The following is a 111619-nucleotide window of genomic DNA, read 5'->3' as shown; positions in this document are numbered from 1 at the left end:
GGGATCGAGACCGTCCTCGCGGCGTCGAGACCGTCCTCGTGGGGTCCGGGGCTGTCTCGCGGGGTGTGGGGGCGTCTCAGGGCTTCTGGATCTCCCCGTGGGTGCTGCCGGCCCGGCCTTCCCGGGTCCCTTCCTGCCGTGTCCCTCCGCGTCCGCTTGGGTCTTCCCGGGTCCCTCCGTGTCCGTCAGGGCGTTTCCCGGGTCCCTTTCCCGGGTCCCTCCGCGGGCCGCTTCCCGGGTCCCCTTTCCAGGGTTCCTCCGCGTCCGTCAGAGCCTTCCCGGGTCCCTCCTCGTCCGTTACGGCTTACTGAGGGTGCCCGGGGCGGGACGGCGGGGACCGGAGTCCTGCTGGGCGCGCGCCCGTGACGGACGGCGCCCGGCGCGGACGGGGGCGCCAGACCGGCTTGCCGTACCGGACGGCTCGGGTGCGGGCCGGCGCGGACGCCGGCGGGCGGCTCCGGTACGGCCTGCCCCGAGCGTGCGGCCCGGCCCCTGGCGGGCGGATCCGGTGCGGCCCTCAGCGGGTGGTGCCGGTGCGGGCGGTCAGTGGCCGGATTCGGCGGTGTGCGAGGCGGTCGGCGTCGGGGTGGGCGGGGCGGGGGTGGCGCCCGGCGCGCTCGGGTACTGCGCGAACTCGCGGCTGCGCGTGATCACGGGCACGTTCACCGACACCGAGCCCGCGTTGGCGAACTGCAGCGCCAGCCGCACGCTCTCGCCGCCGCTGAGCGGCTTGCTGAGGCCCTCGATCATCAGCTGGGGAGAGGGCTTGCCGGTGTTGACGCCCTCGTTGCTGGGCAGCGTGATCGGCGCGGCCAGCTTCACCGTGCCGACCTCGGCGGCGACGCTCACCAGCGAGTCGGCCTGGCCGTTGGTGTTGACGACGTGCAGGTAGATCGGCGCGGAGCCGCCCTGGGCCAGCTTGGCGCCCGAGTCGGGGCCGAGGACGAAGGCCTGGGGGATCTTGATGCCGCGGGCGCCGTAGGAGCCGTCCTGGATGAGGGCCGCGGCCTCGTTGGGCGCGTACGGCTGGTTGGTGTTGGCGTCGAATCCGGCGGCACAGCCGGCCAGTACCGGTGCGGCAAGGAACGCAGCGGCGGCGATAATCCAGCGACGGCTGGTCACGAGCGGGTTCTCCTTATGGCGCGCGTGTGCGAGTTGGGGCAGGCCCACCATATCGATCCGGGTTCATGGTCATATCCGCACCCCCGCAGGTCATTCGCTATGTCAGTTCTGCGATTCACAGAGTTGAACGGTTGTCAAGTCCTAATATGCGGCTTTGACCTGCAGTTATGGGGATTTCACTGTTCCGGGAGGCTGTGGACGCGTGGTACCCTGGAGTACAGCGGAAGGGGTACTTGTCACATGACTTTCCAGGTCGGCGACACTGTCGTCTACCCCCACCATGGGGCTGCTCGGATCGAAGAAATCACGACCCGGACCATCAAGGGTGTGGAAAAGACCTACCTGGTGCTCAAGGTCGACAAGGGCGACCTTACCGTCCAGGTGCCTGCGGAGAACGCGGAACTCGTCGGTGTGCGCGATGTCGTCGGCCAGGAGGGCCTTGAGCGCGTTTTCGACGTTCTGCGCATGCCTCACACCGAGGAGCCGACCAACTGGTCGCGGCGTTACAAGGCAAATCTTGAGAAGCTCGCGTCGGGTGACGTCAACAAGGTCGCCGAAGTCGTTCGGGACCTGTGGCGGCGTGACCGCGAGCGCGGCCTGTCGGCAGGCGAGAAGCGGATGCTGGCCAAGGCTCGCCAGATCCTGGTGAGCGAGCTGGCGCTCGCGGAGAAGACCAACGAGGACAAGGCTGAGGCCCTGCTCGACGAGGTTCTCAACTCCTGAACACGAACCTCCCACGGGTGGGCGTCGGAGTCGACGTCCACCCGTTCGCATCTGGGCGTGAGCTCAACCTGGCCGGCCTGCACTGGCCCGGCGAGACGGGGCTCGAAGGCCATTCCGACGGCGACGCCGCCGCCCACGCGGCCTGCGACGCCCTGCTGTCCGCGGCGGGTCTCGGCGACCTGGGCGGGCTCTTCGGCACCGCCGACCCGCGCTGGTCGGGCGCGGCCGGCGTCGCGCTGCTCGAGGAGGCCGCGAGAGTCGTGCGCGAAGCGGGCTTCACCATCGGCAACGTCGCCATCCAGGTGATCGGCAACCGGCCCAAGCTGGCGCCCCGCCGTACCGAGGCCGAGAAGGTGCTGGGCGCCGCCGTGGGTGCGCCCGTGAGCGTCAGCGCCACCACCACCGACGGGCTGGGGCTGACCGGCCGCGGCGAGGGGATCGCCGCCATCGCCACCGCGCTCGTCGTCGCGGACGTCAACCCTCAGGGCGCCTAGAGCGTCTATCTGAGCGAGGGGTGATCCCGGCGGGTGGTGTCGAACCCGCCGAGCCACCGGGGATGGCGGTCCGTCACTGGCGCGGTACGGACCGCCATCCCTGCATGCGTAACCTGGGAAGATGCCGGGTACGTCCCCGTCCGGAGATGCATCACAACGGGGGGACTTGACATGATCGGCTCGATCATTTCCGCGATCGTCTTCGGTATCGTCGTCGGCGCGATCGCCAGGCTCATCGTTCCCGGCAAGCAGCACATGTCGCTGACCATGACGTGGATCGTCGGCGTCGTGGCCGCGCTGCTCGGCACTCTCGTCGCCTACTTCCTCGGGCTCAGCAGGACCCCTGGCATCAACTGGTGGCAGCACATCATCCAGATCCTGTTCGCCGTCGTCGGCGTCCTCGTCGTGGCGCGGGCCCAGGCGACGCGAGGCACGCATTGACCTGCGACTTCGGCATCGTCGCGATTATCGTCGTGTAGGCGGGTAATCGTCTTCCCGTGGGCGGTGAAAATCTCACCCCACGGGGAGGTTCTCATGACAATCGCATCCATCCTCGGTGCCATCGTCATCGGTGCCGTCGTCGGCGCGATCGGGCGCCTTCTGCTTCCCGGAAGGCAGCCCATCGGCTGGATCCTGACCATCGTGGTCGGAATCGTGGCGGCTCTCATCGGCACGGCCCTGGCGCAGGTTCTCGGCGTCGCGACGACCCCCGGCATCGACTGGATAGAACTCGTCATGCAGGTGGTCCTCGCGATCGTCGGCGTAGGAATCGTCGCGGGACTGCGGCGCGGCACGAGCGTCTAGACGGCCGGGAACACCGAACCCCGCGCCTCGCCGAACCCCACACCGTGGGACGTGCGAGCGGTCAGCAGGACGGTGTCCCCGTCCGCAAGGAACGGCCCGTTCCCGGTCATCTCCAGCAACGTCCCATTGCCCCCGACGGGCCCGGTGGCGAGCAGATCGCCGGTGCGCAGCGGCGCGCCGGCGATCGTGCTGTGCGCGAGCAGCTGCGGCCCCGTCCAGTACTGCCGGGTGTAGTCCGGCTCCGAGACCAGGTTGCCGTTGATGCGCACGCCCAGCGTGATGCGCAGGCCCGCCGGCTCGTACGACCTCAGGTACGGCGACAGCTCGCACTCCGGCTTCGGCTGCTCCACCCGCGCGGCGTTCAGCGCCGCCAGCGGCACCACCCACGGCGAGACCGTCACCGCGAACGACTGGCCCAGGAAGGGGCCCAGCGCGCGCGACTCCATGGTGACCAGGTCGAGCGCCCGCCAGACGTTCATCAGCACCATGCCGAACACGTGATGCGGGAAGTCCCTCGTCGTCAGCGGGTACGGCGGAGCCGACGGCACCCCCATCACGTAGCCGAGCTCGGCCGACAGGTCGAGGCGTTCGGCGGGCTTCAGGTAGCCGTCCTTGCGCTGCCCGGACGGGCGCACCACCCGCGTGCCCGAGACGGACACGGACGACGCCCTGCCGTACTGGCCGAACGGCATCCTGCGCCACGCCGGCGGCAGCGGATCACGGCCCGGCGGCTGGAACATCCTGCCGAGGTTCGTCGCGTTCTCGATCGAGGTCTGGAACAGCACCAGATCGGACACGTTGAACGGCAGGTGCATCGTCACCTCCGACTGGCGCCGCAGGCAGGGCAGCACCACATCGGTGTACGACGCGTCGCTGAGCAGCTCGGTCACCCGTTCGCGCACGTGGAACCAGGCGCGCGGGCCGGCACCCATGAAGGTGTTCAGCTTGCTCGCGGCGAACCAGTAGGCATCGGGCATGGCACCCGTGACCGTGAGCTGGTGCAGATCGAGAACCTGATCACCGATGGCCACGCCGACGCGCGGCAACTCGCCCTCGCGCGAGAAGACGCCATAGGGCAGGTTGTGGAGGGGAAAGTCACTGCCCTCAGGGACTGGTACCCACGACATGATCGCCACGGGAGCCTTCGTGCCCGCTTTCGGGTCAGGTCGCCACCCTTGTCCGGTCAAGCTTTCGTCTGGATGCGCACCCGGTTCCCGGTGCGCCCGTCCTGGGGCGTTGCTCCTCGGGCGCCCTTTCGGGGCGTCGTTCCCGGGCGCTGAGTCCTGGGGCGTGGCTGGACCTCGGGGCCTCCTACCCCACAGGGTCTCCTACCCCTCGGGGCCTTCTATCCCTCGGGGTCTCCTACCCCACGGGGCCTTCTACCCCACGGGGTTTCCTACTCCTCGGGCGGGAGCGGGGTGCTGCGCAGGCGTCCCGAGGGCGCGTCGGTGTGAGGGGCCTGCGGTGGCTCGGCGGGGCCTAATACGGGCTCGCTCTCGTCGGCCGCCTCGGGGCCGTGGCCTGGGTCCGGGCCCGCGGCCGAGCCGGAGCCCGAGCCCGAGCCCGAGCTCGCGTCGCGGGCGGCGCGCGGGCGTGCGGGGTGCTCGGCGACGATCCTGACGGGCTGGGTGTCGGCGTCACGCGTGCTGTCGGGGCGGGGGTGGACCAGCACGTCGGTCGGCTCGGCCCGGCCCAGGTCACCCCACCGGAGGGGACGCGCCGGCTTCTCGGCCGGCCGCTCCCCGGCGTCCACGGGCCCGCCCACGGAGGACGCGGTCACATCGCCGTCGTGCCCGTCGTGCCCGTCGTGCCCGCCGTGCCCGTCATGCCCGTCGTGGTCGGCTGCCGCGGTGCGCACGGGCTCCACGGCGGCCTCCGCCGCGTGCTCGTGCCGCTCATGGCTGGCCGGCCGTCCTGCGCCGCGCTCCTCGCGCTCCGTGCCCGTCCCAGCCGGTGCCGCAGGGCGCTGACGGCCCAGAGGTCTTTCCACCGGTTCCGCGGCGTGAGGGGACGGCATGGGCGTCTCCGCGGGCCCTGCGGTGTCCTGAGACGCTGGAGAGGTCTCCGCTGACTCTGAGGTGTTCTGGGCGGCTGTGAGGGCCTCCGCGTGTCCTGTGTTGTCCTGAGGCGCTGTGGGAGCCTCTACCGGTCCTGCGGTGCCCTCCTCAGACGCTGCGGGAGCCTCGATCGGTCCTGCGGTGTCCTGGGCGGCGGTGGATGCCGGTCCTGCGGTGTCCTGGGGTGCCGTGCGGGGCTCTGTCGGTCCTGTGGCGTGCTGGGGCCGTGTGAGGGGCTCCCGCGGAGTCGGGGTGCGCTCCTCGGGGTCAGCGGGCCGCTCCGCCCGTTCCGTGGCAGGTTCGGTCGGTGCGGGCAGGGGCATCGTCTTCGCGGGCGCGGGGTGGGGCCGGGCGGGAGGCGTGGTCGGCGGCAGCTCGTCGGCGGGCGCGCCGGGAAGCGCGGCCTCGGCCGTGGGGTCGGGTTCCGTCCTCGGCTTCGGTACGGCACGCGGCTCCGCCGTACGGCTTGGCTCCGCCGCCGTACGGGTCGGCTCCGCCGGCCATCGGGTGACGCGCTCCGACACCGGGATCGGCGGCATGGGCGGCGTCTCCGGCGCGGGCGTGGGCCCGACGACGGGCGTCGACTCCGGTTCCGGCTCGGCCGTACCGACCAGCGGAGGCGCCTCACGGGGCGCGCGGAACGGCACGATGTCGCGCTCCGCCGTACCGTCGGGCACGCCGGCGGGCTCGCGACGGGCCTGCACGTGCTTGATCAACACCAGCCAGAGCCAGAGCGCGACCGCCAGCATCACCCACGGCGCGACCGCCACCCCCACCGCGACCGACTCGACCGGCAGCCGGGCCAGGCCGTTGGTGGTGACCAACACGTTCACCGTCGCGGCGGCGGCGATCATGAGCACGAGCACGAGGGCGGCCTGCGCGCGCACCAGCAGCCGTCCCGAACGCAGCAGCAGCACGCTGATCAGCGCCACCGCCAGCAGGGCGTCGAAGGCGGCGGGGTAGAGGTAGGCGAGATCCGCGCGGGCCCTGCCGAACGCCGCGAGGGCACGCAGTTCGTCGAAGGACAGCACGCAGGCGGTGGCGGTGAGGCCCGCGACGGCGAGCCCCGCGAGTGCGATGCCGATGCGGCGCAGCGCGGAGGGGGGAGTCACGTCCATGGCGATCTCGAGCCTACAGAACAATGGTGTTCATGAACGAAGAGGCGAGGAAGCTGTTCGACGGCGCCAACCACGCGACTCTGACGAGCATCAATCCGGACGGCGGGCCGCAGTCGACGGTGGTGTGGGTGCGGACCGACGGGGACGACATCCTCGTCTCCACGGTGAAGGGCCGGCGCAAGCCGCGCAACTTCGAGCGCGACCCGCGCGCCAGCATCCTGGTGATCGACCCGGAGAACCCCTACCGGTACGCCGAGGTGCGCGGCACGGTCACCATGGAGGACGACCCCGAGGGCCGGCTGATCGAGGAGCTGTCGCTGAAGTACACGGGCACGTCGTGGGAGGAGCCGCCCGGCAACGAGCGGCTGATCGTCCGCATCCACCCCCGCAAGGTCATCCTGAGGGGTTGAGGCACCCACATATTGACACGGATTGGGCGCCATGCATGGGATCGCTTAGCCAAAGGCCCTCGCAGTCCGTACCCTTTCCTTCGTGAGCCTGCACCTATACGACACCAGCACGCGCGCCATCCGTGAATTCGTTCCGGTCGAAGCCGGCCGGGCGTCGATTTACCTGTGTGGGGCCACCGTGCAGGCGCCGCCGCACATCGGGCACATCCGCTCCGGCGTCAACTTCGACGTGCTCAGGCGCTGGATGACCCGCTCCGGCTACGACGTGACCTTCTGCCGCAACGTCACCGACATCGATGACAAGATCATCCGGGTGGCGGGGGAGGAGGGCGTGCCCTGGTTCGTGATCGCCGAGCGCAACCAGCGGGCCTTCACCTGGGCCTACGACACGCTCGGCTGCCTCCCGCCGACCGTCGAGCCGCGCGCCACGGGTCACGTGCCCGAGATGATCACGCTCATGCAGCGGCTGATCGAGCGCGGTCACGCCTACGCCTCGGGTGGCGACGTCTACTTCAACGTCCAGTCCTACGCCTCCGAGTACGGCAAGCTGTCCAACCAGAAGCTCGAGAACATGCGCGCCGCGGGCGACACCGACGACGAGACGTGCAAGCGCGACCCGCGCGACTTCGCGCTGTGGAAGGGCGAGAAGCCCGGCGAGCCGACCTGGCCGACGCCGTGGGGCCCCGGCCGTCCCGGCTGGCACCTGGAGTGCTCGGCCATGGCCACCAAGTACCTCGGCTCGACGTTCGACATCCACGGCGGCGGGCTCGACCTGATCTTCCCGCACCACGAGAACGAGATCGCCCAGTCCCAGGCGGCGGGCGACGGCTTCGCCCGCTACTGGATGCACAACGGCATGCTCAAGATCGGCGCGGAGAAGATGAGCAAGTCGCTCGGCAACTCCCTGCTGATCCCCGACCTGCTGACCCGGATACGTGCCGTCGAGCTGCGCTACTACCTGGCGGCGCCGCACTACCGCTCCTCCATCGAGTACTCCGAGGAGGCGCTGCTCGAAGCGGCCGCCGCCTACCAGCGCATCGAGGGGTTCGTCACGCGCGCGGCCGAGGTCATCCACGACGTCGACGCCGACGCGCCGCTGCCCGAGGCGTTCGCCGACGCGCTCGACGACGACCTGGGCACGCCGCAGGCGCTCGCCGTGGTGCACGAGGTGGTCCGCGAGGGCAACGTCGCGCTCGCGCGCGGCGACAAGGAAGCCGTCGCCCGGCTGCTGGCCGAGACCCAGAACATGCTCGACGTACTGGGCCTCGACCCGCGCTCACCCCAGTGGCGTACGGCGGGCTCCGACCTCACCGGCGTCGTCGACTCGCTGGTCAAGGTCGCGCTCGAACAGCGGCAGGCGGCCCGCGCCCGCAAGGACTACGCGGCCGCCGACGCCATCAGGGACGGCCTGGCCGCGGCGGGCATCACCGTCGAGGACACTCCGCATGGGGCCCGATGGGAGTTGTCCCGCTAGTACCCTTGTGGCATGGCAGCAGGTGGAAGAGCGTCAGGCAGGCCCTCCAAGAAGAAGGGCCCGGCCAAGGGCACGGGTGGCAAGGTACGCCGTGCGCTCGAAGGCAAGGGCGCGACCCCGCCTGCGCAGATGAGGCACTGGTACAAGGACAAGGCGCGCGCCGAGCGCATCTCCCGCGAGGAGCGCGGCGGCGGCGCCTCCCGTCCCGCCGGACGCCCGAAGAAGCCGGAGGACGCGCCCGAGTACATCGGCGGGCGCAACCCCGTCCTCGAGGCGCTGCAGGCGGGAGTGCCCGCCAACGCGCTCTACGTCGCCCAGCGCATCGACAACGACGACCGTGTCCGCGAAGCCATCAAGATCGCCGCGGACAAGGGCATCGCGCTCCTCGAGGTCACCCGCGACAAGCTCGACCGCCTCACCGAGGGCGCCGTCCACCAGGGCATCGCCCTGCAGATCCCCGCCTACGACTACGCGCACCCCGACGAGCTGGTCGAGCTGGCGCACGACGCCGCCGAGATCCCGCTCATCGTCGCCCTCGACGGCGTGACCGACCCCCGGAACCTGGGCGCCATCGCCCGTTCGGCGACCGCGTTCGGCGCCCACGGGCTGCTGATCCCCTCCCGCCGGGCCGCCGGGGTCACCGGAGGCGCCTGGAAGACCTCCGCCGGCACCCTGGCCACCCTCCGCGTCGCCCGCGCCGCCAACCTGACGGCGGCGCTGCGCGAGTACCGTGAGGCCGGACTGTTCGTGGTCGGCCTGGACGGGGCGGGCAAGGTCGACATCGACGAGGTGTCCCTGTTCGAGGAGCCGCTGGTGGTGGTCGTCGGCTCCGAAGGCAAGGGACTGTCCCGGCTGGTGCGCGAGCAGTGCGACGTGGTCGCCAGGATCCCGATGCACGCGGGGGCGGAGTCGCTGAACGCGGGTGTGGCTGCGGGGGTGACGTTGTATGAGGTCGCTCGTCATCGGAGGCGGTAGCGTCTAGACTGTGAGGCCGCGCCGACGTAGCTCAATCGGCAGAGCATCTGTCTTGTAAACAGAAGGTCAGGGGTTCGATTCCCCTCGTCGGCTCTGCGCTGGAAGGCCCCTGAACAGGGAAGATCTGTTCAGGGGCTTTCTGTTTGTCAGGACAATTTTGAGATCTTGCTAACAGCTTTGCTAGCAGGAGTCGTCCGGGTTTCAGGTGATCATGGAATGCGAGCGATCAGGACGTGGAGTGCCACCGGTTCGACGAATTGTCCGCTTGGTTCAGCTGTCAGCAACGCGTCGGTGATCTCTCGCTCGAAGGCGGGCTGCCGAGCGCCGAGTAGCCTCCGCAGAGGCAATGACGTCGAGTACAGGTAGCCGATGATTCGGTCCACCGTCCATGTCCGGCTGAATTCGTGAACCACGGGCATGACGTCTTGGAACGGCGAGCGGGTCAGGACCACCTCATGTGGGTCAGCTGGCATCGCGGCACCAGCATGGGGGATCGGGCCTATGAACTGGTGCTGCACCTCTTCGATGATGTGCTGCCATGGCGTGGTGGAGCGCGCCAGGCATCCGTCATCGGCAATCACCAGACCGCCCCGGTCCTCCACCATGTCGGCCAGCGTCCTCAGCACCTGTTCGCGCTCCATCCAGTGGAACGAGCGCCCCATGGTCACCAGCCGGAACCGTCCGAGCTGGCCTGACAGGTCTGCTGAGCCCCCGCGAACCCACGTGACGTTGCCGACCTTGTCGGCGGCGGCATGTTGGGCGGCCTCGGTGAGCATGTCGGGCTCGGGATCCATGCCGACCGCTTCGGTGACATGCCCCGCCAGCGGGATGGTGAGCTGGCCAGTGCCGCAGCCCAGGTCCAGGAGGCGTCCAGAACCGTCGAGGCCAAAACGCCGGATCACGTCGTCGAAGAACACCTTCGGATAGCCAGGACGGAACCGTGCATAGAACGCACCTGTCCCCGCAAACAGTCCACCATTGGTCACGCGATCACCCCATAGACGTGCTGGACCGCCAGCGGTGTGGTTGGCCGCAGGAGATCCAGACTGGGCTACCGATCGCCCGTGATCAAGTCTCCGAGCACTTCGTTCAGTGCTGGGCAATAGAAAAGGGCCTTCCGGAAGGTGTCCTTTTCGCGCGTTTCCTCAGGCCGTATTCTGGAGCGCTTATATCTGGGCAAGATCAACACGTATGCCTGAAAGCAACTTCATCTACACGTCATCAAGACGGCCCGCCTGCGGTGGTCCGCGCGTCGGGCGGTCGCTGGCCGCGCTGCGGCTCTTCGGCCGGTCGCGACCAGCACCGCCCACGCGCTTTGACCCCCAGGCCGTGATCGCCAACACCGTGACGATGTCACTCCACGAGATGTGACGGAAAACGCCTTGGACATGTCGGGTGGCGTCGTAGTCTGACGCCATGAAGCCGAGCGACTTTCTGCTCTCTGCGCAGCAAGGCTTTCTGGGGACGCCGTCGGTGCGGCAGGTGTTGGACGTCGAACGGGTGACCGCGCTGCGGAATGGCCCGCTGGAGGACATGCCGGACCTGGAGGCTACTCAGGCGATCATCTGCCTCGCACCCAGCGAACTGGCGGCACTGCGAACATATCCGAAATTACCGCGTCAAAGGCTGGCGTCAACGCCGCACCGACGGCCGAGAATGTAGGAGTTCAGTATGACTGGCAACCGCATCAACCGGGCCTACCGCCTACGACGCCGACCCGTCGGGCAACTCGCCGACGGTGACCTCGAACTGGTTGAAGAGCAGGTACCGGAGCTGGCCGACGGTCAGGCCTTGGTCCGCACCAAGCTTCTCTCGCTCGACCCGACCTCTCGCGTCTGGATGAGCGATATGCGTAGCTACGAACCTCCGGTCCCGATCGGCGCAGTGATGCGTGGCTTCGGCGTCGGCGAAGTAGTCGCATCCAGGCGCGAAGACATGCCGGTCGGGGCCACTGTCAGCGGCTTCACCGGTTGGCAGGAACTGGTCCTTGCCGACGACTCACAGCTGGAGGCGCCGCTTACTGTCCTGCCGACCCCACTGCCGGCACCCGAGTCGGCCTTTCTCGGCGTCCTCGGCCACACCGGCATCTCGGCCTATCTCGGGATCGACTTGGCCGATTTGAAAGAGGGAGAGACAATCGTCATCTCCGCCGCCTGCGGTGCGGTCGGCTCGATTGCCGGTCAGATCGCAAGGCAGAAAGGGGCGGGACGGGTGATTGGCATTGCTGGCAGTCCCAGCAAGTGCCAGCACGCCGTCAAGGTTCTCGGCTATGACGCCTGCATCGACCACCACGCCGCTGACTGGCGTGCGCAGCTCGACGCCGCCACACCGGATGGGATCGATGTCGATTTCGAGAACGTTGGCGGGCCGGTCATGGATCACATTTTGATGCGGCTCAACATCGGTGCCCGGGTTTCCCTGTGCGGAATGATTTCCGAGTACAACAGCTATAACCAGGGCGGCGAACACACGGGAAGTCTCACCAACATAGTCCAGCTGATCATGCAGCGGGCGACGATCAAGGGCTTCCTTGTACTTGACTGGGCCCACCGCTTCGAAGAGGCGATCACATACCTCGCTGGGCTGCTCGGCGAAGGTAAGCTCCACTACGACGAGACAATCGTCGACGGCGGCATTGAAGCTGCCCCGCACGCTCTCCACCAGCTGTTCAGCGGCGAAAACTTGGGCAAGCTACTTGTGCGGGTAGCAGATTGAGACCTCGCTTGGGAGGCCTCTTCAAAGGGCTATGAAGTGCTCCGCTTCGGTGGGTAGGAGATAGTCGAGGCGTGGTCCGCTATCGAGAACATCAACCTCGGTAGCGGGTCGTACAGCTGTCCGCACCTTGGTGGGTCAAGGGCGCCTACGACGTCGCTACGCGATCCAATGCCGCGTAGTGAGGCGGAGGCCGGTCAGTAGCGTGGTGTCTGTATGAGACACACTCATAAGGACTGACCCGGTGGCCAACTGCGGGACAGATACGGGATGATCTTGCAAGCGATGCTGCCTGTGCTAAGCATTCGTGCAGGTCAACCGGAATAAGCCGACCGCACAGTTACCGCTCTCTTAAGCGGGTGCTTCAGGCTGCCGCGTGGCTTCCGGTCCTCGGGCCTGGCGGCCCTGCGGTCCGGGTCCACTTGGCATCGGCATACCGTGGCCAATCGCCGTTGGGACGCAGGATGACCACTGATCTTTGCTAACGCCGGGTGCTGACAACGGTCCTGGACGACCGTGGACGGCGAACGGAATCCCGGAGGCGTAATACCCCCGTGAACAGGCACCTGCGTCATCCGTGGACGCTCGCGGACGACTCGATTACTCCCTGTAAACAGAAGGTCAGGGGTTCGATTCCCCTCGTCGGCTCTGCACCTCAAAGGCCCTCCCGAGTGAGCCGGGAGGGCCTTTTTGATCTCCGTACAGCAGCAACCTCTCCGACTTCTGTCGGCCCTGCCTGCGATGATCTTTTCATCGCCCTGGGTTGATGGAGGTCAGGCGTGGTTGATGATCAGGTGGCGCGTGAGGCGTACCTGCACTACCGGCGGTTGCTCGATGACAGCTGGATGGGAGAGGCCATCTGCTGGACGGTGCTCGTGCCCCACGACGGGTCTCCGTCAAGCCTCGCGGAGCTCGGTGAACGGGTGAGTGAGACGGGACACTACGAGGTCTACGAGACGGACACCTTCGAGCATGAGGAGGTGTTCATCCATCTGTCGGATGACGCGCCCTGGGCGATGCTTGTCGATCGTTCGGATCGGCATGTCGCGCTCTTCGAGTACAACGGGTTTCAGGGCGTTTATGCACCAGTACTTTCCCGCTTGAGTGTGGGTGGGCGAGCGTACAGCGCCTACTGGAACGTTAACCGGACCAACTCCATCGGCTTTGCCGTCGATGGCGAGATGGTGCTCTCCTTCAACGCCATGTACGCCGAAGAGGCGAGGGGGCTGCCTGGTTGGGGGCGGTGGCCGCAAGTGCAGGCGGTCCTTCCCTTTTTCGAGTGGAAGAGGGGAGAAAGCTGTTGGGCTGCCGCTCTGACGGCTATCGAGCTCGCCACAGGAGTGAGGCTGAGTGAGGAGTGGGTTGGCGAAGCGCCGTTCTTCCTGACGGGCTGACGGAACGAGCCTGCGGATGATGGGGGAGCCAGGCGGGTCGGCGGTGTGCTCGCGGGAGAGGCCCGTGTGGATAGCCGCCGGGAGACCAGCGGCATGGCCGCCGGCCGAGGACTACTCCCTGGGTACCGATGATGTCATGGTCGTCTTCACCGCCGAGTTCGCGGCCAAAGTGGGCCTCCCCTCTGTGCACTGACCCGCGACGGCTGGGAGGCCGCTGTCTCCTCTCGTCGATGGGCCTGCTTCACCACCCTCTGAAAGCAGGCCCCGACCATGGTCATCAGTTGGGTCCAGTATCCGAACCGATCAGATGTCTCCCCCCTCGAACACTGACCCGGTGATCTTTTCGGTCGCAACGCTCGCATGGATCTTCAGGCGGCGTTTTTGACGGCGTCGGCGAACACGTCGGCGGCTGTCGCCGCTTGCTCGTTGACGGACGCGTCGCCGCACGCTTGTCTGCCTCCACAAGGTGACGTAGACGTCCTGCCGAGGACCTCGGAGACGTCGTGGAGCGGGTGACCTGTGCAAGCATCAGCGACTCGCAGGCGAGGTCGCGGCTGGTCCGGGTGCCCTTCCAGATCATGTGTGGGCGCGGAGACCCTGGATGGCCGCAGCGATCCCTTTCTTGTCGTAGCCGCTGGTGGGCATGGTGGAGCCGTGAGCATGGCGGATGATGCCGCGGGAATCGATGAGGATGCTGCCTGACTGCTGCATCGAGCCGAAGACCTTTCTGCTCAAGCCGACCATCTCGTGCGGGGTGCCCTGGCGGCCCACGAGGACGGGGAACGGGACCTGGCGCTTGGCCTTCCAATCGGCCGCCTCTTGACGGTCCTCAGGAACCGCGACAAGCACGTGAACGTCGTCAGCTGCAAACTCGTTACGACGCCGGATGAGGTCTTGGACGTGCCTGTTGCAGACCGGGCACGACGTCGACCGCATGAAATAGATCAGCACGGCATGATTGCCCTGGTAGTCGGACAGGCGGATGGCCCTGCCATCGGTGTCCTCCAGCACTACGTCAGGCGCGGGCGATCCGGTTTCGAGCATGGCGAAACTTCCCTTCAAAGGTTGTGGAAAATACGGTCGACACAGGTCAGTCAGGCGCTGGTTGTTCCGGAGCCATGCGAGCTTTCCGCGGGCCCGTCATGTCGCCCAAGTCGAGCCGGAGCCTGATGCGGGCCAGGTGTGGCTGGGACTTGATCGCGACGTTGCAAGCCGAGCACCTCTGTGACTCTCCGCCCCGCGTGGCCCAGGACATGTCACATGATCGATGACATCTGGCGACTCCTGGACTGCCCGCACGAGCAGTTCGGCTTCCAGGTGCCGGATGGCCGCGCCCTCGGTAGAGGTCACCAGACCGGCTTCCACCTCGTCATGGCGCTCGAACCTGAGCTGCACGCTCGCCGAGGAGCGGTCAGCCGCGTCTGCCTTCTGCCCCCGCTGGAACGAGATGCTGAAGAGCGCCTGCCGCGCCGCCGGCATCACGACGTCACCCATGCCATCTCCCTCCTAAGTGTGGCCATCACCTCATAGGAGGCCCCCGCACCGCGAAAGGATTCACCGGAATCAGAGCTAGCCCCGCCGGGCGCACACCGAGCGGCATGCCGACGAACCGCAGCCCGTCCTTGGAGAGGAACTGCAATCCATTGCAGGTGACGTGGACGCTGTGCGGCAGCTCGTACAGCAACGACATCAGCTCCCAGCGGTCAGCGATCAGGTAGGTCTCAAGCAAGGCGGCAGGGAGTCTGCTGTAGCAACGATGGAGCATGTCTGCTCCTCCGTATCCCATCTTGTGATTCGTGGACGGGTACAGCCCAGAAGACGCCCTCTACGACGCTCTGCCCGAGATGCAGCGCGTTCCTCGCCTGATCGAAGAGACGAACTGAGGCTGCTGCCGACGCTCGCGAAGCACAGCCTCGATGCGCAGGCCGAATCCGATCAGAGCGACAACCAGGAAGATCAGTACCCCGGCGAGGGACGTCCTGATACTGGCTGCAACCCCGGCAAGCGCGATGCCAGCGCCTACTCCCGCATTGCCGAGAGTACGCAGGCGAGCAGCAGGGGTTTCGCGTTGCTGTTGGCTGTCCGGGTGAACCGTCGGCGATCTTCCCGCGCTGGCACCAAGATCCGGAATGGGTGATCTCACTTCCAAAGTCCGATCGCTGGCCACTGGGCCCGCACGATAGGCGCCATCGGAGACCGCTCAGCCCCTGGCCGGGGCTGGGCTGCGGTCCGATGGCTGCACCTGCAAAGGGAGGTCGCCTGCGATCGGAGTCGGTCATCTCCGCATGAAAGGAACGTCGAAGGCAGGTGGCTGACCGTTCATCAGGTCGGTGAGGTCGTCATCGGTGAGGCTGACGTTGACGGCGTTGCCCGCCTGGCATGGGTTCCAGCCGCGCGCACGGGCCCTGCGTATGGTCGCTGTCACGAGCGCCGGCCGTATGGACATCGTCCGCTCGCCGTACCATGCGTCCGGCCGAGAGCAGGGAAGTGATACCAAGAGAACGCGGCCCGGTCCATCGGCCAGCTCCACCGCAAAGGTCAGCGGTCCCCAGCTGTTTCCCTCGCAGTACGTGGGCTTGTGGCGGACCCGCCAGCGGTAGGCGACGCCGTCGACGGTGATGAGCCGTGAGCCCTTCTTGGGGATCGCCATGAAAAGGTCTCCTGCACTGTTGCTCCCTGCGCCGAGGGAGTGCCGAAATCAGCGACAAGCGAGACGAAGCGTCCGTCAGCGTACTCTCGATCAGCCGCACGATCGAGCGGGTTTTCCCAGGTGGGCCTCGGCCAGCCAGGCTGTCGGCTCCTTCTCACCTGCTGGTCCGAAGGTCAGATGGATCTTGCAAGTCGAGCCGCAACCCTTGGGGGTGTGCGGCTTGATCTCTACCGCCTGGCCTCGATCCACTGGCGTCAGGGTTTGACGCGTTCGCGGTGGACGACGGCGTCGTCGCCCTGTCCCGGGTAGGACATGATCAGCAGTCGTTGCCCGGCGTACTTTTGTCCTTCGAAGGTGAGCCAGGCGTAGTGGACGCGGATGCGGTAGTGGCCCTTGCCGCGAACGGCGAGGTCGGGGAGCGGGTCGCCGCCCATCGGGTCGGCCAGCTCGATCTCGCCGTTCAGGCTGTCGTAGCCGACCTCGACGACCTGGTGCCAGCCCTTGGTCTCCACGGGCGGGCGGCGGGTGTAGGTCTCGGTCGTGACGCAGAGCGGGACGTCGGAGTGGACGGTGACGGCGAGGTGGCCAGGGGCGACCCTTACCAGCTCGTCCTCATGGGTCGCAGTGGCCTCGTAGGGGTCCTCGGTGATCTCCGGATCGAAGGCTTCCAGGTTGCCGTAGTCGGTCCACACGGGCTCTGGCTGGACGATGGCCGCCACCGGCTTGGTCAGCGGCCGGTGGCGGGGCGAGTCGTCGCAGATGCGCTGCTGCGTCGCCTCCCACTCCCGCATCTCGCGGTCCTCCCGCTCTCCCTCCGCCTTGACGACCGCGGCGGCGCTCGGGCAGATCCCGGCCAGAGAGTAGGTCAGCGAGCGGACCTCGACACCGTCCGTACGCCGAACCTGCGCGAGCTCCTGCGGGTCGTTGCGGGTGTAGATGCCGCACAGCCGGTGACCGTAGGCGACCACGAAAGGGTCGGGAGCGTTCTTCGCGACCTTCAGCACGGCCGACTCGCGCACTGCGCAGACGAAGCTCCGTTCGCCGGACAGCCCGCGGCCGTCGCGCGACCGCTGGCACTCCCGCTCCGTGGTGATCTGGCCGGGCGCCTGGTCCGCCGCCGGGACGAAGCAAAGCGCCGCGACCGACGCGACCGCCGTCACGACGATCTGGAACGGGGAGCGGTCCGCCGGGCTGCCGCCGTAGAGGAACATCAGGAGGAGGGCGGCCGCGACGAAGGCGATGCTGTACCACAACGGCGAGATGCCGGAGAAGGTCGCGCCGTCCCAGGTGAAGAGGCGGAGGAAGTCGGGCTGCGTGTCGGGGTTGATGGACCAGGATTCGGCGCTGTCCTCCGCGGGCCGCGAGGGGGTGAACCTGCTGACGACCCCGACCACAGCGGCCAGGAACAGGGCGGAGACCGTGGCTCGCACCAGGCGGCGGGTCCTCCTCACCACCGCGACGAGCACCAGGGCGGCGAGGCCGCCCACCCCGATGAGGACGTCGAAGGCCGTCCACAGCACGGACGGTCCGTAGAAGCCCGCGTTCGTCTCGAAGTATGACGCGATCACGCCTCTTGGGCCGATCCAGCGCGGTACACCCCGAGCCAGGTTCACGACCGCTGGAACCGCCGGGAGCGCGACGGCCACCACCGCCAGCGGCCACCAGCGGGACGGCGCCCGGACCGGACCATCCTTTTCGAGTACGGCCCGCGCGGGCGGACTGGCGAGATCGTGGGCGGAACGAGCCTGCCAGACCGGCCCGAGCAAGCCCGCGGTGGAGTAGAGACCAGAGATCAGCCCGAAGCCGTTCCCGCCGTCGGCCAGGTACATGAACGGGTTGCCAAGCATGGGTACCAGGAGGTGCGGCAGCGTCACGGAGGCGGCTCCCACCCATACGGTGGTCCTTCCCCACCTGCCGTCCTTCGCCTGGGCCGCCAGAATCAGCACCATCCACAGGATCCACGGCAGACCGCCCAGCAGGCCGAAGGAGAGGATCCCCTCGGCGAGACGGAGGTCGAACGCGTCGGCCACGGTCCCACCGATCGCGCGCACACCGATGAACGCCCCCACCACCAGCGCGGTGACGCGCAGCGCGCGGGAGGTACGGATCAGCACGCGAGGGAACAGCAGCACGAGCGCCAGCCACGCGATGCCGTCGAGGAGATCCACCCACCACGGCGAAGGCACCACCCGGAAGACCAGGGAGGAGGCGGCGTTGAGATAGAGCGCCAGCCGCAGACGGCAGACGGCCCCTTCGTTTCGGGACCTCTCTCCCGACACCCGTCCGCGGAGAATCTGCCACAGCATCCAGCCCTGTACCCCGCCAAGGAAGATCAGGTACAGCGCCTCCCACCATTGGAGGGTGACCGGCCCCCTCACCCACCGCAGCGCCGCGGCCCACACAAGGACCCCGCTGTCGCCTCCGGCCATCGCGATGACCCCGAGCACGACGACCGTGGCCACGTAGCCGCCGGCGACCAGCCCGGCGAGCCGGCCGAAACGATAGCGGCGCACGCGTGACTCCAGGGAGATCTAGCCGACAAATCCCTCGACCTTAGCCGGACCCGAATCGATGATCAACGGGCCGAACCCTGGTCCCACCTCGACGGAAGGAGAACGGCCAGACATGAGCGATGGCCGGCCTGTGGGCGCTGAGGCGCCGGCGACGACCGAGCCTCGAGTGGCGGGCTGAGGAGAAGCAGCGGCTGCGCTTCTGTCGGCCCTGCTTGGGATGATCTTTCCTCGCCCTGGGTCGATGGAGGTCAAGCGTGGTCGATGAGCGGATGGCGCGTGAGGCGTACCTGCACTACCGGCGGTTGCTCGATGACAGCTGGATGGGAGAGGCCATCTGCTGGACGGTGGTCGTGCCCCACGACGGGTCTCCGTCAGGTCTCGCGGAACTCGGTGAACGGGTGAGTGGGGCGGGACACTACGAGGTCCACGAGACGGACACCTTCGAGCATGAGGAGGTGTTCATGGATCTGTCGGATGACGCGCCCTGGGCCATGCTCGTCGATCGTTCGGATCGGCATGTCGCGCTCTTCGAGTACAACGGTTTTCAGGGCGTCTATCCGCCGGTGCTTCCCCGCCTGAGCGTGGGTGGACGAGCTTACAGCGCCTACTGGAACGTCAACGGCACCAATTCCGTGGGCTTCGCCGCCGACGGGGAGATGGTGCTCTCCTTCAACGCCATGTACGCCGAAGAGGCGATGGGGCTGCCGGGTTGGGAGCGGTGGCCGCAGGTGCAGGCGGTCCTTCCTCTTTTCGAGTGGAAGAAGGGGGAAAGCTGGCGGGCTGCCGCTCTGACGGCTGTCGAGCTCGCCACAGGAGTGAGGCTGAGTGAGGAGTGGGTTGGCGAAGCGCCGTTCTTCCTGACGGGCTGACGGAACGAGGCGGGACCCTCGTGCATGGAAAAGAGGGGCCCGCTCCTGGGTGTCATGAGTCGGGCAGGAAAGGCCGCCCCGCTAGGGCTGCCCGGCCGGGCAGATGTCGCGGTAGGGCACGTCCTTGAGGAAGGCGGCCCAGTCGGCCGGGGAGAGCGGGTGCCCGGCGCGGCGGCACACGTCCTGGACGATCCGCTCGGCACCGATCGGGATCTTGTAGACGGAACCCCAGTCGGCGGCGTAGACGGTGGAGTCGTCCGGGCTGAAGGCGAGCGAGGTGATCTGGGAGCCGTGCAGGTTGAACGCGCCGCCGAGCCGCCGCATGGTGTTGACGTCCCAGATCTGGAGGATGCCCTCCCTGGTCACGCTGGCGAGCAGATCGCCCTTCGGGGAGAAGGCCAGTTCCTCGATCTCACCCGTCGTCCCGCGCAGGACCGGCGTGAGCAGGTCCGGGCCCTTGACCGTCCACATCGCGATGCGGCCGGCCGGACCGGCGCTGAACGCCAGCCGCCCCTGGCCGCTGACGGCCACCACCGAGGCGCCGCGTACGACATCGAAGGCCGCGTCGACCGGCTTGCCGGCGGTGGGGTCGACGAACCTGCCGAAAGTCGAGGCGAGGCGCCCGTCCGGCGTGTACGGCCCGCCGTCGATCCGCGAGCTGAACGTGCGCAGGAGGCGCCCGCCGGCGGTGTCCAGCACGAGGAGCCGGAAGTCGCCCTCCTGGGTGGACGGCTGGAGCGTGAGTGTGACCGTCTTGCCGTCCTGGCTGAAGTCGGCACGCTCGGGGTTGTTCGTGTCCGTGTGGGGCGTGGAGATCTGCCAGAGCTTCTTGCGTGTCGCGAGGTCGATCAGCCGCACGCTCGTGATGTCGGCGACGAGCATGCGTGTGCCGGTCCGGTCGAATCCCCATGCCCCGAATTCGCCGAGCGGGAAGGTCGCCACCTCCTTGCGGGCGCGCAGGTCCCAGAGCCCGAGGCGGTTCTGGTCGGGATCCTCCATCGCCGCCCACCGTCCTTCGGGACTGAGTTTCGCCACTCCCTTCCGGACATGGGTGGCGCCGGCTCTCGGCGCCAGGTCGAGGCTGATGACCATGTTGTCGTACAGGTAGCGCAGGGTCCTGCCGTCGGCGTCGAAGCGAACGTCGGTCAGCTCGTCCTCGGCCCGGTAGGTGAGGATCTGCTGCCGGTCGGCGACCTTCCACACGCGCAGCTCGCGTTCGGCGAAGGCGGCCAGGTAGTCGCCGTCCTGGCTGAAGCGCAGCCGGGCCGTGGACTTCGAGCAGATGTCGCAGGCCCAGTCGTCATCGCCCCGTTTGTGCTCGCGGCCGGTCGCCGCGTCGACGAGCGCGATCGTGGCGGCCGCGCAGGCGACGGTCTTGCCGTCCGGGGTGAAGGCCGCCACGTCCCGGTGCATGCGGCAGGGCGCCAGGCGCCGCTCAGGGGTCCAGCCCGGCAGCGCCAGCTCGTCGAAGCGGCCACCCGCCAGCAGCAGGTGTTCGCCTGTCGGATCGACGAGCGGAGCCTGCCACGGCATCGTGCCGCCTTCCGCGTAGAGAGCCTTGCCGAACTGCTTGCCGGTCGCCACGTCCAACAGGTAGACGATGTCGCCTTGGTACATCACGGTGAGGATCGACTCGTGCTCACCCCACGTCACGCCGAACTGGCCGCGTTCCGACAGGGAGCGCCGCACCAGTTGCCTGCCCGAGGCGAGGTCCCAGACGCCGAGCTCCGAACCGATGATCAGGGCGAGCAGGCGACCGCTCTTGTTGAGCGCCGGCTCCTGGGGAGTCCCGTCCTTCATCCTCAGCCCGGCCCAGCCACCGGTGCGCTTGCCGGTGCGGACGTCGTAGACGTTCACGCCGGCCTCGCTGACGCTGACGAGTGTGCGGCCGTCCGAACTGAGGGCACGGTGGGCAATGCCCTTGACCAGGGGATCGCGGAAGACCGCCGTCTCCTGCTGCTGCAGGGAGGCGATGAGACTGGATCGGGCCTCCGACTGCGGTGAGACCCGCCAGGCGGCCACGCTCAGCAGCATCGCCTTGACCGGGTCTGTCGTGCGCATCCGGTCGGCCTCCGCCGCCACCTGCTTGGCGGTGAGGATGTCGCGCTGTTCGGCGGCCTGCTGCCGCTGATAGACGGCCAGCCCTCCGGCGACCATGGCCACGACCAGCAGCCCGGCCAGCGCGATGGTGGTCAGCGTCCTGCGGCGGGTCCGCTTCCTGGTCAGCTCGGTGCCTGCCCGCAGGAAGTCCCGCTCGGCGGGGGTGAGCGTCACGTGACGGCGACCGGTCGCCGCCCAGCCGAGCGCCTGCTCCAGGCGGCTGCCCTGGAGCAGGTCGCCGTCCCGCCTGCCGTTGTCGGACCAGCGCCGTGCCGCCGCGGAGATCTGGCCCAGTACGGCCAGGCCGTCGCGGTCGGCGTCCACCCACATGCGCAGCCGCGGCCAGGCCCTCAGCAGCGCGGGCCTGGACAGGGCGACCGAGGTGTCCTTCGTGGTCACCACGTACGAGAACGCCCGCAGGATCCGCTCGACCGCCGCCGCCTCACGCTCTGGGCGCCCGCCGTACAGTTCCTCGCGCGAGGCCCACCGCCCGTTCTCGTACCCGTCCTCGTCCACGGTCACCATCCGCAGGAACACCTCGGCGGCCAGGTCGCGCTCCTCCGGCGCGAGTGCCGCGTAGGCGTCCTCCGCGATCGTGCCGAGCGCCGGATCACCCTGGTCGGGCCCGTGCACGCCCTGCGCCGAGCGGCTGCCCGCGTCCAGCAGGGCCCTGGTGTCGGCGGCGTTGCCGCTGACCAGCGCGAGCAGCAGGTCGCGTGCCGTGGGCCTGGCGGCGGGATCCTTCGCCATCGCGGCCGCCACCAGCTGGGCCAGCCGCGGCGGTAACGCCCGCAGATCCGGTGCCGAGGACAGCACCTGGTGCATCACGCCGCCCAGGTTGTCCGCCTTGAACGGATCCTGCCCCGTGGCGGCGAACACGATGACGGCACCCCACGCGAACACGTCGGCGGGCGCCCCCGCGCGCTGCCCGATGAACACCTCGGGCGCCATGTAGCTGGGCGTGCCCGAGACCTCGCCCGTCCTCGTCAGCGACATGTCCAGGGTGCGGGCGATGCCGAAGTCGATCACGCGCGGGCCGTCCGGGCCGAGCAGCACGTTGTCCGGCTTCAGGTCGCGGTGGATGACGCCCGCGTCGTGGATCGCGGTCAACGCGGTGGCGATCGCCGCTGCCAGCCGGTGGAGGTCGTCCTCGGTGAACCTGCGGCCCTCGCTCACGGCCTTGCGCAGGCTCGGCCCCGCCACGTACTCCGAGACGATGTACGGCTTGCTTCCCTCCAGGTCGGTGGCGAGCACCCGGGCCGTGCAGAACGAGGCCACCCGACCGGCCGCGGTGGCCTCCTTGGCGAAGCGCTCACGGCTGCCGCCGTCGTCCGACGCGTGCAGCACCTTGATGGCGACCCTGTGTCCCTCGGGGTCGTAGGCCTCGTACACGATTCCCTGGCCGCCCGAACCAAGGCGTCCAGCCAGCCAGTAATCCCCGATGCGCTGCGGATCCCCCGCGCTCAGTGCGTCCACGGCGCGTTAGATGAAGATTCTTCGCCCAAAGTTGTCGCATCCGACCGCCTTGCCCCGTCTTGACGCGGGAACCGTGGAGATGCCCCAACGTCGAGGAGTTCGCCCCCGAGCCCTGCGCCTCGGTTCTGGCCGTGGTCATGCGGTGGCCGGGACGCGCCCGTCCAGGCTCGGTCCAAGTCATCCACAAGTCGCGATGGGCATGATCCATGCGGATGTTTCCGGGCGGAAGGAGTCAACGTTGAGCGCTCGGGGGACACCTGTGATGTTTCGCGAGAGCGCCTTGCGGCGGCTGTCGCAGGGGAGCGTCAGGCGCGAGCGGCTCTGGATGGCGTCGCGCCGGGAGCTCGCCGCCTTCTGGGCGACCGCGGCCGTACTCGCCGTGGTGCTGGCAGAGCTGGCCGTACTGCCCGTTCCCGGGCACCTGCGCGTCCCCGCCACGCTCCGCGACGGCCGAGCCGTGGCGGAGCTGCCGGAGGGCCGGCCCCGGGTCACGTCTGGGGCGCGTGCCGTACTCAGGGTGGCCGACACCGATCTCACCTGCGCGGTCCTTCCGGGCCGGAGCCGGAAGATCGTCGTGAGCTGCCCGTCGGCCGTCACGTCCCCGGCGGTGGGAGACCTCGTCCTGGAGACAGGCTCCAGCACTGTTCTGGAACAACTTCTTGTCGATCACTGATGCGAAGACTCCGATGAGAAGACGCGTTCCCCTGCGGCTGCAGAGCGGGCTGGCCGAATGCGGCGCCGCCTGCCTGGCCATGATCTTGAGCTGGTACGGCAGGCCGACCACGGTCCGGGAGATCGGCGATCTCGCGGGAGTCGGCAGGGACGGCCTGTCCGCGCTCGCCATCGTCACGACCGCGCGGCAGTACGGCCTGGAGGCCAAGGCGTTCTCCCTCGAGCCGGAGGATCTCGCGAAGATCCCGCTGCCCGCGATCGTCCACTGGGAGTTCCGGCACTTCGTGGTGCTTGAAGCGTGGACGGCGACGTCGGTGAGCATTGCCGACCCGGCGGCCGGCCGGCGCAGGCTGACCCACGAGGAGTTCGACGCCGGCTTCACCGGCGTGGCCCTCACCTTCGCGCCAACGGAGCGGTTCCGGCCGGGAAACCCCGGCGCGGCGCCCTGGCTGACGTCCTTCCTCACGACCATGCTGCTCAGGCAGCGGGGACTCCTCGTGCAGATCCTGGCCATCTCCGCGCTCCTGCAGCTTGCCGGACTGGCGGTGCAGGGGTTCACCAAGGTGCTGATCGACGCCGTGCTCCCTGTGCACGCCGACCGGCTGCTGGTCGTGCTCGGGGTGGGACTGGCGATACTCGGCCTGATCCATCTGACACTCGGCTACTTACGCTCCACCGTCCTGCTCAACCTGCGCATACGCGTGGACGGGCTGCTCACCACCCAGGTGATACAGCAGTTGTTCAGCCTGCCGTACCGCTATTTCGTGCACCGCGGCACCAGCGACCTGATCCAGCGCACCGCGAGCGTGAGCGTGCTCCGTACGATGATCACCGGACAGGTCACAGCGGCGCTGCTGGACGGGCCGCTGGCACTCGGATACCTGGTCCTGGTGACCGTCCAGGCCCCGGCGCTGGGCGGCTGCCTGGTGGCGTTCGCCCTGATCCAGGCGCTGGTCGTGCTGCTTACCAAGCGCCGCATCGGCGATCTCACCCAACGCGAGCTGGCCGCGCAGGCCGATGCCCAGGGGCGGTTGATGGAGGCCATCGGCGGCATGGAGACGCTGAAGGCGTCCGGCGCCGAGCGCCAGGCCGCGCACGCCTGGGCCCGGTTGTTCGTCTCCTACCTCAACGCCGACTCCCGCGTGCGCGTCACCGAGAACGGGGTGAACTCGGTCCTCGAGAGCATCCGCTTCCTGGCGCCCGCCGGTCTGCTGTGGGCGGGAAGCTGGCAGGTCCTCGGCGGCGACGGCGAACTGGGGGCGACGCTGGCGCTGGTCGGGCTGGCAGGCGCCGCGCTCGCACCCATCTCCTCGCTGCTGTCGGCGGGCCAGACGCTCCAGACCGTCAGAACCCACGTCGAGCGGCTGAGGGACATCATGGAATCCACGCCGGAACCGCGCGGCCAGATCACGGTCACCGAACTGGACGGCCAGATCGAGCTGGACCGGGTCTCCTTCCGCTACGACGCGCAGTCGCCGTGGACGCTGCACGAGATCTCGCTGCGCGTACGAGCCGGAGAGAAGGTCGCGCTCGTGGGCAGGTCGGGCTCGGGCAAGAGCACCCTGGCACGCGTCCTGCTGGGGCTCTACGAGCCGTCCACAGGGACGATCCGCTACGACGGTCGGCCACTGGCCTGCCTGGATCGCGCGTCGCTGCGGCACCACTTCGGCGTCGTCACCCAGGAGCCCGCGCTGTTCTCGGGCAGCATCCGCGAGAACATCTGCCTGAACCGGCCCGACGCCACCCTGGAGGAGGCCGTCTTCGCCGCGCGCATGGCCTGCATCCACGACGACATCTCGGCCATGCCCATGGGGTACGAGACCATGCTGTCGGAGGGCGGCGGCCTCTCGGGCGGCCAGCGCCAGCGGATCGCCCTGGCCCGCGCGCTGCTGAACCGGCCCCGCGTACTGCTCCTGGACGAGGCCACCAGCCACCTGGACACGGTGACGGAGGCCGCGATCGACGCCAACCTCTCCCGGCTGACCCAGACCCGCATCGTCATCGCTCACCGACTGAGCACGGTCCGCGGCGCGGACCACATCGTGGTGGTCAACAACGGCAGGATCGCCGAGTACGGCCGGCACGGGGAGCTGCTGGCGCTGGACGGTCACTACGCGGCGCTGGTGAGCAGCCAGGATCCGCTGCAGTGATCTCCAAGTCCCGCACCGGCTCCGGCTGGAATCCGCCTCATCGACACCCGAAGAATCCGGCGCGACGGCACGAACGCCCAGGTCCTGAGGTCACGCGACTCAGAGGAACTCGGGACATCTCCTGCCCACAGCCACCTCCAAGCCGTTTCCAAGGGCCGGGCTGTGTGCTTCATCCGTGAGCTGGAGACGTCTTCGCACGTCTCCACGCGAAGCTCACAACTCACGTTCGAAGGAGAAAAGAACATGGATAAGAAGATCGTGAACCTGGACGATCTGAGCGCCGAGCTGACGCCGATCGCCGAGGTCGACCTCGGCCTCGTTTCCGGCGGCCGGCGGATGGAGCGCTGCTACCACACGGCCGGCGAGAACGGCCAGCCGTCCGACGGGTGGGTCTCGGACTACTAGTCCTGACCGGCGCGTAACTCATAGCACCGCGTGGGAGGGCAGCGCGTCCCTCCCACGCGGTTGAGGGGGAAGGTTGCTGCTGATTCTGAGTGAACCCGGCGACGCCACGGTTCACATGGTCCTGCCCAAGCTGAAAGCCCGGGGCGTGGACGTTCTGTGGTGGGATCCCGGCGAGTATCCGGCGGCCCGGCTGACCGCCCGGTTCGACGCGGACGGAACCCGGCTCGTCCTGGCCAGAGGCGGGGATGTCGTCGACCTCGCCGCGACGACGGCCGTGTGGTACCGGCGCCCCGGCTCCCCGCGTGCCGCGGAGCAGGTCACGGCGGCCGACCTGCGGGATCGCGTCGGGGAACTATCGGAGTGGTTCCTCGACGGCTTCTGGGACCTGCTGGACGCGCGATGGCTGCCGGGCCGGGAGCCGGTGCTGCGCAGGGCGCACAACAAGCTGGTCCACCTGGCCGTGGCCCAGGAACTGGGCTTCGCCGTGCCGCCGACCGTGATCACCAACGATCCGTCCGAGCTGGTGCCTGCCTATGACCGGGCGGACGGTCGGCTGATCACGAAACCGGTCGAGCACACCTCGTTCCAGATCGACGGCGAGGCGCACACCGTGTACACCACCGTGGTGAACCGGAGGGATCTCGTGGGCCGGAGCCGGATCGCCCATGAGCCGACCATCTTGCAGCCGTACGTTCGCAAGGCGGTGGAGTTGCGCGTCACGGTGGTCGGGCGGCAGGTCTTCGCCGCCGAGATCGCCTCGCAGGACTCGCCGCGTACGCGGGACGACTGGCGTCATTACGACTTCGACCGCGCGCGGCACAGCGTGCATCACCTGCCCGATGACGTGGCTCGCCGGTGCGTGGACCTGGTCGCCGCGCTCGGTGTGTCGTTCGGGGCGATCGACCTCATCCTGACCCCCGAAGGGGAGTACGTGTTTCTCGAAATCAACCCCAACGGCCAGTGGGGCTGGATCGAAGATCTCACCGGCCTGCCCATCAGCACCGCCATCGCTGATTGGCTCGCAGCCGGAGAAACGGACGCGCGGTGACTCAATCCTCCCTCGGCCCGGCGCTGGAAAGCGCCGTGAACCTGCTCCGCGGGCTGACCCGTCGGCGTTCCGCAGTCGCGGAGGCACACCGCACCGCTGACGCCTGGGCCGCGGCGCATCCTTCACTCGGAGCTCAGCTCGTGGCCAGCCCGCGTCCCGGGTCACCGCTCGTCGACTACGACCTGCTGATCGACGACCTGTCGGGCGGCACCATCATGATCGGCGTCCAAGCGGACGACGGCGCGTCCTGGCTCGTCGATCATTCGACGCACTGGGCCGCCAGCCGGCTGCTGACCGTGAACGGGACGCACGTCTCCGTTTCCGAGGCGATGCTCATGCTCCGTTCGCTCACCCGCCCCGGGCTGTCGCCGCAGGACGAGCTGGTCCGGCTCTGCTTCCTGCGCGACGCCGCCGCCAAGGAGCAGGTCACTCTGGACGACATCCAGGCGGCCGCGGACAGCTTCCGCAGGCGGCGCGACCTGACCAGCCGGGACGCCATGAAGGAGTGGCTGGACCGGATGGGTCTGAGCGCCGAGGCGTTCCACGACCACATGGCGGCGATCGCCAGGGACCACACGTTCCGCACCCGGATGCGTGATGAACTGGGCCCCGAATATCTGGCGCGGCATCGTGACCGGTTCGCGCGGGTAAGGGCGGCCTGGGTGGTGTCAGACGATGAGGTCGACGTCGCCGAACTCCACGGCTCCCTCGCCGACCGATGGGAGCTCCAGCTGACCAAGGCCCGGACCTGGTCCGGCGATCTCCCCTCACCTCTGCGAGAGGCACCGGCCGGAGGTGGCGTCGGACCGGTTCCCTTCGAAGGACGCTTCCTCACCGGCTTGATCCTCGAACGGCAGGAGGCCGTGGAGGACGCCGACACGCTGAAGGCCGCGGGAGAGGCCGCCTTCGATCAGTGGCTGGCCGACGCCGCCCAGGGGGCGCAGATCACGTGGCATTGGCTGTGAACATGTCGTTCAACCTCTGATCTGCGCATCTGCGGCGTCCCGTGGCCGGGCTCAGGCTCCCGGCAAGGTGATGGCGCTGTGAAGAGCGGCAACGATGCCCATGGGTGGATCGGTTACCGCCGCGCCAACCAGTCAGCGATGACGGTGAAGTCGCTTTCCCTGAGGCCGTGGCGAGGGTCAACGCGATGGAGGAGGGCCCGTCCGTGATGGTGTGCGGACACCCAGGCGCGATCGGTATCGGTGATTTCATCATCAACCCAGACAAATGAGCGTCCAGCTGCCCAGTCGATCAAGCCGCGGGTCTTCCAGTGCAGCGGGCCCTCCTCATCCGAGTCCGGCCAGTCCACCACCGGCAACTCGGGCAGGCCCAGCAACGGACCGATCACTTCGTTCGCATCGGCCATCCATGTGGTCGCCCACACCAGATCACAGGGCAGTGCCGACAACCGCAAACCGTGCTGGGGATCGATCCTCGAGAGCAGTGGATTCGAGCCCGCCAGCCGTAGCTGTGGCGATGTCCGGTTGCCTGAGTGCCCACCGACCTGCGGTTGTGGCGCCCCGAATGGAATGAGGGGCCCATCAACATCAAGGAACAGCAACGGGCGGACCGCGGAACCAGACATCGCCGCAGGATAGCCGCCCGGCGCGCCCGCGGGCTCAGGTGGCCGGTTTGTAGGCGCGGCCGGCGGCTTCGATGTGCGCCTTGGCGGCGTGGCGGGCGGTCTGCGGGTCTCCGGCGCGGATGCCCGCCACGATGGCGCGGTGCTGGTCCGTTATCGCGCCCGCCCAGTGGGGGTCGTCGAGGTTGGCCACGGTCGTGACCGCGATCCGGTCCCATACCCGGTGCAGGGTGTCCTCGAGGAACGGGTTGCCCGCCGCCGCTCCGATCCCGCGGTGCAGGGCCAGGTTCGCCTGCGCGGACGCGCGGGCGTCGCGCGCCTTCACCGCGACCTCCACCTGCTCCACCGCCCGGTCGAGCGCGTCGATGTCGGCCGGGGCCAGCTCGCCTCGTGCCTGCCTGGTGGCGGCCAGCTCGGCTGCCAGGGCCTCGAGGTCGGCGCGCAGCACGAAGAGGTGCGCGGCCTCGCTCGAGCTCAACGCTGCGACGGCGACGCCGCGGGCGGCGGGGATGACCAGCCCTTCGGCCAGGAGGCGGCCGATCGCCTCGCGCACCGGTGTCCTGCTGACGCCGAGATCTGTCGCCAGCGCGGTTTCCGTCAGTCGTTGGCCTGGCGCGTACTGGCCGTCTGAGAACCGCCGGCGCAGCGCCACGTACACCGCGTGGGCGCTGCCGGGCTGTGAGTCGTAGGAGACCGCCATGTAGATCAGTATACGTTGCATGCAAAACTGATGGCACGAGTGTTGACATGCATTGTATGCAATGCATACGTTGATGCCGTGTTGGACACCGTGCAAGTGACAGTGCTCGCCGCCGCAGGGTTCCTGGCCGGGGCCGTGAACGGCGTGGCGGGCGGAGGATCGCTGATCTCGTTCCCCGCCCTGCTGGCCATGGGCTACTCGCCCGTGGCGGCCAACGTCACGAGCGCACTGGCCGCCCTGCCCGGCTACCTGGGCGGTCTCGCCGGATACCGTGACGAGCTGGCAGCGGTGGGCCGGGAAGCTCACCGGCTCGCCCCAGCGAGCGTCGCCGGCGCGGCGTGCGGATCGGTGATCCTGCTCAGCGCGCCCGCGGAGCGGTTCTCCTCCGCCGTCCCGTTCCTCGTCCTGGCCTCGGTCGTCGCCCTGGCCGCGCAGGGCGCGATCGCGCGGCGTCTCGACCAGTCGAAGACGGCCGCCGGCGGGCGGGGACTCCTGGCCGGCCAGTTCGTGGTCTCCCTGTACGGCGGCTACTTCGCGGCGGGGCTCGGCGTGATGATGCTCGCCGTCCTGGGCACCTTCCTGAGCGAGGACCTGCACAGGCTCAACGCGCTCAAGAGTGCTCTGTCGCTGGTCGTCGGCCTGGTCTCCGCGCTCTGCTTCACCGCGTTCGGCCCGGTGGAATGGGTCCCCGTGGCCGTCATGTCGCTCGCCGGGCTCGCCGGCGGCCGAAGCGGGGTGGTGCTCGCCCGGCGCGTGCCGTCCCGCCACCTTCGCCGGCTCATCGTCGGCTTCGGTCTCGTGCTTTCCATCGCGCTCTTCCTGAGGTGATCATGCGCCAACGACACGACCTTCTCATCGCGGGCACTCACGTGATCTCGATGGATCCCGCCATCGGCGACCTGCCGCACGCCGACATCCTCGTCCGTGACGGCGAGATCATCGATGTCGGCCCGCACACCAACGGCCGCCAGCCCGGCGGCGTGCAGGTCATCGCGGCCGAGGGCACCATCACGATCCCCGGCTTCGTGGACACGCACTGGCACCTGTGGAACTCGCTCCTGCGCGGCACCGTCGGCGACAGCGAGGGAACCGACTACTTCACCGTCAAGCGCGCGCTCGCCCGGCACTTCGAGCTGGACGACTTCTACTGGGCGGCCCGCCTCGCGCTGGCCGAGGCCGTCAACGGCGGCATCACCACGGTCCACAACTTCGACCACAACGTCCGCGGACCCAGGGACGCCGACGCCAACATCCAGGCGCACCTGGACTCCGGCCTGCGCGGCCGCTTCTCCTACGGCCCTCCCGACTCCGCTCCGTCCGACCGCACCAACGACCTCGACGACCTGGCCAAGCTCAGGGAACGCTGGACCAGCGACCACCTCGACGGCCGGCTGGACTTCGGCGTCGCCCTGCGCGGGCCGTACCGGACCCCTCCCGAGGTGTACGAGCGCGAATGGAAGACCGCGCGCGCCCTCGGCCTGCCGATCACCATGCACTGCGACCGGTGCCTGCGGGAGGAAGGCTGCAGGAGCTGCGGACTCGTCCGGCTCGAACAGCTCGGCCTGCTGGGCGAGGACGTGCAGGTCATCCACGCGGTGCACGCCGACGAGGCCGACATCGCCGCTCTGGCCCGCACCCGGACCCGCGTGTCCTTGAGCCCGCTCACCGAGATGCGGACGATGGGCTTCCCGCTCGTCTCGGAACTGCTCGAAGCCGGGGTGCAGGTGTCGCTCTCCCTGGACACGCTGGCCATGCCCACCAGCGCGGACATCCTCGGCCACCTCCGCGCGATCATCTCGGTGGAGGCGGCCCGCACCGGCTCGCCCGCGGTCACGCCGCGCAGGCTGCTCCAGCTCGCGACCATCGACGGCGCCAGGGACCTCGGACTCCACGACACCATCGGCTCGATCACCCCTGGCAAGCGCGCGGATCTGGTGATTCTCCGCTCGTCGGACGTCAACCTGGTGCCGTCGGGCGACCCGGTCCAGGCGCTGGTCTACACGGGCCAGATCGACAACATCGACACCGTCGTCGCCGACGGCCGGGTCCTCAAGCGATACGGACGGCTCGTCCAGGCCGACGACGAGGCCGACCCCGTCGCCATGGCCGCGTCACGCCGGGACGCGCTGCTGCGCAGGGCCGCGGCGGCCGGCGACTGGCACCCGCCCGCGGGCGCTGCCACCACCCCATCACCGAGCGCAGAAGAAAGGAGTCTGTCGTGAACGCCGCCTCCGTCCCCCTCTCGTCACCGCCGAGGCAAACCCTGGCGCCCACGATCGCGGTCGCGATGTTCGGCCTGCTGCTGCTGGCCTACACCGTCAACGCCATGGACCGCATGGTCTTCCCCATCCTCCTGGTCGAGGTACGGGCCGAGTACGGCTTCAGCCTCGAAGCGGCAGGTCTGCAGGCCACCGTGTTCGCCCTGGGAATGGGCCTGGCCGGTCTGCCCGCCGGGTACCTGCAGCGAAGGCTTGGGCGCAAGCCGACGATCGTCGTCGGCACCCTGGTGTTCTCGCTGGCGACGGCCCTGACCGCGGTCTCGGCCGGCTTCGCCGACATGCTGCTGTGGCGCGTGCTGTCCGGAGTCGGCGAGGCGCTTCAGCTCGCGATGATCATCGCCGTCGCCTCGAGCGCGTTCCCGGCCCGCCGTGGAGTGGCCATCGGCAGCGTCAACATGGCGTTCGCCGCCGGCTCGCTCATCGGCCCGGCGCTCGGCAGCGGCCTGCTGCAGCAGTTCGGCTCCTGGAGGGCGCCGATGCTCGCGTACGGCGCCATCGGCATCGCCCTGGCGCTGGCCATCGTGGTGCTGGTGTCACCCCAGCTCGCGGAGACCGACCAGGCCGCGAGCTCGTCGCCGCATACCGGCGGCGCACGCAGGCTCCTCGCCCGCAACCCGCTCGTGCTGTCGGTCATCATCGCGCTGTTCGGCCTGGCCGACTTCGCCTTCATCGGCCTGTACGCCAGCTACCTGCGCGGCCAGCTCGGCTACACCCCGGCAGGGGCGGGCTTCGTCATCGGGCTGTCCGGGCTGGCGGCGTTCGCCTCCCCGCTCGGCGGGCACCTGGCCGACCGGCTGAGCCCGCGGGTCGTGCTGCCGGCGCTCAACGTCGGGGTGGCCGTGTGCGGGTGCGTGCTCTTCCTCGGACCGTCCTCGACGGCCTGGCAGGCGACCTTCTCCTTCCTGTTCGGGCTCTTCGCCAGCAGCGGCGTGTATGTGGCCGCGGCCGGCTACCTGGTCAAGTCCGTGGACGGCGAGCTGGTGGGCAGGGCGGCCGGCTTGTTCGTGACCTGCGTCTACGTCGCGGCGGGCATGGCCGGTCTCCTCTTCAGCACGCTCGTCGCGGCCACCGGCTGGATCGCCGCGGGCATGGTGCAGATCGTCGGTCTGTCCCTGCTCGGCGCCGCCCTGGCGCTCGCCCTGCGCCCGCACCTGTTCAGCACCACCCTCTCTCCTCGGGATCACCGATCATGACCACGCTCTGGCAGCTGCCCACCACGACCGTCCCCGTCAGCGGAGGACCGGAGTCCTTCCCCGTCCGCCGCGTCTACTGCGTCGGGCGCAACTATCTCGACCACATCCGTGAGATGCAGGAGGGCAGCGAGCGCGACGACCCCTTCTTCTTCCAGAAGCCCACGGACGCCGTCGTCGCCGACGGCTCCGCCATCCCTTATCCGCCGCGGACCGGCGACCTCCACTTCGAGGGCGAACTGGTCGTCGCCGTCGGCCGGGCGGGATCCGACATCAGCGTGGCCGAGGCGCCCGCGCACATCTTCGGGTTCGCCGCCGGCATCGACCTGACCCGCAGGGACCGGCAGCGGGACTGCCGCGACCTGGCGCAGCCGTGGGAGGCCGGCAAGTCCTTCGACCACTCGGCGCCCTGCGGCGCGATCCTTCCCGCCGGCCAGGCCGGCGACATCCTGTCGGGCGAGCTACGGCTGAGCGTCAACGACCGGCAACGCCAGCACACCAGCCTCAAGCTGATGATCTGGAACGTCCCGGAGATCATCAGCCACCTGTCCCGTTCCTACCGGCTGATGCCGGGCGACCTGATCTACACGGGAACCCCGGCGGGCGTCGCCGCCGTGGAGCCAGGGGACCGCATCGACGTCGAGATCACCGGCCTGCCCGCCCTGACTGTGACCATCAGCGAAGGAGAGACCCATGCGTCCCAGTGAACGGCTCGACTACGACCCCATTGACGGCCGCCCCGCACTCCGCCTGCCCGGTGGCAAGCGCATGGTCGTCTGGGTCATCGTCAACGTGGAGACCTGGTCCGACACCGAGCCCATGCCCAGAACCGTGCTGACCCCTCCGGCGGGCGGCATCCCGGCCCCCGACGTCCCCAACTGGGCCTGGCACGAGTACGGCAACCGCGTCGGCTTCTGGCGCATCCTGGCCGCGCTGGACCGCCAGCGTGTGCCTGCCTCGCTGGCGATCAACGGCCAGGCCGTCGAACACTACCCGCAGATCGCCAGAGCGGCGCTGGATCGCGGATGGGAGTTCATCGGCCATGGCTTCACCCAGAAGAACATGCAGAAGGTCGAGGACGAGCGTGCCGACATCCGGGCCACCACGCGGGCGATCGAGTCGGTGACCGGTGCGCGCCCCCGCGGCTGGCTGGGGCCCGGGCTGACCGAGACCTGGGACACGCCGGACATCCTGGTCGAGGAGGGCTACGAGTACGTCTGCGACTGGGTGCTGGACGACCAGCCGGTGGAGCTGGCCACCAGGACCTCGCCCATCGTGAACATCCCCTACACCCAGGAGTGCAACGACGTGGCCATGATGCTGATCCAGCATCATCCGGCGCGGGAGTACTTCCAGCGGGCGGCCGACCAGTTCGACCAGCTCTACAGGGACTCCGCGGAGTCCGCCAGGGTCATGGCGCTGGTCGTGCACCCGTACATCATGGGTGCGCCGCATCGCCTGAAGTACTTCGAGCAGGCTCTCCAGCACATCGGCGCCCACGAGGACGTCGAGTTCCAGACCGGCGAGCGGATTCTCGACTGGTACCTTCAGGCGCGCTCCGCGCCATGGCGGCGCGAGTCCCTGGTCGCGGGCTAGCGAGGACGCCGGCTGAGGCGTCGGGCCGACGGCAGCGCCCGGTCAGTCGCGAGCGGTGCCCTCGTGAGGGGTGGACAGCCGTTCTGCGAGGATCCGGGCGCGGGCGAGCTGGACCTTGCGCGCCTGCCCGGCGGCGAACCCGGCCACGAGCCGCGGGGCCGTCAGGTCGAGGCGGTCGCTCACCCGGGTGCCGGTGCCGTCCGGCTCGAGGTCGAAGCGGTAGGCCAGGTGAACGCGTCCCGGGCTGCGCACCTCACCGTGGACGGACAGGCCGTCGGTGTGGAGGGCCACGGTGATCGGGTTGTCGTGCGTGAAGATCCCGAGGAACCGGAAGCGCTCGACGGCCGTGTACCGGATCACGCCGGGCTCCGACCGGTCCACATCCCTGACGGCGACCACGAGGGGCGACAGGCCGATGTAGCTCTCCGGGGTCGTGAGGTGCTCGAACACCTTCTCCGGGGCGACGTCCACGTGGAATGCGTGGGTCAGCACGCTGTTCGACACCCCGGCCTCCCGTACCTGCGCGTTCTGTCGCGGAATTGTCGCAAGATTCCTCCATGTGGGGAAGCGGGGAAGCCGGGAAGCATGGAGCAGGGCGGCGGACGGTTGAGGCCGGGTCTCGTCGGCTGGAATGATCACAACCGTCCCTGTCACCCCTCTGTATCGCAGGAGCACTCTTGTTGAAGCGTCGTGGTTTGACCTTGTCCGCAGCCCTCACCGCGTTGTTGGTGTGCGTCGCCGTTCCGGGCGCGGCGGCGGACGAGGCGACGGATGATCCGACATCGCCGGGGCCGGTCTACCGGACGGTCACCGACAAGAGCGGGCTGCTGTCCTTGCAGACCAACGGGCGGCCGGACGGGCGGGACATGGTCTTCCGGATCTCGGGGGCCGTGTACGCCAACATCGAGGGCAACGCCTACGACCCGCAGCTGCGCCACGGCCAGAAACTGTTCAACATCGAGGGCTACAACATCCGGCGGCTGTACCGGGTGCCCGGCACCACGCAGCTCTACCAGCTCTCCCGCGAGATCGTCTTCTACACCGACCCCGCCGACCCCACGAAGATCGTGCGGGAGTGGAAGAACCCGGTCGACCTCCGGACCTACCCCGTCGTCCCCATCAACAACGACGCGGTGAACTTCGGCCCGTTCAACGTCACCTCCTCGTACGTCGGCCCGCCCCTGCGGCAGGTGCACGACGAGACCGTGTGGACCAGCGACATCCCGGTGCGCGCGGACTTCGGGCGCACGTTGGGCGAGCCGTTCGGCCTGGTGAACGGCGTCTACGCGGCTCAGGAGATGTTCGACTTCTACGTCGACGACCGCGAGGTCGCGGCTCGCACGATTGCGGGCACCGTCCCCAAGGGTGCGATGAAGACCAAGATCAGCTGGTCCAGGACGAGCCCGTGGGCGCCGTTCATGTGCATGCCGGAGACCGACGTCCGCGGGCAGCTCACCTACCATGCCCGCAGCTGGTCGCTGCCGTCCTACCTCGACATCGAGCCGTGGCTGCGTGCGGAGGTCGACGCCGGCCACCCGCTCTTCAAGGCCGCTCCCACCGCGCCCGGCCCGAGCGAGAACTCGTGGACCTCCTTCTACAACAAGCAGCTGGGCAAGGGCGCCACCACGTGGGCGGGCTGGTGCGCCGCCAACGGGAAGGCCTGACGACCACGATCAGGTCCTGACACGCGAGACACCACCGGGGTCTCCGTCATGGGAGGACGACGATGCGTCCGCGAAGGCGGTGCGGCTCGGCGCCCTCCTGGAGGCGGTGGGAGCGGGCGGCCTCGGTGAGCGGCAGCCGCATTCCGATCCTGGACACCAGGGTGCCCCGGGCCAGGAGATGGTTGATCGCCGTGGCCGCCGCGGCGAGTTCGGCCACGCCGGCGTTGCTGATGACGAAGCCGCGCAGGCTGGCGTTGCGCGTGTAGAGCTGCCCCACGGGGAGCACGGGGGCGGCGCGAAGACCGGCCAGGATGACCATCCGGCCGCCGAGGGCGAGCAGGGGGACGGTCTGCTCCAGGTGGTGCCGGCCGGCGTTGTCCCAGAACACGTCCACGCCGTCGGGGGCGAGTTTGGCGATCTCCGGGTACATGTCCGGGTCGTGGTAGTCGACGACCTCGTCGGCGCCGCACCGCCGGCACCAGTCGAAGTCCTCCTCGCGCGCGGTCGCGATGACCCGCGCCCCCGCCGCCGCGGCGAGCTGGACGGTGGCCGTGCCGACCCCGCCGCCCGCGCCGGTCACCACGATCGTCTCTCCGACCCGCAGCCCGGCCTCCTCGAACAGGCCGAGATACGCGGTGGCCGCGGTGTGCAGGGAGGCGACCGCGTTCTCCGGATCCACGCCGCCGGGCAGGTGGTAGAGCCGGTCGGCGGGCACGACGGCGTACTCGGAGAAGGATCCCTGGCGACCGTCGAGCCCGAGGCTGTTGCACCACACCAGGTCGCCGGGGGCGAACCCCGGCGCCGCCGCGACCGCGGTTCCCACCAGGTCACGGCCGATGATGAACGGGTACGGCAGGCGCGTCCGGTAGGCGCCGGAGCGGACGAAGGTGTCGACGTGGTTGACGGCGAGCGCCAGCACCTTCACCAGGACCTCCGACGAGCCCGGCTCGGGCACCGGCAGCCGGCCGACCCGTATCTCGTCCGCCGGGCCCGGCCGCGTGACGTACGCCGCGGTCATGGTCTCCTGCTCGCTCATCGTTCCGCTTCCAGGTCGGCGAGATACGTCCGCGCCCACGCCTGCCGGAGATCGCTCTCGTCGGCGCCGCCGAAGGTGTAGGCGGGGGACAGGATCGGCAGCGCCCTCTCCACGTGCACCAGGATCACGCGATGGGCGGGGTAGCCGGGGCCGTTCAGGTCGAGCAGCCAGGTGTGCAGCCACTCGTACACGGGGTCGCCCGGCTCGCGGAACTCCGCGGTGCCCTTGAACCGGTAGCCCCGCCTGCGGAAGACGTCGATCGAGTTGATCTCGATACGGGGGTCGCGTTCGAGGTTGGCGACCGTGTTCGGGGACGCGATGTCCATGAAGGCGATGTGCTCGTCGTCGTACACCCGCATCGACCCCTTGGGCGAGAGATTGGGCGAGCCGTCGGGGCACACGGTGGCCACGAAGGACAACCGCGCGCTGTCCACGATCAGTCGCATGTCGTCGTCGATGGTCTTCATCGCCTCTCCTTCGGAACGGCCGAGCTCCGGCCTTGGAGGGAGGAGAAGGTCTCTACCCTCTCCGCGCGCATCCAGCCGATCTCGCCGTCACCGATGGCGGGGAGCGGACGGGCCGGTGACCTCGGGCGGGCTCCTGGTCACCACCGGCCCGGTACCCCTGCGAGGGTCACCCGGACCAGGGATCAGGCCCCTGCTTCAGGACGTGGATGCCGCGTTCTTCCGCGGTTGCCCACATCTCGACGCGGTACTCGAGGTGGTCGCCCTGCTCGGCGTCGTCGGTGTCCGGGTGGACGATCCCGGTCGGCAGGTACGAGATGCGCGCCCGGTACCTGCTCGGCGAGAGGGCGATCACGTCTGCGGTCCCCGCTTCCTGGTCGCACCCGAAGATGCTGAGCCGCCCGGTCGGCAGGTCGAGGTCGGCCTCCACCACGTGATCGGCTTCGTCGAACGACCCGGCCGGCGGCGGCGACCCATGCATGCGGAGCGTCATCAGGACCCAGTCCTCGCGGGCCGTGCCCACGGCGATCGAAGCGGTCTCCACCCCGATTCTCAGCGACTGCGAGGCTTCCTCGGTCCAGGGATCTCCGTCGTCGTCACCGTCCTCGATGGCGTCGCCGTACGTTTCGGCGTCCTGAAGGTAGAACTGGAAGTGGCCGGCGTGGAGGAACAGACGCCGGATCTCGGCCGTGGACGAGCGCATGGCCCGCGACGCTACCGGGCCGGCCCAAGGGATCCAGGCGTGACCTACTCGCCGGTCAGGCCGTCCACTGACTCGCGGAGGAGGTCGGCGTGGCCGTTGTGCCGGGCGTACTCCTCGATCAGGTGGACCAGGATCCAGCGGAGGCTGGGTGCCCGGCCGTCCGGCCAGGTACGGCGGGCCGGCTGCTCCAGCCCGCCGTCGGCCAGCGCCTGCGCGACCAGGGCACGGGAGCGGGCCACCGCGTCCTGCCAGAGCGCGTGAAGCTGCTCGGGGGTGTCGTCGGCGGCCGAGTGCCAGTCCCAGTCGGGGGCGGCCGTCCAGTCCACCGTGTCCCAGGGGGGTTGCCGGTCGCGTCCGTGCAGCCATCGGGAGCACCAGACGTCCTCGACGTAGGCCAGGTGCTTGAGCAGCCCGCCAAGAGTCATCGAGGAGGCGCCGACCGTCGCGCTCAGGCCGGCGGAGTCGAGGCCTGAGCACTTCCAGGCCAGCGTGGCGCGCTGGTAGTCGAGGAAGCCCAGGAGTGTGGCGGTCTCGTCGCCGGTGAGGAGCGGCTCCGGGCGGCCGTGTTCGTCCACAGTGGTCATGGTCAGCGAGCCTACGGCGCCGGTTGCCGCCAGATCCGGGGAAACGCGAGGTTCCGCCCGATGGGCGGGCACGAGGCGAGCGGGCGGCCCGAAGTCCCTGCGCTTCGGGGCGCCGGAGGGTCGTGGTGCGCGATCCGTGAAGGCCGGTTGCCATGTGCCGGCGAGCGGGAGACCGCAGGTCGGCGTGGTGCCCCTGGGAATGTCACGCCCCGCTGAAGAAATTTTCCGGCGTCCTGTCACACTCGCGTGCCGGGCCGGGTCGACACAGTGAAGACGCAAGACCCCGGCCGGAGCGAGCCTTCGGCGGCCCCCGATGAGGAGCATGTCAGATGTTCACCACCTACGTCGTCGTCACCGTCCTGGCCGCCGCCATGGTCGGCTTCTCGGCCGGGTCGATCTTCTTTCGGGCCACGTGGGTGGTGCAGCCCCTGGCCGACTACGGCGTTCCGCGCGCGTGGTGGCCCTGGCTCGGCGCGGCCAAGGCCGCGGGGGCGGTGGGCCTGCTGGTCGGGCTGTTCGTGCCGGTCATCGGGGTCATGGCGGGGATCGGCCTGGTGCTGTACTTCACGGGAGCGGTCGTGACCGTGGTGCGGGCGCGGTCGTTCTCGCACGTGGCGTTCCCGCTGATGTACGTGGCGCCGGTGGTGGCCTCCCTGGCGCTGGCGTACGCCGGCTGAGCACCCCCGACCTGATCGCCTCGATGGCCGGCCGTTCCGCTCACCGGCGCCACCGCGGAGCCGCCGCACGGTCGACCGCGGTCACGGGGCACGCCGGTCCGGAACGGCACTGCGGCCCGGACCGGCACTGCGGCCCGGACCGGCGCGGCGGTCCGGAACGGCCCGCCGGTCCCGAACGGCGCTGCGGTTCGGAAAGGCGCATCGGTCCGGAACGGCGCGGCGGCCCCGGGCGGCCCGGCCGCCCGGGGCCGGTCAGCGCGTGGCGGGTTCGGTGTGCTTGACGATCGCCGTGATGACCGTGTCCCACACCTGGGCGGGCGGCATCTGGTGGCCCATGCCGGGCAGCGGGATCAGCGAGGCGCCGGGGATCTCGCGGGCCAGCGCCTCGGCATGGCCGTACGGGAAGAGCGGGTCGTCGGTGCCGTGCAGGACCAGGGTGGGCGCGGTGATCTCGCCGAGGCGGGGGCGGATCGGCTCGCCGCCCTCGATCGTCCAGTGGTTCGACGCCGCGGCCGGGACCGGGCTGCGGTCGAACGCGCGCCCGGCGACGCGCCGTATCCGGTCCTCGTCGACCGGGATGGTGCCGGAGAAGGCGTGTTCGGCGGCGAGGAAGTAGGCGATGACGGCTTCGCGGTCGGACCAGTCGGGGCCGGGGGCCGGCTCCTCGAACATGGCGGCCAGCGCCGCGCTCATCGGCGGCAGGTCGGGACGGTCGGGACCGCCGGGCCCGCCGGGGCTGGTGGACATCAAGGTGAGGGACAGCACCCGTCCGGGGTGCTCGACGCCGAGCCGCTGCGCGATGCCGCCGCCCATCGAGATCCCCACGATGTGCGCCGCGGCCAGGCCGTACGCGTCGAGCACGCCGAGCGCGTCGGTGATGAGGTCGGCCTGCGTGTACGGCGGCGCCCCGACGGGGAACGTCGTGGAGCGGCCGGTGTCGCGGGTGTCGTAGCGGATCACGTATCGGCCGGCTGCGGCGAGGTGGGCGGTGAAGTCGTCGTCCCACCAGTCCATGGACGCCTCCGCGCCCGAGATGAGCAGGATCGGGGGACCGGCCGGGTCGCCGAAGGCCTGGACGGCCAGGTCGACGCCGTTGACGTGCACCGTTTTCTCCGGTGTGGCCTGAGACGGCCGGCTGTCGGGCATGGTGGGCCTCCTGCGTCGGGCGAATCCATCACCATCACGCTACTTCGAAAACCGTAGTTGCTGCTACTCTTTTCGTAGTCAATTTGTGGTGAGGTGGCGATGACGGGGAAGCGGACCTACGGGCAGGCGTGCCCGATCGCCCACGCGCTCGACATGATCGGGGAGCGCTGGGCGCTGCTGGTGGTGCGCGAGCTGCGCCTCGGACCGCGTCGCTACGCCGACCTGCAGGCCGCCCTGTCGGGGATCGGCCCCAGCGTGCTCGCCCAGCGGCTGCGCGATCTGGAGGCGGTCGGCGTCCTGCGCCGGCGTACGCTGCCACCTCCCGCGGCCAGCAGGACGTACGAACTCACCGAATGGGGCGCCGAGCTGGAGCCGGTCTTCGCGGCGCTGCGCACCTGGGGCATGCGCTCCCCGGTCGTGCCGCTGAGCGGGGAGATCAGCGCGGACACCGTCCTGCTCGGCCTGCGCGCCTTCTTCGTGCCGCAGCCGGACGCGCCGTGGACCGCGACGTACCGGATCGCGCTGGAACGCGACGTCTACCGTGTCGAGGTCCGCGACGGTGAGCTGGTCGCCGTCGCGCGCGGCGAGGTCTCCGGCCCGGCGGACGTCCGCCTGGACAGCGACCACGTCACGCTGCAGTCGGTTCTGAGCCACGAACGCCCGCTGGCCGCGGCGCTCGAGGACGGCGGGCTCACGGTGACCGGCGACCTCGAGGCGGTCAGACGACTGATCGGCGCGGTCCCGCCACGCTGAAACAACCCGCGCCGGCCACTCAGGCCGGCCGTCCTCATGGCCTCGGCGGGAGGGGGAAGCGGAGGGCGGCGGCCGCGGTGTGGTTCTTGAGCCGGGTGTCGGCGGTGACGTGCTCGACGGAGCCGCCTTCGTCGATGACCGTTTCCGCCAGATCTTCGAGGACGTCGGGAGACCGCCGCGTGGGACCGCCGCAGAGCGGGCAGGTCTCGCCGGAGCGGGCCAGCCAGCCGGATTTCTCGCAGACCACCCCGGGCACCTCGGCGCCGTCCTGAACGAGCAGGTAGTCGACCGCGGCGACGGTGCCGCCCCACAGGCAGTCGTCGATCGTGATCGCGGCGTTGCCGCCCGTGGCGGCCCTCTCGAACACCTCCTGCACCCGGCGGATCTCGTCCTCACGCTCGTAGTCGGCGAGGATGCGCTCGGCGTTCTCACGGATGTCCTCGACCGTCGCCTTGCTCACGTCGACGGTGAAGACCGCCGCGACCTTCGAGCGCAGGTGATGCGGCAGGAAGTCCAGGAAGACGGTGACGTCGTCGCTCTGGCCGCCGACGATCAGCAGGTCGTAGCTCTCGGTGCGGAACAGCTCGTCCAGCAGGTTCACGGTCTGGCGGTAGTGGCGTTTGGCGAGGTCGTCGGCCTTGTTGCGGACCCGGTACTCGGCGTAGCCTGCCCAGCCGGCGTAGTCCGGCTTGCGCAGCACGCGCCCGCGCACCTTGCCGATCTCGTGGATCTCCTCCTGGTACAGCTCCCACGCGCGGGCGGCCTCCCTGTCGATGATCAGGACGCAGCAGCGGTGGTACTCGTCGAGGACCGCGAGCATGGGACGGACGTACGGGGTCTGGTCCACCACGACCCGGTCACGCACCTTGCGCGGCAGGGGCACGGTCTCGAGCAGTCCCGCGTCGCTGCAGGCGAACACCGCGACGGAGCCGGTCGTGCCCTGCCCGAGCGCTGAGATGTCCATGATGCGCTCCATGTCCTGCCGGAGCGAGAGGCGAGCCCGCCGATCGAGCGTCTGGTCGTCGGCGAGCGGGCGGACCTGGGCGATGAGGCTGTTCAACCGGGTACGGACGATGTCGGAGCCGTCAAGGCCCACGGTCACGTACAGCGAGAGAACCGGCAGGCCGCCGCTGTCGAAGCGGATGAGACGGTCGACGGTGTCCTTGGTGATCATGCGATGTCCTCGTCATGGCGTTCGGATGCTGGAATCTCATTGCGCGGTCGCGGACGGCCCGCCGCGGATCAGGTCGTCCTCCGCCGACTCGATCACCTGCTGCAGGCGCAGGCCGTGCCGGACGTCCGTGGGAGGCGGCGTGCCGCGCTCGACGCACGCGGCGAAGCTTCCGTACATGGCCTCGTACGCCTCGCTGTCCGTCGCGGCCACGCCGTCGACGGAGGCGGTGCCGCCGGGCCCGTAGATCTCGATGTCGGCGCGCGGCCGGTCGACCGCTGCCTTGCCGTACAGGGATGCCTGGCTGAACCGCCCGCCCTGGTGCTCCATCAGCACGCCGAGCCAGCCGGACGGGTCGCCCTGCGCGCGCACGCCGACCACCTTCCCCAGCGCGGCGTCGAGCAGATCGACGAGGTCAGGGCCGAGTTCGCGCAGGACGCTGCGTCCGAGCCGCCACGGGCTCGCCGGTGACCCGCCGGCCTGCGTCCTCGAGACGGCACGGCCGCTGCCGCCCACCGGCCGGGTCCGCCCGGCCGCCGCCAGGAAGCGCTGGATCGCGGGCGCGTGGCGCCAGGGCAGCGCGAGCTGCGAGACGACCCCGGCCCGATCGACCGCCATGACCAGGTCCTCCGCGCCGGCGATGTCCGCGGCGACCGGCTTCTCCAGGAGCAGCGCCTTGCCCGCCTCCGCGGCGTGGGCGGCGAACTCGACCTGGACGGCGGGCGGCACCGCGAGGGCGACGGCGTCGCAGCTGTCCAGCAGGTCGTGGAAGCTGTCGAACGCCCGCACCCGGTGCCGGTCGGCCAGTTCGATCCGGGGGAGCGGGGACGGCGACCAGACCCCGGCGAACTCCACCCCTGCGCACGCGGCGAGCGCGGGCGCGTGCACTTCCGCAGCGCGTTGGCCTGCCCCGACCAGGCCTATCCGTATGCGCATGGAAGCCAATCTAGGTTCCGTCGAGTAACAGGCATGGCGAAGCCGGACAACGTACCCCACAAGATGTGGCCGAGGCGCGAAGCTGATCCAGAGCCGGACTGATTCCGCTGATGACTCAACCGTGAACCGTCCCCGATGGGTTGTAGCTGATGTGAGAGGCTTTCAGGAGTTCGTGGCCGCCCGCGGCCCGTCGTTGTCGCGGACCGCCTTTCTGCTCACCGGCGACCATCACGCCGCGGCCGACCTGCTCCAGGACACCCTGGTGAAGGCGGTGGCCCGCTGGCGCAGGATCGCCGAGAGCGGCAATCCCGAGGCCTACATCCGCACGATCATGCTGAACCAGCTCAGGAGCTGGCGGCGACCGCGCAGGCTCGCCTTCTTCTCCACCTCCGAGGTGCCGGAGACCGTCCAGCCCGACCCGTCGGGCGGCACCGACAGCAAGGTCATGCTGGCGCGCGCGCTGGCCAGGCTGGGAGCGAAGCAACGTGCGGTTCTCTACCTGCGCTTCTACGAGGACCTGTCGGAGGCGGAGATCGCCAGGCAGCTCGGCTGCTCCGTGGGAACGGTCAAGCGCCACACCCACGACGCGCTCAAGCGGCTGCGGCAACTCGCGCCCGAACTGCTGGAGGTCGGACATGAGTGACGAGGCCTTGCGGGCCGCCTACCGCACGCTGGAGCAGGAGGCGGGTGACTACGCCGACTCGGCCAGGGCCCTGGCCGTCATGAGGCGGCGGCGGGCGGCCGTCGCGGTGGCGGCGGTGGCGGCCGTCCTCGCCGTTGTGGGCGGCCTGTGGTTCGTCCGGCCGGCCTCCCCGGAGGTGTCCGTGGCCGCGCAGCCGTCCGGCGTGGGGCGGAGCATCCACACCGCGTGCATGTACGGGTGCCCGACGTACCTGACGCTCACCGACGGACGGCAGGTCCTGCTGGGCGAGCAGACCGCGCCACCTCCGGGCAACCTCACCCTGTCGCCCGACGGCCGCTGGCTGGGCATGCCCACCCCGAGCGGCTTCCAGCTCAAGGACCTGAGCGGAAGCACGGTCTACCACGGCCCTCAGGCGGGTCAGGGGGAGGCCGTCACCCCGTGGGCGTGGTCGGCCGACTCCCGCACGCTCCTGCTGGCCGGCCACGCCAGCGGCAAGGTCGGCGCCTACTTCCTGTTCGACCTGACCACCGGCCGGGTCACCCGGCCCGAGGTGCCCAGCGGCTTCGAGCCCGTCGGGCTGGCTCGGGGCGAGCTGGTGCTCTTCGCCGAGAGCCAGTACGGCAAGCGCGCCACGCGCGTGGAGCTCACGGTGGGCGGCCGGCCGGTCACGCTGGACGCCGGCGACGCCGAGCTGGTCACCGAGGACGGCGGGCCCACGATCGAGGTGTACGGGGACCGGATCTACGCCCTCGCGTTCCCGTCCAACACGATGATCGAGTTCGGGCTGGACGGCAAGGAGCTGACGCGATACCGGCTCGTCGGCCAACCGCTCGGCCCGAGCGAGGACGGCTACGTCGTCTCCACCGCCGGCAAGGTGTCGGCTGGCGGAAAGGAGCTCTTCGAGCTGCCGCCGGACTCGCTGATCGTGGTCCCCGGCATGGCCCGGCCCTGACACCGGCAAACCGCCCCCGCCCGCCCGATCTGCCCCGCCCGCCCGATCTGCTCGGCCCGCTCGGCTCCGGCCCGCTCGGCTCCGGCCCGCTCGGCCTGCCCTGTGCGCGCCCGCCCGGCCCACTCGGCCCGCCCGGCTCGCTCGCTCCGCTCGGTCCGCCTGGACTCCCCGCAGGTCCGGGGCGCCGTAGCCGTTCCGGTCGAGATCGCCCGCCATGCGGTGATCTTTCTGACCCGGATGTACGTGACTATGGTGATCTGGATTTGTTGGAGGGGAAAGGCGAGCACATGGCGACGGGCGGGTCCGAGGAGTCTCTGGGGAGCCAGTACGTCCTGCTGGACGAGATCGGCGCCGGCGGGATGGGGACGGTCTGGCGGGCGCGCAGCCGCGACACCGGGCAGATCGTGGCGGTCAAGCTGCTGCGCGACGGTCACGCCGCCGACCAGGACCTGGTCCTGCGCTTCGTCCAGGAGCGCAACGTGATGCGGGCGCTGCGCCACCCCCACATCGTCCCGGTGCGCGACTTCGTCATCGAGGGTGAACGGCTGGCGCTCGTCATGGACCTCGTCGAGGGCGGGGACCTGCGCTCCATGCTCCAGCGGTCGGGCACGCTGCCCCAGTCGGCGGCGGCCGAGCTGATGGCGCAGGTCGCCGACGCGCTGGCGGCCGCCCACGCCCTCGACGTCGTGCACCGTGACGTCAAGCCGGGGAACGTGCTGATCGACGGCGCCAGCGGGCAGGCGCGGCTGACGGACTTCGGCGTGGCGCGCATCGTCCACGGCCCCGGGCTGACCCAGACGACGTCGGTCATCGGCACGCCCACCTACCTCGCGCCGGAGGTGGCCGACGGCGGCACCCCCACGCCCGCGGTGGACGTCTACGCCGTCGGGCTGATCCTCTACGAGCTGGTCGCCGGACGCCCGCCGTTCGTCGGCGAGCATCCGATGGCGCTGCTCAAGCAGCACGCGAGCGCGACCCCGCGGCGGTTGCCGGGGATGTCGGACGCCGTGTGGGCCATCGTCTCGGCCTGCGTGGCGAAGGACCCCGCCGTACGGCCGCCGGCGGCGGAGGTGGCCAGGGCGCTGCGGTCGGCGGTGCCCGCCCTGGCGGGACTGCCCGCCCTGCCCGCCGTCGCCAGGCAGGAGCCGCCGTCCGTCACCTCCGAACCCCTCCCCGCCCCGAACCTCCACCCCGGACTGCCGGTGACACCGGAAGTGCCGGGCTCTCCAGGAGCGCTCGGTTCTCCGGGGATGCCGGGCTTCCCAGCATCCCCGGGCACTCCGGGGGCGCCGGGCTTTCCCGCATCCCCGGGTTCCCCGGGTGTGCCGGGTGTCCCCGCATCCCCGGGCTCTCCGGGGGCGCCGGGCTCGCCAGGAGCCTCGGGTTCGCCGGGAGCGTCGGGCGCTCCGGGGGCGTCGGGCGTCCCGGTTCCGGGTGGCTTGCCGGGAGGGCCGGGTTCGGGGGGTGCGGGGTCGCGGCCCGGCGCCGTCGAGGACGGGACTCTGGCCTCGGCCCGGCGCAGGCCGCCCCGGCGGCGGCTGGCGGTGGTCGCGGCCGTCGCCGCTGCCCTGGTGGTGAGCGGGACGGCGCTCACCTTCGTGGCGCCGTGGCGATCGCCGGGCGCGACGGCGGCGGCCCAGGCCGGGGACACCGCGAAGAAGCCGGTCGTCACCCCCGAGGTGGCGGCCCCGGTCAGCACCCCGCCCTCGCCGGGAGTGACCCCGCCGGAGGCGAAGCCGGGGAAGTCGCAAGAGGAGCAGGAACAGGACGAACAGCACGACCGGCAGCCGCGTGAGCGTACCGAGCAGACGGCGGAACGCGAGCAGCGGGTGACCGCGGAGAAGAAGCAGCCCGCCAAGGAGCCGGAGCCGGATCCCGAGCCTGAGCCGGATCCCAAGCCGGATCCCAAGGACACGACGCTCGTGAGCGGCGACCCGGGGGACGGCCCGTCGGCTCCGTCGAAGCAGTACGACTGGCAGTGCCGCCCCTGGATCTCGGCCGGGCCGGGCACGAACGTGGAGATGTCACCGTGCATCGCCGTGGCGGGCGACAGCATTCGGCTCAAGGGCCGGATCCGGGGTTCCTCCTCGGTCGTCTCCGACATCCACGTCCAGCTGTACGACAGCGTCGCCGAGCGCGTCGTCTCGCGGCATTTCGTCTGCCCGAGCCGTTCCGTGCCCGCGGGCGGCGGCGTCGTGGCATGTGTCACGACCATGAGCGGAGTGCCGCGGACCGGGGCCACGATCAACGTCCGGGAGCGGTGGCGGCCCGCGGGAACAGGTGTCTGGAGCGGCGGCCGCGAGAGTCCCGAGATCACCTGGTAGCCGCCTGGGCGGGCTGCCGTGCCTCGCGCAGCTCGGCCTGATGCTCGGCGGCGCGGCTGGTCGGGTAGAGGGCCGGCAGCGAGGCCGGGTTCGGGCGGCCGTCACCGGCTGAAGCCAGGCGAAATCACCCATCAGTTCTTCGGTGAAACAATGGAAGGGCAGGTCAGCGGCACCACGGGAGGACCACGTGCGCGAGATCGAGATGGCGGTGACGGCCGACGACGGGGTGGCCATCTCAGGCACGCTGGCCGTTCCGGATGGCGACGGGCCGCATCCCGCCATGGTGCTCACCTGGCCCATGGGGCTGGACAGGGAGGCCGACAGGGGCGGCAACCGGCTCGGCCTCGGCCGGCCCATGGCCGAGGCGCTGGCCGCGAAAGGGGTCATCTCCTACCGGTTCGACCCGCGCGGCACCGGCCGGACCCCGGGCGGGGGGCGTACGGTCCCGCTCGCCCGCTACCGCCAGGACGCCGCCACGGTCCTGCGGGCGGTGGCGGACCTGCCGGGGGTGAGCACGGTGGGCGCGATCGGCTACAGCGAGGGCGCGCAGCAGGCCGCCTGGCTGGCGGCCCACGCGGGGGCCGCTTCCGCCGTCCTGCTCGGCTGCACCGCCCAGACAGGGGAGGAGGTCTACCTGTGGGGCGCGGCGCGCTGGGGCAAGGACGATCTGCCGCGGTCGATCAGGCTGGCGCTGCGGCTGTTCGGCCGTACGCCGGAGGACCAGGCGCGGCGGCTGTTCGCCAGGGTCAAGTCGGGCGCGCCGCGGATCTACGGCGTCCCCGTGTCGCGGGCCTTCCGCGAGTGGCTCGTCCACGACCCGAAGAAGGATCTCGCGGCGATCCACGTGCCGGTGCTGGCGATCATCGGGGACAAGGACCTCCACGTCGACGTGGACGACCTCGACGTGATCGACGACCTGGTCCCGGGGCCGGTGGAGACGCGCCGCTTCCCCGACCTCACGCATCTCCTGCGCCGCGATCCCGGCCCGGCCTCCCGCAGCACCTACCGCGAGCAGTACGCCCGCCCGGTGGATCCGGAGCTGCTGGAGGAGGTGGCGGCCTTCGTCAGCTCAGCGGGTCGCGCAGGCGGCGCGGGAGACGCTCCCCGGTGTCCATGATCTCGTCGGCTTGAAGACGGCCTCGGCCGGCGGTGGCCTGGCGCCCCGTATCCCCTGAACCCGGGTGGCGGCGGCACCGGGGACTCCGGTGCCGCCGCCGTACCCGGTCAGGTGGTGGTCAGGGCCACCGTCGGCGACAGGCGGGCCGCGCGCATGGCCGGGTAGAGCCCCGCGACGGTGCCGATGACGAGCGTGGCGGCCACCGCGCCGCCGATCGCCCACGGGGGCACGACCGGCGGCCAGTCCCGCGACATCGCGTACCCGACCGTCGCCAGCGCCCCCAGGACCGCGCCCGCCACCCCGCCGAGCGCCGACAGCAGCAGCGACTCCGACAGGAACTGGACGCGGATCTGCCCTCTCGTCGCCCCCAGCGAGCGGCGCAGGCCGATCTCGCGGCGGCGTTCGAGGACGGAGATGACCATGGTGTTGGCCACGCCGACCCCGCCCACCAGCAGCGCGACCGCGCCGAGGCCGAGCAGCAGGCTGGTGAAGGCGCCCGCGGCGGCGGCCCTGGCGGCCAGCGCGTCGGACGGGCGGCTGACGTCGACCTCGTTGGGGTTCTCCGGGTTGACCGTGCGCGGCAGCACGTCCCGCACGGCCTCGACCGCCTCCTCCGCCGACCGTTCGTAGATCGTCGTCGGGTGCCCGTCGAAGCCGAGATGTTCCTCGGCGACGGGGAAGCCGACGAGCGCCGACCGTTCGATCTCGGGGGCGAGCGGCGTGGGGCGGAGGATCCCGATCACCGTGAACCAGCGCCCGCCCATCCACACCCGCACGCCGGTGCGGGTGATGCCCAGCCGTTCGGCGGCCTTGGCGCCGAGGACGACGGCGGGCTGGCGGGAGGTGGCGTCGTTCAGCCAGGTGCCCTTCGCCACCGTGCCCTCCAGCGTCTCCAGCAGGGACGTGGTCGCCGCCTGGACGCTGATGCCGCCGGTCACCGCCTCGTCGATGTGGGAGGTCCGCCGTACGGTCGCCGGGGCCGACCCCGTCGCGGCGGCGGAGAAGACGGGGCCGATGCGGGAGACCATGTCGACCGCGGTGCGCGGCAGCTTGGCGGGCTCGCCGAAGACGGTGTTGCCCGCCGAGACGGTCAGCATGTTGGTGCCCAGCTTGTCGAGCTGGCGCAGCAGTTGCTCCCGCGAGGACGACGAGATGCCGATGACCGCGATCATCGTGGCGATCCCGATGGCGATCCCGAGCGCCGACAGGATCACCCTGGCCGGGCGGGCCCGCAGCCCCGACGCCCCGACCCTGAGGACGTCGCGGAGGCTCAGCCTGGCCGGTCTCATGGGAGCACCAGCCCGTCCCTGACCCGCACCTGCCGGGGACACCACTCGGCGATCTCGCTGTCGTGCGTGATGATCGCGATGGTCGTCCCCGCCTCGCTGAGCTCTTTGATGATCTTCAGGACCTCGGCTCCCGCCGCCGAGTCGAGGTTGCCCGTCGGCTCGTCGGCCAGCAGCAGGGGCGGGTCGCCCACGACGGCCCTGGCCACGGCGACGCGCTGCTGCTCGCCGCCCGACATCTGGTTCGGCTTGTGGCCGAGCCGGTGGCCGAGGCCCACCCGGTCCAGCGCCGCGGCCGCCCGCTCGCGCCGGACGCGCAGCGGGGTGCCGGTGTAGAGCATTCCGTCGGCCACGTTGTCCAGCGCGCTCACCCCCGGCGACAGGTGGAACTGCTGGAAGACGAAGCCGAGGTGCCGGGCGCGCAGCGCGGACAGCCGGCGGTCGCTCAGCCCCAGGACGTCGTGCCCGGCGATCCGCACGCTTCCCGCCGTCGGCCGGTCGAGGGTGCCGATGATCTGCAGCATCGTGGACTTGCCCGAGCCGGAAGGCCCGATGATCGCCAGCAGCTCGCCGGAGTCGACCGTCAGATCCACCCCGCGCAGCGCGTGGACGGTGCCGTTGTAGGTCTTGGTGACTCCGCGCAGCTCGATGATGCTCATTCGGCGGGCACCCCGACCTTCATCCCCTCGGCCAGCCCCGCGCCGGTGATCTCGACCATGCCGCTGCCGAACGCGCCGACCTCGACCGGCACGAGCCTGGTGCGGGCGCCCTCGACGACCTCGACGCCGAACCCGCCCTCGCGCAGCGCGAGCAGCGCCTCCACCGGTACGGCCAGCACGTCCTCGCGCCGCTCGCTGACCAGCTCGACCTCGACCGGCGCCTGGTCCAGCTTGGTGCGGGGGGCCTTGTCCAGGGTGATGTCGACATCGACGGTCGTGCTCTCCTTGACCGTCTTGGCGACCGTGCCGACCGAGGTGATCCGCCCGGCCGCCTTCTCGCCGCCCGGCAGCTCGACGGTGACCTTGGCCCCCTTCCTGGCCAGGGTCTGGTCGTCGGTGTCGAGGTCCACGTGGACCACCCTGTCCAGGCCGCTGACCGCCAGCACCTGCCGGCCGGGGGCGGCCCTGCCGCCGACCTCGCCCCGGACGCCGGTCACCCTGACGGCCGACGGCAGGAACACCACCTGGGCGGCGTCCACCCGTCCCGTCTCGGGCAGCCCCCTGTCCTCCTGCCACTCGACGACGGCCTGGTAGGTGGCGTAGGTGAACTCGTCGTCCACGGTGAAGCCGTCGTAGCCGAGCGCGGCGAGGTTGCGTTCGAGCTGCTCGACGTCCGGGCCGTCGCCGACGCCGAGCTGGAGGGTGCGGTAGAGGGGGAGCTTGCCGTACATGAGGACCGTGGGGCGGCGGTCGGTCCTGAACAGGGACCGGCCCCGCCTCACGACCGCGCCCTCGTCGGGGAGCCAGGTCAGCGTGCCCGCCGCGCCCGCGGCCACCTGGCGCTCGCCCTCGTAGGTGAGGGCGCCGTCGACCGTCTTGGTGTCGATCAGGTCCTGCCTGGTGATCGGCGCCGTGGCCGGTACGGCCGCCGCCGCGGGGGCCGCCGCGCCGGTGCCGCCGTCGGCCAGGACGGCCACCGCCGCGCCCGCCACCGCGACCGCGAGGAGGCAGGCACCGGCGAGGGCGACCCTTCTCACGAGCCGTTCCCCCTCAGCGCGCCGGGCGCGAACTCCTTGCAGGCCTCCTGGGCGACCTTCATCGCCTGCTCGCCGCCCTCGGCCCCGGTGATCCTCACCATGCCGTCGGCGCTCGGGTCCTCCATCCTGACGCCGTTCTCGCGCATGCACTGGGCGAACTTCAGCATCTGGTCGCGCTGGGCGGGGTCCATGGCCTTGCGCTCGCCCGCCGCCTGGTCGAGGTACTGCTTGCAGGCCTTCATCGCGGCCTCGGTCTTGGCCTGCTCGCCCTTCTTGGCCTGGATGCGCACGCCTCCGCTGCCGTCGGGATCGGGCATGTCGACGCCGTTCTCGCGCATGCACTGGGCGAACTTGAGCTGGGCGGTGTTCCTGTCCATGGTGGCCGAGGCGCTCGGCCTGGCGGCGGCGGTGGCGCTCTCGCCGACGCCGGCGACCTGCGCGGTGGTGGAGGGGGTCGAGCCGCACGCGGCGGCGAGCAGGAGTGGCAGCGCGGCCACGAGGAGGTGTCTTCTCATGCCGCACACTTCACTGAAGGGAGCGCTAAAGCCGGATAAGTGGCTTACTCACGGCTAACAGGCGGTGCTGCACGCTCGTCATCATGCGGGTGCTCATCGTGGAAGACGAGGAACAGCTGGCCGACGCCGTGGCGCGCGGGCTGCGGCTGCAGGCCATGGCCGTCGACGTGGCCTACGACGGCCAGGAGGCGCTCGAACGCGCCTCCCACACCGACTACGACGTCGTCGTCCTCGACAGGGACCTGCCCGAGGTGCACGGCGACGACGTCTGCGAGGAGCTGGCCGGCAGGAGCAGGATCCTCATGCTCACGGCGGCCGGACAGGTGCGCGACAAGGTCGAAGGGCTCACCCTCGGCGCGGACGACTACCTGGTCAAGCCGTTCGCCTTCGCCGAGCTGGTGGCCAGGATCAGGACCCTGGCCCGCCGCAGCTCGCCCGCCGCGCCGCCGGTGCTGGAGCGGGCCGGGATCAGGCTCGACCCCGCCCGCCGTACGGTCACCAGGGACGGGCGGCCCGTGTCGCTCAGCCGCAAGGAGTTCGACCTGCTGTGGGAGCTGATGCGCGCCGAAGGCGCGCTGGTGACCTCGGCGGAGCTGCGCCGCAGGGTGTGGGACGAGTACGCGGGCACCGACACCGCTGTCCTGCGCGTCACCATGACCGCGCTGCGCAGGAAGCTCGGCGGTCCCGCCCTCGTCGGGAACGTGCCGGGCAAGGGGTACCGGCTGTGAGGCTCGGGCTGCGCGCCAGGCTCACCGTCCTGTACGGCGTGCTGTTCTTCGTGGCCGGATCGCTGCTGCTCTGGTTCACCTACCTGCTGACGTCCAGCGCGTTGAGCAAGCAGTTCGTCCTGGCGTTCGCCAAGGTCGGCCCGGGTGCGGCGCTGCCGTCCAAGGAGCAGCTGCAGACCACGATGAAGCGCGAGGTGGGCGTGCGCGCCGCCGAGGTGCTGGACGAGATGCTGCGCTACTCGCTCATGATCATGATTCTCATCGGGATCATCGCGGTGATCCTCGCCTACCTGGTGGCCGACCGCGCGCTGCGGCCGATCGACCGGGTGGCCGAGACCGCGCAGCGCCTGTCGGAGAGCACCCTGCACGAGCGCATCGGCCTGGACGGACCCGACGACGAGGTCAAGCGCCTGGCCGACACCTTCGACGCGATGCTCGACCGGCTGCACAGGGCGTTCGACGCCCAGCGCAGGTTCATCTCCAACGCCTCCCACGAGCTGCGCACGCCCCTGGCGATCAACCGCACGGTCCTGGAGGTGTCGCTGGAGGAGCCGGAGGCCTCCGCCGACCTGAAGGCGCTGGCGCGCGCGTTGCTGGGCACCAACGCCCGCTACGAGCGGCTGATCGAGGGCCTGCTGCTGCTGGCCCAGTCGGAGCAGGAGCTCACCGCGCGCCGCCCGGTCGAGCTGCGCCACATCGTCCGCACCGTGCTGGAGCAGGTCGACCTGCAGCCGCGCAGGCGCCGGGTCACGATCCACCAGGACCTGTCGGACGCCGAGGTCGAGGGCGATCCGCTGTTCCTGGAGCGCTGCCTGTTCAACCTCGTGGAGAACGCGATCAAGTACAACGTGCGCGACGGCCAGGTCTGGATCAGGGTGTCGGCCGACGGGCTCGTCACGGTGGAGAACACCGGGCCCGTGGTCGCGCCGTACGACGTGGACGGCCTGTTCGAGCCGTTCCGGCGGCCGGCGGGGGAGCGCGTGCGCTCCGACAGGGGCGCCGGGCTCGGGCTGTCGATCGTGCGGGCCATCGTCGACGCGCACGGCGGCACCATCACCGCGCTGCCCAGGCCGGACGGCGGCCTGGCCGTCACCGTGAGCCTGCCCAGGCCGGCGACGGCGAGCGTCGCGGGCCCGGGCAGGCCTGTGAGGGGGACCGGGGGTCTGCGGGAGGTCAGCAGGTGAAGTGGACCCCGGAGAAGCCGCGCCGCCACTGGGTGACCTCGGGCGCGACCGTCGCGGGATCCACGGACGGGTCGAGGCTGCGGGCCACGAACGCGGCCAGCACGGGCATGTCCTCCTCCGTCATGCCCAGCCGCGCCACCTCGGGCGTGCCCAGGCGCAGCCCGTTGACGTCGCCCGCGACCGGGGCGGCCGGCAGCCCGATGCCGCAGGCCAGCAGGTTGGCTCGGCGCATGCGGCGGGCCGCGGCCTGGCCGCCCTGGGGAGCGACGAGCGCGAACTGGTGGGAGTTGGTGCCGCCGCCGAAGACTGGCAGGCCGAGCTCCTGCAGGCTGGTCGCCAGCTGGTGGGCGGTGCTCACCATCATCTCCGCGTAGGCCTTGCCCGCCACCTTCCAGTCCAGCAGCGCGACGGCCAGCGCCGCCGTACGGCCCGCGTCGAAGTTGGCGGTGAGCCCCGGATAGGCGATCGCGTCGAGGCGTTCGGCCAGCGCGGCCGAGTCGGTGACGACCAGGCCGCCGGCCGGGCCGCCCAGGCTCTTGTAGGTGCTCATCGTCATGAGGTGCGCGCCCTGGGCCAGCGGGTTCGGCCAGACGCCGCCGGCGATCATCCCGCACACGTGGGCCGCGTCGAACAGCAGCAGGGCCCCCACCTCGTCGGCGATCTCACGGACGGCGGACACCGGGTGGGGGAAGGGGTTGAGGCTGCCGCCGAGGGTGATCAGTCTGGGCCTGACCCGTACGGCGAGCTCGCGCAGCGCGGCGACGTCGACGGTGTAGCCGTCGGCCGCGACGGGGGCGTCGACGGTGGTCAGGCCGTACAGGCCGGCCGCGCCCGCCGCGTGGTGGGTGACGTGGCCGCCGATGGCGGGCGGCGGGGCGATGATCGTGTCGCCCGGCTTGCAGGTGGCCATGAACGCGTAGAGGTTGGCCAGCGCGCCCGAGCCCACGCGGACCTCGGCGTAGCGGGCCGAGAACACCTCGGCGGCCAGCTCGGCGGCGATGATCTCGATCTGCTCGATGGCCTCGAGGCCGGTCTCGTACTTCTCACCCGGGTAGCCGAGGGAGGGCCTGGAGCCGAGCCCGGCCGACAGCAGCGCCTCGGCGCGCGGGTTCATGACGTTGGTCGCGGGGTTGAGGTTGACGCACTCCACGTCGTGGATCTCGTGGCTGCGGGTGGTGAGCCGCTCGATCTCGGCCAGCGTGGCCGAGGCGGGCTGCGAGGAGACGGCGGCCGCGCCGTGCTGAACGAGATCGTCGGCGGCGGCGGGAACCCAGGAGCGAGGGGCGAGCATGGGGCCAGGGTAAGCAGCACGTCGCGGCGGGCACATGGTGTGGATGAAGGGACCCGCTCCTACACTTGTCGGAATGCAGGCATGGCTCGACGCGCTCGCCGCGGCCATCGAGCGGAGCGTCACCGTCGACGACCCCGACGGCCGGCTGATCGCCTACAGCTCGCGGCACGCCGACGCCGATCCGGTGCGGGTCGCCGCGATCCTCTCCCGGCAGGTCGCGCCCGAGATCAGCCGCTGGCAGGACCTGCACGGCATCGCCGCGGCCACGGCACCCGTCCGGGTGCCGGCCAACGAGGAGCTCGGCATGGGGGCCAGGGTCTGCGTGCCCATCAGGGACGGCGGGCGCGCGCTCGGCTACCTGTGGCTGCTCGACCCCGACCAGACGCTGGACGGCAAGGCGCTCGCGCTGGCCGAGGAGACCGCCCGCGAGCTGGCGGCCGCCTGGCACGAGGACCCCGACGCGATGGTCCGCCGCCTGCTGACCACGGGGCAGGGCTGGAACCGGACGACCCCCAGACTCATCCAGGTGTGCGTCGTGCTTCCCGGCTCCGGCCGGCCGGAACGCCATGCCATCGGCGGCTTGCGGACCGACACCCACGCCGCCTACCTGCTCCGCCAGCCCGCCGACGCCATGCCGGACGAGGACGGCGTCACCCGCGGCTACAGCGAGGCGATGGCGCCCGAGGCGGCTCCTGAGGCCTACCGCCAGGCGCTGACCGCCGCCCACCTGGCCGCCGCCGACCCCGCGCTGCCGCGCCAGGTGTCGTGGGCGGGGCTGGGGCCGTACCTGACGCTGCTCGGCGCGGCGGACGACCCGCTGGCCGGGCTGGACGGCGAGCAGGCGCACACCCTGGAGACCTACCTGGACCTCGGCGGCAACGCCCAGCGCGCCGCGGCGGCGCTGCACCTGCACCGGACGACCCTGTACTACCGGCTCGGCCGCATCGCCGAGGCGCTGGGCGCCGACCTCGACGACGGCATGACCAGGCTCCACCTGCACCTGGCGCTGAAGAAACGAAGGCTCGACTCGGGTCTTCCCGGCTGAGCCCCCTGCTCCAGCTCCCCGGCGGCGGCCGGGGAGCTGGAGCCCGTTCATTCGGCGGTGAGCCGTTCGGCCTCCTCGTGCAGCGCGGCGACCAGCAGGAGCTCGATCGCGAGCTCGGTCAGGTCGGGCGCCGCGAGGCCCTCGAGAACGTGCATGGTGGGCCTCCCTGATCAGGGGACGCCCCAGCAGTCACAGTGGTTTACCGGACGGGTTACCCGGACGGTTACCTGGGCCGGTTATCTGGGCCGGTTATCTGAACCTCTCCCAGGCCGACTGGCGGGTCATGTTCAGGGACGCGCCGATGCGTTCCCAGCTCACGTCGCGGGTGCGGAGGTGGCGCACCCAGTCGTGCAGGTTGTCGTCGATCTGCACCTGGACCGCCGCGATCTTGGGAAGGTGGTCGAGGATCTGCTCGACGGACATCTCCTCCCACATGGGCAGGCGCGGCTCCGACGGCGCGCTGAGGCGCTCTGTCTCGAGGATCTCGTTGCAGAGGGCGACGCACTGGTCGCAGATGTGCACTCCCGGGCCCGCGATGAGCTTGCCGACGTCCGCGCTCTTCTTGTGGCAGAACGAGCAGCGGAGCTTGTCCTTCCAGCTGTCAGGCATGGCCTGACACTAATCCCGTCAGGCGACACCTGACAAGCCCTCCTGGACGGCTTCTCTGGTCTCCTTGACCTGGGACATGATGATGGCGTTGCGCTCCTCGCCGATCTTGCGGCAAATGGTGGTGTAGGCCTGCAGGATCTTGCGGTAGGCGGCGCGCGCCTCCTCGAGTTGGGCGCTGAGCGCGAGCACTCTGATGGGGTCGCCGTAGAGCTCGGCCTCGGCGAGCATGGCGCGCGCCTCGTTCACGATCTGCTCCGCCCGCTGACGCGTACGGCGCAGCAGTGCCGAGCACTCGTAGAGCTCGGCGAGCCGTGCGGAGGAGACGATGCGCTCGGCGGAGCGCACGGCTGGATCCTCGGTCGTCTCACGGCTGAGTTCCGTTCCCATTTCCGCCACCTCTCAGATCAAGGTTGCCTGAGTGTAGACGCGTCATTCCCGTCTTGGGATCACCCAGGTGGGCAGGGGGTAGGGCACTGTTCCCTGCAGGGATGAATCTCTACGCCGCAGGGGAATTCAGCGCCCCCGCCGAGCCGCAATTCACCCTGCTTAATCAGCAAATTTGCATCGCCGAGTGATATGTCGGTTGTCCCGAAAGTAAAGCCGTCAACACGCCGGATTGCCCGCGCGAACCCGCAGTCTCGTCACATACTGAATTCAAGGGCTAGCGGAACGTGACGGCTGAGGGGCGCGGCTGTGGCTGAACGACCGACCGGATGCGAAGAGGGCGGTGTGGACGTCAGCGTCATCATCCCCGTCCGCGACTGCCGTGACTATCTCGATCGCAGCCTGACCTCCGCACTGGTCCAGCGGGTGAAGAAGGAGATCGTCGTCGTCGACGACGGCTCCACAGACGGCAGCGCCGAACTGCTCGAGCTCTACTCCCACTACCACCGCGGCGTGGTCAGGGTCGTGCGCAAGGAGCACCCGATCGGCGCGGGCGGCCCCCGCAACACCGGGCTGGAGCACGCTCGGGGCCGCTACGTGTTCTTCTGCGACGCCGACGACTACCTAGGTCCCGAGGCGCTCGAGCGCATGGTCGCCATGGCCGACAAGAACGCCGCCGACATCGTGCTCGGCAAGATCGTCGGGCATGGCCGCCGCGCGCCGGTCTCGATGTTCCTGCACAGCACCGACCGGGTCGACCTGGGCGACAGCGCCGTCTACAACAGCCTGAGCTGCTTCAAGCTCTACCGCAGGGAGATGCTCGACCGGCACGGCATCAGGTTCGCCGAGGGGCAGCTGATCGGCGAGGACATCGTCTTCAGCGTCCACGCCTACTGCCACGCCGAGATCATCTCTGTCGTGGCCGACTACGACTGCTACCACCTGGTCGCCAGGCCCGACGGCAGCAGCATCATGCAGCAGCCGGCCAGTCGCGACCCGCTCGGCTGGCTGGCCATGATCGGCAAGCCCATCGAGCTGATGACCGCGCACATCGGGCCGGGGCCGCTGCGCGACCACCTGCTCCGCCGCCACTTCAGGCTCGACATCTTCGCCCAGCTCGGCGCCCCCTTCCTGGCTGCCGACGACATGCGGCGCAAGGAGATCGCCCACGAGGTGGCCGTCCTGTGCGACCGGTGGCTGACGCCGGGCGTCACCGACCGGCTCACCACGACCGACCGCCAGCGCCTGGCGGCGCTCGACGACATCGACAGGCTCGTACGGCTGGCCGGCATCGAGGCCGCCGTCGTGTGCCGCCGCCTGACCGGGCTGCGTTGGGAGAGCGACAGGCTGGTCGTGGAGGGCGAGGCGGCGCTCGACGGCCAGCACGCCGCCGGCGGTGTCGCGCTCGTCCTGCGCTCCCGGCAGGAGCAGGGCGGCGAGCTGGTCCTGCCGGCCGACCCCGTGGGCGACGGCGGCTTCATCGCGAGCGTCGACCCCGGCGAGCTGTCGTCCGGCGTGTGGGACTTCTACGTCGCCGTCGAGTGCGAGGGCGTCATCCGCCTGGGCAGGCTGGGCGCCGACCGCGACGGCGGCATCACCAGGCCGGCTCCCCGCCTGGTGGGCAGCGCGGTGGCGCTGCCGTACTTCACCAGGACCAACGGCAACCTCAGCGTCGACGTCGGCGGGCACGTGCTCACCGTGCCGGGCAGCGCGCGGCTCACCCGCACCCGGTGGATCCTGGGGCACCGCCTCCTCCTCGACGGGGAGATCACCGTGGGCGGCGGCGGTATCCCCGAGGCGGGCGCGGTCAAGCAACTGGTCTGGAGGGAGCGCCACAGCGGCAGGGAGCGCGTCGAGCCGGTGGTGGCGCTGCCCGGCGGCGTGTTCGTGGCCAAGCCCGCGATCGGCAGGTTCGCCCCCGGCACCTGGGACGCCTACCTGGAGCTGGAGCTGGGCGGGCCGCCCGCGCGGTTCAGGATCGAGGTCGACGCCGGCACGGTGGCCGAGCCGCGCAGCTGGTGGCGGGGCCCCGTGCGCAGCAGCGTCCGGCCGTACGCGACGGCGGGCAAGGGCAGGCTGAGCACGGTCGTCCGTAAGATCACGCCTCGGGCGCTCGTGCGAAGGCTGATCCGCCGCGGGTAATTGCTAGACATGTGCAACTGCAAAGCCTTGACTTAAAGTAGGGGAGTTTCGTCCGCTTACTGGAGGCTTGGTCGTGCACGTACCCGATGGCTTCTTCAATGCCGCTACATCCGTCTCGGCAGGCGTCGTCGCGGCCGCCGGGGTGGCGGTCTGCCTGCGCGGCGCCCGGCGGGAGCTCGACGACCGCACCGCGCCCATGGCGGGGCTGGTCGCCGCCTTCATCTTCGCCGTCCAGATGCTCAACTTCCCCGTCGCCGCCGGCACCAGCGGCCACCTGCTGGGCGGGGCGCTGGCCGCGATACTCGTCGGACCCTACACCGGCGTGTTGTGCATGGCCGTGGTGCTGCTCGTCCAATGCGTCTTCTTCGCCGACGGCGGCCTGACCGCGCTCGGCATCAACATCGTGATCATGGGCGTGGTCACCGTACTGGTCGGGTGGGGTCTGTTCCGCCTGGTCACCAGGGCGGCGAAGGGCAAGGCGGCGGTCGGCGCGGCCGCCTTCCTCGCCGCTCTGGTCTCGGTGCCCGCCTCCGCGCTGGCCTTCTCGCTGCTGTTCGCGGTCGGCGGCACCGCCCCGATCGACGCCGCCGCCGTCGCCGGGGCCATGGGTGGCGTCCACGTGCTCATCGGCATCGGTGAGGCCCTCATCACCACCGCGACCGTCGGCGCGGTGCTGGCCGTACGGCCCGACCTGGTCTACGGCGCCCGCGGCCTGGCCGCCCCGCTCGTCCTGAAGGGCGCCGACGGCACGACCTCGCCCGTCGGCGCGGCCCCCGCGGCCAAGCCCGCCACCGGCGGCAGGCCGTTCCTGCTCGGCGGCGTCGGCCTGACGCTCGTGCTGGCCGGCGTGGTCTCCTTCTTCGCCTCCGCCGACCCCGACGGCCTGGAGGCGGTCGCCGAGAACAAGGGCTTCCTCGACCAGGCCACCGACCACCTGTTCGGCTCGTGGGCCCTGGCCGACTACGGCGACGTCGGCGGCGTGCCCGTCGGCGTCGCGGGGGTCGTCGGCGTCGGCATCACGCTGCTCGTCGCCGGCGCCGTCGCCTTCGCGGCCCGCCGCCGCGCGGGAGCCGGGGTCTAGAGATGGGCGCGGGGCACCACCACCAGCTCTACCGGCCCGGCGACTCGCCCGTCCACCGGCTGCCGCCGCAGTGCAAGCTGGTGGCGATGCTGGCCTTCGCGGGCGTCGTCGTGGCCACGCCGCGCGAGGCCTTCTGGGCCTTCGGCTGCTACGCGCTGCTGCTGGCGCTCACGGCGGGCGTCGCGCGGGTGCCCGCCGCCCACGTGGTCAGGCGGATGGCGATCGAGATCCCGTTCGTGCTGTTCGCGCTGGCGATCCCGATCATCGGGATGGGGGAGCGGACCGAGGTCCTCGGGCTCTCGCTCAGCGTGCCGGGACTGTGGGCGGCGTGGAACATCCTGGCCAAGGCCTCCCTCGGCGTCGTCGCCTCCATCCTGCTGGCCGCCACCACCGAACCGCGGATGATCCTGCTCGGCGCCCAGCGGCTGCGGCTGCCGTCGTTGCTGGTGCAGATCGCGATGTTCATGCTGCGGTACATGGACGTGATCGTGGACGAGATGCGGCGGATGCGGGTGGCGCGGGAGGCCAGGGGCTTCGAGGCGCGCAACCTCACCCAGATCCCGGTGATCGCCAGGTCGGCCGGCGCGCTGTTCATCCGCTCCTACGAGCGGGGGGAGCGGGTGCACCTGGCTATGCTCAGCCGGGGGTACAGCGGCTCGCTGCCGCTCATCCACGATGTCTCCGGATCGGGGCGGCAGTGGGGGACCGCGCTGGCCCTGCCCGTCACGGCGCTGGCCGTCCTTGGAGTGTCACTGTGGTGAAGTCCCTTGAGGTGAGCGAGCTCGCCTACGCCTATCCCGATGGCACGCAGGCGCTGTTCGGGGTGAACCTCACGATCGGGCGCGGCGAGCGCGTCGCCCTGCTCGGGCCGAACGGCGCGGGCAAGACCACCCTGGTCATGCACCTCAACGGCATCCTGACCGCCGGACACGGCACGGTCAGCGTCGCCGGCACCCCGGTGCGGGCCGACACCCTCAAGGAGATCAGGCAGCGGGTGGGGCTGGTCTTCCAGGACCCCGACGACCAGCTGTTCATGCCGACCGTGCGCGACGACGTCGCCTTCGGCCCCGCCAACATGGGCGTCAGGGGCGAGGAGCTGGAGCGCAGGGTCAAGAACGCGCTCGACAGGGTGGGCATGGCCGACCATCTCGACCGGCCGCCGCACCACCTGTCCTTCGGCCAGCGCCGGCGGGTCGCGGTGGCCACCGTGCTGGTCATGGAGCCGGAGATCCTGGTGCTCGACGAGCCGTCGTCCAACCTCGACCCGGCGGCGCGCAGGGAGCTGGCCGAGATCCTGCGCTCGCTCGACGTGACCGTGCTGATGGTCACCCACGACCTGCCGTACGCGCTGGAGCTGTGCGAGCGCTCGCTGATCCTGTCCGGCGGGGTGATCGCCGCCGACGGGCCGACCTCCCGCCTGCTGTCCGACTCCGCGCTGCTGGCCGAGCACCGCCTCGAGCTGCCGTACGGCTTCGCCGTCCCTGAGGCTCCCGGGACCGCCGAGACGCGTGGGTGACCGCCGGGCGGTCGCCCTCGCCGTCCGCGGCGCTCCTCGGCCGGGCATTCCGCTGCCCGCACGTTGGTGAGCGTAGTTTGTCCATGCCGCTCGTCGGGGGATGTCGAAGTACAGTGGCTCATCGAGGAGGGCCGAATGAAGCTACGGCTGGCGCGCCATGCCATGGGAGACGCCGTGGTGGTCGCGGTGGAGGGTGAGCTCGATCTCTTCACCGCGCCATTCCTCCGTGACGAGGTCCGCGACGCGATCAAACAGGACGGCGCGCGGCTGGTGCTCGATCTCCAGGCGCTGTCGTTCATGGACTCCAGCGGTCTGTCGGTGCTGATCGAGGCGTGGCGCCTGGCGACGGGTGAGGGTGGGTGCGTGTCGCTGGCCGCGCCCCAGGCGCCCGTGGCCCGCATCCTGCGCACCACCGGCCTCGACCGCCGCATCAAGGTCTACCCCGACGTCGACACGGCGGTGGGCGCGATCTGACCGGCGGGGCCGGGCGGACCGGCGGGGAGAGATTTGAGCCACTCGAAGTAGAACTTCGTTCGGTTCTCGCGTTAAGGTCCGTGACATGGACGTCAACGGAGTAGTAGCAATCATCTCGGGCGGGGCGAGCGGCCTGGGCGAGGCCACGGCCCGCGAGCTCGCCCGGCAGGGCGCGACCGTGGTCATCGCCGACCTCAACGAGGAGCGCGGCAAGGCGATCGCCGACGAACTCGGCGGCGTCTTCGTCAGGACGGACGTGTCGGACGAGGCCGAGGTCCAGGCCGCCGTCGACGCGGCCGTGGCCACCGGCAAGCCGGTCCGCGTGATCGTCAACAGCGCGGGCATCGGCTGGGCCGAGCGCACCGTCAACCGTGAGGGCGCCCCGCACAGCCTGGCCAGCTACCGCAAGGTCATCGAGGTCAACCTGATCGGCACCTTCAACCTCATGCGCATCGGCGCGGCCGCCATCGCCAGGACCGAGCCCGTCTCCGAGGACGGGCACAGGGGCGTGGTCGTCAACACCGCCTCCGTCGCGGCGCTGGAGGGCCAGACCGGGCAGCTCGCCTACTCCGCGTCCAAGGGCGGCATCGTGGGCATGACCGTGCCCGCGGCCCGCGACCTGGCCGCCATCGGCGTGCGCGTCAACACCATCTGCCCCGGCATCATCGACACCCCGATCTACGGCTTCGCCGGCGACGCCGCCGAGGAGTTCAAGGCCAAGCTCGTCGCCCCCGTCGTCTTCCCCAAGCGCATGGGCCGCCCCGACGAGTTCGCCCACCTGGTGCGCTCGCTGATCGAGAACGACTACATGAACGCCGAGGTCATCAGGTTCGACGGCGGTATCCGCTTCCAGCCCAAGTGATGAGGTGCGCGTGTCCTCCGACGAAGTACTGATCGAGGAGTCCGACGGCGTCGCGGTGATCACCATCAACCGCCCGTCGGCTCGCAACGCCGTCAACGGAGCCGTCGCCCGTGGCCTCGCCGCCGCGCTCGACGCGCTCGACTCCCGCTCCGACGTCTCCGTCCACGTCCTGACCGGGGCGGGCGGCACGTTCTCCGCGGGCATGGACCTCAAGGCCTTCCTGACCGGCGACCTGCCCGTCATCGAGGGCAGGGGCTTCGGCGGCATCGCCGAGTCGCCGCCCAGGAAGCCGCTGATCGCGGCCGTCGAGGGGTACGCGCTGGCGGGCGGCTTCGAGCTCGCGCTGTCGTGCGACCTGATCGTGGCCTCGTCCGAGGCGAAGTTCGGCCTGCCCGAGCCCAAGCGCGGGCTCGTGGCGGGCGCGGGCGGCATCATGCGCCTGCCCCGCCGGATCCCCTACCACGTGGCCATGGAGATCGCGCTGACCGGCGACCACTACCCGGCTTCCCGGCTGTACGAGCTCGGCCTCGTCAACCGGATCACCGCCCCGGGCGCGGCGCTGCAGGGCGCTCTGGAGCTGGCCAGGACGATCGCCGCGAACGCGCCGCTGGCGCTGGCGGCGACCAAGCGGGTCGTCATTGAGTCGGCGGACTGGTCGCTGGAGGAGATGTTCGAGAAGCAGGGGCCGATCATCAACCCGGTGTTCGGCTCGAAGGACGCGATGGAGGGCGCGGCGGCCTTCGCCGAGAAGCGCCCGCCGGTGTGGCGGGGCGAGTAGGTCCTTCCCGGCTCCTCCCGCGCCGCCGGGAGGAGCCCCCGCCATCGTGCGGCGGCGCCGTCCCGCGGGAGACGGGCGCCGCGCGCAGGGGACGCTCCGCATTACCGTAAAGGGAGAAGCCTTCCCTCCGGCGGCAGGAGAGCGCATGAGTTCCCCCTACGAGTCGGCCAGGCGCGGCGCGAGCGGCCTCCTGCAGGGCGCGCTCGGCGCCCTCCTCCTGGTCGTCGGCATGGTCGTCGTGATGTGGGCGGTCGAGATCTTCGACTACTTCGCGCTCGGCCGCCTCGACTACGAGCTCGGCATCGTCTCCTGGTCTCCCGACGGCCTCGTCGGGATCCTCTTCGCGCCGTTCCTGCACGCCGACTTCGGCCACCTCATGGCCAACTCGCTGCCACTGCTCGTCCTCGGCTTCCTGGCCGCCTTCCGCGGCCGGGGCAGGTTCCTGTGGGCCACGCTGATCATCATGGTGATCGGCGGCGTCGGCACCTGGGTCGCCACCCCTCCCGGCGTGGTCACCGTGGGCGCCAGCGGGCTGGTCTTCGGCTATTTCGGGTTCGTGGTCGCCCGGGGGTTGTTCGACCGGCGCGTGCTCGACATCGTGGTGGGCCTCGGCGTGGCCGCGGCGTACTACTCGCTGCTGTGGGGCCTGCTGCCGAACGAGCAGGGCATCTCGTGGCAGGGCCACCTGTTCGGGCTCGTCGGCGGCGTCGTCGCGGCGTGGGTGCTGCGGCGCAGGTCCGCGATCGGCCGCACGCCCGAACCCTTCTGATTCCGCCGTGGCCCGCCGATCAGCCGGGCGAGGCCCTCGGATGGGTGAGCGCCGCCCGCGGACCCGCAGCGGCCCGCTGAGCGGCGCCCAGGGTCAGTGGGCGGCCGGCGCCTTGGTGCGTTCGGCCGGCGAGGCGGCCAGCAGCCGGTCGATGTAGGCCAGCCCGATGGCCGAGGCCACGAAGGCCAGGTGCATGAGGGTCTGCCACATCATGGTCGCCGACGGCGTGTCCTTGGCCCTGATGAACGTCTGGAGCAGGTGCACCGACGAGATGCCGATGATGGCGGTGCCCAGCTTGACCTTGAGCACGTTGGCGTTGACGTGGGAGAGCCATTCGGGCTCGTCGGGATGGTCGGTGAGGTCGATGCGCGAGACGAACGTCTCGTAGCCGCCCACGATCACCATGATGAGCAGGTTGGAGATCATCACCACGTCGATGAGCCCGAGGACCGCGAGCATGACGATGACCTCGGGGCCGGGAAGCGAGTCGACGCCGCCGAAGGCGTCGACCGTGGCCTGGCTGACGTGTCCGGTGATGATCGTGTCACCCAGGTGCCACAGCTCCACCATGAACTGCCACACGTAGAGACCCTGGGCCACGATCAGGCCGAGATAGAGCGGCGCCTGCAGCCACCGGCTGGCGAACATCAGGTGGCCCAGACCGCGCCTCCTCCTCGCAGGCTCCCCCGAGATGGACATCACTCCTTGTACTCCTGTCGCAGTGGTGGGGCCGCGCTCCGGCAGCCTCAGGTCGTGGACGCACTCGGGGCCCGCACACGCGAACGAGCACGTCACCCGGCTCACGCTCGAGGCGCCCGCCGCCGGCACCGAAAGGCTGCCGGTGCCGGCGAGGGGCGCCCAGCGGGGCGCCGGGGGACGCGCTCGCGTTGCCCGGCGAGCCTGCCCGCCGGGCCAAGGACGGCTAGAGACGCTCGACCACGTAGTCGACGCAGGTGGTCAGGGCCTCGATGTCGGACGGCTCGATCGCCGGGAACATCGCGACGCGCAGCTGGTTGCGGCCGAGCTTGCGGTAGGGCTCGGTGTCGACGATGCCGTTGGCGCGCAGCACCTTGGCCACCGCGGCGGCGTCGACCGTGTCGGAGAAGTCGATCGTGCCGACCACCTGCGAGCGGAACTCGGGGGCGGCGAACGGCGTGGCGAACGACGACTTCTCGGCCCAGGTGTAGAGGCGCTGGGCGGAGTCGGCGGTGCGCGAGGTGGTCCAGGCCAGGCCGCCGTTGCCGTTCATCCAGTCGAGCTGGTCGGCCAGCAGGAACAGCGTGGCCACCGACGGGGTGTTGTAGGTCTGGTCCTTGGCCGAGTTGTCGATGGCGACGGGCAGGCTGAAGAACTCCGGCACGTAGCGGCCACTGGCGGCGATCTCCTCGACGCGGGCCAGCGCGCGCGGCGACATGATCGCGATCCACAGGCCGCCGTCGGAGGCGAAGCTCTTCTGCGGGGCGAAGTAGTAGACATCGGTCTCGGCGATGTCGACGGGCAGGCCGCCCGCGCCCGAGGTGGCGTCGACGAGGACGAGGGCGTCGTCGCCGCCGACCCGCCTGATCGGCATCGCGACGCCGGTGGAGGTCTCGTTGTGGGTGAGGGCGTAGACGTCGACGCCGTCTTCGGCCACGGCCTCCGGGTGGGTACCGACCTCCGACTTGATGATGGTCGGGTCGCCCAGCCACGGCGCCTTGCTGACGACCGCGCCGAACTTGGAGGAGAACTCGCCGAAGGACAGGTGCTGCGACTTCTGACGCACCAGCCCGAAGGCGGCGATGTCCCAGAACGCGGTGGTGCCGCCGTTGCCCAGCACGACCTGGTAGCCCTCCGGCAGCGAGAACAGGTCGGCGAGCCCGGCGCGGACCCTGCCGACCAGGTTCTTGACCGGCTTCTGCCGATGGGAGGTGCCCATCACGCCGGCGCCAGTGGTGGCGAGCGCGGACAGCTGCTCGGGTCGGACCTTCGATGGCCCGCAGCCGAAGCGGCCGTCGGCGGGCTTGATGTCAGCGGGAATCACGATGTCAGCCACCTGCCCAAGCCTACTGAGCCGACTCCGGTGGCTCGTCCCGGGTCCGGGATGTGAGACATGTGGCGGGCGGCGGGAGCCGTACGGAACGACAAACGGCCCGCTGGTGATCAGCGGGCCGTTACCGAGGGAAAGGCGTCAGATGGTGCCGACGACCTCGTCGGCGCCGGGGACGTCGCTCAGCGGACGCGTGGCGGGGCCGACGTAGTTGGCGCTGGGGCGGACCAGCCTGCCCGTGCGCTTCTGCTCCAGGATGTGCGCGGCCCAGCCGGCCGTGCGCGCGCAGGTGAACATCGAGGTGAACATGTGCGAGGGAACCTCGGCGAAGTCGAGGACCACGGCGGCCCAGTACTCCACGTTGGTGGCGAGCACCCGGTCGGGCTTGCGCGCGTGCAGCTCCTCCAGAGCCGCCTTCTCCAGTGCGGCGGCGACCTCGTAGCGAGGAGCGTCGAGCTCCTTCGCGGTACGGCGCAGCACCCGGGCGCGCGGGTCCTCGGCGCGGTAGACGCGGTGGCCGAAGCCCATCAGGCGGTTGCCCTTGTCCAGCTCGCTCTGGACGTACTTCTTGGCGTCGCCGAGCTGCTCGACGCCCTCGATCATGTGCAGCACGCGGGCGGGCGCGCCACCGTGCAGCGGACCCGACATCGCGCCCACAGCGCCGGAGAGCGCGGCGGCCACGTCGGCGCCGGTGGAGGCGATGACGCGGGCGGTGAACGTGGAGGCGTTCATGCCGTGCTCGGCGGCGGAGGTCCAGTAGGCGTCGATGGCCTTGACGTGCTTGGGGTCGGGCTCGCCCCGCCAGCGGACCATGAACCTCTCGGTGATGGTCTTGGCCTCGTCGACCCTGCTCTGCGGCACCATCGGCAGGCCGAGGCCGCGCGCCGACTGCGCCACGAAGGACAGGGCCATCACGGACGCGCGCGCCAGGTCGTCGCGGGCCTGCGCGTCGTCGATGTCGAGCAGCGGCTTGAAGCCGTAGGCCGGGGCCAGCATGGCCAGCGCGCTCTGCACGTCGACGCGGATGTCACCGGAGTGGACCGGGATGGGGTACGGCTCCGCGGGCGGCAGGCCCGGCTGGAACTTGTTGTCGACAAGCAGACCCCAGACGTGCCCGAACGGGACACGACCTACCAGGTCTTCGATGTCGACGCCCCGATAGCGAAGGGCCCCTCCCTCTTTGTCCGGTTCCGCGATCTCGGTCTCGAAGGCCACGACGCCTTCGAGTCCGGGTTTGAAGTCGGACATTCTTGGCCGCCTTCCTTTCTTGCCGTATGGGCAATCCGTCTCATGGTCGCGGCCGCCTCGGGCGCGTGTTCGCATCCCCGGGGCTCGTCCGCTTCTGTTGATGTCGAGATACCGGCGGGTCAATTTAACCCCCTAACAGGGCGTGCTTCGTCTTCGGGCACGCCGAAACGCCATCGGTGCTGGTAGGGGGTTGTGCGTGGGATCGCCACCAAGCGCGCAAGAATACCTAGTCGTGGATGTCACTTCGCTGGCGGGGCTCCGCCGTACCTATGAGGGACAGCCGTTGCTCGAATCTGACGTCGCGGCCGAGCCGATCGCGCAATTCACTCGATGGTTCGAGGAGGCGCTGGAGGCCGGCCTGCCCGAGCCCAACGCGATGGTGGTCGCCACCGCGTCGGCAGGAGGCCGGCCGAGCGCCAGGACCGTGCTGCTCAAGGGCTACGACGAGCGCGGCTTCGTCTTCTTCACCAACTACGAGTCGCGCAAGGGGCGCGACCTGACCGAGAACCCGCGTGCCTCGCTGCTGTTCCCGTGGCATCCGATCCGCCGCCAGATCCGGATCGAGGGCAGCGTGGTCCGCCTGTCGCACGAGGACTCGGCCGCCTACTTCAACTCCCGCCCGTACGGCTCCCGCGTCGGCGCGTGGGCCTCGCGCCAGTCGGCGGTCGTGCGTTCGCGCGAGGAGCTCGACGACCGTTACGCCGAGCTCGCCGCCCGCTGGCCGGAGGAGCCGCCCGTGCCCGACTTCTGGGGCGGCTTCCGGGTGGTGCCGATCGAGGTGGAGTTCTGGCAGGGCCAGATGGACCGCATGCACGACCGGCTGCGCTATCGGCGGGTTCACTCCGGTTGGGAGTTGGAGCGGCTTGCCCCCTAATGTGCCGTGAGTGGCTTTCGGGGACCTTGTTGTTGACACGCGCCCGCTTCGCGTCGCCGCCTACCGGCGACTGTGGTGGGGACAGGCCGTCTCCCACGTCGGTGTGGCGGTCACCGTGGTGGCGGTCAGCCAGCAGGTGTGGGAACTGACGGAGTCCTCCTTCTGGGTGGGCATGCTGGGGCTGGCCAACCTGATCCCGCTGGTGGTCTTCGGGCTGTGGGGCGGCGCCATCGCCGACGCCATGGACCGGCGCAAGCTGCTGGTCATCGGCTGTGTGGTCGCCTGGCTGAGCACGCTGGTGCTGGTGGTGCAGGCGGCTCTCGGCCTCGGCAACGTCTACGTGCTCCTGGTGGCCGTCGGGCTCGGCGCGGCCGGCTTCGCGATCAGCTCCTCCACCAGAGGCGCGATCATCCCCAGGCTGCTCGAGCCCGGACTGGTGCCCGCGGCCAACGCGCTCAACTCCCTCGTCTTCAGCATCGGCGCCGTCTTCGGACCCATGATCGGCGGCGTCGTGCTCGCGGCGGGCGGCTACGCCTCCGCCTACGCCATCGACGCGGTGCTGTTCACCGGGAGCCTCTACGCGGCGCTGCGGCTGCCGGCGCTCGAACCGATCAGCAAGGTGGTCGTCCGCCCGGGGGCGGAGGCCGTGTGGGAGGGGCTGCGCTTCATCATGGCCAGCCCCGTCCTGCTGATGTCGTTCGTCGTCGACATCATCGCCATGGTCTTCGCGCTGCCGAGAGCGCTGTTCCCCGAACTGGTCGCCGATCGTTTCGGCGGCTCCGAGCTCGCCCTCGGCTGGCTCACCTCGGCCATGGCGATCGGCTCGGTGGTGGGCGCGCTGTTCTCCGGCTGGGTGGGCAGGATCAGGCGGCAGGGGGTCGCGCTGGTCATCGTCATCGCCGTGTGGGGGCTCGCCGTGGCCGCGGCGGGGATGGCGCATGAGCTGTGGCTGGTCATGACGTTCATGGCCGTCGGCGGCATGGCCGACGTGGTGTCGTCGGTGTGGCGCCAGTCGATCCTGCAGCTCCACGCGCCCGACGAGATGCGCGGGCGGATGCAGGGCGTGTTCATGGTGGTCGTGGCGGGCGGCCCGCGCCTCGGCGACCTGCGCGCGGGAGCCACCGCCACGGCCTTCGGCATGACCGGGGCGTGGGTGGGCGGCGGCCTGGCCTGCGCGCTGGCCGTCCTCGCGGTGGGGCTGGCCGTACCGGCCTTCAGGAACTACAGGGACAGGAGCGGCGAGCCAGCGTGAGGTCGGAGACGAGCCCCTTGTAGGCCTCCTCGCGGTCGGGCGCGCGCAGCACGGCCGACGGATGGATCGTCGCCACCGCCAGCGCCTCGCCCAGCTCCAGCACCTCGCCCCGCTGCCGGCTGACCCTGAAGTCGGCGCCGAGCAGGGCGCGGGCGGCCGTCGCGCCGAGCACCACGATCATCTCCGGCTCGACCAGGGCGAGCTCCGAGCTGAGCCACGGCCGGCAGGCCTCGATCTCGGCGACGGTCGGCTTCTGGTGGATCCTCCGCTTGCCCCTGAGCGTGAAGGAGAAGTGCTTCACGGCGTTGGTCAGGTAGACCTCCTCCCTGGCGATGCCCGCGTCCTCCAGTGCCCGGTCCAGGACGCGGCCCGCGGGCCCGACGAACGGCGCCCCCTTGTGGTCCTCCTGGTCACCGGGCTGCTCGCCGACGAGCATGAAGCGGGCGTCCGTGGGTCCCTCGCCGAACACGGTCTGGGTGGCGTTGCGATAGAGATCGCAACCCTGGCAGTGCGCCGCGGCTTCGCGCAGCTCCGGTAGGGAGCGATGCTCGGGAAGGAACCGAGCCGCTCCAGTGTTGCCGTCCTTTGCCATCGCTGGTCGTTCTCCCACTAGGGTTTCTGTGGCTTCTGTGCCCCATGACCGGCGTAGCATTCAGGACGGGAGGAGCCTTGACCGCACACGGCTTGATCGACACGACGGAGATGTATCTCCGCACGATCTACGAACTCGAGGAAGAGGGGATCGTTCCTCTTCGTGCGCGCATCGCCGAACGGCTCCAGCAGAGTGGCCCCACCGTGAGCCAGACCGTCGCCCGCATGGAACGTGACGGGCTGGTCCGCGTCGAAGGCGACCGCCATCTGGCGATGACCGATCTGGGCCGCACTCTCGCCACCCGCGTCATGCGCAAGCACCGCCTGGCCGAATGCCTGCTGACCCAGGTCATCGGGTTGCCATGGGAGGAGGTGCACATCGAGGCCTGCCGCTGGGAGCACGTGATGTCCGAGTCGGTGGAGGAACGGCTGGTGAAGCTGCTCGACAACCCCACCTTCGACCCTCATGGCAACCCCATTCCCGGCCTGGAGGAGCTGGGCGCCACCGGCCCCGAGTCCGACGCCTGGTCGGCCTTCCCCAGCATGGCCGACGTGGCCGGGGCCAGGGACATACCCGTTGTCGTACGTCGAATTAGCGAACAAGTGCAAAGCGATCCCGCTGTGATGCTTAAACTCAAGCAAGTTGGGATACAACCCGGACGCGAGGTGACGCTCGCGGCGAGCGACGACGGTGTGCGGGTGACAGGTGATAACGACGCGACGAACACTCCCGCGGAGCTTCCGCGTGAGGTCGCCGCGCACGTATTCGTCTCCAAGCGCTGACGGCGGCGCTGCTGCTTGGTTGAATCCCGCATGGGAGTCCCTCCACTCCCCGGACACGACTGTTGCAGGAGCGCCCGTGGTTCGCTTTGCGCACATGCCTCCCCGAGGAGTGGTCGCCGGATGAAACGTTGGGGGGATCTGTCCCAGGAAGCGGCTGACTTCTTGTCGGCGTCGTCGGTCCTCGACCACGCCGAGATGGCCGTCGTGGTGACGGACCGCTTCAGCAATCTCCTGTACTGGAACCCGTTCGCGGAGAAGCTGTTCGGCCGCCAGGGCAAGGGCTCGGTGCGGGAGGGCTCGGTGCTCTCGCTCGGGATCATGGAGAAGGATCACCCGGCCGCCGTCGAGCTGGCCAAGCACGTGCTCAAGGGCGGCGTGTGGGAGGGCACCTTCGACGTCAAGCGCGGCGACGGCACGATGATCTACGTGCGGGCCCAGGCCGTGCCGCTCCGGCACGACTCCGGCTCGGTGACCGGCATCGTCATCACCGCGCGCGAGGCCATGCGCAGCAACGAGCGCGAGAAGGACCGCTTCGGCCTGCTCGAGCGCATCGGGGAGCGGCTGGCCGGCTCGCTGTACGTCGAGGAGACGCTCAAGCGGGTCGCCGAGATGCTCGTGCCGCAGTTCGCCGACCACTGCTTCATCGAGCTGATGGAAGGCGATCGGCTGGTGCGCAGGGTCTCCCAGCACGTGCAGGGCTGGACCCCCCCGCCCGACACGTGGAAGCCGGTCGGCTCGGAGATCCGCTACCCGGCCGGCCACTACGCCGACACGGCGATGCGCCGCCAGGAGACGATCCTCGTCGAGGACTTCGCCTCCACCAGCTTCCCCAGCCCCCACGAGGGCAGCGCGCGGCTGTGCGGCGAGATCGGGATGACCTCCGCCGTGGTCGCCCCGCTGTGCGTGCGCGGCGAGACGCTCGGGCTGATGTACCTCGGGCTGTCCAACCTCACCGACCGGCGCAGCCCCCACTACGACGCCTTCGACCGCGACTTCGTCGGCGCCATCGCCACCAGGGTCGCCCTCGCCGTCGACAACGCGCTGCTGTTCGAGGAGGAACGGCACACCGCCGAGTCCTTCCAGAAGCACCTGCTGCCCAGGGCGCTGCCCACCCTCGACGGCCTCGACATCGCCGTCCGCTACTACCCCGCCGCGCCCCTGGCCTCCCACGGGCAGGGCATCCAGACCCAGGTCGGCGGCGACTGGTACGACGTGATCCCGCTGTCGGCCGGCCGGGTCGGCATCGTGATCGGCGACGTCGAGGGGCGCGGCGCCAAGGCCGCCGCCATCATGGGCCAGCTGCGCGCCGCGCTGCGCGCCTTCGCCCAGGACGACAAGCCGCCCGCCGAGATCCTGGCCAGGCTCGACGAGTGGACCCGCATCATCGCCACCCCCGAGCAGGACGAGTCGGGCGCCGACATCAGCGTGCCGCCCATCGTCACCTGCCAGTACCTCGTCTACGACGCCTGGTCGCGGCAGCTGTCGTTCGCCAACGCCGGCCACGCGCCGCCGCTGCTGCTGCACGACGGCCAGTGCCTGGAGATGAACATCGAGGAGGTCGGCCAGCCGCTCGGCGTCCGCGCCAAGGGCATGCACGCCGACCTGGTCTACAAGGAAGAGACCCGTACGCTCCCGCCGGGCGCCGCCCTCGTCCTCTACACCGACGGCCTCGTCGACCGGCGGCCGGGGCGCGACTTCGGCGGCAGGACACCCTCCGACGAGGAGACGCTGGCCATCCTCAGGGACAAGCTGGCCGCCTGCACCAAGGAGAACGTCGAGCGCATCGCCGACACCGCCACCCGCGCGGTGCCCGGCGAGATCGACGACGACATGGCGATCCTCGTGCTGCGGGCCAGCCCCGTCGACCTCGACGTCGAGGAGCGCGACTTCCCCGCCCAGCCGATCATGGTGGGTGAGGCCCGCAGGATGGCCACCGAGGCGTTCACCGGCTGGAACGTCCCCGAGGAGCGCGCCGAGCTGGCCTGCCTGCTCGTCTCCGAGGTCGTCACCAACGTCGTGCTGCACGCCGCCAGCGCCAGCATCCCGCGCAGGGAGCTCGTCGTGGAGGGGCCGCCGCTGCCGTTCGAGGAGTCCTGGGACATGCCAGGCTTCGAGGAGGAGCTGGCCGGCGACAAGACCTTCACGCTGAGGCTGCGCAGGGGCGAGGAGTCGGTGTGGGTCGAGGTGTTCGACCAGGACCTGCGCCTGCCGCGCATCCGCAGCGCGGGCGAGAACGACGAGGGCGGCCGCGGCCTCTACCTGGTCGACCAGCTGGCCAAGCGATGGGGATCGCGCCCCACCAAGGAAGGCAAAGCCGTCTGGTTCGAGATTCCCACACGCAGCAGGTGAGTGGTTCACTCAAGGGATGGAGCTGGCCTTCGAACGGCGCGGCAGCGGCCCGCCGCTGATCCTCGTCCACGGCATCGGCCATCACTGGCAGGCGTGGCTGCCCGTCATGGACCGGCTCGCCGCCTCCCGTGACGTGATCGCCGTCGACCTGCCCGGGTTCGGCGACTCGCCCGAACTGCCGCCCGGCACGCCGTACACGGCCGAGGCGCTGGCCGACGCGGTCGAGTCGTTCTGCGCGCTGCTGGACGTGCGCGAGCCGCACGTCGCGGGCAACTCGCTGGGCGGCTACATCGCGCTGGAACTGGCTTCCCGAGGCGTGGTCGCCACGGCCACCGCGCTCTCGCCCGCGGGGTTCTGGACGCGCGGCGAGCTGGTGTGGTGCCAGACCGTGCTCAGGTCGCTGCGCGCGTCGGCGGAGACGGTCGCGCGGGCCACCTCCGACGGGCTGCTCGCGCGCCTGCTGGCCTCCCGGGCCGCCGGACGCGCCGTCGCCTCGTTCCTGGTCGCCCAGCCCTCCCGGCTCGACCCGGTCGCCCTCGCCGCCGCCACGCAGGCGCTGGCCGCCGCGCCGGGCTTCCACCCGACGCTGGAGGCGTTCACCGACGTGATGCCGCCCGCGCCGCCGAAATCGCCCATCACGATCGCCTGGGGCGCCCACGACCGGCTGCTGCCCCGACGGCAGGCCGTACGGGCGGCCAAATGGTCGGGGCAGCGGGTCAAGCTGCTGCAGGGCTGCGGGCACCTGCCGATGAGCGACGACCCCGAGCTGGTCGCCAGGGTCATCCTCGAAGGGTCTGCCCCCAGATGGCCAGCATGACGATCACGAACACCACGACCACGCCGACGTAGCCGACCGGGTTCAGGCGCAGCGCGCGCCGTACCCGGTTGAGGGCCCAGGCGAACAGCAACGCCAGGAAAACCAGGAGGATCAGACCTTCCATGTCCTCCAGTATGGGTCAGAACCCGAAGGAACGGCCGATGATCTCCTTCATGATCTCGGTGGTGCCGCCGTAGATGGTCTGCACCCTGCTGTCCACCCACGCCTTGGCGACCGGGTACTCCATCATGTAGCCGTAGCCGCCGTGCAGCTGCAGGCAGCGGTCGATCACCTTGTTCTGCAGCTCCGTGGTCCACCACTTCGCCTTCGCCGCGTCGACCACCGACAGCCGCCCGGCGTTGAGCGCGGTGACGCACTTGTCGACGTAGTGGCGGGCGATCTCGGTCTCGGTGGCCAGCTCGGCCAGGACGAACCGGGTGTTCTGGAAGCTTCCGATGCTCCTGCCGAAGGCCTGGCGGGTCTTGCAGTACTCGATCGTCTGCTCCAGCACCGCCTCCGCCGCCGCCACCGCGCCGACCGCGATGGACAGCCGCTCCTGGGGGAGGTTGTTCATGAGCTGGACGAAGCCCTGGCCGTCGGTGGCGCCGAGCCGGTTGGCCGCCGGGACCCGGACGTTCTCGAAGAACAGCTCCGCGGTGTCCTGCGCCTTCATGCCGATCTTGTCGAGGTTCCGGCCGCGGGTGAAGCCCTCCGTGCCGCGCTCGACGACGAACAGGGTGGTGCCGCGCGCCCCCAGCTCCGGATCGGTCTTGGCGACCACGACGACCAGGTCGGCGTTGATGCCGTTGGTGATGAACGTCTTCTGGCCGTTGATGACGTAGTGGTCGCCGTCGCGCACCGCGGTCGTCCTGACACCCTGCAGGTCGCTGCCCGCGCCGGGCTCGGTCATGGCGATCGCGGTGATCAGCTCGCCCGACACGAAGCCGGGCAGCCAGCGCTGCTTCTGCTCGTCGTCGGTGAGGTCGACCAGGTAGGGGGCCACCACGTCGTTGTGCAGCGAGAAACCGAGCCCGGACGCGCCGCTGCGGATGATCTCCTCGACGATGACCGCGTTGTACCGGAAGTCGGTGACGCCGGCGCCGCCGTACTCCTCGGGGACGGAGAAGCCGAACATGCCGACCTCGCCGGCCTTCTTCCACACGTCTCTCGGGACGATTCCCTCCTTCTCCCACTGCGGATGGTGGGGGAGGACCTCGCGGGCCATGAACTCGCGCACGGTCTCCTGGAAGAGCAGGTGCTCCTCCTCGAAGAGGTCTCGCTGCATGTGGTCGCCTCCATGGTGGGGTGTGGCACCAGAATACGATTCTGTTCCGCGGCGCGCCTCCCGGCGGGCCGGACGAGCGAGGTGCCCGCCGGAGGCCCGCTTGCTAGGCCGAGTAAAGCTCGTGCAGGTCGAAGGTGCGCGCTCCCCTGATGCCCTGGTCGAAGTCCGCTCCGCCGTACAGGGAGAGGACGGTGTCCCGCACGTCGTACTTGGAGCTCAGCAGGTCGCGCGCTCGCGCCAACCGGTCGGCGTGACCCTGGTCCATACGGGTGCCCCACTTCACTTCACCCAGAGAGAGGATGCGTCGCGGCCTTCCCGGCTCGGTCGCCGCGAAGACCACCACGTCGACCTCGATCTGGCTTCGGCGTGCCGTGTCGGCGATGACCCCTGCGGCGACCTCGCCCGGGAGCTCGCCGAAAAGTGACTCGGTTCTGGCGAACTCGCGGCACATGTCCTCGAAGTGTGGACCCACGACCTGGCCGTTGAACCTTGTCCGCGCATCCTGCCAGACAGCCGCTGCCCTGCCGCTCTCCAACAGTGCCCATCGGGGGCGCATGACCACCTGGTAAAAGCTGACCAGCGGCTCGCACACGCGGTACACGGATCGACCTGGGCGGAAGGCATCGATCTCGCGGCGCAGCAGGCAGCTGTCCTCCAGAACATTGAGAGGGTGCCCGATGTCGGTGGCTTTACGGCCGATGTAGCTCGCGATACCGCCTCTGGTGGCATTGCCGTTCGCCACGGCGGCGAGCACCGAATGGTAGAGAGCGGTGTCGCGCACGTTCGCCTCCTCCTCCATGAGATAGCGCGCCTCGCGGAACAGGGGAGTGCCAGGATCGAGCACCGTGCGCTGGACCCAGTCATCGAAGTCATCGAGGCACGTAGGCCGCTCGTCGTTCACGAAACGGAGGTAGGCGGGGGTCCCGCCGACTACCGCGTGAACCAGCACGGCCAGCCGCGGATCGTCGAGGCGCCAGTACTGTGCCGCGAGCCGATAGTCGAAGGGGCGGACGACCAGTTCGAGCGACGCTCGGCCGCGAAGGGGGGCGTTTCCTGAGAGCAATCCCCCCATGACGGACATCGCGGAACCGCACAGCAAGAGTGAGGCGGGAATCTCTCTGGAAACCGCTCGATCGATCTCACGCTGGATGATCGACGTCAGAGCCGGTGAGACATTGCTCAGGTAGGGGAACTCGTCGATCACGATGGGCGCGGCCTTCTCCGCGCTGATGGCGAGAAGGTGCCTGATGGCCTCGTTCCAGTCCGCGAAGCGGACCGGGACGTCCGCCTGCGTGTAGTCGGCCAGTGCTTGCGAGAGCAGCCGCAGGGACTCGGCTTCGGTCGCCTCGGTCGCTCCGAAGAAGAAGCCGCCGACCTGTCTGGCCAGAGCTTCGAGGAGAAATGTCTTTCCCTGGCGCCTGCGCCCGCTGATGACACCCAATTGGGTCCGGGTTCCCGCTCTTTCGGCGAAGGCCGCGAGATGGCGCCATTCGAAGTCACGGGCGAAGACGCGCTCCGGCTTGGGAAGCATGGCCCCTCGCAAGATAGAAGTGTACTTCTTAGAAGTGTACTTCTATCTTCGACGGCGGGGGTGACTATCGCGCTTGGATGACTGCTCCTGGAGGCTGCGACAGATCGCCGGATGCGAGTCGTCGCAGGGGTCACGGCACGCGGCGCTGTCCCTCTTGCCCGGTGCCCACGACCACTGGGCGACCTACTCCAACGATCAGCGGACCTGGAGGGACGCCGTGGTCCGGCACCGTGGGACACGGGTTCATCACAAGTGCCGCTTGTCGCCGTTTTCGCCTGTGTCGCAGGTGTTTGAAACCTTAAGATCTCCTCTGGATTTCTGTGAGATCGGAGTGTGCGGTGGCTCGTTGGCGGAGCGCATTAGCAGCCGGATCGGTAGGGCTGGTGGCGGGGCTGTGCGTCGTCCTACCGTCAACGCCGGCCTCGGCCGCGCCGGCCGACCTGGTCATCGACTACGACTGCTACGGCGTCGGCAACACCTACACCATCGCCAAGTACGCGCCGGTCAGGCTGCGGACCCGGCTGACGTTCGCGACCGATCTCGTGGTCGACGGCGCGCTCGACCTCAAGTGGTCGATCGCCTACAAGGACGGCAGCCGCTTCTCATCGCCCGGCTACTACGCCGCGGGCGCCCAGATGAACGTGCTGGGCAACGCGCAGATCACCGGCGCATGGCAGGGCGTGCTCCAGCCGACGGGCGCGACCACGATCTCCAGCAAGCTCCGGATGGACGACCCGCTCGCGCTGCCGGCGGGCATCGCCGACCCCGGGCAGATCATCAAGGCCGGCGTGATCAAGATCGAGCCGAAGGACATCGTCGTCGACTTCGTGCCGCCGGACGGCGAGGCGACCGTCAACAACGGCAACGACGGCGACAACCCGCGCTTCCACACCATCAACTACGGCGGCCCGTGGACCGAGTTCGACGACCGGCTCTCCTCCGAGCACCACATCCACAACGACTACCACGAGACCTCCGCCCAGGGCGCCTCGGCCGAGCTGAAGTTCATCGGCACGGGCGTGAAGTACATCGGGCCGCGCGACCGTGAGGGCGGTCCCGTCAAGGTCTTCCTGGACGGCGCGCAGCGGGCCGAGGTCGACCCGTCGCGGAACATCGAGGACGACCCGGTCAACGAGGTCCACAACGGCGGTTTCACGCTGTGGGAGTCGCCGCAGGACCTGGCGTACGGCGAGCACACCATCAAGATCGAGAACGGCAGCGCCAAGAAGGCGTGGCTCGACGCGTTCATCGTGACGACCAACACCTCCAAGGTGCCCACAGACTTCCACCGCGCCTCCTGCAAGCTGGTGAGCTCGCCGGTGTCGGTCGAGGTGACGGTCAGGGAGAAGCCCGGCCAGTCGCCGACGGTCAGCCCCACCGTCAGCCCGACCATCTCGCCGACCGTCAGCCCCACGCAGACGCCCACGGGGACCCCGGCGACCACCCCTACGCGCCACCACAACGGCAACCACAACAGCGGGAACCAGACCACGGTCGACCGGCTCGTGAGCGTGCACGGCACCACGACCGTCACCGCCACGCCCACGGTCAAGACGTCGACCGGGCCGACGGCGACCAACTACGTCGCGGCGCAGGTGAAGAAGACGCCGTTCGGCGGCGTGCCGTCCGGTGAGGCGCCCGAGCCTTCGCGGCAGCCGTACGCGCTGATGGCCGGCGGCACGCTGCTGCTGCTCGGCAGCGCGGCAGGCGGGCTGGCAATGAGACGGCGGCGGGCCGCGCACGCCGGGAACCGGCGCTGAGGGAGGGCGGATCATGACCGAGCAGAAGTCACTGCTGAACAAGGCCCTTCCCGGGCTGCTGATCGCGGGGTCGCTGGGTGGCGTGGCGGCCATCATGGCGGGACTGCTGTCGTTCATCACCCCGGTCGATGACGGCTCCGGGCCCACCCCGTCCCTGGCGCAGGGGGAGAGCCCCGAGACCCTGGCGATGTACAACGTGGCGAACTCGTTCGTCCTGCCGGCGGTCGGGCCGGGCGGGCCGAACAAGCCGCTGGCGCCCGCCGTGCTGAGCGCGCCGCCGCCGGCCCCCGCCGGTGCCGTCGCGGCGCCCATCAAGCCCAACGCGAAGGCCAAGCCGCTGCGCATCAGGATCCCCAAGATCAAGGTCAACGCGCTCGTCGGCAGCGTGACCGTCGACGCCAAGGGCGAGCTGCAGGCGCCGCCGCTGTCCAAGCCGAACCTCACCGGCTGGTACCGCTTCAGCCCCGTGCCGGGCGAGAAGGGCCCGGCGATCATCAACGGGCACGCCACGACCAAGAACGGCGCGGCGGTGTTCAGGCGGTTGAAGGAACTGGCCAAGGGCGACCAGATCTACGTCTACCGCACCGACGGGAAGGTCACCCGGTTCACGGTCAGCGGGATCGAGCAGGTGAAGAAATCGGCGTTCCCGACAAAGCGGGTGTACGGGAACGTGGACAACGCGCAGCTGCGGCTGATCACCTGCGGCGGGCTGGTCGGCGCGAACGGCCACTACGAGGACAACGTCGTCGTCTACGCCGCCCTGTCGAAGAAGAAGGGTTAACGGCGCGGAAATTTGTCGTGATTTTTGGAGTTTGCAGACGATTCACAGGGACAGTTCGTAGGATCTCTACCGAATCGTGACCATGGACTGGAATCCTGTTACGCCAGTTGTCAACATGGTCCCCGCTGTTTGGAACGGAGAGAGACAGTGCTGAAGTCCTTGGCGCGGCGTCGCCACGCCCTGAAGACCTCTGCCCTGGGGCTCGCGGGAACGCTGGCTCTCTTCGCCGGATCGGTCCTCGGCCTGTCGTCCCCGGCCGAGGCGTCCACCTCGACAGCGGCCGCCGACACCACGATGACCATCCCGTTCAACTGCGTGAGCGGGCCCTTCGAGGGCACCGGCACGGTGCAGGTCAAGATCACGGTGCCGGACAACGTGGCCACCGGCACGACGACGGTCCCGATCAAGTGGGAGTTCGTCACCGCCAAGCCGAAGGACGCGCTCGCCGCCCAGTCCAAGATCACAGTGGAGGCGGACCTCGACGTGACCGGTGCCAACGCCGGTGGCACGGGCACGGGCGACCTGACGTGGGACCAGGAGTACACGCTCACCACCCAGGTGCCCGCCCAGTCGAACGTCCCGATCCCCATGAAGACGGCCAACGGCACGATCACCGCGGGCTCCACCTCCGTCGTCGTCAAGCCGGTGACGGGCCTGGCCAGCCTCTACCTCGAGGTGACACCTGCCACCGGCGGGACGGCGTCGGAGAGCAGCTGCACGGCGGGAACGGCGACCCCCGCGAGCCTGACGACCACGGTCGGCGGCACGGGCGGTGGCACCGGCACGCAGGACATCGTCACCTACAAGTGCACCGGCCCCGCCACGACCGACATCCAGAACGTGCAGATCAAGGTCGAACTGACCATGCCGACCAACGCGAAGGCGAACGAGCAGTTCGCGATCGGCTGGAAGGGCACCTACGTCTCCGGCCAGGAACTGAAGGCGCCGGCCACGGGCACCATCGCCGCGAAGATCTTCCCCTACGCGACGCTCACGGGCATCACCAACCTGACGTCGGCGACGGGTGAAGGCATGACAGGGACGATCACGGCGGGCCAGATCATTCCCCTGCCCGCCACCACTACTCCCGTCAGCATGAAGAGCACGTCGGCGAACACCGGTACGGCGACGGTCAAGCCGGGCAACGTCAACTTCGGCTCGAACGCCGCCAGCGGCACCGATCCCGCCATCAGGTGCGAGGTCCAGAACGCGGCCAACCTGAAGACCTACACGCTCACCGTCGGGACCGGGACCGGGACGTCGCCTTCGCCGTCACCGTCGCCTTCGCCGTCCCCCTCTCCCTCGGCCAGCGCCAAGCCGACCCGTACCGTCACCGCGACCGTCACCCAGACCCCCGTCGGCGGCAACGGCAAGGTGAACAAGACGCCGAAGGGCGCCGCCGAGACCGGTGGTGGTGGCGAGCTGGGTCCTGACGGCCGGATGTTCGTGCTGACCGGTTCGCTGATCGTGCTGGCCGCCGCGGTGGGCGGGCTGATGCTGCGCCGCCGTACCGCGCCTCGGGGTTGACCTCGGTGAGCGGACAGTACCCCGAACCGCCCTACGACGATCGCGGCAGCCAGATCCTGCGGTCGACGCTGATCTTCGCCGCGGTGGCCGGGGTGCTGACCGTGGTCGTCGGGCTGGTGTTCATGCTGATGAGCCCCGAGGAGTACGGCCTGGCGGAGGGGCGGCAGTCGCTGTCGCTGTCGAGCCAGCCGGACGCGATCGCGTCGGGCCAGCCGCAGCAGGCGCTGTTCGAGGCCCCGCCGACGGTGCCGCCACCGTTGCCGCCGATCACGCCCGCGCCGCCGATGCAGCCGTCGAACCCGATCAGGGTGGTCATCAAGCGGCTCGGCATCAACGCGCCGGTCATGTCGGTCGGCCTTGACCGCAAGGGCGCGATCCAGACGCCGCCGATCGACAACCCGAACCTGGTGGGCTGGTACCGGCACGGGTCCACGGCGGGGGAGTCGGGCCCGGCGGTCATGCTCGGGCACAAGGACACGCGCACCAGGAGTGCGGTGTTCAGCAGGCTCGGTGAGATCCGCAACGGCGACGTCATCGAGGTGAAGCGGCGCGACGGCACGACGGCCGTGTTCACCGTGGGCGGGGTCGAGCAGGCGGGGAAGGCGACCTTCCCGACGCAGCGCGTGTACGGGGACCAGGCCAACGCCCAGCTGCACCTGATCACGTGTGGCGGCGTCTACAACCGGACGACCGGGCACTACACGGACAACATCATCGTCTACGCGACGATGACCAGCTCGCACCGCTCCTAGACGGCCCGGCCGCGCCGCCGAGCTCCAGGCGGCGGCCCGGCCGTTCCGTCGCGCCTTGGACAACGGCCCGGCCGTTCCATCGTGCCTAGGCGGTGGCCTGGCCGTTCCGTCGTGCTCAAGACGGCGGCCCCGCCGTTTCATCGTGCCTAGGCGGGGGACGCGTCGAGGCGTTCGGCGAGGACGCGCAGGTCGTCGGCGCGCAGCACGCGGGCGGGGGTGGCGCCGGGCAGCGGCACGTGCAGCGGTTCGAGCCAGCGCGCGGGGATCGCGTCGATCCCGTGGACGGCGCCCGCCAGCCCGCCGGTGACGGCGGCCACGGTGTCGGTGTCGCCGCCGACGTCGACGGCCGCGCGCAGCGCCGCCTCGTACGACGAGGTGGTGCGCACCGCCCACACCGCCGAGCCGAGGCATGGCCAGACGGCGCCGTTCACCTCGGTGGCTTGATCCGGGTGCCAGCCGGGGGCGAGGACGGTCGCGTAGCGTTCGCGTTGGCCGGGCTCGACGTGGGCCAGGATCTCCGGCAGCGCGGCGAGGGGGTCGCCGCTGTCCAGGGCGATCCTGATGAGGTCGTGGAAGATCGCTGTGCCCTCTCCCGCGGCGGGGTCGCCGTGCGTGAGGGCGGAGATGCGCCGGGCGGCGTCCATGGTGGCGGCGCGGCCGTGCCGGGCGAAGTGGACGGCGGACGGGGTGGCCCGCATCAGCGAGCCGTTGCCCGCCGCGCGTCCCGTCGAGCGGAAGTGGGCCGCCGCGGCCTGGTCCCACGGCAGGCCGGCACCCAGGACCGCCTCGGTCTGGAGTCCGATGTCCTTGGGCTCGGCCGCCGCCCAGCACCGGAACCGGTCGAAGACGTCGGCCAGATCGAGCGTGCCGCGGTCGAGGAGCGACTCGGCGACGTGGACGGCCATCTGTGTGTCGTCGGTCGCCTCGCCTGCCTCCCAGCCGCCGCCGGGCCGCATGTTGCCGCCGCCACCGGGGAACGCGGCGGAGAACGCGCCCGCCGGTCCGAACTCGTACGGTGCCCCCAGCGCGTCGCCGACGGCTGATCCGACGACCGCGCCGACCGCTCGCCCTATCCGGTCCATGCCTGTCCTCTCCGCCGACATCCCGCTCATTTCTACCGCCTCTACCGCCGATAAATGCGTTGCGGGGCAGAGGGGGCACCGCCTACTGTCATGGACATGCGCCTTTACCTGTGACGCGCGGGGCTGACCTGATCAGCCGACCGCCACTCAGCCGTCAGACCTCGTCCGTTCAGACGCGGCAGCTGAGCTTGCCAGACCGGCCTTCACCCGTGATGCGGCCGCGTCGCAAGTCGCGTAAAGGAGCACACTCATGCGAGTTCGTTCAGGCCACAAGAAGCACGGCACCGCTCTGCCCGGCAGGGAGATGCCGCAGGTTCCTCGCCAGATGCCCAAGATGCCGCAGCGGCCCATCGCGCCGCCGCGCCGCATCCCGCCCAAGGGGCGGTAGGTGGGCAGTGCGCCGCTCCCCGGTTTCCTCGGGGGCGGCGCACCTCTCTCCGGAGGCGAATCTTTCCGGAGGCGGGAGGGCTGCACCTCTCCGGAGGCGGGAGTGTGTCGCCGGGCCGGTCGTGTGATGCGGGAAGCCCGCCAGTCTCCCGCCGACCGGCCCGGCGGGTCCGTCAGAGGCGCTCGATGATCGTGACGTTGGCCTGGCCGCCGCCCTCGCACATCGTCTGCAGGCCGTACCGGCCGCCGGTGCGCTCGAGCTCGTGCAGCAGCTTGGTCATCAGGATCGCGCCGGTGCCGCCCAGCGGGTGGCCTAGGGCGATGGCGCCGCCGTTCGGGTTGACCTTGGCGGGGTCGGCGCCGAGCTCGTGCATCCACGCCAGCGGCACGGGCGCGAACGCCTCGTTGATCTCGGTGACGTCGATGTCGTCGATCGACAAGCCCGCCTTCCGCAGCGCCTTCCGCGTCGCGGGGATGGGCGCGGTGAGCATGTAGACGGGGTCGTCGCCGAGGAGGGCGAGCTGGTGGATGCGGGCCCTCGGGGTCAGTCCGTGGTCGCGCACGGCCTGCTCGGAGGCGATGAGCACGGCGCCCGAGCCGTCGGAGATCTGCGAGGCGGTGGCGGCGGTGATGGCGCCGCCCTCCTTCAGCGTCTTGAGGCCGGCCATCTTCTCCAGCGTGGTGTCGGCGCGCGGGCCCTCGTCGTCCTCGACGCCGTTGACGGGGACGATCTGGTCCTTGAAGTAGCCGTTCGCGATGGCCTTGGCGGCCCGCTGGTGCGACTCGAAGGCGTACTTCTCCAGGTCCTCGCGGGTGAGCCCCCACTTCTCGCACATCAGCTCCGCGCCGCGGAACTGGGAGATCTCCTGCTTGCCGTACCGCTCGACCCACATGTCCCCGAACGGGAACGGCATGCCCTTCTCGAGGGCGGCGGTGATCGACGAGCCCATGGGGACGATGCTCATCGACTCGACGCCCGCGGCCACCACCAGGTCCTGGGTGCCGGACAGCACGCCCTGGGCGGCGAAGTGGATCGACTGCTGCGACGAGCCGCACTGGCGGTCGATGGTGACGCCCGCCGTCGTCTCCGGCAGTCCGGCGCTCAGCCAGGCGTTGCGCGCGATGTCCATGCTCTGCGGGCCGAACTGCATGACGCAGCCCATGATGACGTCCTCGACCGCCGCGGGGTCCACGCCCGTCCTGCCGACGAGTTCCTTCAGCGTGATCGCCGCCAGGTTGGTGGGGTGGACGGTGGAAAGGCCGCCCTTCTTCTTACCGACGGGGGTGCGGACCGCCCCGACGATGTACGCCTCTGCCACAGTGCCTCCCGGATCCAAACCGAGCAACATTCGGTCAGTGAGAGGTTACAACAGAACCTTGCTCTGTGCCTGTCCCGGCCCGGGTCCCCGCCGTACGGCAGGGCGGGCTCACGGCCACCGTGGTCACCGCTGACCGCCCGTCCTTCACGGCACTCCAGCGGGACTTCGCACCCCGCCGTCACATCGTGCTCGCCGGCCCCCCGGGTGGCGCCTCAGACCGGCGGGAGGGCCCCGGGCAGGCGGAATAGGGCGAAGGCCGAGCTCGGAAAAGGGGTGCGCCGCCGCCCGCGCGGAGGGATCGCGGGCGGCGGCGCGGGGAGGGGGTCTACTTGATGGAGCCGGCGGTGAGGCCGCCGACCACCTTCCGCTCGATCAGCGCGAACAGGATGATCACCGGGATGGTGGCGATCACCGAGCCGGCGAACAGGTTCTGCCAGTCCACCGAGTACTGCCCGATGAAGGAGTTCAGCGCCACGGTCAGCGGCTGCTTCTCCGGGCTGGTCGTCAGCGTCAGCGCGACCACGAACTCGTTCCACGCGGCGATGAACGTGAAGATCAGCGCGGTGATGACGCCCGGCATCGCCAGCGGCAGCGTGATCCTGAACAGCGCGCCGAAGCGCCCGTTGCCGTCCATGAACGCCGCCTCCTCCAGTTCCCTCGGGATCGAGGCGAAGTAGGCGTTGAGGATCCACACCGCGAAGGCCAGGTTGAACCCGCCGTTGACCAGGATCAGCGACCATGTCGAGTCGACCAGGCCGAACTGGAAGAACTCCCGGTAGATGCCGACGAGCATCGCGGTCGGCTGGAACATCTGGGTGATGAGCACCAGGATCAGGAACGCCGTGCGCCCCCTGAAGTTGTGCCGGGCCGAGTAGTACGCCGCCGGCAGCGCCACCAGGAGCACGAGCAGGGTCGAGCCCCCCGCCACCTTCAGCGTCACGAGCAGGTTGTCGGCCAGGCCGCCGGTCCAGAAGTTCAGCAGGTTGGACCACTCGAACGACGACGGGAGGTAGGCCGCCTCGCGCAGGCTGGCCTGCGGGCGCAGCGCGGTGAGCAGCATGACCAGGTAGGGGAACAGGAAGACGAAGGCGATCAGGTAGGCCGCGGCGGCGACCAGCACCTTCTTGAGCGACGGCATCGGACCGCCGGTGACGGCACGGGAGTGGGCCATCACGCCACCTCCTGCTTCCACTTGGAGATCTTGAGGAAGATGGCGGTGAGGATGATCACCATGCCGAAGTTCACCACCGACATCGCCGCCGACTCGCCGATGTTCGAGCCCTTGAGGATGAACATGAAGATCGTCGAGGTCGCGGTGGAGTAGCCCGGCTGGCCGTGGGTCATCGACCAGATGATCGGGAAGCTGTTGAAGACGTTCATCACGTTGATCAGCGCGGCGACGGTGAGGGCCGGTCGCAGCAGCGGCAGCGTGATCGACCAGTACGTCCTGAACGTGGAGGCGCCGTCCATCCTGGCCGCCTCGTAGACGTCCGAGGGGATCGTGGCCAGGCCGGCCAGCAGCGCGTAGGTGGTGAACGGCACCGACACGAACACCGCCACGAAGATCAGCCAGGGGAACGCGGTGGCGGCCTGGCCGAGCTGGTCGGCGTCGGCGCCGCCCATCGCGGGGATCAGCCCGAGGTCACGCCGGATCAGGTTGATGATCCCGACCTCGGGGTCGAGCATCCACTTGAAGATGATCGACGTCATGAGCACGGAGGCGGCCCACGGGGCGATGAGCGCCCACCGGGCGATCTTGCGTCCGGGGAACCTCTGGTTGAACAGCTGAGCCAGCGCCAGCGAGATCAGCACGGTGAACCCGACGACCGCGACCACCCAGACGAGGCTGCGGAACATCACCGGCCAGAAGTCGGTTTCGGCGAAGAGCTTGTCGTAGTTCTCGGTGCCGTTCCAGCCGCGGACCACGCCGAACCGGCTGACCTCCAGGAACGACGTCCGCACCATCTCGATGACCGGCCACAGGACGACCACCGCGATCAGCACCACCGCGGGCCCGACCCATGCCAGGGGCTCCAGGACGCGCAACCTTTTCATGAAGAACCTTCCATACGGGTACGGCCGGCGCGGGGGAGCGCCGGCCGTACCGACCCCTGAGGATCAGCTGCCCTCGGCGACCTTCTGGATGTCGCCGAGCACCTTCGCCGGGTCGTCCTTGACGGCCCCGCCGATCGTCTGCTTGATCGTGGTGTTCACCTCGGACCACTTGGGGTCCTTGAAGGGGTAGAAGCTGGCGTTGGGCAGCGCGTCGAGGAAGGGCTTGAGCTTCTCGTCACCCGACAGCTTCTGGATGCCGCCGTTGGTCACGGGCAGCAGCTTGTAGTTGTCGACGATCTTCTGGGTGGCGTCGCCGGTGTAGAAGAAGTCGAAGAACTTCCTGATCTCGGCGGCGTGGCCGTTCTTGTTGAACGCCATGATCCAGTCCATGACGCCGAGGGTCGTGTCGAGCGGGCCGGTCTTGCCGGCGATCGGGGCGACGGCGTACTTGCCGTTCACGGCGCCCTTGTCGAAGATCGGGATGGACATGGGGCCGCCGTTGACCATGCCGACCTTGCCCGCGGCGAAGTCCTCCCAGACCGTCTTGCGGTCCTTGGTGCCCGGGTTCGGGGTGGTGAGGCCGGCGTCGACCAGGCCCTTGACGTACGTGAACGCCTCGACGTTGGCCGGCGAGTTGACCGTCCACTTGCCGGAGGCGTCGGTGTAGCCGCCGCCGTTGCCCAGCATCCACAGGAAGGACTCGCCCTGCGCCTCCTCCTGGCCGAGCGGCAGGCCGAACGGCTGGCTGACGCCGGCCGCCTTCAGCTTCTCCGCCGCGGCCTTGAGCTCGTCCCACGTCTTGGGCGGCTCGGCGACGCCGGCCTTCTCGAACAGCTCCTTGTTGTAGAAGAGCGCGCGGGCGGAGGAGACGAACGGGATGCCGTAGGCGGTGCCGTCGACCTTGCCGAAGTCGGCGAACTTGGTGAGCATGTCCTTCGACACCTCGGGCGACAGGACCTCGTCGGCCTTGTAGAGCAGGCCGTCCTTGACGAAGCCGGAGTAGTCGCCGGTCTGGAGGATGTCGGGCACCTGGCCGTTCTGGACCATGGTGGCGACCTGCTTGTCGATGTCGTTCCAGGAGATGACCTGGACGTCGACCTTGATGTTGGGGTTGGCCGCCTGGAACTGGTCCACGACCGACTTCCAGAACTTCGTGCCCGCGTTGTCGGCCGTCGGGTTGTCGCCGTAGTCGGCGGCCACCATCTTCAGCGTGACCTGGCCGCCGGCCTGACCGGTGGAGTCGCCGCCGGTGGCGGGCTGGGAGCCGCCGCCCCCGCACGCGGACAGGACCAGCATGGTGGCAAGGCCGAGAGCGGCGCCGCCCACAAGCTTGATGTTCACCGTAGATACCGCCTTCTCATCGGACGGGTGCGCTGGTCCGTACCAGCCACCTGACACCGCCCAGGGGTTGGGGGTGCGCGCGGGCCGCGGCTCCGCGCGTTTGCGTCAGAGTAAGCCCCTGTTCGGCGGCCGGTCTATACCGGCTGGTCTCGGTTTCACAACACAAAGGCTGACGCGGTCTAGACCGGATGTGATGCGAGGGTGCCCTGTGTCGAGCATCCTGCACGATTCTGCTTGAAACAAGGCCTTTTATATTACTAATCAAGCACCAAGATGACGGCGTACGTCATCGTCACCCGAGGGGGAGGCGATCCACGGACCGTCGATGGACGGGTCGAGCACCCCTTCCTCCAGGAAGGCGTAGCGGCCCTCGAGGAGATAGCGCGCCACCCGGGCGTCGTGCGCGTCGGTGTTGTGCCACAGCCGCTCGAACAGCGCGTCGACCCGCGCGGCGGCCTGGCGGCAGAACGCGTCGGCCAGCTCCACCGGGCGGCGGCCGAGATCGCGCGAGTCCTCGTCGGCGCGCAGGCAGACGGCGGTCATCGCGAACAGCTCCGCGCCGATGTCGACGATCCTGCCGAGGAAGGACTGCCGGTGCTCCAGTGCGCCCCGCCACCTGGACATCGCGTAGAAGGTGGACCTGGCCAGCTTGCGGCTGCTCCGCTCGACCTGCCGCAGGTGCTGGGCCAGCGGGCCGAAGTCGGCGTAGGAGACCGGCAGCGTGCCGTGGCCGACCATCAGGCCGGGCAGCCACCTGGCGTAGAAGGCGCCGGCGCGCTTCAACGCCCTGGTCCGGTCCTGCCGGGAGGCCCCCGGGTCGACCAGCTCTCCCGCGACCGAGAGATGCGCGTCCACGGCCTCACGCGCGATCAGCAGCCGCATGATCTCCGAGGAGCCCTCGAAGATGCGGTTGATGCGCAGGTCCCGCAGGACCTGCTCGGCAGGCACGCCCCGCTCCCCCCTGGCGGCCAGCGACTCGGCGGTCTCGTAGCCGCGCCCGCCCCTGATCTGGACCAGTTCGTCGCCCACCCGCCAGGCCATCTCGCTGGCGAACAGCTTCGCCAGCGCGGCCTCGATCCTGATGTCGGTGGACTCGTCGTCGGCCATCCTGCTCGACAGGTCCGTCACCGCCTCCAGCGCGTAGGCGGTGGCGGCGATGAAAGCCAGCTTGGTCGCCACCGCCTCGTGCTCGCCGATCGGGTGCCCCCACTGCACCCGGGCGGCGCACCACTCCCGCGCGATCTTCGTCGCCCACTTGGCGTTGCCCGCGCAGGTGGCCGGCAGCGACAGCCGGCCGGTGTTGAGCGTGGTCAGCGCGATCTTCAGGCCCGCACCCTCGCGGCCGATCCGGTTCCTGGCCGGGACCCGGACACCGGCGAACCGCGTGACGCCGTTCTCGATGCCGCGCAGGCCCATGAACGCGTTGCGCCGCTGCACGGTGATCCCGGGCGAGCCGGCCTCCACCACGAAGGCGCTGATCCTCTCCCCGGTCCTCGCCATCACGACCAGCAGGTCGGCGAGCACGCCGTTCGTCGTCCACAGCTTGACGCCGTCGAGCACGTACTCGTCGCCGTCGCGGACGGCCGTCGTGGACAGCCTCGCGGGATCGGAGCCCACGTCCGGCTCGGTCAGCAGGAACGCCGAGATCTCCCCCCGGGCGCAGCGCGGCAGGAACTCCCGCTTCTGCTCCTCGGTGCCGAACAGCCGCAGCGGCTGCGGCACCCCGATCGACTGGTGCGCCGACAGCAGCGCCGACAGCGCAGGGGAGTAGGAGCCGAGCAGCATGAGCGCCCGGCTGTAGTACAGGTGGGACAGCCCGAGACCGCCGTACTCCTCCTCGATCGTGATCCCGAACGCGCCGAGGCCCGCCAGGCCCTTGATGACCTCGTCCGGCACCACCGCGGTCCGCTCGATCTCCGCCGGATCGACCTGCCGGTCGAGGAAGCGCCGCAGCGCCCTGACGAACTCCTCGCCCCTCGTGGTGGCTGATTCGTCGAGCGCGGGCATCGGGTGCACCAGATCGAGTCTGAAGTCGCCCAGGAAGAGCTGCCTACCGAAGCTCGGCCGCTCCCATTCGGCCTGCCTGGCCTGCTCCGCCACCTCTCGCGCCTGCGCGTACTCGGTCATAACGGCCGCCCATCTCCGTCCACCGTTCTCTTCGGATTCTGATCCCCACCCCTGCCCGTGACCATCCCCGGCCGGCGTTACCCTCAGCCGGATCTTCAAGGCGGGCGTCGTGCGCGGGTGCCGGTCGTCGGGCGCCCGTACGGCAAGCCCGGTCCAGCCCACCCTCCGCGCGGGGCCGGCGTCCCTCCAGGGAGACGGCAGGCGAGCGTGCGGGGCCGGGGCGGCAGACGACGGGCCGGCCGGCGTGGCGGCTTCGGCGCGGCGGGGCGGGGCGGCCCAGGCGTTCAGCATCGGCCACGGGGCCGGCCATACGGGCGGCGTAGCGGCGACCGGCCGGAGTCCTGCTGGAGTACGCGTGAAAGACGGACGGCCACCGAGTGATCTCGGTGGCCGTGGCGAGGCTTGCCGTACGGGAGGCTGGACGGCGCGCCCGGCAAGAGGTCGTACGGGGGCTGGACGGGAAGAGGGTCAGCGGGGCACGCGGGCGACGCAGAAGACCGTCTGGCCGAAGGGCGGGCGGATGAAGCGCTCGAGCAGCCGGGTGGCGGGCACCACGGTGCGGTCGTAGATCTTCACCAGGCGCGGGTCGGGGTAGCCGACGCCGCCGCGGCGCACGGCCGCCCACCAGGCGATGCCGCCCAGGAAGTTGATCGGCTTCAGCACGTCGATGTCGAGGCCCGCCTTGGCGACCGAGCTGCGCAGGGTCTTGGGCGTGTAGCGCTGGACGTGGCCGACCTTCTTGTCGAAGTCTCCGTAGAGCTGCATGTAGCCCGGCACCCAGATGATGATGCGGCCGCCCGGCGTGACGACGCGGGCCAGCGAGCGCAGCGCCTCGGAGTCCTCCTCGATGTGCTCGAGGACGTTCATCATGACGACCGTGTCGACCTTCTTCTCCATCGGAACCGGGTCCGGGAGCGCGAAGTGCAGCACGTCGATGTCGGAGCGGTCAGCGAAGCGCTTGCGCAGCTGGTCGACGCAGTAGGGGTCGAAGTCGCTCACCACGAGCCGGTCGAGGCGGGGCAGGAACTGCTCGGCGAAGTGGCCGAGACCGGAGCCGATCTCGAGCATCGAGCGGCCGACGTGGGGCGCGACCATGTCGAACTCGTACTGGCGGTAGTTCTTCGCCTCGTCGCCGCCGAGGTGGTTCTCCAGAGCCTCGTCGCCGGCCGCCGGTTGCACCACGCGGTCGTACCCAGATGACATAAGTCCGTTCCTCCATGGAAAACCGGTCGGCCCAGCAGTCTAGTGCCCGGTCGTCCCTGGCAATCACGTTATGGACGGAAGCGGCGTTCATGCGATGGAATCTCTCCTGCCCATGGACGACGCCGAGGCGATAGCCCGATCCCTGGACGGTGACCTTGCCGCCTACGAGGTGCTGGTCGCCCGCTACAGCGCGCTCGCCCACCGCACCGCCGCCATGCTCGGCGCGGGCGACGAGGCCGACGACGTGGTGCAGGAGGCGTTCGTCAAGGCGTTCAGGCACCTGGGCGGCTTCCGGATGGACGCGCCGTTCCGCCCGTGGCTGCTGCGGATCGTCGCCAACGAGACGCACAACCTGACCAGGTCGCGCGGGCGCAGGTCGGAGCTGACGCTGCGGCTCGGCGCGCTCGCCCCGGCGCAGGCGCCCGACGACCCGGAGGGCGCGGCGATCGCCGACGACCGCAGAGCGCGGCTGCTGGCCGCCGTCCGCGAGCTGCCTGATCGGGAACGGGAAGCCGTGGTCTGCAGGTACTTCTTGCAGCTGTCGGAGCAGGAGACGGCACAGGTGCTCGACTGGCCGGTCGGCACGGTCAAGTCCAGGACGCATCGCGGTCTGGCCAGGCTGAGGGAGGAGGTGGGACGTGACCTCGCCTGACGACGAGCCCGGCGTGACACCGCCGGACGACGACCTCGAGGCGGAGCTGACGGCCCTGGCCGGCTTCCTCGACGTGCCCGCCGCCCCGCCGCCCGCCGACGTGGCCGCCGCCGTACGGGCCCGCCTCGAACAGCCCGCCCCACGGCCCGAGGCCGTCGACGATTCCCGCCACGCCCCGGGGCCCGAGGCCGAGCCCGGCCGAGATCCGGGGCCCGAGGCCGACGACGATTCCGGCCACGCCCCGGGGCCCGAGACCGACGACGACCCCGGCCGCGCGACTGATCCCGTGGGGTGGCCTGGCGCCCGGCCCGTGGGCCGGCGCGGGTGGCGCAGGTCCAGGTGGGGGCTGGTGGCCGCCGTCCTGGTCGCGGTCGTCGCGCTCACCGCGGCCACCCCGCAGGGCAGGGCGGCCGTCGTCCACGTCCTGCGGCTGGCCGGCATCGAGCTGCGCGTGGGCGAGAACGGCACACCGCCCGCCTCGCCCGTGCCGCTGCCGGGGGAGCGGGCCGTCACGCTCGACGCGGCGCGGAGCCTGGTGACGTTCCCGGTGAAGGTGCCCGCCGAGCTGGGCGAGCCCGAGCGGGTCACGGTCAGCGACGGCGGCCGGATCGTCTCCCTGTTCTGGTCCGGCGGCACCAGGATCGACCAGTTCGACGGCCTCGGACCCTACTTCGTCAAGCAGCTCGGCGAGCCCTGGCCCGAGCACGTCAGCGTCGACGGCGCCGAAGGCTGGTGGATCGGCCGGGAGCACCGGCTCAGCCGCGTCGACCGGGAGGACGGCACCGAGCTGCCCCTGCGCCTGGCGGGCCCGACCCTCGTCTGGTTCGACGGCGAGGTGGCCGTCAGGCTCGAAGGGGTGCCGGACAGGCGGCGGGCGCTGGAGATCGCCGCTTCACTCCGCTGAGGGATCAGGGGCGGCCAGCCAGTCGTCCACTCCCCGCAGCAGCTCCTTGCGCACCTGCTCCGGCGCGGTCGACGCCCTGATCGACTGCCTGGCCAGCTCCGCCAGCTCGGCGTCGGAGAAGCCGTAGACCTCGCGGGCCAGCTCGTACTGCGGCAGCAGCCGCGCGCCGAACAGCAGCGGGTCGTCGGCGCCCAGCGCGATCGGCACTCCGGCGTCGAACAGGCGCCGCAGCGGAACCGCCGACGCGTCCTCGACCACTCCGAGGCCCACGTTCGACGTGGGGCACACCTCGCAGCAGATCTGCCGGTCGGCCAGCCGTTCCATCAGCCGCGGCGACTCGGCCGCCCGCACGCCGTGGCCCACCCGGTCGGCGCCGAGGTCGTGGACGCATTCCTCGACGCTCTCCGGGCCCAGCAGCTCGCCCCCGTGCGGCACGGCCAGCAGGCCCGCGCGCTTGGCGATCCTGAACGCGTGGTCGAACTCGCGGGCGCGCCCGCGCCGCTCGTCGTTGGACAGGCCGAACCCGACCACGCCCTCGCCCGCGTACTGGGTGGCCAGCCTGGCCAGCGTCCTGGCGTCGAGCGGGTGCCTGGTCCTGTTGGCCGCCACGACCGTCGCGATGCCGATCTTCGCCTCCGCCGCGGCCTTCGCCACCGCGTCCAGCATCAGCTCCAGCGTCGCGGTCAGCCCGCCGAACCTGGAGGCGAAACCCGACGGATCGACCTGGATCTCCAGCCAGCCGGACCCCTCCGCCGCCTCGTCCAGCGCCGCCTCGCGCACCAGCCGGTAGATGTCCTCCTCGCGGCGCAGCACCGACCTGGCGATGTCGTAGAGGCGCTGGAACCTGAACCAGCCCCGCTCGTCGGTCGCGTGGAGCTGGGGCGGCCAGTCCTGCTCCAGCGCGTCGGGCAGGTGCAGGCCCTGCTCCCTGGCCAGCTCGATCAGCGTCGAATGCCGCATCGACCCGGTGAAGTGCAGGTGAAGGTGGGCTTTGGGAAGGGCGGCGAGCGGACGTGGCATTTCCATATGGTGCCACTCAACCTGACCCCCGGTTGACGCGTTGGGAGGGGCGAAAGGGGATCTCGCTGATGAAGGAAGAAGACGAGGCGGCTTTCGACGAGTTCCTTGCCGCCCGAAGCACGTCCCTGCTGCGTACCGCGATCCTGGTGTGCGGGGCCACCCAGCACGACGCGGAGGACCTGGTCCAGCACGCGCTGGAGAAGGTCTACCGGCACTGGCCGCGCATCAGGCACGACAACCCCGACGCGTACGCCCGCAGGATCGTGGTCAACACGGCCATCTCGGCCGCCCGCCGCCGCAAGGTCATCCAGGAGATCACGTTCTCCAAGCCGCCCGAGACGGAGGCCCGCTCACCCGATCTCGACCTGCGCGACGCGCTCATCGCGGAGCTCCGCAAGCTGCCCGCGCGCATGCGGGCCGTCCTGGTGCTGCGCTACTGGGAGGACATGAGCGAGCACGCGACGGCGCAGATGCTCGGTTGCTCGCTCGGCACGGTCAAGAGTCAGGCGGCGCGGGGGCTCGCCAGAATCCGCGAGAACGTCAAGGAAGGAGTGCTCGTATGAAGGTGGAGGAAGCCCTCGCGGACGCCATGGCGGCGAGCGTGGCCGAGGTCAAGGCGGCACCCACGCTGGGCGCCGGCGTGCGCAGGAGGCACCGCGCCCACGTCATCAGGTTCCGTACGGCAGGCGCCGCGCTGGCCACCGCCGTCCTGGCCGCGGGAGTGCCGGTCTATATGGCGGTGACCGCGGGGCCCGAGTCGAGCGGCGTGGCCAACGGCACGTCGACCGTGCGGGTGCTGACCAAGGTGACCGTGCCCGACATGACAGGCAAGACGTTCGAGGAGGCGCAGGCGGCGCTGCAGGCGGCCGGCCTCGTCGCCGAGAAGGCCACAGGGGCGGAGAAGGTCTTCGGCCAGGAGCCCAAGCCGGGCACGGAGGTGGATTCCGGCTCCACGGTCCGGCTGCTGCTCGGGGAGGCCCCGCCCCAGGCGCTCGGCGACCTGGGCGACGGCCGCACGTTCGGCGGCATCACGCTCGGCTACGTGCCGGACGGTCTGGCGTGGGGCAAGTGGTCCAACAAGTGGGACGGCCCGTCCGGCGGCACCTCCTACACGACGACCTACGACCTGCCCGACGAGCCGAACGGCTACTACGGCATCCAGGTCTTCGTCCACGAGGGCAAGGCCGGCGCGCGCGTCGACGACACCCTGAAGCGCGAGGGCGTCGAACGCGTCGACGTCGGCGACAGGCGGGGCTATCTCGGCGACATCGACGAGGGCGGCGACTACGACAAGCTCGGCGCGCAGCCGCGCAAGGAGCCTTGCTGCACGCCGACCCTCGGCTTCAGGCTCACCGACGATCTCGCCGTCGAGGTGGCGATGAGCCCGTCCCGGGCGAAGGAGCTCAGCACGGAGGAGATCACCGCCGAGCTGAAGAAGATCGCCGAGGGGGTGCGCCCCGCGAAGTGACCATGGCGGGGTCGGTGGGCACCAAGGAGATATGGCGCCTGACGAGTTGGTCGCCGGCACGGGCGGGGGACGGCGCGCCGCGCTCGCTCTCGCCGCCCTGGCGGTGACGGTTCTGACCATCTACGCCATCTTCGCCTCCGGGTTCGGGCGGGTCGCGCCCTCCGCCGCCCCGCCCGCCATCTCCGCCCCCGCTCCACCGGTCGCCGCCGCCGTGCCCGAGGCAGTGCCCGGCATCACGGTCGTCGCCGACAACTTCTGGCTGACCTACCTGCCGTCAGGCCTCACCCGCACCGGCGGCGGCGCCATCGCGCCCGAGCCCGGCGTCGAGGGCGGCTGGGCCCGCTACGCCTCGGGTGCGGCGTTCGTCGAGGTCCAGGTCGAGCGCGGTACGGTCGCCGCCGACTGGGAGACCTACCGCGAGCGCGTCAGCGTCGCCAAGCCCCGCAAGACCACCGTCCGCGGCAGGCCCGCCCTGGTCGGCAGGCATTCCGGCGGCGGCATGGTCATCGCCTGGCTGGAGCGCACCGGCACGGGCGCCTGGATCCGCGTCAGCGACGGCCTGGCCCACGCGCTCGTCCCGCTGGCGGCCTCCGTCCGGTCGCCCGGCTGATCCCGGGCAACCCTCCCGCGGCCCCAGGCGTACACAAGGGGTATGGAGACCACCGAGTGACCGCGTTCGCCGAGTACGTGGCGGCGCGCGGCACCAGCCTCTTACGCCTCGCGTACCTGTCCTGCGGCTCGCGCGAGGAGGCCGAGGACGTCCTGCAGACCGCGCTGGAGCGCGCCTACCGCAGCTGGCACCGCCTGCGCAAGGACGTCGACCCCGAACCCTACGTCAGGCGCATCATCGTGAACACCGCGATCAACCGCGCCAGACGCCGGGCCGTCCTGCGGTTCATCCCGATGGGCACGCTCCCCGAGGTGCCGGTGGCGGGCGCGGACTCGGGCGTCGAGCTGCGTCAGGTTCTCGCCGACGGACTGCGCCTGCTGCCGCCCCGGCAACGGGCGGTGGTGGTGCTGCGCTACTGGGAGGACCTGACCGAGGCGCAGACCGCCGAGACCCTCGGATGCGCCGTCGGCACGGTCAAGAGCCAGACCGCCAAGGCGCTGGCGAAGCTGCGCGGGCTGATCGTCATGGATGAGGTGCCGAGCGATGTTTGAGAGCAGCCTGCGGCAGGCCATGGCCGAGGACACCGCCCATCTCGCCGCCGCCCCCGACCTCGCGGAACGGGTGGTACGGCGCTCGCGGCGGCGGCGCCGTACCAGGCACTCGATCGCGGCGGTGGCGACGGCGACGGCGCTGGCGCTGGCCGGATGGGTGCTGGCGCCCGGGGAGCAGCGGGTGGCCACCACGCCGAGCACCACGGGCCGCCTCGACGACGTCGTGGTCCGCCACGTCCCTCCCGGCCTGGGCGAGCCGGTCCAGGGTCACTCCGGCGAGGGCAGGCTCCTGGCGGGCACGCTCACCTGGGGCTCGGGCGCCGACCTCGTGAGAGTCAGCAGGTACGGCGGGGCGGACGGCCTCGACACGCCCGGACTGATGGCCGGAGGGCAGCTGACGTCCACGCGGGGCCGGCAGGCGAAGATCTCCCCCGGCGGGACGGACCTGCTCTGGAGCGAGCGTCAGGGGCTGCTCCTCAGGGTGACGGTCGGCGCGAACCACGTCGCCGAGGTGCGGACCATCGCCGAAGAACTCCAGGTGATAGACCCCACGGGACCGGCCGGCGGCGTCGTGGAAGGGCTGCGCGTCTCCTACCTTCCGCCCCGCCTCCACCTGGAGAGCTTCACCATGAGGAGCGACGGGGAGACGGCCAAGACGTGGACCGGAGCGGGCGAGAGGCAGATCACGCTGACCGTCGTCAGGGGCAGGCACGCGGCCTCGCTGGACGAGCTGGCCGCCTGGAGCGCCGGGGACTGGCGGAACGGGACGCGCACGACCGTCAACGGCAGGCCCGCCTACCGCAACGGCGCCAGGAGCCGGCTGACCGGCCGGCTGTGGCTGCAGGAGCCCGGAGTCGGGGTCGTCCTCAGGATGAGCGAGAACCTCGAACCCGAGATCGACCGCGTCCTCGCCGGGATCGTCCCCGTTCCCGCCACGCGGGGCCTGCCCCTGAGATTCGAGGGGCTCACCGTCACGCATCTCCCGCCGGGGTTCACGGCAGGGCAGGACGGCGGCATGGACGGTCGCGGCCGATGGTGGACCAGGGCGGGCAGCTCGGTCCTGGTCGAGGTGGTGAAGGGGGAGCGGGCGCGCACCCCGCAGGACCTCGCGCACGTCTCGTGGCCCACGAGCGAGAGGTTCAGCGGTCTGCGAAGGACGACCGTGGGGAGCCGGCCCGCCCTTGTCGGCGACATCGTGACGGGCACGGGCCTGTCCAGGGGCCGCATGGTGCTGTGGACGGCCAGACCGGGCTACGGCGTGCGGGTCCAGGTGAGCGACGACCTGGTCAACGACCTCATGGCGGTGGCCCGCGGCATCCAGGTGGCCCCCGCCCGGTAGCGGGGCCCTGGGAGGCTCGCCGGCAGGCGACCGGGAGCGGACCCTGGACACCACCACGGCCGTGCTGACGACCGGGGTGGTGTCCGGGCAGGAGAGGGGACGGGCCCCGGTTCAGCTCGCCTCGGCCAGCAGCTTCTGCAGCCGGCTGACGCCCTCGACCAGGTCGTCGTCGCCCAGCGCGTAGGACAGGCGGAAGTAGCCCGGCGTGCCGAACGCCTCGCCCGGCACGACCGCCACCTCCGCCTCCTCCAGGATGAGCTCCGCCAGCTCGGCCGAGGTCTGCGGGCGCCGGCCCCTGATCTCCTTGCCGAGCAGGGCCTTGACCGACGGGTAGACGTAGAAGGCGCCCATCGGCTCGGGGCAGACCACGCCGGGGATGTCGTTGAGCATCCTGACCATGGTCTTGCGCCGCCGGTCGAACGCCTCACGCATCTCCGCCACCGCCGACAGGTCGCCCGAGACGGCGGCGAGGGCGGCCATCTGGGAGACGTTGGCGACGTTGGAGGTGGCGTGGGACTGCAGGTTGGTGGCGGCCTTCACCACGTCGGCGGGCCCGATGAGCCAGCCGACCCGCCAGCCGGTCATCGCGTAGGTCTTGGCGACGCCGTTCAGGATGACGACCTTGTCGCCGAGCTCGGGCACGGCGGTGGCGATGCTGGTGAACTCGGTGCCGCCGTAGACCAGGTGCTCGTAGATCTCGTCGGTGACGACCCACAGGCCGTGCTCGGCCGCCCAGCGGCCGATGGCCTCGACCTGCTCGCGCGGGTAGACGGCGCCCGTCGGGTTGGACGGCGAGACGAACAGCAGCACCTTGGTGCGCTCGGTGCGGGCGGCCTCCAGTTGCTCGACGGAGGCCAGGTAGCCGGTCGTCTCGTCGGTGACGACGTCGACCTGCACGCCGCCGGCCAGCTTGATCGCCTCGGGGTAGGTCGTCCAGTACGGCGCGACGACCAGGACCTCGTCACCCGGGTCGAGCAGCGCGGCGAACGCCTGGTAGACGGCCTGCTTGCCGCCGTTGGTCACCAGGACCCGCGAGGCGTCGACCTCGTAGCCGGAGTCGCGCAGGGTCTTGGCGGCGATCGCCTGCTTCAGCTCGGGCAGGCCGCCCGCGGGCGTGTACTTGTGGAAGCGCGGATCGCGTGCCGCCTCGATCGCCGCCTCGACGATGTAGCCGGGCGTGGGGAAGTCGGGCTCGCCGGCGCCGAAGCCGATGACGGGACGGCCCGCTGCCTTCATCGCCTTCGCCTTGGCGTCGACGGCCAGCGTGGCGGACTCTGAGATCGCGGAGATGCGTGCGGAGATGCGGCTGGACATGGGGTCCATCGTAGTGCGGGCAAGCCGTCCCGACCTGGGCGATCGTGTTCTGGTTCGACGTGGAGGTCATTCGCCCGTACACTTTCGCATGGTCCTGCCGCCGCATGTCGATGCGGCGATCGGTCCGGACAGGCAGTCAATCGATGTAGTGTGGTTGACGACATAGGGCAATGGCGCAATTGGTAGCGCTCCGGTCTCCAAAACCGGCGGTTGGGGGTTCGAGTCCCTCTTGCCCTGCTGAGTGCGGTCCGCGCAGCAAGGCGTGCAAGCGCGCCGCGCAACTGCGTTGGATACGACAGATCAGGTGAGGACTGTGGCGATCGACACGCACAGCGAGACCGCAGGCAAGCCGAGCGGCGAGAAGAAGCAGAAGCGCACTTCGCCCGCCCTTTTCTATCGGCAGGTCGTCAACGAGCTGCGCAAGGTCATCTGGCCGACGCGTAAGGATCTCATCACTTACACCACGGTCGTTCTGGTATTCGTTCTGATCATGGTTGCGATCGTGTCGGGGTTTGACGCCCTGCTCACGGAGGGCGTCCTGCGGATCTTCGGCGGTAGCTGACCCGACGCCTGACAAGGCACCATTCGATTCGACGAAAGAGGAAAAGTCACCGTGTCCGAGACTTCAGACACCCCTCGCGAGGAGTGGGACGACGACGTCGCCGCCGAGGAGGCCATCGACGAGGTCGAGGAGACCGAGCTCGATGAGGCCGAGGAGGCCGACGACGACGTCGAGGAGTCCGACCAGGCTCCGGTGACCGTCGTCGACGAGGCTGAGGAGGCCGACGAGGCCGAGGAAGCCGTCGACCCCGTCGAGGAGTTCAAGCAGTCCCTGCGCGGACAGCTCGGCGAGTGGTACGTCATCCACTCCTACGCCGGTTACGAGAACCGCGTGAAGTCCAACATCGAGAGCCGCAACGTGTCGCTCAACATGGAGGACTACATCTTCCAGGTCGAGGTGCCCACGCACACCGTCCAGGAGTTCAAGAGCGGCAAGAAGGTCCCCGTGAAGGAGCGCGTGCTGCCCGGCTACGTGCTCGTCCGGATGGACCTGACCGACGAGTCCTGGGCCGCGGTGCGCAACACGCCCGGCGTGACCGGCTTCGTCGGCCTTTCCAACAAGCCGAGCCCGCTCAGCCTCGACGAGGTCGCCAAGCTGCTGGCGCCCGAGCCGACGGAGGAGACCAAGAAGGCCACCACCAAGGCCGCCTCGGGCCCGGCCGTCGAGTTCGAGATCGGCGAGTCGGTCACCGTCATGGACGGTCCGTTCGCCACGCTGCCCGCCTCGGTCAGCGAGATCAGCCCCGAGTCGCAGAAGCTCAAGGTGCTGGTGTCGATCTTCGGCCGCGAGACCCCGGTCGAGCTGTCGTTCAACCAGGTCTCGAAGATCTGACGGGCTCGCATACACTCGACGGGTAACGCGTGAGCCCGGCAGTGCGCCAGCCGCCGGCGATCCGTCACTCGTTTCCGTCGACCACAGACGTTCGGCAGGCCGTCCACGCGAAGGACGGCCTTCCGACATGTCCGCCCGCACCCGCGAGCGGACGGCAACACGATCAGGACCCGGAGAAGGACACATGCCTCCGAAGAAGAAGATCGCGGCGCTGGTCAAGGTTCAGCTCCCCGCTGGCCAGGCCACGCCCGCCCCGCCGGTCGGTACCGCCCTCGGTCCGCACGGCGTCAACATCATGGACTTCGTGAAGCAGTACAACGCTGCCACCGAAGCCCAGCGGGGCAACATCATCCCCGTTGAGATCACCATTTTCGAGGACCGCAGCTTCACCTTCATCACGAAGACGCCCCCGGCGCCTGAGCTGATCAAGAAGGCGCTCGGCCTCGACAAGGGTTCTGCGGTCCCCCACAAGGACAAGGTCGGCAAGCTGAGCCGCGAGCAGCTGCGCAGCATCGCCGAGACCAAGATGCCCGACCTCAACGCCAACGACATCGAGGCCGCCGAGAAGATCATCGCCGGCACCGCCCGGTCGATGGGCATCACGGTCGCGGAGTAGGTAGAACCACCGTCACCCGACGGGCTTCTGCCCAGCAGTCCATTTGTTCCATCCGTGGGAGGGCCAGGCGCTGGCCCGTGACCACAGACTCCACCGAGGAGATCCGAAGTGAAGCGCAGCAAGGCGCACAAGAACGCGTCGGCCCAGGTCGACCGCGACAAGCTCTACACGCCCGCCGAGGCCGCGAGGCTCGCCAAGGCGACCACCACCACCAAGTTCGACGCCACCGTTGAGGTGGCGCTGCGGCTGGGTGTCGACCCTCGCAAGGCCGACCAGATCGTGCGCGGCACGGTCAACCTCCCGCACGGCACCGGTAAGACCGCCCGGGTCCTGGTCTTCGCGACCGGTGACCGTGCCGAGGCTGCCCGCGAGGCCGGCGCCGACATCGTCGGCGCCGACGAGCTCATCGACGACATCGCCAAGGGCAACCGCCTGAACGAGTTCGACGCCGTCGTCGCCACCCCCGACCTGATGGGCAAGGTCGGCCGCCTGGGCCGCGTGCTCGGCCCGCGCGGTCTCATGCCGAACCCCAAGACCGGCACCGTCACGCCGGACGTGGCCAAGGCCGTGACCGACATCAAGGGCGGAAAGATCGAGTTCCGCACCGACCGTCAGGCGAACCTCCACTTCATCATCGGCAAGACGTCGTTCGACGAGCGCCAGCTCATCGAGAACTACGCCGCCGCCCTTGACGAGGTGCTGCGTCTCAAGCCGTCCGCGGCCAAGGGGCGCTACCTGAAGAAGGTCACCTTCTCGACCACGATGGGCCCCGGCGTTCCCGTCGACCCGAACGTGACTCGCGCGATGACCGCCGAGCTCGAGGGCTGACCCCTTCCTCTCACTCGAAGGCCCCCGCAGGATCTCCCTGCGGGGGCCTTCCCCTTTCCCGCCCCCCGCCTCCGTCTGTCTCCGGCCTCCGTTGCACGAAGGCCGTGCGTTTCCACGCGCGGCGGCCCTTGGAGCGGCGTCCCTTGCCTCGCCCAACCTCATGCTGGTGCGGCTCCGTGTTGGTGGGGCTCGGGATGTTGGCTGGTGTGTGCGGCGCTGTGCTGGTGGGGCTCGGGGCGTTTGCCGGTCTGTACGGCAAGCCGGGTCAGGCGCCTCCGTGGTCACCGGTTGCCCTCCGTCGAAGGGACGCTCCTCGAGCCCAGCCGCGTCCCGCCGTCACGGACGGCCCTTCATCGGCCTTCCGTAGCGGCGGCCGGCCACGCGCGCTCGGTGACGCGTATCCCGGGACAGACGCCCGCCACGCGCCTGGGGTGGCGCGTGGCGGGGCTTGCCGTACGGGTCGGTGGGCGGAATCCAGCGCCCGGCCGGATGGGCGGAATCCCGGGCCCGTCGGGTGGACGGATCCCGGGCCCGTCGGGTGGACGGATCGCGCGCCTGCCAGTGAACGGGACGCGTGCCGGATGGCGGAATCCCGGGCCCGTCGGGTGGACGGATCGCGCCTGCCGGGTGGACGGATCGCGCGCCTCCGGGGGGATGGGACGCGCGTGCCGGACGGATGGGATCTCGCCGGATGGGAGAGGGTGTGTGATCGAGGTACTTCGGCGCCTATCGGGTGGGACGGAGGCCCACGCTTGTCGGGAGGCGCCTGTGGGGAAGGGCGGGCGGAGTCTCGCGCGTGGCCGAGATAGCGAAAGGAGCGAGACTTGTGGGTCCGTGTGAAAGATGGATGCGTGCGTGTCGCCTGTCGTCCGGGCTGGTGGGGGAGGTCGGGCGGCGGGTCGAACGGGGAGGGTGGCAGTCAGGGATGACCCTGGCGTTTCCCTGAGTTGATCGAGGGAAGCCAAAATGCGTGAATCCGCGACGTAGTGTCAGAGGCATGCTGAAGCGCAGGATTAGTCTCGCCGTCGCCGCCACGGGCGCCGCCGCCCTTGTCGCGGTCGCGGGCTGTGGATCGACCGGAACGACCGCGACGGGTGTGGCGGTCCCCATCCAGGCCAACCTGGCCGCCGCCGAGGTCCTGGAGCAGGCCGCGCAGAGGACGCAGGACGTCACCAGCTACACCGTCGACGGTGTGATCGACCTGTCGCATCCTCAGGAGGGCACGGGCAAGGTCCAGGGGCGCATGGTCTACCAGAGCAAGCCGCAGCTGGCCGCCGACCTGACGCTCGACACCGCCAATTTCGGCGGGCAGAGCCTGCCCGGCGGAGGGCGTGTGGTGCTGCAGGGCGACACCGTCTACGTGAAGGTTGACGCGCTGAACAAGATGCTCGGCGCCACCAAGCCGTGGATCAAGGTCCCGGTCAGTGAGGGCGGCGCGGAGGCGAAGCAGTTCCTCGACCAGGTCCAGCGGTTCGACCTGGCGAACGTCACCAAGCTCGTCACCGCCTCCCAGAACGTCAAGCAGGTCGGCACCGAGAGCGTCGGCGGCGTCGACGCCACCCACTACAGCGGCACGTTCCCCGTGGACGCGGCCGTGCAGCAGCTGCCTGCCGACGAGCAGGAGCAGGCCAGGCAGCAGCTGGCCGAGCTGCAGAACGTCGCCTTCGACATCTGGGTCGGCACGGACGGTCTGCCGCGCAAGGTGGCCATGTCCGGAGACGAGAAGGGCGCGAAGTTCAGCGCGAACCTGTTCTTCAAGGGCTTCAACGAGCCGGTCTCCATCGCCGCGCCGCCCGCCGACCAGGTGGGCGAGTTCCCCAAGAACACGAACTGATCCAGCGGGGGCGATTTGGCATCTTGACGAGTCGCCCCCTATTCTGGTCCTTGCCAAAGACCGCCGGTCGTCGCCGGGTGCCTCAAGGCCCGGTGACCGAAGGATCCACGTCATGTGGACGGCCCGCGTAGGTGAGATGCGAGTTCTTCCCGTGTGGTTCCTGCCATATGGGTGAGCCCCGTGCGCCTGCGCCGGGGCTTGTTCCATGTTCGGAGACCTTCGCCGGCGGCACATCTGGAAGGAGGCCCATGGCGAGGGCGGACAAGGCGACAGCGGTTGCCGAGCTCAAGAGTGAGTTCGAGGGCAGCAGCGCCGCCGTTCTGACCGAGTACCGCGGTCTCACCGTCGCACAGCTCAAGGAGCTGCGTAAGTCGCTCGGTGGGAACGCGAAGTTCGCCGTGGCGAAGAACACCCTGACCAAGATCGCGGCCAACGAGGCCGGCGTGACGGGTCTCGACTCGCTGCTGGTCGGCCCGACGGCCGTCGCTTTCGTGACGGGCGACGTGGTCGAGGCCGCCAAGGGTCTGCGTGACTTCGCCAAGGCCAATCCCCTTCTGGTGATCAAGGGCGGCTTCATGGAGGGCAAAGCCCTCGACGCCGCCGAGATCACCAAGCTCGCTGACCTCGAGTCCCGCGAGGTTCTCCTCGCGAAGCTGGCCGGCGCGATGAAGGCGAAGCAGTCCGCTGCTGCCGCCGTGTTCGCCGCGCTGCCCACCAACATGGCTCAGCTGGCCGACGCCCTCCGCGCCAAGCGCGCCGAGGCGGGCGAGTAAGACCGGGGATTGCCGCAACTTCAACCGCGGTCCCGTAACACCATTTAGCAAGATCCATACGGAGGAAACATCATGGCGAAGCTCAGCACCGACGAGCTGCTCGACGCGTTCAAGGAGATGACCCTCCTCGAGCTTTCCGAGTTCGTGAAGCTGTTCGAGGACACCTTCGACGTCAAGGCTGCCGCCCCGGTCGCCGTCGCCGCCGCTGCCGCCCCGGTCGCCGCCGCTGAGGAGGCCGCGGAGCAGGACGAGTTCGACGTCATCCTCGAGGCCGCCGGCGACAAGAAGATCCAGGTCATCAAGGAGATCCGCGCGCTGACCTCCCTCGGCCTGAAGGAGGCCAAGGACCTGGTCGACGGCGCTCCGAAGCCGGTCTTCGACGGCAAGGTCAACAAGGACCAGGCGGAGAAGGCCAAGGCTGCCCTCGAGGGCGCCGGCGCCACCGTCACCGTCAAGTAAGACGGCGCGTCTTTCTGAAAAGAGCGGAACACACCCTGGTGCCGGGTGGGTTCCGCTCTTTTTGTTTGTCCCGGCCTTTTCGTTCGTCCCGGTTTTGGTTGTCCCGGCTTTTGCGGTCTTGGCCGCTCGTGGTCCTAGCCACTCGCGGTGCTGGTCACCCGTGGTGCTGGTCATCCGCCGGTCCCGTCCGCGCGTTGCCCGGTGACGCTCGCCGTCTCAGCCCGCCTCTTTCTCGGCGGGGCGCGCTGTCCTGCCTGCCTTCCATCCCGCTTGTGCGCTGTCCCGCTTGTGCGCTGCCCGGCCTGCGGAGTGTCCTGCCCGCACGCCGTCCAGGCTGCGCGCCGCCGCGCCTGTGAGCTGTCCTGCCTGTGCGCTGTCTCGCCCGCACGCCGTCCGTCCTGCGGTCTGTCTCGCACGCACGTCATCCGTCCTGCGGTCTGTCTCGCACGCTGCCGTTCAGGCCGCACGTCGTCTCGCTCGCGCGCCGTCCGGGCCGCATTCCGTCCGTTGTTGTGTGAGGCGCTCGCTTCGCTCGCCGGTTGTCTTCCGGCAGCGCGTTGTCTCGGCCCTGCGTTGTCTCGGCCGTGCGTTGTCCGGCGATGCCTGGGAGTGCGTTCGGGCTACGGGAGGGTCGTGAGGCGGTTCGGGCCGCGTGGCGGGGCGTGGGGCGGGTTCGGGCCGCGACGGGGAGTCGAGGACGTGGGGCGGGCTCGCGCCGCGGGGTCAGGAGTCGGAGCCGCTGGGCGGGTCCACGGCCAGCTGGTGACGGTCGTTGGGGTGTGGCGGGAGGCCGAGGCCGGGTCGTGAGCGTGGCCGCAGTGGTGGCTGTAGCGGTGTGTTTGGCGAGTCATGAGTGTTGGCCTTCGTAGGCTCGCGATACGGATGCGATCCCCAGCTCTGCGGAGAGCCGGGCCCGCTGGTGGCCGTATGCCTCGGCCGGCCCGACGGCACTAGGGCGCGGTGTGGGTGCCGCGGCGTATGCGGTGGAGACCGCAGGTTCGCCATACACGGGCGGGATCCCCACCGCGGGCCCCTCGACGGGCAGCCCCCGGCGATCCTGCGATGGCGGCGTCGGCTCGTGGGCTCTTCGGGATGGCCCCGGCCTGGGCGACCCTGAGATGGCGACGTCGGCCCGTGGATCCTTCGGGATGGCGACGAAAAGCCCGGCCGCCCCCACGACGGTCCGGCGCCCCACAGCGCGCCGGACGGGGACGGTTCCCGCGCGTGCCCTGTTCCCCGGGAGTGGCTCCGGCGTTGCTCGTAGACCCCGGATGGCGGTGGTTCCAGTGATTTTCGCGGTGGCGACGGTCTCGATGGTCGGCGGATGGTGAGGTTCCGAGGGTGGCCAGGTCCGGCGGATGGTGATGTCCCGAGGGTGGCGAAGTCCGGGGGATGGTGAGGTCCGGAGGGTGAAGCGAGGTCCAGGAGCACGGCGAGATTCGGAGGACGGTGATGTGCGGCGAGGGCGGTCGCCGGGTGGGGGTGCTTCCGGATCCCTGGGCATTCGGCGCGCCGCCGCATGGGTTCTCCGGGGCAACGGCTCCGGGCCTCCTCGACCGGAGGCGGGGGCGGGGTGCTGTTCCTCCGACACCCAGCGATCGAGGCCGCCGCGCTGCTCAAGGCGGGCGCCGAGCCGTACACCTTGGGTCGCCATCGCCACCGACCGCCGCGACCGCCATTGACCGCCACCGTCGCCACGACCGCCACGACCGCCACGACCGCCACGACCGCCACGACCGCCACGACCGGCACGACCGGCACGACCGCCATTGGCTGCCACCGCGCCCACCGCGGTCGTTGGTGGCACGAACGCAGCCGGCGCCGGGCTATCCGTCATGGTGGCCGGCGGCTGCAACGGGGCCGACCCCGCGCCGACCCTCGCCCGGTTCCAGCAGGAGGTCCGGGGAGGGAAGGATCCGCTCTTTCGTCGGCGGCATGGAGCCGAGCGCCCGCACCGGTGGCGGCGGGGCTGTCAGGATGACCGCCCGGGGTGCGGGAGAGCTGCACCGCGCGCTGTCGGCGCGGCGTCACCCTGTACGGCCTGAGCGAAGGCCCGCGACCGCGGTGGCGTCCATGTAGTCGCGGGTGTGGACGATCTTCCCGTCGCGCACCCGCAGGACGAGCAGTCCGGGCACCGTGTACGGCCGGCCGTTCACCGTGACGGCGGTCTCGTGCTCGACCACGAGCACCTCGGGGTCGACGCTCTGGTGGACGACGACGTTGCGGATGTCCTCGACGACGGCCGGGCTGGCGCCCCATGAGGCCGTGTATCCGGCCCTGACCTCCTCTCTGCCGTTGTAGCGCGGCACCATCCCCGCCATCCGGAAGGGGAACTCGTGGACGCCGTCCTCGGCGTAGAGGTCGGCGAGTTCGTCGGCCGACATGTGGCGCATGGCGTCGTGGAAGCGCGTGACGATCTCTGTCATGCCGGCCAACTTACTCAACAACCGTTGAGCGAACAAGGGGCCAGTAGAGTGACGGCGTGACGCTGACGCGGGCCGAACGCAGGGCCAGGACCGAACGGCGGATCCTCGAGGCGGCTCGCGCGCTGTTCGCCGAAAGAGGCTTCGAACGCACCACGATCAGGGCCGTCGCCGGCGCGGCAGGCGTCGACCCGGCCCTGGTCATGCAGCATTTCGGCAGCAAGCAGGGCCTGTTCGAGCGGGCCGTCCAGGTGGCGGGCGACGACGCCGAGCGGCTGGTCGACGACCTGCTGGGTTCGCTCGGCGTCAAGCTGGGCGAGCTGCCCCAGAGTTCGCTGGCCGTGATGCGCTCGATGCTCACCCATCCGGAGGCAGCCGCGTCGGCGCGGGCCACGTTCAGCGGGCAGATCGAGCGGATCGCCGCGGCGATCGAGGGCGGGGACGCCAGGCCCAAGGCCGCGCTCATCACGCTGGTACTGCTCGGCGTCACCATCGGCCATCAGCTCCTCGACCTCGACGAGCTGCGTGACGTCCCGCCCGACGAGGTGGCCAGGCTGCTCCGCCCGGCGTTGCAGGCGCTGACATAACCGCCCAGTAACAATCCCGGCGTTTTATTGGAATGGATTCCAATTCACGGGAAGCTCCGTAACAGCGATCCCTTACCACCGGCGATGGGAAGGTGACTGTGGGCGTCGAGGTCGTGGTCGATGGGCTGACCAAGTCGTTCGGTCGGCAGGTCATCTGGGAGGACGTCTCGCTGACCCTCCCCGCCGGCGAGATCTCCGTGCTGCTCGGGCCGTCCGGCACCGGCAAGTCGGTCTTCCTCAAGACCCTCGTGGGCCTGCTGCGTCCCGACCGCGGCCACATCTGGATCGACGGCTACGACCTGGCCAACTGCAGCGAGAACAAGCTCTACGAGCTGCGCAGGCTGTTCGGGGTGCTCTTCCAGGACGGCGCGCTGTTCGGCTCGCTCAGCCTCTACGACAACGTCGCCTTCCCGCTGCGCGAGCACACCAAGAAGAGCGAGTCGCAGATCCGCCAGATCGTCATGGAGAAGATGGAGCTGGTGGGCCTGGTGGGCGCGGAGGGCAAGCTGCCCGGCGAGATCTCCGGGGGCATGCGCAAGCGCGCCGGGCTGGCCCGCGCCCTGGTGCTCGACCCCGAGATCATCCTGTTCGACGAGCCCGACTCGGGCCTCGACCCGGTCCGGACCGCCTACCTCAACCAGCTCATCGTCGACCTCAACGCCGAGATCGAGGCGACGTTCCTCATCGTCACCCACGACATCAACACCGCCCGCACGGTGCCCGACGACATCGGGCTGCTGTTCCGGCGTGAGCTGGTGATGTTCGGCCCGCGCGAGATGCTGCTGTCGAGCGACGAGCCGGTGGTCAGGCAGTTCCTCAACGCGCGCAGGCACGGCCCGATCGGCATGTCGGAGGAGAAGGACGTCTCCGAGCTGGAGGCCGAGGCGCAGATGGGTCACGACCCCGGCGCGCTGCCGCCGATCCCGCCGCAGCTGATGCCCAGCGGCAACGGCATCCGCCGGACGCAGAAGCCACCCGGCTCGTGGCTGGCCGCCAACGGGGTGATCCCGCCGCAGGGCTCCTTCGTCGACGAGCGCGGCCGCAACTGGCTGGAGGAGTATCCCCGGCTCGTCAACGCGCACATGAACGGCGTGCGCTGACGCGGCGCCGTCCGGCGGGACGCTCCACCGATGCCCGCCCGGATGTTCGGGGCCTGGACGAATGGGTCGAGCGTTATGATCCCGCGATATGGCAGGCAGTGCTGACTCCTCCCGGTCGGCGACCGTGGTGCGCGCGCTGATCGTCGCGCTGGCGGCGATCCTCGTGCTGGTCACGGGGCTTGCCTTCTGGCTGAGCGCGCAGCTGCGCGACGAGGAGGCGGCGGCGACCGACCGCCGGGCGGCGATCGACGCCGCGGCGGCCCACGCGCTCAACCTGCTCTCGCTCAACTACAAGAGCGCCGACGCCAGCATCGCCAAGATCCTCGCGACCTCCACGGGTGTCGCCTACGCGGAGTACCACGCAGGGGCGCCCAAGCTGAGGGAGACCACGATCGCCAACAAGGTCGTCCAGACCGGGGTCGTGCGCGCCTCGGGGATGGTCTCGATGGCGGGCGACGCCGCGAAGGTGCTGGTCGTCGCCGACTCCACGATCAGCTGGGAGGGCACGGGGACGCCCCAGCAGGACCGCTACTACCGCTGGTCGATGGACCTGTCCAAGGTCGGCGGCCGTTGGCTCGTCGCGAAAGCGGAGCAGGTGCTGTGAGAGTCGTCATGGCGGCGCTGCTCGCCGCGGCCGTGACCTTCCTCGGCTGGGTCTCGCTGCGGATGCACGGGGAGCTGAGCGAGCTGCGCGAGGGGCGGGCGGCGGGGGAGCAGGCGCTGGCCGCGGCCCGGGCGCTGGCGCCCGACCTGCTGTCGTACAACTACCGGACGATCGAGGACGATCTCACCAGGGCGCAGGCCCTCACCACCGGCGAGCTGGCCGGCCGCTACCAGGAGCTGCGCAGGTCGCTCGTGCCCCGGGCCACCGAGCAGCGGACGGTCCAGGAGGTCTCCGTCGCGGGGGCCGCCGTGCAGGACGCCACACCGGACAGGGTGTCGGTTCTCCTGTTCGTGAACATGGGGACGACCAAGCAGGCGCAGAGCGATGCCGAACCACGGCAGCAGGTGATCCAGAATCGGGTACGGCTCGTCATGGTGAAGGATGGTTCGCGGTGGTTGGTGGGCGATCTCTCCACTTTGGTAGGCAGCAGTTGATGTCGGGCATGTCCCGACATTCAATTGTTATCAAATTCCAGGTTTAGCGAGCCTTGTGAGACGGGTACATCCGTCACGGTTCCACCGATCGTCGGCATGGGTTCAGACCTCGGTGTGACAGAGCGTTAGCGGCCCCGGCTCGCGGGTATCGTCTTGGGGCCTACGGCTAGCCATCTGTCACCAAGGGAAGAAATCCCAGCGTCCAGGCTTTGAGTTGGCCGAAAGTCCGGCTCGCGGGCTTGACGTTTCCGCTCGGACGGGCGATGCTGCGGACAACGTGGAGCATGCAGCGAGAGCGAAGTGGACAGGCGTGTGCCGTTCGGCTACACTGCCCCTTTGCGCTGCCCTTTGACGACCCGCTTCTCTTGCTCACGTTGCGAGGTTGTCTGGCGTGCGTGTAGTCAGTCCGCCGCGAGCCCTCGGAAGGACATCTGTTGGCAGCCTCGCGCAACGCCTCCGCCGTACCCGCCGGTCCCCGTCGCGTTTCCTTTTCGCGCATCCAGGAGCCCCTCGA

The 111619-nt window shown here is 70.1% G+C and carries 111 protein-coding genes, 2 tRNA genes and 1 pseudogene; 71 read left to right on the top strand and 43 right to left on the bottom strand.

Annotation, left to right across the window (positions count from 1 at the left end; all coding sequences use genetic code 11):
• Positions 1-543: 543 nt before the first annotated feature.
• The gene (locus ACWENQ_RS35045) at positions 544-1122 is read right to left on the bottom strand and encodes a copper chaperone PCu(A)C (protein ID WP_452418040.1); all 579 of its coding nucleotides are present in this window, start codon (positions 1120-1122) and stop codon (positions 544-546) included.
• A 240-nt stretch (positions 1123-1362) separates the two neighbouring features.
• Here ACWENQ_RS35045 and ACWENQ_RS35040 point away from each other — a divergent pair, with 240 nt between their 5' ends.
• The 4 genes from ACWENQ_RS35040 (at position 1363) to ACWENQ_RS35025 (ending at position 3143) form a co-directional block, all read left to right on the top strand.
• On the top strand, positions 1363-1845 hold the full coding sequence (locus ACWENQ_RS35040; RefSeq protein ID WP_181615762.1) for a CarD family transcriptional regulator: 483 nt from the start codon (positions 1363-1365) through the stop codon (positions 1843-1845).
• 17 nt (positions 1846-1862) lie between these two features.
• A complete protein-coding gene (gene ispF / locus ACWENQ_RS35035) occupies positions 1863-2339 on the top strand; it encodes a 2-C-methyl-D-erythritol 2,4-cyclodiphosphate synthase (protein WP_452418038.1) in 477 nt (158 codons plus the stop codon).
• 171 nt (positions 2340-2510) lie between these two features.
• Positions 2511-2780, top strand: coding sequence for a GlsB/YeaQ/YmgE family stress response membrane protein (locus ACWENQ_RS35030; protein ID WP_354914020.1), 270 nt, complete (start codon positions 2511-2513; stop codon positions 2778-2780).
• 93 nt (positions 2781-2873) lie between these two features.
• On the top strand, positions 2874-3143 hold the full coding sequence (locus ACWENQ_RS35025; RefSeq protein WP_354914018.1) for a GlsB/YeaQ/YmgE family stress response membrane protein: 270 nt from the start codon (positions 2874-2876) through the stop codon (positions 3141-3143).
• Here ACWENQ_RS35025 and ACWENQ_RS35020 read toward each other — a convergent pair.
• Complete coding sequence (locus ACWENQ_RS35020) at positions 3140-4270, bottom strand: fumarylacetoacetate hydrolase family protein (protein ID WP_354914016.1); 1131 nt, start codon at positions 4268-4270, stop codon at positions 3140-3142. The genes ACWENQ_RS35025 and ACWENQ_RS35020 overlap by 4 nt on opposite strands.
• Positions 4271-4539: 269 nt before the next feature.
• Complete coding sequence (locus ACWENQ_RS35015) at positions 4540-6318, bottom strand: hypothetical protein (protein WP_452418037.1); 1779 nt, start codon at positions 6316-6318, stop codon at positions 4540-4542.
• A gap of 32 nt (positions 6319-6350) precedes the next feature.
• Between ACWENQ_RS35015 and ACWENQ_RS35010 the strand changes: the two genes are divergently transcribed.
• The 4 genes from ACWENQ_RS35010 to ACWENQ_RS34995 all read left to right on the top strand — a co-directional run bounded on the left by ACWENQ_RS35010 (position 6351) and on the right by ACWENQ_RS34995 (position 9270).
• Positions 6351-6728, top strand: a complete 378-nt coding sequence (locus ACWENQ_RS35010) for a PPOX class F420-dependent oxidoreductase (RefSeq protein ID WP_449914387.1) — start codon at positions 6351-6353, stop codon at positions 6726-6728.
• Positions 6729-6810: 82 nt separating this feature from the next.
• Positions 6811-8202, top strand: a complete 1392-nt coding sequence (cysS, locus tag ACWENQ_RS35005; RefSeq protein ID WP_354914011.1) for a cysteine--tRNA ligase — start codon at positions 6811-6813, stop codon at positions 8200-8202.
• A 12-nt stretch (positions 8203-8214) separates the two neighbouring features.
• Positions 8215-9177 (top strand): 23S rRNA (guanosine(2251)-2'-O)-methyltransferase RlmB, encoded by a 963-nt coding sequence (gene rlmB / locus ACWENQ_RS35000; RefSeq protein ID WP_449914384.1) that lies wholly within the window; start codon positions 8215-8217, stop codon positions 9175-9177.
• A gap of 20 nt (positions 9178-9197) precedes the next feature.
• Positions 9198-9270 (top strand) — tRNA-Thr (locus tag ACWENQ_RS34995).
• Positions 9271-9386: 116 nt separating this feature from the next.
• On the opposite strand, the gene ACWENQ_RS34990 is transcribed toward ACWENQ_RS34995, so the two are convergent.
• Positions 9387-10163, bottom strand: a complete 777-nt coding sequence (locus tag ACWENQ_RS34990) for a class I SAM-dependent methyltransferase (RefSeq protein WP_449914382.1) — start codon at positions 10161-10163, stop codon at positions 9387-9389.
• A gap of 430 nt (positions 10164-10593) precedes the next feature.
• On the opposite strand from ACWENQ_RS34990, the gene ACWENQ_RS34985 reads away from it, so the two are divergent.
• From ACWENQ_RS34985 to ACWENQ_RS34975, 3 genes are all read left to right on the top strand, one after another.
• Entirely contained in the window at positions 10594-10839 is a 246-nt protein-coding gene (locus ACWENQ_RS34985; protein ID WP_452418035.1) for a hypothetical protein, read from the top strand.
• Between the two features lie 9 nt (positions 10840-10848).
• A complete protein-coding gene (locus ACWENQ_RS34980; RefSeq protein WP_452418033.1) occupies positions 10849-11892 on the top strand; it encodes an NADP-dependent oxidoreductase in 1044 nt (347 codons plus the stop codon).
• A gap of 776 nt (positions 11893-12668) precedes the next feature.
• Complete coding sequence (locus tag ACWENQ_RS34975) at positions 12669-13283, top strand: DUF6461 domain-containing protein (protein WP_452418031.1); 615 nt, start codon at positions 12669-12671, stop codon at positions 13281-13283.
• A 576-nt stretch (positions 13284-13859) separates the two neighbouring features.
• Here ACWENQ_RS34975 and ACWENQ_RS34970 read toward each other — a convergent pair.
• Positions 13860-14327, bottom strand: a complete 468-nt coding sequence (locus tag ACWENQ_RS34970) for a peroxiredoxin family protein (protein ID WP_449914364.1) — start codon at positions 14325-14327, stop codon at positions 13860-13862.
• Positions 14328-14543: 216 nt separating this feature from the next.
• On the opposite strand from ACWENQ_RS34970, the gene ACWENQ_RS34965 reads away from it, so the two are divergent.
• The gene (locus ACWENQ_RS34965) at positions 14544-14813 is read left to right on the top strand and encodes a hypothetical protein (RefSeq protein WP_452418030.1); all 270 of its coding nucleotides are present in this window, start codon (positions 14544-14546) and stop codon (positions 14811-14813) included.
• On the opposite strand, the gene ACWENQ_RS34960 is transcribed toward ACWENQ_RS34965, so the two are convergent.
• From ACWENQ_RS34960 to ACWENQ_RS34950, 3 genes are all read right to left on the bottom strand, one after another.
• The gene (locus ACWENQ_RS34960; RefSeq protein ID WP_452418029.1) at positions 14803-15012 is read right to left on the bottom strand and encodes a hypothetical protein; all 210 of its coding nucleotides are present in this window, start codon (positions 15010-15012) and stop codon (positions 14803-14805) included. The genes ACWENQ_RS34965 and ACWENQ_RS34960 overlap by 11 nt on opposite strands.
• A 546-nt stretch (positions 15013-15558) precedes the next feature.
• Positions 15559-15933 carry a hypothetical protein gene (locus ACWENQ_RS34955; protein WP_452418028.1) on the bottom strand — a complete coding sequence of 125 codons (375 nt, stop codon included), beginning with the start codon at positions 15931-15933 and terminating at the stop codon, positions 15559-15561.
• A 254-nt stretch (positions 15934-16187) separates the two neighbouring features.
• The gene (locus tag ACWENQ_RS34950) at positions 16188-18446 is read right to left on the bottom strand and encodes a hypothetical protein (RefSeq protein WP_452418026.1); all 2259 of its coding nucleotides are present in this window, start codon (positions 18444-18446) and stop codon (positions 16188-16190) included.
• A gap of 254 nt (positions 18447-18700) precedes the next feature.
• Between ACWENQ_RS34950 and ACWENQ_RS34945 the strand changes: the two genes are divergently transcribed.
• Positions 18701-19315, top strand: a complete 615-nt coding sequence (locus tag ACWENQ_RS34945) for a DUF6461 domain-containing protein (RefSeq protein ID WP_452418024.1) — start codon at positions 18701-18703, stop codon at positions 19313-19315.
• Between the two features lie 81 nt (positions 19316-19396).
• Here the strand turns inward: ACWENQ_RS34945 and ACWENQ_RS34940 are convergent, their stop codons facing one another.
• Positions 19397-22891 (bottom strand): protein kinase domain-containing protein, encoded by a 3495-nt coding sequence (locus ACWENQ_RS34940; protein ID WP_452418023.1) that lies wholly within the window; start codon positions 22889-22891, stop codon positions 19397-19399.
• A 262-nt stretch (positions 22892-23153) separates the two neighbouring features.
• Between ACWENQ_RS34940 and ACWENQ_RS34935 the strand changes: the two genes are divergently transcribed.
• The 5 genes from ACWENQ_RS34935 to ACWENQ_RS34915 all read left to right on the top strand — a co-directional run bounded on the left by ACWENQ_RS34935 (position 23154) and on the right by ACWENQ_RS34915 (position 28131).
• Positions 23154-23564, top strand: a complete 411-nt coding sequence (locus tag ACWENQ_RS34935) for a hypothetical protein (RefSeq protein ID WP_449914352.1) — start codon at positions 23154-23156, stop codon at positions 23562-23564.
• Positions 23565-23577: 13 nt separating this feature from the next.
• The gene (locus ACWENQ_RS34930) at positions 23578-25713 is read left to right on the top strand and encodes a peptidase domain-containing ABC transporter (RefSeq protein WP_449914350.1); all 2136 of its coding nucleotides are present in this window, start codon (positions 23578-23580) and stop codon (positions 25711-25713) included.
• A 243-nt stretch (positions 25714-25956) separates the two neighbouring features.
• Positions 25957-26118, top strand: a complete 162-nt coding sequence (locus ACWENQ_RS34925; protein WP_449914347.1) for a hypothetical protein — start codon at positions 25957-25959, stop codon at positions 26116-26118.
• A 73-nt stretch (positions 26119-26191) separates the two neighbouring features.
• Positions 26192-27166: an MvdC/MvdD family ATP grasp protein gene (locus ACWENQ_RS34920; RefSeq protein ID WP_449914345.1), complete on the top strand. Its 975-nt coding sequence runs from the start codon at positions 26192-26194 to the stop codon at positions 27164-27166.
• Positions 27163-28131, top strand: coding sequence for a TIGR04500 family putative peptide maturation system protein (locus ACWENQ_RS34915; RefSeq protein WP_449914342.1), 969 nt, complete (start codon positions 27163-27165; stop codon positions 28129-28131). Before ACWENQ_RS34920 ends, ACWENQ_RS34915 begins: the two co-directional genes overlap by 4 nt.
• A 113-nt stretch (positions 28132-28244) precedes the next feature.
• On the opposite strand, the gene ACWENQ_RS34910 is transcribed toward ACWENQ_RS34915, so the two are convergent.
• Both ACWENQ_RS34910 and ACWENQ_RS34905 read right to left on the bottom strand, forming a co-directional pair.
• Positions 28245-28754 (bottom strand): HAD domain-containing protein, encoded by a 510-nt coding sequence (locus ACWENQ_RS34910; RefSeq protein WP_452418021.1) that lies wholly within the window; start codon positions 28752-28754, stop codon positions 28245-28247.
• Between the two features lie 34 nt (positions 28755-28788).
• The gene (locus ACWENQ_RS34905) at positions 28789-29472 is read right to left on the bottom strand and encodes a GntR family transcriptional regulator (protein WP_452418019.1); all 684 of its coding nucleotides are present in this window, start codon (positions 29470-29472) and stop codon (positions 28789-28791) included.
• A gap of 57 nt (positions 29473-29529) precedes the next feature.
• Between ACWENQ_RS34905 and ACWENQ_RS34900 the strand changes: the two genes are divergently transcribed.
• From ACWENQ_RS34900 to ACWENQ_RS34880, 5 genes are read left to right on the top strand one after another with little or no spacing between them, the layout of a single operon-like run.
• Positions 29530-30279 (top strand): sulfite exporter TauE/SafE family protein, encoded by a 750-nt coding sequence (locus ACWENQ_RS34900; RefSeq protein WP_452418017.1) that lies wholly within the window; start codon positions 29530-29532, stop codon positions 30277-30279.
• Between the two features lie 2 nt (positions 30280-30281).
• Positions 30282-31673, top strand: coding sequence for an amidohydrolase family protein (locus tag ACWENQ_RS34895; RefSeq protein WP_452418016.1), 1392 nt, complete (start codon positions 30282-30284; stop codon positions 31671-31673).
• A complete protein-coding gene (locus ACWENQ_RS34890) occupies positions 31670-32923 on the top strand; it encodes an MFS transporter (RefSeq protein WP_452418014.1) in 1254 nt (417 codons plus the stop codon). The genes ACWENQ_RS34895 and ACWENQ_RS34890 overlap by 4 nt, the downstream gene beginning before the upstream one ends.
• Positions 32920-33627: a fumarylacetoacetate hydrolase family protein gene (locus tag ACWENQ_RS34885; RefSeq protein WP_452418012.1), complete on the top strand. Its 708-nt coding sequence runs from the start codon at positions 32920-32922 to the stop codon at positions 33625-33627. Before ACWENQ_RS34890 ends, ACWENQ_RS34885 begins: the two co-directional genes overlap by 4 nt.
• Positions 33614-34516 (top strand): polysaccharide deacetylase family protein, encoded by a 903-nt coding sequence (locus ACWENQ_RS34880; protein ID WP_452418011.1) that lies wholly within the window; start codon positions 33614-33616, stop codon positions 34514-34516. Before ACWENQ_RS34885 ends, ACWENQ_RS34880 begins: the two co-directional genes overlap by 14 nt.
• A 42-nt stretch (positions 34517-34558) precedes the next feature.
• On the opposite strand, the gene ACWENQ_RS34875 is transcribed toward ACWENQ_RS34880, so the two are convergent.
• Positions 34559-35008, bottom strand: coding sequence for an SRPBCC family protein (locus ACWENQ_RS34875; RefSeq protein ID WP_449914339.1), 450 nt, complete (start codon positions 35006-35008; stop codon positions 34559-34561).
• A 203-nt stretch (positions 35009-35211) separates the two neighbouring features.
• Between ACWENQ_RS34875 and ACWENQ_RS34870 the strand changes: the two genes are divergently transcribed.
• Positions 35212-36180, top strand: a complete 969-nt coding sequence (locus tag ACWENQ_RS34870; RefSeq protein WP_452418010.1) for a DUF1838 family protein — start codon at positions 35212-35214, stop codon at positions 36178-36180.
• A 46-nt stretch (positions 36181-36226) separates the two neighbouring features.
• Here the strand turns inward: ACWENQ_RS34870 and ACWENQ_RS34865 are convergent, their stop codons facing one another.
• From ACWENQ_RS34865 to ACWENQ_RS34850, 4 genes are all read right to left on the bottom strand, one after another.
• Positions 36227-37216: an NADPH:quinone reductase gene (locus ACWENQ_RS34865; protein ID WP_452418008.1), complete on the bottom strand. Its 990-nt coding sequence runs from the start codon at positions 37214-37216 to the stop codon at positions 36227-36229.
• Positions 37213-37683, bottom strand: a complete 471-nt coding sequence (locus ACWENQ_RS34860; protein WP_354913969.1) for a pyridoxamine 5'-phosphate oxidase family protein — start codon at positions 37681-37683, stop codon at positions 37213-37215. The genes ACWENQ_RS34865 and ACWENQ_RS34860 overlap by 4 nt, the downstream gene beginning before the upstream one ends.
• Before the next feature lie 166 nt (positions 37684-37849).
• Positions 37850-38383: a hypothetical protein gene (locus tag ACWENQ_RS34855; protein ID WP_452418006.1), complete on the bottom strand. Its 534-nt coding sequence runs from the start codon at positions 38381-38383 to the stop codon at positions 37850-37852.
• 44 nt (positions 38384-38427) lie between these two features.
• Positions 38428-38967 (bottom strand): DinB family protein, encoded by a 540-nt coding sequence (locus tag ACWENQ_RS34850; protein WP_452418005.1) that lies wholly within the window; start codon positions 38965-38967, stop codon positions 38428-38430.
• A gap of 329 nt (positions 38968-39296) precedes the next feature.
• Between ACWENQ_RS34850 and ACWENQ_RS34845 the strand changes: the two genes are divergently transcribed.
• Entirely contained in the window at positions 39297-39644 is a 348-nt protein-coding gene (locus tag ACWENQ_RS34845) for a DoxX family protein (RefSeq protein WP_452418004.1), read from the top strand.
• Positions 39645-39896: 252 nt separating this feature from the next.
• Here ACWENQ_RS34845 and ACWENQ_RS34840 read toward each other — a convergent pair whose 3' ends face one another.
• Positions 39897-40790, bottom strand: coding sequence for an alpha/beta fold hydrolase (locus ACWENQ_RS34840; protein ID WP_452418002.1), 894 nt, complete (start codon positions 40788-40790; stop codon positions 39897-39899).
• A 99-nt stretch (positions 40791-40889) separates the two neighbouring features.
• On the opposite strand from ACWENQ_RS34840, the gene ACWENQ_RS34835 reads away from it, so the two are divergent.
• Entirely contained in the window at positions 40890-41543 is a 654-nt protein-coding gene (locus ACWENQ_RS34835) for a winged helix-turn-helix transcriptional regulator (protein ID WP_452418000.1), read from the top strand.
• Positions 41544-41577: 34 nt separating this feature from the next.
• Here ACWENQ_RS34835 and ACWENQ_RS34830 read toward each other — a convergent pair whose 3' ends face one another.
• Positions 41578-42717: a baeRF10 domain-containing protein gene (locus ACWENQ_RS34830; RefSeq protein ID WP_449914319.1), complete on the bottom strand. Its 1140-nt coding sequence runs from the start codon at positions 42715-42717 to the stop codon at positions 41578-41580.
• A gap of 36 nt (positions 42718-42753) precedes the next feature.
• Positions 42754-43650: a Gfo/Idh/MocA family protein gene (locus ACWENQ_RS34825; RefSeq protein ID WP_452417998.1), complete on the bottom strand. Its 897-nt coding sequence runs from the start codon at positions 43648-43650 to the stop codon at positions 42754-42756.
• Positions 43651-43801: 151 nt separating this feature from the next.
• Between ACWENQ_RS34825 and ACWENQ_RS34820 the strand changes: the two genes are divergently transcribed.
• The 4 genes from ACWENQ_RS34820 to ACWENQ_RS34805 all read left to right on the top strand — a co-directional run bounded on the left by ACWENQ_RS34820 (position 43802) and on the right by ACWENQ_RS34805 (position 48686).
• Complete coding sequence (locus ACWENQ_RS34820) at positions 43802-44293, top strand: SigE family RNA polymerase sigma factor (RefSeq protein ID WP_452417997.1); 492 nt, start codon at positions 43802-43804, stop codon at positions 44291-44293.
• Positions 44286-45245, top strand: a complete 960-nt coding sequence (locus tag ACWENQ_RS34815; protein WP_452417995.1) for a hypothetical protein — start codon at positions 44286-44288, stop codon at positions 45243-45245. The genes ACWENQ_RS34820 and ACWENQ_RS34815 overlap by 8 nt, the downstream gene beginning before the upstream one ends.
• 263 nt (positions 45246-45508) lie before the next feature.
• Entirely contained in the window at positions 45509-47569 is a 2061-nt protein-coding gene (locus ACWENQ_RS34810; RefSeq protein ID WP_452417994.1) for a protein kinase domain-containing protein, read from the top strand.
• A gap of 187 nt (positions 47570-47756) precedes the next feature.
• A complete protein-coding gene (locus tag ACWENQ_RS34805) occupies positions 47757-48686 on the top strand; it encodes an alpha/beta fold hydrolase (RefSeq protein ID WP_452417992.1) in 930 nt (309 codons plus the stop codon).
• A gap of 107 nt (positions 48687-48793) precedes the next feature.
• On the opposite strand, the gene ACWENQ_RS34800 is transcribed toward ACWENQ_RS34805, so the two are convergent.
• The 4 genes from ACWENQ_RS34800 to ACWENQ_RS34785 are packed head-to-tail and all read right to left on the bottom strand — an operon-like array spanning position 48794 to position 52183.
• On the bottom strand, positions 48794-49975 hold the full coding sequence (locus ACWENQ_RS34800; protein WP_449914306.1) for an ABC transporter permease: 1182 nt from the start codon (positions 49973-49975) through the stop codon (positions 48794-48796).
• Positions 49972-50631, bottom strand: coding sequence for an ABC transporter ATP-binding protein (locus tag ACWENQ_RS34795; protein ID WP_449914303.1), 660 nt, complete (start codon positions 50629-50631; stop codon positions 49972-49974). The genes ACWENQ_RS34800 and ACWENQ_RS34795 overlap by 4 nt, the downstream gene beginning before the upstream one ends.
• A complete protein-coding gene (locus tag ACWENQ_RS34790; protein ID WP_452417991.1) occupies positions 50628-51668 on the bottom strand; it encodes a peptidoglycan-binding protein in 1041 nt (346 codons plus the stop codon). The genes ACWENQ_RS34795 and ACWENQ_RS34790 overlap by 4 nt, the downstream gene beginning before the upstream one ends.
• A complete protein-coding gene (locus ACWENQ_RS34785; protein WP_452417989.1) occupies positions 51665-52183 on the bottom strand; it encodes a hypothetical protein in 519 nt (172 codons plus the stop codon). The genes ACWENQ_RS34790 and ACWENQ_RS34785 overlap by 4 nt, the downstream gene beginning before the upstream one ends.
• Before the next feature lie 83 nt (positions 52184-52266).
• Between ACWENQ_RS34785 and ACWENQ_RS34780 the strand changes: the two genes are divergently transcribed.
• Both ACWENQ_RS34780 and ACWENQ_RS34775 read left to right on the top strand, forming a co-directional pair.
• Positions 52267-52911, top strand: coding sequence for a response regulator transcription factor (locus tag ACWENQ_RS34780; protein ID WP_354913940.1), 645 nt, complete (start codon positions 52267-52269; stop codon positions 52909-52911).
• On the top strand, positions 52908-54095 hold the full coding sequence (locus ACWENQ_RS34775) for a sensor histidine kinase (RefSeq protein ID WP_452417987.1): 1188 nt from the start codon (positions 52908-52910) through the stop codon (positions 54093-54095). The genes ACWENQ_RS34780 and ACWENQ_RS34775 overlap by 4 nt, the downstream gene beginning before the upstream one ends.
• Here ACWENQ_RS34775 and ACWENQ_RS34770 read toward each other — a convergent pair.
• Positions 54085-55386 (bottom strand): aminotransferase class I/II-fold pyridoxal phosphate-dependent enzyme, encoded by a 1302-nt coding sequence (locus ACWENQ_RS34770; protein WP_452417986.1) that lies wholly within the window; start codon positions 55384-55386, stop codon positions 54085-54087. The genes ACWENQ_RS34775 and ACWENQ_RS34770 overlap by 11 nt on opposite strands.
• A 73-nt stretch (positions 55387-55459) precedes the next feature.
• Here ACWENQ_RS34770 and ACWENQ_RS34765 point away from each other — a divergent pair, with 73 nt between their 5' ends.
• Positions 55460-56431, top strand: coding sequence for a helix-turn-helix domain-containing protein (locus ACWENQ_RS34765; RefSeq protein WP_354913935.1), 972 nt, complete (start codon positions 55460-55462; stop codon positions 56429-56431).
• Between the two features lie 456 nt (positions 56432-56887).
• Here ACWENQ_RS34765 and ACWENQ_RS34760 read toward each other — a convergent pair.
• Positions 56888-57040, bottom strand: a pseudogene (locus ACWENQ_RS34760) (ClpX C4-type zinc finger protein); the annotation flags it as partial.
• 18 nt (positions 57041-57058) lie between these two features.
• Positions 57059-57427: a hypothetical protein gene (locus tag ACWENQ_RS34755; protein ID WP_354913933.1), complete on the bottom strand. Its 369-nt coding sequence runs from the start codon at positions 57425-57427 to the stop codon at positions 57059-57061.
• Positions 57428-57769: 342 nt separating this feature from the next.
• Between ACWENQ_RS34755 and ACWENQ_RS34750 the strand changes: the two genes are divergently transcribed.
• The 8 genes from ACWENQ_RS34750 (at position 57770) to ACWENQ_RS34715 (ending at position 65046) form a co-directional block, all read left to right on the top strand.
• Positions 57770-59566, top strand: a complete 1797-nt coding sequence (locus tag ACWENQ_RS34750; RefSeq protein WP_449914289.1) for a glycosyltransferase family 2 protein — start codon at positions 57770-57772, stop codon at positions 59564-59566.
• A 73-nt stretch (positions 59567-59639) separates the two neighbouring features.
• The gene (locus tag ACWENQ_RS34745) at positions 59640-60647 is read left to right on the top strand and encodes an energy-coupling factor ABC transporter permease (protein ID WP_449914287.1); all 1008 of its coding nucleotides are present in this window, start codon (positions 59640-59642) and stop codon (positions 60645-60647) included.
• Positions 60648-60649: 2 nt separating this feature from the next.
• Positions 60650-61408, top strand: a complete 759-nt coding sequence (gene cbiQ, locus ACWENQ_RS34740) for a cobalt ECF transporter T component CbiQ (RefSeq protein ID WP_354913927.1) — start codon at positions 60650-60652, stop codon at positions 61406-61408.
• Entirely contained in the window at positions 61402-62163 is a 762-nt protein-coding gene (locus ACWENQ_RS34735; protein WP_452417984.1) for an energy-coupling factor ABC transporter ATP-binding protein, read from the top strand. The genes cbiQ and ACWENQ_RS34735 overlap by 7 nt, the downstream gene beginning before the upstream one ends.
• Before the next feature lie 135 nt (positions 62164-62298).
• Complete coding sequence (locus ACWENQ_RS34730; RefSeq protein ID WP_354913924.1) at positions 62299-62637, top strand: STAS domain-containing protein; 339 nt, start codon at positions 62299-62301, stop codon at positions 62635-62637.
• Positions 62638-62722: 85 nt separating this feature from the next.
• On the top strand, positions 62723-63499 hold the full coding sequence (locus tag ACWENQ_RS34725; protein ID WP_452417983.1) for an SDR family NAD(P)-dependent oxidoreductase: 777 nt from the start codon (positions 62723-62725) through the stop codon (positions 63497-63499).
• A gap of 10 nt (positions 63500-63509) precedes the next feature.
• Positions 63510-64277 carry a crotonase/enoyl-CoA hydratase family protein gene (locus tag ACWENQ_RS34720; RefSeq protein WP_449914279.1) on the top strand — a complete coding sequence of 256 codons (768 nt, stop codon included), beginning with the start codon at positions 63510-63512 and terminating at the stop codon, positions 64275-64277.
• Positions 64278-64422: 145 nt separating this feature from the next.
• The gene (locus ACWENQ_RS34715) at positions 64423-65046 is read left to right on the top strand and encodes a rhomboid family intramembrane serine protease (protein ID WP_452417982.1); all 624 of its coding nucleotides are present in this window, start codon (positions 64423-64425) and stop codon (positions 65044-65046) included.
• A 93-nt stretch (positions 65047-65139) separates the two neighbouring features.
• Here ACWENQ_RS34715 and ACWENQ_RS34710 read toward each other — a convergent pair whose 3' ends face one another.
• The 3 genes from ACWENQ_RS34710 to ACWENQ_RS34700 all read right to left on the bottom strand — a co-directional run bounded on the left by ACWENQ_RS34710 (position 65140) and on the right by ACWENQ_RS34700 (position 68320).
• The gene (locus ACWENQ_RS34710; RefSeq protein WP_452417980.1) at positions 65140-65745 is read right to left on the bottom strand and encodes a TIGR00645 family protein; all 606 of its coding nucleotides are present in this window, start codon (positions 65743-65745) and stop codon (positions 65140-65142) included.
• Between the two features lie 223 nt (positions 65746-65968).
• Positions 65969-67078 carry a phosphoserine transaminase gene (gene serC, locus ACWENQ_RS34705; protein WP_449914276.1) on the bottom strand — a complete coding sequence of 370 codons (1110 nt, stop codon included), beginning with the start codon at positions 67076-67078 and terminating at the stop codon, positions 65969-65971.
• Between the two features lie 135 nt (positions 67079-67213).
• Positions 67214-68320, bottom strand: coding sequence for a citrate synthase 2 (locus ACWENQ_RS34700; RefSeq protein WP_354913914.1), 1107 nt, complete (start codon positions 68318-68320; stop codon positions 67214-67216).
• Between the two features lie 232 nt (positions 68321-68552).
• On the opposite strand from ACWENQ_RS34700, the gene pdxH reads away from it, so the two are divergent.
• Positions 68553-69194 (top strand): pyridoxamine 5'-phosphate oxidase, encoded by a 642-nt coding sequence (gene pdxH / locus ACWENQ_RS34695; protein ID WP_354913912.1) that lies wholly within the window; start codon positions 68553-68555, stop codon positions 69192-69194.
• A 10-nt stretch (positions 69195-69204) separates the two neighbouring features.
• The gene (locus ACWENQ_RS34690) at positions 69205-70446 is read left to right on the top strand and encodes an MFS transporter (RefSeq protein WP_452417979.1); all 1242 of its coding nucleotides are present in this window, start codon (positions 69205-69207) and stop codon (positions 70444-70446) included.
• Here ACWENQ_RS34690 and ACWENQ_RS34685 read toward each other — a convergent pair.
• Positions 70409-71038 (bottom strand): UdgX family uracil-DNA binding protein, encoded by a 630-nt coding sequence (locus ACWENQ_RS34685; RefSeq protein ID WP_449914269.1) that lies wholly within the window; start codon positions 71036-71038, stop codon positions 70409-70411. The two genes, ACWENQ_RS34690 and ACWENQ_RS34685, sit on opposite strands and share 38 nt — an antisense overlap.
• A 77-nt stretch (positions 71039-71115) precedes the next feature.
• Here ACWENQ_RS34685 and ACWENQ_RS34680 point away from each other — a divergent pair, with 77 nt between their 5' ends.
• The 3 genes from ACWENQ_RS34680 to ACWENQ_RS34670 all read left to right on the top strand — a co-directional run bounded on the left by ACWENQ_RS34680 (position 71116) and on the right by ACWENQ_RS34670 (position 74986).
• Complete coding sequence (locus tag ACWENQ_RS34680; RefSeq protein WP_354913906.1) at positions 71116-71820, top strand: metal-dependent transcriptional regulator; 705 nt, start codon at positions 71116-71118, stop codon at positions 71818-71820.
• Positions 71821-71940: 120 nt separating this feature from the next.
• Complete coding sequence (locus tag ACWENQ_RS34675; RefSeq protein WP_449914267.1) at positions 71941-74169, top strand: SpoIIE family protein phosphatase; 2229 nt, start codon at positions 71941-71943, stop codon at positions 74167-74169.
• Between the two features lie 16 nt (positions 74170-74185).
• Entirely contained in the window at positions 74186-74986 is an 801-nt protein-coding gene (locus ACWENQ_RS34670) for an alpha/beta fold hydrolase (protein WP_452417978.1), read from the top strand.
• Here ACWENQ_RS34670 and ACWENQ_RS34665 read toward each other — a convergent pair.
• The 3 genes from ACWENQ_RS34665 to ACWENQ_RS34655 form a co-directional block, all read right to left on the bottom strand.
• Complete coding sequence (locus tag ACWENQ_RS34665) at positions 74949-75110, bottom strand: hypothetical protein (RefSeq protein WP_354913900.1); 162 nt, start codon at positions 75108-75110, stop codon at positions 74949-74951. The genes ACWENQ_RS34670 and ACWENQ_RS34665 overlap by 38 nt on opposite strands.
• Before the next feature lie 15 nt (positions 75111-75125).
• Positions 75126-76271: an acyl-CoA dehydrogenase family protein gene (locus ACWENQ_RS34660; RefSeq protein WP_452417976.1), complete on the bottom strand. Its 1146-nt coding sequence runs from the start codon at positions 76269-76271 to the stop codon at positions 75126-75128.
• Positions 76272-76374: 103 nt separating this feature from the next.
• Positions 76375-77802 (bottom strand): ATP-binding protein, encoded by a 1428-nt coding sequence (locus tag ACWENQ_RS34655; RefSeq protein ID WP_452417974.1) that lies wholly within the window; start codon positions 77800-77802, stop codon positions 76375-76377.
• A gap of 338 nt (positions 77803-78140) precedes the next feature.
• Between ACWENQ_RS34655 and ACWENQ_RS34650 the strand changes: the two genes are divergently transcribed.
• The 4 genes from ACWENQ_RS34650 to ACWENQ_RS34635 all read left to right on the top strand — a co-directional run bounded on the left by ACWENQ_RS34650 (position 78141) and on the right by ACWENQ_RS34635 (position 82622).
• Positions 78141-79562 carry a hypothetical protein gene (locus ACWENQ_RS34650; protein WP_452417973.1) on the top strand — a complete coding sequence of 474 codons (1422 nt, stop codon included), beginning with the start codon at positions 78141-78143 and terminating at the stop codon, positions 79560-79562.
• A 13-nt stretch (positions 79563-79575) separates the two neighbouring features.
• A complete protein-coding gene (locus ACWENQ_RS34645; protein ID WP_354913893.1) occupies positions 79576-80343 on the top strand; it encodes a class F sortase in 768 nt (255 codons plus the stop codon).
• Between the two features lie 147 nt (positions 80344-80490).
• Positions 80491-81870, top strand: coding sequence for a hypothetical protein (locus ACWENQ_RS34640; protein ID WP_452417971.1), 1380 nt, complete (start codon positions 80491-80493; stop codon positions 81868-81870).
• A gap of 5 nt (positions 81871-81875) precedes the next feature.
• Entirely contained in the window at positions 81876-82622 is a 747-nt protein-coding gene (locus tag ACWENQ_RS34635; RefSeq protein ID WP_452417969.1) for a class F sortase, read from the top strand.
• Between the two features lie 146 nt (positions 82623-82768).
• On the opposite strand, the gene ACWENQ_RS34630 is transcribed toward ACWENQ_RS34635, so the two are convergent.
• Complete coding sequence (locus ACWENQ_RS34630) at positions 82769-83704, bottom strand: ADP-ribosylglycohydrolase family protein (protein ID WP_452417967.1); 936 nt, start codon at positions 83702-83704, stop codon at positions 82769-82771.
• 250 nt (positions 83705-83954) lie between these two features.
• Between ACWENQ_RS34630 and ACWENQ_RS34625 the strand changes: the two genes are divergently transcribed.
• Positions 83955-84092, top strand: a complete 138-nt coding sequence (locus tag ACWENQ_RS34625) for a hypothetical protein (protein WP_452417965.1) — start codon at positions 83955-83957, stop codon at positions 84090-84092.
• A 172-nt stretch (positions 84093-84264) separates the two neighbouring features.
• Here ACWENQ_RS34625 and ACWENQ_RS34620 read toward each other — a convergent pair whose 3' ends face one another.
• From ACWENQ_RS34620 to ACWENQ_RS34595, 6 genes are all read right to left on the bottom strand, one after another.
• Positions 84265-85410 carry an acetyl-CoA C-acetyltransferase gene (locus ACWENQ_RS34620; protein WP_449914248.1) on the bottom strand — a complete coding sequence of 382 codons (1146 nt, stop codon included), beginning with the start codon at positions 85408-85410 and terminating at the stop codon, positions 84265-84267.
• Positions 85411-85735: 325 nt separating this feature from the next.
• On the bottom strand, positions 85736-86581 hold the full coding sequence (locus ACWENQ_RS34615; protein ID WP_354913882.1) for a carbohydrate ABC transporter permease: 846 nt from the start codon (positions 86579-86581) through the stop codon (positions 85736-85738).
• Positions 86581-87465 carry a carbohydrate ABC transporter permease gene (locus ACWENQ_RS34610; RefSeq protein ID WP_354913880.1) on the bottom strand — a complete coding sequence of 295 codons (885 nt, stop codon included), beginning with the start codon at positions 87463-87465 and terminating at the stop codon, positions 86581-86583. The genes ACWENQ_RS34615 and ACWENQ_RS34610 overlap by 1 nt, the downstream gene beginning before the upstream one ends.
• Before the next feature lie 63 nt (positions 87466-87528).
• Positions 87529-88806 carry an extracellular solute-binding protein gene (locus ACWENQ_RS34605; protein WP_449914246.1) on the bottom strand — a complete coding sequence of 426 codons (1278 nt, stop codon included), beginning with the start codon at positions 88804-88806 and terminating at the stop codon, positions 87529-87531.
• Between the two features lie 261 nt (positions 88807-89067).
• The gene (locus ACWENQ_RS34600) at positions 89068-90933 is read right to left on the bottom strand and encodes an acyl-CoA dehydrogenase family protein (protein WP_452417963.1); all 1866 of its coding nucleotides are present in this window, start codon (positions 90931-90933) and stop codon (positions 89068-89070) included.
• A 468-nt stretch (positions 90934-91401) separates the two neighbouring features.
• A complete protein-coding gene (locus ACWENQ_RS34595) occupies positions 91402-92136 on the bottom strand; it encodes a class I SAM-dependent methyltransferase (protein ID WP_354913874.1) in 735 nt (244 codons plus the stop codon).
• A 94-nt stretch (positions 92137-92230) separates the two neighbouring features.
• On the opposite strand from ACWENQ_RS34595, the gene ACWENQ_RS34590 reads away from it, so the two are divergent.
• Entirely contained in the window at positions 92231-92788 is a 558-nt protein-coding gene (locus tag ACWENQ_RS34590) for an RNA polymerase sigma factor (RefSeq protein WP_354913872.1), read from the top strand.
• A complete protein-coding gene (locus ACWENQ_RS34585) occupies positions 92775-93692 on the top strand; it encodes a hypothetical protein (RefSeq protein WP_452417961.1) in 918 nt (305 codons plus the stop codon). Before ACWENQ_RS34590 ends, ACWENQ_RS34585 begins: the two co-directional genes overlap by 14 nt.
• On the opposite strand, the gene ACWENQ_RS34580 is transcribed toward ACWENQ_RS34585, so the two are convergent.
• Positions 93681-94718 carry an adenosine deaminase gene (locus tag ACWENQ_RS34580; RefSeq protein ID WP_449914237.1) on the bottom strand — a complete coding sequence of 346 codons (1038 nt, stop codon included), beginning with the start codon at positions 94716-94718 and terminating at the stop codon, positions 93681-93683. The genes ACWENQ_RS34585 and ACWENQ_RS34580 overlap by 12 nt on opposite strands.
• Positions 94719-94780: 62 nt before the next feature.
• Here ACWENQ_RS34580 and ACWENQ_RS34575 point away from each other — a divergent pair, with 62 nt between their 5' ends.
• The 5 genes from ACWENQ_RS34575 to ACWENQ_RS34555 are packed head-to-tail and all read left to right on the top strand — an operon-like array spanning position 94781 to position 98680.
• Complete coding sequence (locus tag ACWENQ_RS34575; protein WP_452417959.1) at positions 94781-95275, top strand: SigE family RNA polymerase sigma factor; 495 nt, start codon at positions 94781-94783, stop codon at positions 95273-95275.
• A complete protein-coding gene (locus tag ACWENQ_RS34570) occupies positions 95272-96180 on the top strand; it encodes a PASTA domain-containing protein (RefSeq protein ID WP_449914234.1) in 909 nt (302 codons plus the stop codon). Before ACWENQ_RS34575 ends, ACWENQ_RS34570 begins: the two co-directional genes overlap by 4 nt.
• 31 nt (positions 96181-96211) lie before the next feature.
• Positions 96212-96790 carry a hypothetical protein gene (locus ACWENQ_RS34565; protein WP_452417957.1) on the top strand — a complete coding sequence of 193 codons (579 nt, stop codon included), beginning with the start codon at positions 96212-96214 and terminating at the stop codon, positions 96788-96790.
• A gap of 56 nt (positions 96791-96846) precedes the next feature.
• Positions 96847-97341, top strand: coding sequence for a SigE family RNA polymerase sigma factor (locus ACWENQ_RS34560; protein WP_449914230.1), 495 nt, complete (start codon positions 96847-96849; stop codon positions 97339-97341).
• Complete coding sequence (locus ACWENQ_RS34555) at positions 97334-98680, top strand: hypothetical protein (RefSeq protein WP_449914228.1); 1347 nt, start codon at positions 97334-97336, stop codon at positions 98678-98680. The genes ACWENQ_RS34560 and ACWENQ_RS34555 overlap by 8 nt, the downstream gene beginning before the upstream one ends.
• Before the next feature lie 111 nt (positions 98681-98791).
• On the opposite strand, the gene ACWENQ_RS34550 is transcribed toward ACWENQ_RS34555, so the two are convergent.
• Entirely contained in the window at positions 98792-99994 is a 1203-nt protein-coding gene (locus ACWENQ_RS34550; protein ID WP_449914225.1) for a pyridoxal phosphate-dependent aminotransferase, read from the bottom strand.
• Positions 99995-100158: 164 nt separating this feature from the next.
• Between ACWENQ_RS34550 and ACWENQ_RS34545 the strand changes: the two genes are divergently transcribed.
• From ACWENQ_RS34545 to ACWENQ_RS34505, 9 genes are all read left to right on the top strand, one after another.
• A tRNA-Trp gene (locus ACWENQ_RS34545) sits at positions 100159-100231 on the top strand.
• 76 nt (positions 100232-100307) lie between these two features.
• Positions 100308-100556 (top strand): preprotein translocase subunit SecE, encoded by a 249-nt coding sequence (gene secE, locus ACWENQ_RS34540; RefSeq protein ID WP_449914222.1) that lies wholly within the window; start codon positions 100308-100310, stop codon positions 100554-100556.
• 51 nt (positions 100557-100607) lie between these two features.
• Positions 100608-101387: a transcription termination/antitermination protein NusG gene (gene nusG / locus ACWENQ_RS34535; RefSeq protein WP_449914220.1), complete on the top strand. Its 780-nt coding sequence runs from the start codon at positions 100608-100610 to the stop codon at positions 101385-101387.
• A 184-nt stretch (positions 101388-101571) separates the two neighbouring features.
• Complete coding sequence (rplK, locus tag ACWENQ_RS34530; protein WP_327087736.1) at positions 101572-102003, top strand: 50S ribosomal protein L11; 432 nt, start codon at positions 101572-101574, stop codon at positions 102001-102003.
• Positions 102004-102111: 108 nt separating this feature from the next.
• On the top strand, positions 102112-102831 hold the full coding sequence (rplA, locus tag ACWENQ_RS34525; RefSeq protein ID WP_449914218.1) for a 50S ribosomal protein L1: 720 nt from the start codon (positions 102112-102114) through the stop codon (positions 102829-102831).
• A gap of 997 nt (positions 102832-103828) precedes the next feature.
• Positions 103829-104665 carry an LppX_LprAFG lipoprotein gene (locus ACWENQ_RS34520; protein WP_452417955.1) on the top strand — a complete coding sequence of 279 codons (837 nt, stop codon included), beginning with the start codon at positions 103829-103831 and terminating at the stop codon, positions 104663-104665.
• 248 nt (positions 104666-104913) lie between these two features.
• A complete protein-coding gene (gene rplJ / locus ACWENQ_RS34515) occupies positions 104914-105438 on the top strand; it encodes a 50S ribosomal protein L10 (RefSeq protein ID WP_354913849.1) in 525 nt (174 codons plus the stop codon).
• A gap of 72 nt (positions 105439-105510) precedes the next feature.
• Positions 105511-105897, top strand: coding sequence for a 50S ribosomal protein L7/L12 (gene rplL, locus ACWENQ_RS34510; RefSeq protein WP_354913847.1), 387 nt, complete (start codon positions 105511-105513; stop codon positions 105895-105897).
• 1769 nt (positions 105898-107666) lie between these two features.
• On the top strand, positions 107667-107942 hold the full coding sequence (locus ACWENQ_RS34505; RefSeq protein ID WP_452417953.1) for a hypothetical protein: 276 nt from the start codon (positions 107667-107669) through the stop codon (positions 107940-107942).
• Here ACWENQ_RS34505 and ACWENQ_RS34500 read toward each other — a convergent pair.
• Complete coding sequence (locus tag ACWENQ_RS34500; RefSeq protein WP_452417951.1) at positions 107925-108323, bottom strand: nuclear transport factor 2 family protein; 399 nt, start codon at positions 108321-108323, stop codon at positions 107925-107927. The genes ACWENQ_RS34505 and ACWENQ_RS34500 overlap by 18 nt on opposite strands.
• 56 nt (positions 108324-108379) lie before the next feature.
• Here ACWENQ_RS34500 and ACWENQ_RS34495 point away from each other — a divergent pair, with 56 nt between their 5' ends.
• The 4 genes from ACWENQ_RS34495 to ACWENQ_RS34480 all read left to right on the top strand — a co-directional run bounded on the left by ACWENQ_RS34495 (position 108380) and on the right by ACWENQ_RS34480 (position 111105).
• The gene (locus ACWENQ_RS34495; RefSeq protein ID WP_449914211.1) at positions 108380-108907 is read left to right on the top strand and encodes a TetR family transcriptional regulator; all 528 of its coding nucleotides are present in this window, start codon (positions 108380-108382) and stop codon (positions 108905-108907) included.
• Between the two features lie 98 nt (positions 108908-109005).
• On the top strand, positions 109006-110007 hold the full coding sequence (locus ACWENQ_RS34490) for an ABC transporter ATP-binding protein (protein WP_354913842.1): 1002 nt from the start codon (positions 109006-109008) through the stop codon (positions 110005-110007).
• Positions 110008-110095: 88 nt separating this feature from the next.
• The gene (locus ACWENQ_RS34485; protein ID WP_449914207.1) at positions 110096-110611 is read left to right on the top strand and encodes a hypothetical protein; all 516 of its coding nucleotides are present in this window, start codon (positions 110096-110098) and stop codon (positions 110609-110611) included.
• A complete protein-coding gene (locus tag ACWENQ_RS34480) occupies positions 110608-111105 on the top strand; it encodes a hypothetical protein (protein ID WP_354913838.1) in 498 nt (165 codons plus the stop codon). The genes ACWENQ_RS34485 and ACWENQ_RS34480 overlap by 4 nt, the downstream gene beginning before the upstream one ends.
• Positions 111106-111619: the final 514 nt, after the last annotated feature.

This window comes from Nonomuraea sp. NPDC004354 (genome assembly GCF_053602555.1).
This window is presented reverse-complemented; position numbering and strand designations above follow the sequence as displayed.

Bases quoted from the DNA above. Each gene is read 5' to 3' on its own strand.
- ACWENQ_RS34625 (WP_452417965.1), top strand. From the start codon at position 83,955: ATGCGAGTTCGTTCAGGCCACAAGAAGCACGGCACCGCTCTGCCCGGC.
- ACWENQ_RS35010 (WP_449914387.1), top strand. From the start codon at position 6,351: ATGAACGAAGAGGCGAGGAAGCTGTTCGACGGCGCCAACCACGCGACT.
- ACWENQ_RS34665 (WP_354913900.1), bottom strand. From the start codon at position 75,110: ATGGAAGGTCTGATCCTCCTGGTTTTCCTGGCGTTGCTGTTCGCCTGG.
- ACWENQ_RS34840 (WP_452418002.1), bottom strand. From the start codon at position 40,790: ATGCCCGACAGCCGGCCGTCTCAGGCCACACCGGAGAAAACGGTGCAC.
- ACWENQ_RS34800 (WP_449914306.1), bottom strand. From the start codon at position 49,975: ATGAGACCGGCCAGGCTGAGCCTCCGCGACGTCCTCAGGGTCGGGGCG.
- ACWENQ_RS34780 (WP_354913940.1), top strand. From the start codon at position 52,267: ATGCGGGTGCTCATCGTGGAAGACGAGGAACAGCTGGCCGACGCCGTG.
- ACWENQ_RS34595 (WP_354913874.1), bottom strand. From the start codon at position 92,136: ATGTCATCTGGGTACGACCGCGTGGTGCAACCGGCGGCCGGCGACGAG.
- ACWENQ_RS34825 (WP_452417998.1), bottom strand. From the start codon at position 43,650: ATGCGCATACGGATAGGCCTGGTCGGGGCAGGCCAACGCGCTGCGGAA.
- ACWENQ_RS34965 (WP_452418030.1), top strand. From the start codon at position 14,544: ATGATCGATGACATCTGGCGACTCCTGGACTGCCCGCACGAGCAGTTC.
- ACWENQ_RS34550 (WP_449914225.1), bottom strand. From the start codon at position 99,994: ATGTCCAGCCGCATCTCCGCACGCATCTCCGCGATCTCAGAGTCCGCC.
- ACWENQ_RS34610 (WP_354913880.1), bottom strand. From the start codon at position 87,465: ATGAAAAGGTTGCGCGTCCTGGAGCCCCTGGCATGGGTCGGGCCCGCG.
- ACWENQ_RS34615 (WP_354913882.1), bottom strand. From the start codon at position 86,581: ATGGCCCACTCCCGTGCCGTCACCGGCGGTCCGATGCCGTCGCTCAAG.
- rplK (WP_327087736.1), top strand. From the start codon at position 101,572: ATGCCTCCGAAGAAGAAGATCGCGGCGCTGGTCAAGGTTCAGCTCCCC.
- ACWENQ_RS34655 (WP_452417974.1), bottom strand. From the start codon at position 77,802: ATGCTTCCCAAGCCGGAGCGCGTCTTCGCCCGTGACTTCGAATGGCGC.
- ACWENQ_RS34555 (WP_449914228.1), top strand. From the start codon at position 97,334: ATGTTTGAGAGCAGCCTGCGGCAGGCCATGGCCGAGGACACCGCCCAT.
- ACWENQ_RS34935 (WP_449914352.1), top strand. From the start codon at position 23,154: ATGTTTCGCGAGAGCGCCTTGCGGCGGCTGTCGCAGGGGAGCGTCAGG.
- ACWENQ_RS34485 (WP_449914207.1), top strand. From the start codon at position 110,096: ATGGCAGGCAGTGCTGACTCCTCCCGGTCGGCGACCGTGGTGCGCGCG.
- ACWENQ_RS35040 (WP_181615762.1), top strand. From the start codon at position 1,363: ATGACTTTCCAGGTCGGCGACACTGTCGTCTACCCCCACCATGGGGCT.
- ACWENQ_RS34925 (WP_449914347.1), top strand. From the start codon at position 25,957: ATGGATAAGAAGATCGTGAACCTGGACGATCTGAGCGCCGAGCTGACG.
- ACWENQ_RS34930 (WP_449914350.1), top strand. From the start codon at position 23,578: ATGAGAAGACGCGTTCCCCTGCGGCTGCAGAGCGGGCTGGCCGAATGC.
- ACWENQ_RS34985 (WP_452418035.1), top strand. From the start codon at position 10,594: ATGAAGCCGAGCGACTTTCTGCTCTCTGCGCAGCAAGGCTTTCTGGGG.
- ACWENQ_RS34765 (WP_354913935.1), top strand. From the start codon at position 55,460: ATGCAGGCATGGCTCGACGCGCTCGCCGCGGCCATCGAGCGGAGCGTC.
- ACWENQ_RS34905 (WP_452418019.1), bottom strand. From the start codon at position 29,472: ATGCAACGTATACTGATCTACATGGCGGTCTCCTACGACTCACAGCCC.
- rplL (WP_354913847.1), top strand. From the start codon at position 105,511: ATGGCGAAGCTCAGCACCGACGAGCTGCTCGACGCGTTCAAGGAGATG.
- ACWENQ_RS34910 (WP_452418021.1), bottom strand. From the start codon at position 28,754: ATGTCTGGTTCCGCGGTCCGCCCGTTGCTGTTCCTTGATGTTGATGGG.
- ACWENQ_RS34500 (WP_452417951.1), bottom strand. From the start codon at position 108,323: ATGACAGAGATCGTCACGCGCTTCCACGACGCCATGCGCCACATGTCG.
- ACWENQ_RS34865 (WP_452418008.1), bottom strand. From the start codon at position 37,216: ATGAGCGAGCAGGAGACCATGACCGCGGCGTACGTCACGCGGCCGGGC.
- cbiQ (WP_354913927.1), top strand. From the start codon at position 60,650: ATGGGCGCGGGGCACCACCACCAGCTCTACCGGCCCGGCGACTCGCCC.
- ACWENQ_RS34845 (WP_452418004.1), top strand. From the start codon at position 39,297: ATGTTCACCACCTACGTCGTCGTCACCGTCCTGGCCGCCGCCATGGTC.
- ACWENQ_RS34970 (WP_449914364.1), bottom strand. From the start codon at position 14,327: ATGCTCGAAACCGGATCGCCCGCGCCTGACGTAGTGCTGGAGGACACC.
- ACWENQ_RS34880 (WP_452418011.1), top strand. From the start codon at position 33,614: ATGCGTCCCAGTGAACGGCTCGACTACGACCCCATTGACGGCCGCCCC.
- ACWENQ_RS34770 (WP_452417986.1), bottom strand. From the start codon at position 55,386: ATGCTCGCCCCTCGCTCCTGGGTTCCCGCCGCCGCCGACGATCTCGTT.
- ACWENQ_RS34700 (WP_354913914.1), bottom strand. From the start codon at position 68,320: ATGTCCGACTTCAAACCCGGACTCGAAGGCGTCGTGGCCTTCGAGACC.
- ACWENQ_RS34835 (WP_452418000.1), top strand. From the start codon at position 40,890: ATGACGGGGAAGCGGACCTACGGGCAGGCGTGCCCGATCGCCCACGCG.
- rlmB (WP_449914384.1), top strand. From the start codon at position 8,215: ATGGCAGCAGGTGGAAGAGCGTCAGGCAGGCCCTCCAAGAAGAAGGGC.
- ACWENQ_RS34600 (WP_452417963.1), bottom strand. From the start codon at position 90,933: ATGACCGAGTACGCGCAGGCGCGAGAGGTGGCGGAGCAGGCCAGGCAG.
- ACWENQ_RS34755 (WP_354913933.1), bottom strand. From the start codon at position 57,427: ATGGGAACGGAACTCAGCCGTGAGACGACCGAGGATCCAGCCGTGCGC.
- ACWENQ_RS34570 (WP_449914234.1), top strand. From the start codon at position 95,272: ATGAAGGTGGAGGAAGCCCTCGCGGACGCCATGGCGGCGAGCGTGGCC.
- ACWENQ_RS34860 (WP_354913969.1), bottom strand. From the start codon at position 37,683: ATGAAGACCATCGACGACGACATGCGACTGATCGTGGACAGCGCGCGG.
- ACWENQ_RS35025 (WP_354914018.1), top strand. From the start codon at position 2,874: ATGACAATCGCATCCATCCTCGGTGCCATCGTCATCGGTGCCGTCGTC.
- ACWENQ_RS34520 (WP_452417955.1), top strand. From the start codon at position 103,829: ATGCTGAAGCGCAGGATTAGTCTCGCCGTCGCCGCCACGGGCGCCGCC.
- ACWENQ_RS34955 (WP_452418028.1), bottom strand. From the start codon at position 15,933: ATGGCGATCCCCAAGAAGGGCTCACGGCTCATCACCGTCGACGGCGTC.
- ACWENQ_RS34675 (WP_449914267.1), top strand. From the start codon at position 71,941: ATGAAACGTTGGGGGGATCTGTCCCAGGAAGCGGCTGACTTCTTGTCG.
- ACWENQ_RS34685 (WP_449914269.1), bottom strand. From the start codon at position 71,038: ATGGCAAAGGACGGCAACACTGGAGCGGCTCGGTTCCTTCCCGAGCAT.
- ACWENQ_RS34855 (WP_452418006.1), bottom strand. From the start codon at position 38,383: ATGCGCTCGTCCACGGCCGAGATCCGGCGTCTGTTCCTCCACGCCGGC.
- ACWENQ_RS34580 (WP_449914237.1), bottom strand. From the start codon at position 94,718: ATGGAAATGCCACGTCCGCTCGCCGCCCTTCCCAAAGCCCACCTTCAC.
- ACWENQ_RS34715 (WP_452417982.1), top strand. From the start codon at position 64,423: ATGAGTTCCCCCTACGAGTCGGCCAGGCGCGGCGCGAGCGGCCTCCTG.
- ACWENQ_RS34885 (WP_452418012.1), top strand. From the start codon at position 32,920: ATGACCACGCTCTGGCAGCTGCCCACCACGACCGTCCCCGTCAGCGGA.
- ACWENQ_RS34895 (WP_452418016.1), top strand. From the start codon at position 30,282: ATGCGCCAACGACACGACCTTCTCATCGCGGGCACTCACGTGATCTCG.
- ACWENQ_RS34850 (WP_452418005.1), bottom strand. From the start codon at position 38,967: ATGACCACTGTGGACGAACACGGCCGCCCGGAGCCGCTCCTCACCGGC.
- rplJ (WP_354913849.1), top strand. From the start codon at position 104,914: ATGGCGAGGGCGGACAAGGCGACAGCGGTTGCCGAGCTCAAGAGTGAG.
- ACWENQ_RS34815 (WP_452417995.1), top strand. From the start codon at position 44,286: ATGAGTGACGAGGCCTTGCGGGCCGCCTACCGCACGCTGGAGCAGGAG.
- ACWENQ_RS34725 (WP_452417983.1), top strand. From the start codon at position 62,723: ATGGACGTCAACGGAGTAGTAGCAATCATCTCGGGCGGGGCGAGCGGC.
- ACWENQ_RS34575 (WP_452417959.1), top strand. From the start codon at position 94,781: ATGAAGGAAGAAGACGAGGCGGCTTTCGACGAGTTCCTTGCCGCCCGA.
- ACWENQ_RS35030 (WP_354914020.1), top strand. From the start codon at position 2,511: ATGATCGGCTCGATCATTTCCGCGATCGTCTTCGGTATCGTCGTCGGC.
- ACWENQ_RS34630 (WP_452417967.1), bottom strand. From the start codon at position 83,704: ATGGACCGGATAGGGCGAGCGGTCGGCGCGGTCGTCGGATCAGCCGTC.
- ACWENQ_RS34785 (WP_452417989.1), bottom strand. From the start codon at position 52,183: ATGAGAAGACACCTCCTCGTGGCCGCGCTGCCACTCCTGCTCGCCGCC.
- ACWENQ_RS34830 (WP_449914319.1), bottom strand. From the start codon at position 42,717: ATGATCACCAAGGACACCGTCGACCGTCTCATCCGCTTCGACAGCGGC.
- ACWENQ_RS34660 (WP_452417976.1), bottom strand. From the start codon at position 76,271: ATGCAGCGAGACCTCTTCGAGGAGGAGCACCTGCTCTTCCAGGAGACC.
- ACWENQ_RS34980 (WP_452418033.1), top strand. From the start codon at position 10,849: ATGACTGGCAACCGCATCAACCGGGCCTACCGCCTACGACGCCGACCC.
- ACWENQ_RS34730 (WP_354913924.1), top strand. From the start codon at position 62,299: ATGAAGCTACGGCTGGCGCGCCATGCCATGGGAGACGCCGTGGTGGTC.
- ACWENQ_RS34795 (WP_449914303.1), bottom strand. From the start codon at position 50,631: ATGAGCATCATCGAGCTGCGCGGAGTCACCAAGACCTACAACGGCACC.
- ACWENQ_RS34565 (WP_452417957.1), top strand. From the start codon at position 96,212: ATGGCGCCTGACGAGTTGGTCGCCGGCACGGGCGGGGGACGGCGCGCC.
- ACWENQ_RS35020 (WP_354914016.1), bottom strand. From the start codon at position 4,270: ATGTCGTGGGTACCAGTCCCTGAGGGCAGTGACTTTCCCCTCCACAAC.
- ACWENQ_RS34670 (WP_452417978.1), top strand. From the start codon at position 74,186: ATGGAGCTGGCCTTCGAACGGCGCGGCAGCGGCCCGCCGCTGATCCTC.
- ACWENQ_RS34710 (WP_452417980.1), bottom strand. From the start codon at position 65,745: ATGTCCATCTCGGGGGAGCCTGCGAGGAGGAGGCGCGGTCTGGGCCAC.
- ACWENQ_RS35015 (WP_452418037.1), bottom strand. From the start codon at position 6,318: ATGGACGTGACTCCCCCCTCCGCGCTGCGCCGCATCGGCATCGCACTC.
- ACWENQ_RS34645 (WP_354913893.1), top strand. From the start codon at position 79,576: ATGACCGAGCAGAAGTCACTGCTGAACAAGGCCCTTCCCGGGCTGCTG.
- ACWENQ_RS34590 (WP_354913872.1), top strand. From the start codon at position 92,231: ATGGAATCTCTCCTGCCCATGGACGACGCCGAGGCGATAGCCCGATCC.